Origin of the sequence: Halorubrum sp. AD140 (genome assembly GCF_034497445.1) — an archaeon.
Lineage (GTDB): Archaea > Halobacteriota > Halobacteria > Halobacteriales > Haloferacaceae > Halorubrum.
This window is the reverse complement of sequence record NZ_JAXRUU010000004.1, coordinates 1-90,743: the sequence shown is the minus strand read 5'-3', so window position 1 is coordinate 90,743 and position 90,743 is coordinate 1. Positions and strand designations below refer to the sequence as shown.

At 70.0% G+C, this 90,743-nt stretch carries 96 protein-coding genes, 1 other RNA gene and 2 pseudogenes; 46 read left to right on the top strand and 53 right to left on the bottom strand.

Translation table 11 applies throughout. The annotated features are described in order from the left end of the window. The 3 genes from U4E84_RS02235 to U4E84_RS02230 all read right to left on the bottom strand — a co-directional run. The coding region (locus U4E84_RS02235; RefSeq protein ID WP_322530469.1) for a hypothetical protein at positions 1-473 on the bottom strand (473 nt) is incomplete at its 3' end. 657 nt (positions 474-1,130) lie between these two features. Then, entirely contained in the window at positions 1,131-1,322 is a 192-nt protein-coding gene (locus U4E84_RS19020; RefSeq protein WP_369698421.1) for a DUF1102 domain-containing protein, read from the bottom strand. Positions 1,323-1,465: 143 nt separating this feature from the next. Next, entirely contained in the window at positions 1,466-2,056 is a 591-nt protein-coding gene (locus U4E84_RS02230; protein ID WP_322530468.1) for a DUF1102 domain-containing protein, read from the bottom strand. A gap of 395 nt (positions 2,057-2,451) precedes the next feature. On the opposite strand from U4E84_RS02230, the gene U4E84_RS02225 reads away from it, so the two are divergent. The 3 genes from U4E84_RS02225 to U4E84_RS02215 all read left to right on the top strand — a co-directional run bounded on the left by U4E84_RS02225 (position 2,452) and on the right by U4E84_RS02215 (position 4,574). After that, entirely contained in the window at positions 2,452-2,634 is a 183-nt protein-coding gene (locus tag U4E84_RS02225; protein ID WP_322530467.1) for a hypothetical protein, read from the top strand. Between the two features lie 75 nt (positions 2,635-2,709). After that, positions 2,710-3,321 (top strand): translation initiation factor IF-2 subunit beta, encoded by a 612-nt coding sequence (locus U4E84_RS02220; RefSeq protein ID WP_322530466.1) that lies wholly within the window; start codon positions 2,710-2,712, stop codon positions 3,319-3,321. A 77-nt stretch (positions 3,322-3,398) separates the two neighbouring features. Further along, the gene (locus tag U4E84_RS02215) at positions 3,399-4,574 is read left to right on the top strand and encodes a M24 family metallopeptidase (protein ID WP_322530465.1); all 1,176 of its coding nucleotides are present in this window, start codon (positions 3,399-3,401) and stop codon (positions 4,572-4,574) included. A gap of 41 nt (positions 4,575-4,615) precedes the next feature. On the opposite strand, the gene U4E84_RS02210 is transcribed toward U4E84_RS02215, so the two are convergent. The 3 genes from U4E84_RS02210 to U4E84_RS02200 all read right to left on the bottom strand — a co-directional run bounded on the left by U4E84_RS02210 (position 4,616) and on the right by U4E84_RS02200 (position 8,023). After that, entirely contained in the window at positions 4,616-4,768 is a 153-nt protein-coding gene (locus U4E84_RS02210; RefSeq protein WP_322530464.1) for a hypothetical protein, read from the bottom strand. 113 nt (positions 4,769-4,881) lie between these two features. After that, the gene (locus tag U4E84_RS02205) at positions 4,882-7,269 is read right to left on the bottom strand and encodes an ATP-dependent DNA helicase (RefSeq protein WP_322530463.1); all 2,388 of its coding nucleotides are present in this window, start codon (positions 7,267-7,269) and stop codon (positions 4,882-4,884) included. A 97-nt stretch (positions 7,270-7,366) separates the two neighbouring features. Continuing rightward, a complete protein-coding gene (locus U4E84_RS02200) occupies positions 7,367-8,023 on the bottom strand; it encodes an HAD family hydrolase (RefSeq protein WP_322530462.1) in 657 nt (218 codons plus the stop codon). 91 nt (positions 8,024-8,114) lie between these two features. On the opposite strand from U4E84_RS02200, the gene U4E84_RS02195 reads away from it, so the two are divergent. After that, positions 8,115-8,567, top strand: coding sequence for a TIGR00725 family protein (locus tag U4E84_RS02195; RefSeq protein WP_322530461.1), 453 nt, complete (start codon positions 8,115-8,117; stop codon positions 8,565-8,567). A 16-nt stretch (positions 8,568-8,583) separates the two neighbouring features. Here the strand turns inward: U4E84_RS02195 and U4E84_RS02190 are convergent, their stop codons facing one another. The 3 genes from U4E84_RS02190 to U4E84_RS02180 all read right to left on the bottom strand — a co-directional run bounded on the left by U4E84_RS02190 (position 8,584) and on the right by U4E84_RS02180 (position 11,348). Continuing rightward, positions 8,584-9,228 carry a DUF4013 domain-containing protein gene (locus tag U4E84_RS02190; protein ID WP_322530460.1) on the bottom strand — a complete coding sequence of 215 codons (645 nt, stop codon included), beginning with the start codon at positions 9,226-9,228 and terminating at the stop codon, positions 8,584-8,586. A gap of 281 nt (positions 9,229-9,509) precedes the next feature. After that, positions 9,510-10,553, bottom strand: a complete 1,044-nt coding sequence (gene dph2, locus U4E84_RS02185) for a diphthamide biosynthesis enzyme Dph2 (RefSeq protein ID WP_322530459.1) — start codon at positions 10,551-10,553, stop codon at positions 9,510-9,512. A gap of 93 nt (positions 10,554-10,646) precedes the next feature. Next, positions 10,647-11,348, bottom strand: coding sequence for a hypothetical protein (locus U4E84_RS02180; RefSeq protein WP_322530458.1), 702 nt, complete (start codon positions 11,346-11,348; stop codon positions 10,647-10,649). Positions 11,349-11,493: 145 nt separating this feature from the next. On the opposite strand from U4E84_RS02180, the gene U4E84_RS02175 reads away from it, so the two are divergent. The 4 genes from U4E84_RS02175 (at position 11,494) to U4E84_RS02160 (ending at position 14,062) form a co-directional block, all read left to right on the top strand. Further along, positions 11,494-12,147, top strand: a complete 654-nt coding sequence (locus tag U4E84_RS02175; RefSeq protein ID WP_322530457.1) for a phospholipase — start codon at positions 11,494-11,496, stop codon at positions 12,145-12,147. A gap of 99 nt (positions 12,148-12,246) precedes the next feature. Continuing rightward, on the top strand, positions 12,247-12,639 hold the full coding sequence (locus U4E84_RS02170) for a YlbF family regulator (RefSeq protein WP_322530456.1): 393 nt from the start codon (positions 12,247-12,249) through the stop codon (positions 12,637-12,639). 66 nt (positions 12,640-12,705) lie between these two features. Further along, positions 12,706-13,365 (top strand): P-loop NTPase, encoded by a 660-nt coding sequence (locus tag U4E84_RS02165; protein ID WP_322530455.1) that lies wholly within the window; start codon positions 12,706-12,708, stop codon positions 13,363-13,365. 73 nt (positions 13,366-13,438) lie between these two features. After that, positions 13,439-14,062, top strand: a complete 624-nt coding sequence (locus U4E84_RS02160; RefSeq protein WP_322530454.1) for a transcriptional regulator — start codon at positions 13,439-13,441, stop codon at positions 14,060-14,062. A gap of 28 nt (positions 14,063-14,090) precedes the next feature. Here the strand turns inward: U4E84_RS02160 and U4E84_RS02155 are convergent, their stop codons facing one another. Both U4E84_RS02155 and U4E84_RS02150 read right to left on the bottom strand, forming a co-directional pair. Then, positions 14,091-14,348, bottom strand: a complete 258-nt coding sequence (locus U4E84_RS02155; protein WP_322530453.1) for a hypothetical protein — start codon at positions 14,346-14,348, stop codon at positions 14,091-14,093. Positions 14,349-14,499: 151 nt separating this feature from the next. Continuing rightward, a complete protein-coding gene (locus U4E84_RS02150; RefSeq protein ID WP_322530452.1) occupies positions 14,500-15,447 on the bottom strand; it encodes a peptidylprolyl isomerase in 948 nt (315 codons plus the stop codon). Positions 15,448-15,562: 115 nt separating this feature from the next. On the opposite strand from U4E84_RS02150, the gene cyaB reads away from it, so the two are divergent. Further along, positions 15,563-16,183, top strand: a complete 621-nt coding sequence (gene cyaB / locus U4E84_RS02145) for a class IV adenylate cyclase (RefSeq protein ID WP_322530451.1) — start codon at positions 15,563-15,565, stop codon at positions 16,181-16,183. An 11-nt stretch (positions 16,184-16,194) separates the two neighbouring features. Here cyaB and U4E84_RS02140 read toward each other — a convergent pair whose 3' ends face one another. After that, on the bottom strand, positions 16,195-16,677 hold the full coding sequence (locus U4E84_RS02140; RefSeq protein WP_322530450.1) for a MaoC family dehydratase: 483 nt from the start codon (positions 16,675-16,677) through the stop codon (positions 16,195-16,197). Between the two features lie 106 nt (positions 16,678-16,783). Between U4E84_RS02140 and U4E84_RS02135 the strand changes: the two genes are divergently transcribed. Together U4E84_RS02135 and U4E84_RS02130 are read left to right on the top strand one after the other, a co-directional pair. After that, positions 16,784-17,668, top strand: coding sequence for a CoA ester lyase (locus tag U4E84_RS02135; protein WP_322530449.1), 885 nt, complete (start codon positions 16,784-16,786; stop codon positions 17,666-17,668). A 69-nt stretch (positions 17,669-17,737) separates the two neighbouring features. After that, a complete protein-coding gene (locus U4E84_RS02130; protein ID WP_322530448.1) occupies positions 17,738-18,991 on the top strand; it encodes a Glu/Leu/Phe/Val dehydrogenase in 1,254 nt (417 codons plus the stop codon). 33 nt (positions 18,992-19,024) lie between these two features. Here U4E84_RS02130 and U4E84_RS02125 read toward each other — a convergent pair whose 3' ends face one another. The 5 genes from U4E84_RS02125 to U4E84_RS02105 all read right to left on the bottom strand — a co-directional run bounded on the left by U4E84_RS02125 (position 19,025) and on the right by U4E84_RS02105 (position 22,736). Beyond that, positions 19,025-19,741: a diphthine--ammonia ligase gene (locus U4E84_RS02125; RefSeq protein ID WP_322530447.1), complete on the bottom strand. Its 717-nt coding sequence runs from the start codon at positions 19,739-19,741 to the stop codon at positions 19,025-19,027. 132 nt (positions 19,742-19,873) lie between these two features. Beyond that, positions 19,874-20,443, bottom strand: coding sequence for a hypothetical protein (locus U4E84_RS02120; protein WP_322530446.1), 570 nt, complete (start codon positions 20,441-20,443; stop codon positions 19,874-19,876). Between the two features lie 143 nt (positions 20,444-20,586). Next, a complete protein-coding gene (locus U4E84_RS02115) occupies positions 20,587-20,931 on the bottom strand; it encodes a glutaredoxin domain-containing protein (protein WP_322530445.1) in 345 nt (114 codons plus the stop codon). A 115-nt stretch (positions 20,932-21,046) separates the two neighbouring features. Then, positions 21,047-21,679, bottom strand: a complete 633-nt coding sequence (gfcR, locus tag U4E84_RS02110) for a transcriptional regulator GfcR (RefSeq protein WP_322530444.1) — start codon at positions 21,677-21,679, stop codon at positions 21,047-21,049. Then, positions 21,666-22,736, bottom strand: a complete 1,071-nt coding sequence (locus U4E84_RS02105) for a glucose 1-dehydrogenase (protein WP_322530443.1) — start codon at positions 22,734-22,736, stop codon at positions 21,666-21,668. The genes gfcR and U4E84_RS02105 overlap by 14 nt, the downstream gene beginning before the upstream one ends. Positions 22,737-22,841: 105 nt before the next feature. On the opposite strand from U4E84_RS02105, the gene U4E84_RS02100 reads away from it, so the two are divergent. Further along, on the top strand, positions 22,842-23,669 hold the full coding sequence (locus U4E84_RS02100; RefSeq protein ID WP_322530442.1) for an NRDE family protein: 828 nt from the start codon (positions 22,842-22,844) through the stop codon (positions 23,667-23,669). A gap of 79 nt (positions 23,670-23,748) precedes the next feature. After that, positions 23,749-24,102 carry a MarR family transcriptional regulator gene (locus U4E84_RS02095; RefSeq protein ID WP_322530441.1) on the top strand — a complete coding sequence of 118 codons (354 nt, stop codon included), beginning with the start codon at positions 23,749-23,751 and terminating at the stop codon, positions 24,100-24,102. A 71-nt stretch (positions 24,103-24,173) separates the two neighbouring features. Here U4E84_RS02095 and U4E84_RS02090 read toward each other — a convergent pair whose 3' ends face one another. The 12 genes from U4E84_RS02090 to nth all read right to left on the bottom strand — a co-directional run bounded on the left by U4E84_RS02090 (position 24,174) and on the right by nth (position 36,372). Next, complete coding sequence (locus U4E84_RS02090; RefSeq protein ID WP_322530440.1) at positions 24,174-25,964, bottom strand: Na(+)/H(+) antiporter subunit D; 1,791 nt, start codon at positions 25,962-25,964, stop codon at positions 24,174-24,176. Next, on the bottom strand, positions 25,961-28,108 hold the full coding sequence (locus U4E84_RS02085; RefSeq protein ID WP_322530439.1) for a proton-conducting transporter membrane subunit: 2,148 nt from the start codon (positions 28,106-28,108) through the stop codon (positions 25,961-25,963). The genes U4E84_RS02090 and U4E84_RS02085 overlap by 4 nt, the downstream gene beginning before the upstream one ends. After that, positions 28,105-29,811 carry a proton-conducting transporter membrane subunit gene (locus U4E84_RS02080; protein ID WP_322530438.1) on the bottom strand — a complete coding sequence of 569 codons (1,707 nt, stop codon included), beginning with the start codon at positions 29,809-29,811 and terminating at the stop codon, positions 28,105-28,107. Before U4E84_RS02080 ends, U4E84_RS02085 begins: the two co-directional genes overlap by 4 nt. Then, entirely contained in the window at positions 29,804-30,298 is a 495-nt protein-coding gene (locus tag U4E84_RS02075; RefSeq protein WP_322530437.1) for a cation:proton antiporter subunit C, read from the bottom strand. The genes U4E84_RS02080 and U4E84_RS02075 overlap by 8 nt, the downstream gene beginning before the upstream one ends. Continuing rightward, positions 30,295-30,987: an MnhB domain-containing protein gene (locus U4E84_RS02070; protein WP_322530436.1), complete on the bottom strand. Its 693-nt coding sequence runs from the start codon at positions 30,985-30,987 to the stop codon at positions 30,295-30,297. Before U4E84_RS02070 ends, U4E84_RS02075 begins: the two co-directional genes overlap by 4 nt. Next, complete coding sequence (locus U4E84_RS02065; protein ID WP_322530435.1) at positions 30,984-31,601, bottom strand: DUF4040 domain-containing protein; 618 nt, start codon at positions 31,599-31,601, stop codon at positions 30,984-30,986. Before U4E84_RS02065 ends, U4E84_RS02070 begins: the two co-directional genes overlap by 4 nt. After that, the gene (mnhG, locus tag U4E84_RS02060) at positions 31,598-31,933 is read right to left on the bottom strand and encodes a monovalent cation/H(+) antiporter subunit G (protein WP_322530434.1); all 336 of its coding nucleotides are present in this window, start codon (positions 31,931-31,933) and stop codon (positions 31,598-31,600) included. Before mnhG ends, U4E84_RS02065 begins: the two co-directional genes overlap by 4 nt. Continuing rightward, positions 31,933-32,238, bottom strand: a complete 306-nt coding sequence (locus tag U4E84_RS02055; protein WP_322530433.1) for a cation:proton antiporter — start codon at positions 32,236-32,238, stop codon at positions 31,933-31,935. The genes mnhG and U4E84_RS02055 overlap by 1 nt, the downstream gene beginning before the upstream one ends. Then, positions 32,235-33,467 (bottom strand): monovalent cation/H+ antiporter subunit E, encoded by a 1,233-nt coding sequence (locus tag U4E84_RS02050; RefSeq protein WP_322530432.1) that lies wholly within the window; start codon positions 33,465-33,467, stop codon positions 32,235-32,237. Before U4E84_RS02050 ends, U4E84_RS02055 begins: the two co-directional genes overlap by 4 nt. A 129-nt stretch (positions 33,468-33,596) precedes the next feature. Further along, complete coding sequence (gene coaBC / locus U4E84_RS02045) at positions 33,597-34,766, bottom strand: bifunctional phosphopantothenoylcysteine decarboxylase/phosphopantothenate--cysteine ligase CoaBC (protein WP_322530431.1); 1,170 nt, start codon at positions 34,764-34,766, stop codon at positions 33,597-33,599. Positions 34,767-34,937: 171 nt separating this feature from the next. Further along, the gene (locus U4E84_RS02040) at positions 34,938-35,492 is read right to left on the bottom strand and encodes a DoxX family protein (protein ID WP_322530430.1); all 555 of its coding nucleotides are present in this window, start codon (positions 35,490-35,492) and stop codon (positions 34,938-34,940) included. Positions 35,493-35,688: 196 nt separating this feature from the next. Next, the gene (nth, locus tag U4E84_RS02035; protein ID WP_322530429.1) at positions 35,689-36,372 is read right to left on the bottom strand and encodes an endonuclease III; all 684 of its coding nucleotides are present in this window, start codon (positions 36,370-36,372) and stop codon (positions 35,689-35,691) included. A 133-nt stretch (positions 36,373-36,505) separates the two neighbouring features. On the opposite strand from nth, the gene U4E84_RS02030 reads away from it, so the two are divergent. From U4E84_RS02030 to U4E84_RS02010, 5 genes and pseudogenes are all read left to right on the top strand, one after another. Then, positions 36,506-36,871, top strand: coding sequence for a hypothetical protein (locus U4E84_RS02030; RefSeq protein WP_322530428.1), 366 nt, complete (start codon positions 36,506-36,508; stop codon positions 36,869-36,871). Between the two features lie 114 nt (positions 36,872-36,985). Beyond that, positions 36,986-38,035, top strand: coding sequence for a VOC family protein (locus U4E84_RS02025; protein ID WP_322530427.1), 1,050 nt, complete (start codon positions 36,986-36,988; stop codon positions 38,033-38,035). Then, the gene (locus U4E84_RS02020) at positions 38,032-38,769 is read left to right on the top strand and encodes a phospholipase (RefSeq protein WP_322530426.1); all 738 of its coding nucleotides are present in this window, start codon (positions 38,032-38,034) and stop codon (positions 38,767-38,769) included. The genes U4E84_RS02025 and U4E84_RS02020 overlap by 4 nt, the downstream gene beginning before the upstream one ends. A 149-nt stretch (positions 38,770-38,918) precedes the next feature. Next, a pseudogene (locus U4E84_RS02015) lies at positions 38,919-39,209 on the top strand (cupin domain-containing protein); the annotation flags it as partial. A gap of 61 nt (positions 39,210-39,270) precedes the next feature. Next, on the top strand, positions 39,271-39,555 hold the full coding sequence (locus tag U4E84_RS02010) for a transcriptional regulator (RefSeq protein ID WP_322530425.1): 285 nt from the start codon (positions 39,271-39,273) through the stop codon (positions 39,553-39,555). Positions 39,556-39,623: 68 nt separating this feature from the next. Here U4E84_RS02010 and U4E84_RS02005 read toward each other — a convergent pair whose 3' ends face one another. From U4E84_RS02005 to U4E84_RS01990, 4 genes are all read right to left on the bottom strand, one after another. Continuing rightward, positions 39,624-40,301, bottom strand: a complete 678-nt coding sequence (locus U4E84_RS02005) for a type 1 glutamine amidotransferase domain-containing protein (protein ID WP_322530424.1) — start codon at positions 40,299-40,301, stop codon at positions 39,624-39,626. A gap of 115 nt (positions 40,302-40,416) precedes the next feature. After that, positions 40,417-41,571, bottom strand: a complete 1,155-nt coding sequence (locus U4E84_RS02000; protein ID WP_322530423.1) for a DUF63 family protein — start codon at positions 41,569-41,571, stop codon at positions 40,417-40,419. Positions 41,572-41,656: 85 nt separating this feature from the next. Then, positions 41,657-42,106, bottom strand: a complete 450-nt coding sequence (locus U4E84_RS01995) for an Lrp/AsnC family transcriptional regulator (RefSeq protein WP_322530422.1) — start codon at positions 42,104-42,106, stop codon at positions 41,657-41,659. Between the two features lie 118 nt (positions 42,107-42,224). After that, complete coding sequence (locus tag U4E84_RS01990) at positions 42,225-42,995, bottom strand: 4-phosphopantoate--beta-alanine ligase (protein WP_322530421.1); 771 nt, start codon at positions 42,993-42,995, stop codon at positions 42,225-42,227. 112 nt (positions 42,996-43,107) lie between these two features. Between U4E84_RS01990 and U4E84_RS01985 the strand changes: the two genes are divergently transcribed. Beyond that, positions 43,108-43,344 (top strand): hypothetical protein, encoded by a 237-nt coding sequence (locus tag U4E84_RS01985; RefSeq protein ID WP_322530470.1) that lies wholly within the window; start codon positions 43,108-43,110, stop codon positions 43,342-43,344. A 41-nt stretch (positions 43,345-43,385) separates the two neighbouring features. Here the strand turns inward: U4E84_RS01985 and U4E84_RS01980 are convergent, their stop codons facing one another. From U4E84_RS01980 to U4E84_RS01945, 8 genes are all read right to left on the bottom strand, one after another. Continuing rightward, positions 43,386-45,086, bottom strand: a complete 1,701-nt coding sequence (locus U4E84_RS01980) for a methylmalonyl-CoA mutase family protein (RefSeq protein WP_322530420.1) — start codon at positions 45,084-45,086, stop codon at positions 43,386-43,388. A 111-nt stretch (positions 45,087-45,197) separates the two neighbouring features. Next, complete coding sequence (locus U4E84_RS01975; RefSeq protein WP_322530419.1) at positions 45,198-47,471, bottom strand: amino acid permease; 2,274 nt, start codon at positions 47,469-47,471, stop codon at positions 45,198-45,200. Further along, positions 47,468-47,908: a universal stress protein gene (locus U4E84_RS01970; RefSeq protein WP_322530418.1), complete on the bottom strand. Its 441-nt coding sequence runs from the start codon at positions 47,906-47,908 to the stop codon at positions 47,468-47,470. The genes U4E84_RS01975 and U4E84_RS01970 overlap by 4 nt, the downstream gene beginning before the upstream one ends. 117 nt (positions 47,909-48,025) lie before the next feature. Beyond that, complete coding sequence (locus U4E84_RS01965; protein WP_322530417.1) at positions 48,026-49,564, bottom strand: TrkH family potassium uptake protein; 1,539 nt, start codon at positions 49,562-49,564, stop codon at positions 48,026-48,028. A 112-nt stretch (positions 49,565-49,676) separates the two neighbouring features. Next, complete coding sequence (locus U4E84_RS01960) at positions 49,677-51,179, bottom strand: TrkH family potassium uptake protein (protein WP_322530416.1); 1,503 nt, start codon at positions 51,177-51,179, stop codon at positions 49,677-49,679. Positions 51,180-51,186: 7 nt separating this feature from the next. Beyond that, on the bottom strand, positions 51,187-52,524 hold the full coding sequence (gene trkA, locus U4E84_RS01955; protein ID WP_322530415.1) for a Trk system potassium transporter TrkA: 1,338 nt from the start codon (positions 52,522-52,524) through the stop codon (positions 51,187-51,189). A 48-nt stretch (positions 52,525-52,572) separates the two neighbouring features. Then, entirely contained in the window at positions 52,573-53,466 is an 894-nt protein-coding gene (locus tag U4E84_RS01950; RefSeq protein ID WP_322530414.1) for a mechanosensitive ion channel family protein, read from the bottom strand. After that, complete coding sequence (locus U4E84_RS01945) at positions 53,466-53,711, bottom strand: YhbY family RNA-binding protein (RefSeq protein ID WP_322530413.1); 246 nt, start codon at positions 53,709-53,711, stop codon at positions 53,466-53,468. The genes U4E84_RS01950 and U4E84_RS01945 overlap by 1 nt, the downstream gene beginning before the upstream one ends. A 205-nt stretch (positions 53,712-53,916) precedes the next feature. Between U4E84_RS01945 and U4E84_RS01940 the strand changes: the two genes are divergently transcribed. From U4E84_RS01940 to U4E84_RS01930, 3 genes are read left to right on the top strand one after another with little or no spacing between them, the layout of a single operon-like run. After that, on the top strand, positions 53,917-54,996 hold the full coding sequence (locus U4E84_RS01940) for a metal ABC transporter substrate-binding protein (protein WP_322530412.1): 1,080 nt from the start codon (positions 53,917-53,919) through the stop codon (positions 54,994-54,996). Further along, a complete protein-coding gene (locus U4E84_RS01935) occupies positions 54,993-55,790 on the top strand; it encodes a metal ABC transporter ATP-binding protein (protein WP_322530411.1) in 798 nt (265 codons plus the stop codon). The genes U4E84_RS01940 and U4E84_RS01935 overlap by 4 nt, the downstream gene beginning before the upstream one ends. Beyond that, positions 55,790-56,872, top strand: a complete 1,083-nt coding sequence (locus U4E84_RS01930; protein WP_322530410.1) for a metal ABC transporter permease — start codon at positions 55,790-55,792, stop codon at positions 56,870-56,872. Before U4E84_RS01935 ends, U4E84_RS01930 begins: the two co-directional genes overlap by 1 nt. Here the strand turns inward: U4E84_RS01930 and U4E84_RS01925 are convergent. Beyond that, positions 56,869-59,367, bottom strand: coding sequence for an MMPL family transporter (locus tag U4E84_RS01925; protein WP_322530409.1), 2,499 nt, complete (start codon positions 59,365-59,367; stop codon positions 56,869-56,871). The genes U4E84_RS01930 and U4E84_RS01925 overlap by 4 nt on opposite strands. A 60-nt stretch (positions 59,368-59,427) precedes the next feature. Continuing rightward, positions 59,428-61,131 (bottom strand): hypothetical protein, encoded by a 1,704-nt coding sequence (locus U4E84_RS01920; RefSeq protein ID WP_322530408.1) that lies wholly within the window; start codon positions 61,129-61,131, stop codon positions 59,428-59,430. A 169-nt stretch (positions 61,132-61,300) separates the two neighbouring features. Between U4E84_RS01920 and U4E84_RS01915 the strand changes: the two are divergent. Next, a pseudogene (locus U4E84_RS01915) lies at positions 61,301-61,890 on the top strand (TetR/AcrR family transcriptional regulator). Between the two features lie 35 nt (positions 61,891-61,925). Here U4E84_RS01915 and U4E84_RS01910 read toward each other — a convergent pair. Both U4E84_RS01910 and U4E84_RS01905 read right to left on the bottom strand, forming a co-directional pair. Further along, the gene (locus tag U4E84_RS01910; protein ID WP_322530407.1) at positions 61,926-62,627 is read right to left on the bottom strand and encodes an HD domain-containing protein; all 702 of its coding nucleotides are present in this window, start codon (positions 62,625-62,627) and stop codon (positions 61,926-61,928) included. A gap of 101 nt (positions 62,628-62,728) precedes the next feature. After that, positions 62,729-64,177 carry a hypothetical protein gene (locus tag U4E84_RS01905; RefSeq protein ID WP_322530406.1) on the bottom strand — a complete coding sequence of 483 codons (1,449 nt, stop codon included), beginning with the start codon at positions 64,175-64,177 and terminating at the stop codon, positions 62,729-62,731. A gap of 153 nt (positions 64,178-64,330) precedes the next feature. On the opposite strand from U4E84_RS01905, the gene U4E84_RS01900 reads away from it, so the two are divergent. Together U4E84_RS01900 and U4E84_RS01895 are read left to right on the top strand one after the other, a co-directional pair. Then, positions 64,331-65,257, top strand: a complete 927-nt coding sequence (locus U4E84_RS01900) for a cation diffusion facilitator family transporter (protein WP_322530405.1) — start codon at positions 64,331-64,333, stop codon at positions 65,255-65,257. Between the two features lie 64 nt (positions 65,258-65,321). Beyond that, positions 65,322-66,056 carry a DUF2071 domain-containing protein gene (locus tag U4E84_RS01895; protein ID WP_322530404.1) on the top strand — a complete coding sequence of 245 codons (735 nt, stop codon included), beginning with the start codon at positions 65,322-65,324 and terminating at the stop codon, positions 66,054-66,056. A gap of 48 nt (positions 66,057-66,104) precedes the next feature. On the opposite strand, the gene U4E84_RS01890 is transcribed toward U4E84_RS01895, so the two are convergent. Continuing rightward, the gene (locus tag U4E84_RS01890; protein WP_322530403.1) at positions 66,105-67,415 is read right to left on the bottom strand and encodes a Glu/Leu/Phe/Val dehydrogenase; all 1,311 of its coding nucleotides are present in this window, start codon (positions 67,413-67,415) and stop codon (positions 66,105-66,107) included. A gap of 186 nt (positions 67,416-67,601) precedes the next feature. On the opposite strand from U4E84_RS01890, the gene U4E84_RS01885 reads away from it, so the two are divergent. From U4E84_RS01885 to U4E84_RS01815, 15 genes are all read left to right on the top strand, one after another. Continuing rightward, complete coding sequence (locus U4E84_RS01885) at positions 67,602-68,066, top strand: PH domain-containing protein (RefSeq protein ID WP_322530402.1); 465 nt, start codon at positions 67,602-67,604, stop codon at positions 68,064-68,066. Further along, the gene (locus U4E84_RS01880) at positions 68,063-70,018 is read left to right on the top strand and encodes a PH domain-containing protein (RefSeq protein ID WP_322530401.1); all 1,956 of its coding nucleotides are present in this window, start codon (positions 68,063-68,065) and stop codon (positions 70,016-70,018) included. Before U4E84_RS01885 ends, U4E84_RS01880 begins: the two co-directional genes overlap by 4 nt. A 57-nt stretch (positions 70,019-70,075) precedes the next feature. Beyond that, entirely contained in the window at positions 70,076-70,612 is a 537-nt protein-coding gene (gene msrA, locus U4E84_RS01875) for a peptide-methionine (S)-S-oxide reductase MsrA (protein WP_322530400.1), read from the top strand. Positions 70,613-70,849: 237 nt separating this feature from the next. Further along, positions 70,850-71,341 (top strand): tRNA (N6-threonylcarbamoyladenosine(37)-N6)-methyltransferase TrmO, encoded by a 492-nt coding sequence (gene tsaA / locus U4E84_RS01870; RefSeq protein ID WP_322530399.1) that lies wholly within the window; start codon positions 70,850-70,852, stop codon positions 71,339-71,341. Between the two features lie 596 nt (positions 71,342-71,937). Continuing rightward, the gene (gene ribH / locus U4E84_RS01865) at positions 71,938-72,342 is read left to right on the top strand and encodes a 6,7-dimethyl-8-ribityllumazine synthase (protein WP_322530398.1); all 405 of its coding nucleotides are present in this window, start codon (positions 71,938-71,940) and stop codon (positions 72,340-72,342) included. Positions 72,343-72,373: 31 nt separating this feature from the next. After that, positions 72,374-73,528 carry a pyridoxal phosphate-dependent aminotransferase gene (locus tag U4E84_RS01860; protein WP_322530397.1) on the top strand — a complete coding sequence of 385 codons (1,155 nt, stop codon included), beginning with the start codon at positions 72,374-72,376 and terminating at the stop codon, positions 73,526-73,528. A 98-nt stretch (positions 73,529-73,626) separates the two neighbouring features. Continuing rightward, positions 73,627-74,103, top strand: a complete 477-nt coding sequence (locus U4E84_RS01855) for a universal stress protein (protein ID WP_322530396.1) — start codon at positions 73,627-73,629, stop codon at positions 74,101-74,103. A 99-nt stretch (positions 74,104-74,202) separates the two neighbouring features. Further along, positions 74,203-74,541, top strand: a complete 339-nt coding sequence (gene gatC, locus U4E84_RS01850) for an Asp-tRNA(Asn)/Glu-tRNA(Gln) amidotransferase subunit GatC (protein ID WP_322530395.1) — start codon at positions 74,203-74,205, stop codon at positions 74,539-74,541. Next, complete coding sequence (gene gatA / locus U4E84_RS01845; RefSeq protein WP_322530394.1) at positions 74,542-75,849, top strand: Asp-tRNA(Asn)/Glu-tRNA(Gln) amidotransferase subunit GatA; 1,308 nt, start codon at positions 74,542-74,544, stop codon at positions 75,847-75,849. 87 nt (positions 75,850-75,936) lie between these two features. Further along, on the top strand, positions 75,937-76,728 hold the full coding sequence (locus U4E84_RS01840; protein WP_322530393.1) for a hypothetical protein: 792 nt from the start codon (positions 75,937-75,939) through the stop codon (positions 76,726-76,728). Positions 76,729-76,771: 43 nt separating this feature from the next. Then, positions 76,772-77,278, top strand: a complete 507-nt coding sequence (locus U4E84_RS01835; RefSeq protein ID WP_322530392.1) for a DUF5797 family protein — start codon at positions 76,772-76,774, stop codon at positions 77,276-77,278. Positions 77,279-77,382: 104 nt separating this feature from the next. Beyond that, positions 77,383-78,462 (top strand): glutamate--cysteine ligase, encoded by a 1,080-nt coding sequence (locus tag U4E84_RS01830; protein ID WP_322530391.1) that lies wholly within the window; start codon positions 77,383-77,385, stop codon positions 78,460-78,462. Between the two features lie 97 nt (positions 78,463-78,559). Next, positions 78,560-79,201, top strand: a complete 642-nt coding sequence (locus U4E84_RS01825; protein ID WP_322530390.1) for a winged helix-turn-helix domain-containing protein — start codon at positions 78,560-78,562, stop codon at positions 79,199-79,201. An 80-nt stretch (positions 79,202-79,281) separates the two neighbouring features. Continuing rightward, the gene (locus U4E84_RS01820) at positions 79,282-79,776 is read left to right on the top strand and encodes a phosphopantetheine adenylyltransferase (RefSeq protein WP_322530389.1); all 495 of its coding nucleotides are present in this window, start codon (positions 79,282-79,284) and stop codon (positions 79,774-79,776) included. After that, the gene (locus U4E84_RS01815) at positions 79,773-80,276 is read left to right on the top strand and encodes a hypothetical protein (RefSeq protein ID WP_322530388.1); all 504 of its coding nucleotides are present in this window, start codon (positions 79,773-79,775) and stop codon (positions 80,274-80,276) included. Before U4E84_RS01820 ends, U4E84_RS01815 begins: the two co-directional genes overlap by 4 nt. A gap of 58 nt (positions 80,277-80,334) precedes the next feature. Here U4E84_RS01815 and U4E84_RS01810 read toward each other — a convergent pair whose 3' ends face one another. The 5 genes from U4E84_RS01810 to U4E84_RS01790 all read right to left on the bottom strand — a co-directional run bounded on the left by U4E84_RS01810 (position 80,335) and on the right by U4E84_RS01790 (position 83,493). Then, positions 80,335-81,783, bottom strand: a complete 1,449-nt coding sequence (locus U4E84_RS01810; protein WP_322530387.1) for an FAD-dependent oxidoreductase — start codon at positions 81,781-81,783, stop codon at positions 80,335-80,337. Positions 81,784-81,879: 96 nt separating this feature from the next. After that, positions 81,880-82,338, bottom strand: a complete 459-nt coding sequence (locus U4E84_RS01805; protein WP_322530386.1) for an RNA-binding protein — start codon at positions 82,336-82,338, stop codon at positions 81,880-81,882. Positions 82,339-82,360: 22 nt separating this feature from the next. Beyond that, complete coding sequence (locus U4E84_RS01800; protein ID WP_322530385.1) at positions 82,361-82,549, bottom strand: DUF1918 domain-containing protein; 189 nt, start codon at positions 82,547-82,549, stop codon at positions 82,361-82,363. An 82-nt stretch (positions 82,550-82,631) separates the two neighbouring features. Beyond that, positions 82,632-83,213, bottom strand: coding sequence for a hypothetical protein (locus U4E84_RS01795; RefSeq protein ID WP_322530384.1), 582 nt, complete (start codon positions 83,211-83,213; stop codon positions 82,632-82,634). 85 nt (positions 83,214-83,298) lie between these two features. After that, positions 83,299-83,493 (bottom strand): methytransferase partner Trm112, encoded by a 195-nt coding sequence (locus tag U4E84_RS01790; protein ID WP_322530383.1) that lies wholly within the window; start codon positions 83,491-83,493, stop codon positions 83,299-83,301. Positions 83,494-83,629: 136 nt separating this feature from the next. Here U4E84_RS01790 and U4E84_RS01785 point away from each other — a divergent pair, with 136 nt between their 5' ends. Next, a complete protein-coding gene (locus U4E84_RS01785; protein WP_322530382.1) occupies positions 83,630-83,908 on the top strand; it encodes a ribonuclease P in 279 nt (92 codons plus the stop codon). A 125-nt stretch (positions 83,909-84,033) separates the two neighbouring features. After that, positions 84,034-85,059 (top strand): aldo/keto reductase, encoded by a 1,026-nt coding sequence (locus U4E84_RS01780; RefSeq protein WP_322530381.1) that lies wholly within the window; start codon positions 84,034-84,036, stop codon positions 85,057-85,059. Between the two features lie 24 nt (positions 85,060-85,083). On the opposite strand, the gene U4E84_RS01775 is transcribed toward U4E84_RS01780, so the two are convergent. After that, entirely contained in the window at positions 85,084-85,542 is a 459-nt protein-coding gene (locus U4E84_RS01775) for a hypothetical protein (RefSeq protein ID WP_322530380.1), read from the bottom strand. Positions 85,543-85,673: 131 nt separating this feature from the next. On the opposite strand from U4E84_RS01775, the gene U4E84_RS01770 reads away from it, so the two are divergent. Beyond that, positions 85,674-86,087, top strand: coding sequence for a hypothetical protein (locus tag U4E84_RS01770; protein ID WP_322530379.1), 414 nt, complete (start codon positions 85,674-85,676; stop codon positions 86,085-86,087). A 49-nt stretch (positions 86,088-86,136) separates the two neighbouring features. Further along, positions 86,137-86,448: signal recognition particle sRNA (ffs, locus tag U4E84_RS01765), an RNA gene on the top strand. A gap of 464 nt (positions 86,449-86,912) precedes the next feature. On the opposite strand, the gene U4E84_RS01760 is transcribed toward ffs, so the two are convergent. Next, entirely contained in the window at positions 86,913-88,478 is a 1,566-nt protein-coding gene (locus U4E84_RS01760; protein WP_322530378.1) for a hypothetical protein, read from the bottom strand. 147 nt (positions 88,479-88,625) lie between these two features. Here U4E84_RS01760 and ligA point away from each other — a divergent pair, with 147 nt between their 5' ends. Both ligA and U4E84_RS01750 read left to right on the top strand, forming a co-directional pair. Next, positions 88,626-90,449, top strand: coding sequence for an ATP-dependent DNA ligase LigA (gene ligA / locus U4E84_RS01755; RefSeq protein ID WP_322530377.1), 1,824 nt, complete (start codon positions 88,626-88,628; stop codon positions 90,447-90,449). 91 nt (positions 90,450-90,540) lie between these two features. Beyond that, on the top strand, positions 90,541-90,743 hold a 203-nt coding region (locus tag U4E84_RS01750), incomplete at its 3' end, for an MBL fold metallo-hydrolase (RefSeq protein ID WP_322530376.1).

The following is a 90,743-nucleotide window of genomic DNA, read 5'->3' as shown; positions in this document are numbered from 1 at the left end:
AGCAGGCCGACGACCGCTCCCATGATGACCGCGAGTCCGAGGTAGTGGTAACACCACGGGATGTCGTCCTCCGGGACGTACTCCAGGTGCATCTGCACCTCCCTGACGCCGTCGGCGAGCGCGATCGCGCCTCGCCCTCGGTCGTACTCGATCAGTCCGCAGTCGCTCAGCTTGGGCAGGTGCGTCTGGCGCAGCGAGGAGTACACCCGCTTGCGCTGTTTGTAGCTCACCTCCGCGACGGTGGTGTCGTTCTCGCGTGCGGCGATGTAGTCGACGAGGTCGCCGAGTTCGATCGTTTCGCCCTCGGCGTGGCCTCTGAGATACTCGATCGCGTATCGTCGCCGTCCGTTGCTCAGTACGTCGAAGATGGCGTCACGGTCGAGACCGGGGCCGTGCGCTGTTCCGTTCGTAGTCTTCCGATCGGATATCGAATCGAGGTCATCTGATTGTTCGCTCTGTATCTCTTGGATCACGTTGTCTCCCCCCGCCGTCGCTGATTCAGACTGCGTTTCGACCGGTGTGACTCGTCGGCGACCGACCGACTCGTTGTCGGCATCGACCGTACCGTGTCGTTCTATTCACGGGAGTATCCATAGTGGGTGTATATTGTTATGTCATCCGTTTAATCAGAGAGGGAGAACTTTACTTGAGATACTAATGGCATATACGTTGACAATTCAGGATTGCGGATCAGCGAATTCGATTTGTGTTTAAAATAATACCACGCTATGTATCAATCGGCGGAATGTACACGGATTCGGTTGAGACGATAGGAGTCTCTCGGACAGTCCACTGACAATCGACCGTGGGTCTGCCACGCTCGTTTTGACTTTTATTTTAATAAAATTGGACATGTGATTGTGGCAGCCCTCTACCAAGTGAATTAGCTGTTCGGTCGATCGGCGACGATTGTAATCGTTTCGTCGATACTGCTCTCCGAGGTCGCACCCCTCCGGCGAAGACGGCGACGTCGTAGGACACCGTCTCTCCGGGATCCAAAATTAGATCAGAGACCGAGTGGCCATCAAAGGGGGTGATAGATACCGTGAGATCGTCGCCGACGTCGCTTAACTGGATCCTGGTTCCGCTGAGTGTACCCCCTCGAAAGTCATTTCCACTGTCTGCGTTCCTCAATTTTCGATTTCGAACGCGTCCGGGATAATAGTTTCAACGTTCGCGTTGACCCCGGTTCCGCCAGCGTCGGTGGGGTTACTGGGGGAGAGATCCAGCGTGAACGTTCCGGTCTCTCGAAGGCTTGCGTACTCCGTTGTCGGGATCAAAGCCAGAAACGCCTCTGTGTCGTCGGCGACCTCAACCGTGATGGATCGGTCCGCCTCGACAGAGGAGTATGCTCCGGACCCGAGGACTGCAGCCCCCGCTTACAGCTGTTATCCGAGTCCGAAAATAAGTTTTCTCCGTCTCATTGTGTTATCTGGCAATCCCCGTTTACTTGCGACCGATTGGGTCAGACCTCGTCCTCAGTATAAGCATTAATAGTGATTGATCCGTCAAATTCCTCAAGTGCGTCAGCAGGGCCATTATCACCCAGCTCGTCGTCAATACGGAATATGACACCAACTCGCTCCAGAGATCCACCAGCACCGATCTCGGGCAAGTTGTCAGAGCCTTTTCCCTGAGTATCCTGGTTTAGAGTGGTACCAGAGTCAGGCGGAACCTCACCACTATCCGCGTCAGCGTAAATACTCATTCCGTCAGGTAGATCTGTAACTCCGACGAAGACTGTTTGAGTACCCTGATTTCTGATCGTAAATAGGTCTCGGATGATAGTATCGGCTTTCTGGTTCAGTCCTTCGCCATCTTCACCGGTTTCGGTGAAATCAAGACTGAGAGTATTCCCGTTTCCGTCATTTTCCACGTATTCGTTGCCGTTGGGGGTATCGTTCCCCTCTAGGCTCAGAAATGCGCTAGCATCGTCCGCAACGTCGACTTCGACGCTCCGATCCGCCTCAACGCTCGTGAACGCACCCGATCCGACTACTGCCGCAGTTCCCGAGGCCAATGCACCCATTCCGACTACGAACTTCCGTCGTTGCATGGTGTTGTCACCTGTGTTGCGCCCGTCGACGCCACGCAGCTCGGATCGATCGTCCGAACCGTCGATCCGTCGTATCACCGCGTGTCGGCCCCGAGCGCTCACGAGACACATGAGAGGGGACCGTTACTAGTCTGAGCAGCCTGTTGTGCCACCACTGCGAGGTTGTGTGTCCGTCCTGGTCACCGTACGCAGCGGAAAGCGGCGATTCCGACGGGAGCGACGCGGTGAAAGCCGATCGTAACCGGCTGAGACACGAAGCCCTCGAGCCAGTCGTCGCGACGCGGCGACAACGCACGAGTCTGAGGGGAACGAGGCGGTACAGACGAGTCGGTAACGGCGTCTTAGTCCAGTTACGCCGTGTATAGCTAAGCGCCGACGACGAGACTACTGATCTCGTGATCGACGAAAACGGGACCGACTCGGAGCACCGCCCCGAGAGCCGTTTGACCCCCATCGACTCGCTCACGCGGTACGTCCCCGGAGCGGCGGCGAACGCCCCCAAGCGGAACGTCCTCGTCACGCTCGTCTACCTCTTCGCCTGCGCCCTCACTGTCGGACTGCTTTGGGCGGCCCTGTAAACGCAACGGGGCGGGCGAACGGGACCGGATTCGGAACCCGGAAGCGATTTCCGTCGCCCCGCCGTCCCCTCGCGTATGGACTACGAATCGAGCCTCGACCGCGCGATGGAGGAGGTACCGGACCTCGGCGGCTCCGACGAGCGGCTGTCGGTGCCCGACCCGGAGACGCAGAAGGACGGCGCGTTCACCCGACTGACGAACCTCTCGGCGATCGCCGACGCGCTGAGCCGCGACCCCGAGCACGTCCACTCGAAGATCCAACAGGAGCTCGGGACCGCCGGCCAGTACGAGTCTGGCCGCGCCCGTTACAGCGGGAACTTCCGCGAGCGCGACTTCCAAGCCGCGATCGACTCGTACATCGAGTCGTACGTCACCTGCTCGGAGTGCGGCCTCCCCGACACCCGCCTGGAGACCGAGAACCGCACCCCGATGCTCCGGTGTGAGGCCTGCGGGGCGTTCCGACCGGTCGCGAAACAGAACACGTCGAACACGCAGCGTCAGGAGGAGGCGATCGAGTCGGGCAAGACGTACGAGCTCGAGATCGTCGGCACCGGCCGCAAGGGCGACGGCGTCGCCGAGCGCGGCGAGTACACCGTCTTCGTCCCCGGCGCACAGGAGGGCGAGACCGTGCGAGCCTACATCAAGAACGTCTCCGGCAACCTCGCGTTCGCCCGCCGAGAGAACTGATCGACAGGGCGGGCCTCACCGCTCGGGACCCCTTCCGCTACCCCACCGTTTATCCGGACGTTCGCGCATCGTGAGCCATGACGACACGACTCCCGGACGCCGCGTTCGACGACCGACTCTCGGCGGTGCGCGAGCGGCTCGCCGCGACCGACGCCGACGCCGCGACGTGGTTCGGCGCGACCGCGATCGAGTACCTCACCGGCTTCCACCACATCCAGACGGAGCGCCCGGTCGTCCTCGCGGTGACGCCAGACCGGATCGAGGTCACGGTCCCGCGGCTGGAGGTCGAGCGCGTCGACCCGAACCCCCGGATCGACGCGGTCCACCACTACTTCGATTACCCCGGCGGCGACCCGGTCCGCGTGGCCGTCGAGATGCTCGACGGGCTCGACGTCGACCGGGTGGCGACGGACTCGGACGGCGCCCCGGGCGTGATGGGGTACGACGGTCCCGCGCTCTCGGAGTTCGTCGACGTCGAGACGCAGTCGTGGGTCGACCGGCTGCGCTGGGAGAAGTCCGACGCCGAGGTCGATCTCATCCGCGAGTCGGCCAAGTGGGCGAACCTCGGCCACCGCTACCTCGCCGACTTCACCGAGCCGGGCGCACACCCGGTGACCGTCTCCCAGCGCGCATCGACGGAGGCGTCGCGGGCGATGCTCGACACACTGGGCGACACGTACAGCGTCCGAGTCCGCGGCGACGGTCCCGTCCACGCCGGCTACATCTCCGGCCGCGAGACGGCGCTACCGCACGGGCACACCCCGAACGAGCGGCTCGCCGAGGGCGACGTCCTGGTCACGGGCGCGACCGCGAACGTCGACGGCTACCGCTCCGAGCTGGAGCGGACGATGTTCGTCGGCGACTACTCCGACGAGCAGGCGCACTACTTCGAGGTCATGCTGGAGGCGCAGACGCTCGCGATCGACGCGCTCGGACCGGGCGTTCCGGTCGCCGACGTCGACGCGGTCGTCTGGGAGTACTTCGAGGAGCAGGGGGTGACGGACCTCGCGCGACACCACGTCGGCCACAACATCGGCCTCGGCGCCCACGAGCCGCCGTACATCGACCGCGGCTGGGGCGAACGCTACGGCGGCGAGGACGCCGTGATGGCGCCCGGACAGGTGTACACGATCGAGCCCGGACTCTACACCGACGAGTGCGGCTACCGCCACTCCGACACGGTCGCGATCACCGAGTCGGGCACCGAGACGCTTACGCACTTCCCGCGCGACATCGAGTCGAACGTCGTGTGATCGCGTCGAACGTCGCGTGAACGAGTCGAACGTCGTCCGGCCTACTGCACGCGGCTGACGACGACCCGATGTCCGGTCTCGTCGGCGTGCTCTCGCTCCAGTGCTGTCGCGTCGGCGTCGCTCTCGAACAGGCGCTCGACCCGACACTCCCGGCAGACGACGTGGTACCTCGCCTCCCTCGTTGCGGATTCCATACCTGTCGTCACGGGATGTCGTGTCCTAGTTACGCGCTCCATACCGCGGTCGAAGGGGACGTTATCCCCGTATCGAGGGAAGCTGCCACCGAGTCCGTCGGGCCCGTCCGATCTCAGTCGCCGTCGGGCTGGCGGTCGAACCGGTCGAGCGCGAGCGCGAGCATGTCCGGGCTCACGGGCTGGTACTCCTCGCGCTCGTGTTCCGGCAGGTACTCTCGGACGCCGTTCCACGACTCGCGGGCGTAGCGGGCGTCGAGCAGGACGCGAACCCCGCGCTCGTCGGGACCGCGGATGACCCGACCGACGGCCTGTCGGGCCTTCCGGACGGCCGGCACCGTGAGCGCCGTTTCGAATCCGGACTCGAACCGGCGGTCGTAGGCGGTGATCACGGCCCGCGTCCGCGGCCGCGACGTGTTGATGATCGGGACGCCACAGACCACCGCGGCCGCCAGGCGGTCCCCGCGGTAGTCGACGCCTTCCGTGAGCGTCCCGCGGAGACTCGTCACCAGCACTTTCCCCTCGCCCGCGAAGAAGTCGTCCTTCAGCGACTCCGTGGCGCGGTCGCCTGAGGACTCGTCGAGCAGGACGGGCTTGTCCAGCCGCTCCGAGAGCGACTCGGCCATCCACGTCGCCTCCGCGTAGCTCGGGGTGCCGACGAGCACGTTCCCCTCGCGGGCCGCGACCGCCGCGGTCGCGTCGAGATGCGCGAGGCGGGTGTCGTTCTCCTCGCCGGGCGCGCCACGGTTCTGGTGGGTGAACTTCGGCGCGTCGACGGCGAGGCTCGCGCGGTTCTCCTCGGGGAACGACAGGCCGTACGTCCGCTCGATGACCGGCCGACCCTGCGCCTCGAGGTGGTCGAGCCCGGTCACCTCGCGGAACACGTCCATCGGCTCCAGCGTCGCGCTCATGAGGACGCCGCCGCCGAACTCGGCGAGCCGGTCGCCGATCGGCTCGCTCGGCAGGCAGTTGTACAGCGCGAGGCTCGCGTTGTACGCGCGCCGCCACGAGTCCGGCGGCGCCGTCTCGTCCCACGTCCGTTCCAGGTCGATCGCCCGGAAGAACTCCTCGTGACCCTCGCGGTACCAGGCGTTGAGCGTGCGCCCGACGCCGGGCGCGGCGCGCCGCTTGTCCTCCGCCTCCAGCGAGTCGAGCACGCGCTTGACGACCGCGCCGACCTGCCGGGCCCGCGCCCACACGCGGTCGCCGTACCCCTCCCGCTCCGCCCAGGCCGTGATCTCGTCTTTCGCGGGCTCCTCGGGGTCGCGGAGCGCGATCTCGTCGTCGTCGAGCTCCCGCATCGACGCCCGCCAGTCGGGGCGTTCGCGGTCGAGCCGCTCCGTCACGCGCCGGTCGAGCTCGCGGCGGAGGTCGGCGTAGAACTCGCGGACCGACTCGATCTCCTCGACGGTCACGTCCGCGTCCGACAGCTCGCCGCGCACCAGCTCGGCGTCGTCGGACTCGGCCCCCGCAGTCTCGAACGAGAGCGGCTGGACGACGCGGGTGAGCTCGTTCTCGGCGTCGCGGAGGCTCGCGTCGGCGACCGCGTCGCTCACGAGGTCGCGGACGTGCGGCTCCAGCATGTGGGCCTCGTCGCAGACGACGAACGTCGCGTCGTCCAGCAGCGCGCCGGTGAACGTCCCGGTCGTCACCGGGTCGAACGCGTGGTAGTAGTTGCCAATCACGACCTCCACCTCCGGGACGAGCGCGCCCATGACCGAGTGCGGACAGGAGCCGTGGCCCGCGGCGAGCCGGACCAGCTCCGTCGGCCCGACGTGGCCGAGCTCCGTCACGTCGAACGGAACCGCCTCCGCGGGGTCGCCGTCCTCCGGCAGGTCGTCGAGGAAGCCAGCGTAGAAGGGACAGAACTCGGTCACCTCGTACTCCTCCGTGTCCGGGCGGTAGGGCGTGGGTTCGCCGTCGACGGAGAGGTAGTCGCCGGCGCCGGAGTCGGTCCCGGCGGAGCCGCCGCCTCCGGCGTCGGCCGAGGCGGCTCCCGTCCCCGAGTCCATCAGCCCCACCTGCTGGCTCCGTGCCTCGCTCACGAGGTTCGAGGTCGTGGTCGCGCCGCCGTCGCCGACGAGGTTCCGGGTGCGCTCGCGGAGGCCCTCGCAGCGCTCGTACACGTTCTCGCGGTCGATCCCGCCGCGGTTCTCGCGGGCGTACGGGCAGACGTCCGCCTTGCCGACGAGAGTGAGCCCGGAGACCGGGTCGTACTCGTCGGGGAGGGTCGCGTTGATCGTCTCCAGGTCCGTCTCGAACTGCCGGAGCTGCTGTTTGACGCTCGTGAGCACGAAGACGCGTTCGAACCCGGAGTCGGGGTCGCGGACGCGGTCGAGTCCGGCGGTGAGCGCGAGCATCGTCTTGCCGGTCCCGCACGCGCCCTCCAGCGCGAGGAAGCCGCCGTCCTCGGCGGCGTCGACTGCGGCGTCGATCCCGTCGGCCTGCTCCGGGTACGGCTCTGCGTGGCCGAAGATGTCGGTCCACGGCGGAGGGTTCGTCACTGTGGCGGCGTAGCTCCCGATCGGAGTTAAACCTTGAGAGAGCGGCGCCGGGCGGGACGGTTGTCGGGTCCGACGTCCGTCCCCGTCGGGTCCGGCCCTACCCGACGATGTCGTGCAGGTCGGAGAGCCGCTCGATCTCCCAGGTCGGCCAGACGTTCAGCTCCCAGTCGCGGCGGTGGGGGCGGCGGATGAACGCGGAGTCGATGCCCGCGTTCTCGGCCGCGCGCACGTCGGACTCGTTGTCGCCGACGAACAGCGCGTTGTCCGCGTCGAGGTCGCCAAGCGCCTGCTCGATGTAGTGGGGGTTCGGCTTGCGGAGCTGGAGCGAGTGGATCGTGGGCTCGCGGCCGTACGCAGCGCCGAACCGCTCGAAGCCGTCGAAGTGGTTCACGAGGAAGTCGACCGTCGCCTGCTGGTTCGAGGAGACGATCCCCATCTCCACCTCGAGGCTCTGGAGCTCGTTGAGGTCGTCGTACGGGGTCTTGCGCCCCTCGCGTGCCTCCTGCTGTTGGGCCTTCGAGACCACGTCGTCGCGGGTCCGCCAGAACGACCCCGGATCGAGGTCGTACGTCTGACAGACGGTCCCCACGCTGCCGGGGGTCGCGCCGATGGTCATCCGCTCTACGTCGTCCGGGTCGGGCTCCTCGACGCCGCACTCTTCGAACGCGTCCCGGGTCGCGTCCCGGAGCACGTCGAAGCGCGTGCGGCCCACGAGGACACCGTCGTTGTCGAACACGACGGTATCGTACGTCATACAGGCCGGAGTCGCTCAGCACTTAAAAGGGTTTACCAACGCCGCGACAGGTACGGCTCTATTTATATACGTGCGACCCGCCTCCCGCGTTATGCGCGTCAGCGTCATCGGCGGTAGCTCGGTCCCGCCCGAGACGGTCGCGGTCGCCGAGGAACTGGGCGAACGGCTCGCGAGCCGCGGCCACAAGACCGTCTGCGGCGGACTGGGCGGCGTGATGGAGGGCGTCTGTCGGGGCGCACGGGCGGCCGGCGGGGAGACGATCGGCATCCTGCCGACGGACCGCCGTGCCGACGCGAACCCCCACGTCACGGTCCCGATCGCGACCGGGATGGGCCACGCCCGCAACGCGCTCGTCGTGATGAACGGCGACGTCGCGATCGCGATGGACGGCGGCCCTGGAACGCTCTCGGAGATCGGGCTGGCCCTCGCGCACGGGCGCGCCGTCGCCGGGCTCGACACGTACGACGTGGCCGGCGTGGAGGCAGTCGCGTCGCCGGCGGCGGCGGTGGAGTACGTGGAGGCCGAAGCCGGCGAGACGGGGTGATGCGCGCGACTCGGAGTTACCTCGGGGCGTCGGGTCGACTCCCCTCGGCGGCCGGGAAACTCCCCCATAGCCGACCGATGACGGAGTAGGCGGCGACGCTGAAGTAGAACCCGACGAACGCCCCGGCGACGGTCCCGAGGATCGGGACGGCGTTGAGCACGCCTGCGACGAATCCACCGATGAGGAGCACGGCGAACATGATCGCCCACGCGACGGCGTACGAGCGGGACGTCCAGATCGGTTTCAGTGTCCCGACATCGAAACCGGAGCCGATCGACCGCGTCTGGGCGAAGTTCGCCAGCGCCGCCGGAAGCAGGTACCCGACGAGGAGCGCGAGGGCGAACCACACGAGCCCGGCGATGAGAACGGTGAGCGCGCCGAGGCCGCTTAGGGCCCCATCTCCGCCGACACCGATACCCAGGATGCCGACGAGAACTCCAGCGCCGCCCACGAGTAACGGGATGAAGCCGTAGGCGATACCGATCACTGCGGCTTTGGCCCCGGTAACCGCCAACTCACCGAACTCGTCGAACGCCGGCGGCCCTTCGTCGCCGGCGGCGGTGTGTTCGAATACTCGCACGAGGTACCCGGCGAGGACGAACAGCGGAACGATCAGGAAGCCGAATACGGTGAGAAGACCACCGATGAGGACGATCTTCACGACGTCGTCGCTCTCGGCGGGGTATCGGATCGCCGACTCTATCGCCTTGGTCACCCCACCGTACTCGTCGCCGAGCGCGGACCCGTGTCCGATGCGCGTCCCGCCGTCCGTTTTGTTATTTTTCATGAGATGGTCAGATAACCAACAGAATGCGAATATATAGTTATAATCCGCGAAACGACACGTCTTCGCAGAAAGACGATCTTACATTTCTAACATCCGAGATCGGACGGAGCCGATATCGGGCGACCCGGAGCGACGTCCGGAGGGTCCGAACCCGTCTACCAGGTGTCGTGGAACGTGTCGAACTCGATGGAGTCGAGCGGCTTCTCGCCGATCGCGGCCTCGTACTCTCCGGGAGTCAGCATCGGCTTGTGAAAGCGCGGACCGTCGTCGGTCGTGATGCGGGGACAGCCGGTGTTGACGAACGCGTCCATGTCGAAGTTGCGGAGGCGGTCCGGCGTCACCTCGTCCATCGTGATCAGGTAGGCGTTCTCGTTGTTCTCGACGATCTCCTGGGCTTTCTCCCACCGGCCCTGACCGATCTTGGTACAGAAGATGACGCCCCACTTCTCGGCGCCCATCGCCTTGTGGACCGAGGCGTACCGCTGTTTGAGGAACTGGTCGTGCTCGGCGACCGAGACCGCGTTGTTGACGGGGTCGGCGATGACCACGCGCTTCTCGGGGTGCTCCATCGCGAGCCCGACCGGGTGGAACTTCCCGCCGCCGACGTACAGCACCTGGTCGGCCGGGATGTCCGCGGAGGCGTAGTTACACCCCAGGACCTGCCCCTCCTCCGTGAGTCGGTCGTCTCCTCGGCGGGTGTGGACCTCGTAGCCGCGCTCCTCTAACCAGTCGGTCATCTCCTCGAAGCGGTTCATGTGCTGGGCGGTGGTGACGAGCCCGACGTCCGGGTTCTCCTCGGGGTCGTCGAGTTCCTCGGCCAGCGCGTCCTCCATGATCGGGAAGGGGTCGACGTTCGAGAAGAGGGGGACGTAGACGATGCTGTCGGACTCCTTCATCGGCGTGTGGCCGAAGTGGACGAACACGTCGGTCCGGCGCATCAGGTAGGTGTCGAGGTCGCAGGCGCCGTAGCAGGGCTGGCCGGACAGCATGAAGGTGACGTCGTCCGGCGCCACCTCCCGGAGGTCGTCGGCGACCTTCGGGCCGCGGCGCTTGAGCCCCTCGGGGAACTGGAGGCCGACCTTGGAGGCGTCGCGCTCCTCGATGGCCTCGACGATCCGGTCGAGTTCGTAGTCCCACTCTCGGTCGTGTTTCAGGGCCATCCCCGTCTTCGTGAGGTCGCCCTCCGTGGAGCCGCTCATGTCGACCGAATTGTGCGGCAGGACGGTTAAACCGCGCGTTCGACTGTGAGTTTCGTCCGCGACGTTCGTGACGGTCGCGACGGCTGCGACGCCTCAGAGGGTGTCGTCCGTGAGCAGTCGGGCGATCCAGGCCCGCTGACCGGGAAGCACCGCGTCCTCCTCGGCGGCGACCGGATCTCGCTCGACGTCGACGAACGCTCGCCCCTCGTCGTCGGTCTCGGCGTCGTCGCGGGTCCAGACGAGTCGGCCGTCGGAGTCTTCCGCGCTCACGTCGCCGTGGACCGCCCACCCCGACGCTCCGCGGACGGTCAGTCGGTCGGCACCGAGGTATCGCGCTCCCTCGCCGCCCATGGCGAACGGAACCGAGGGAGACGCCGGCGTCAGCGGCGTGAACACCACGACGCCGAGGTGACGCTCCGTGGCGGTCGGATCCCGGTAGTCGACGAGGAGGGTCTCACCGTCGATCCGGGCGTCGATGTCGTTCGGCTCCGCGATCCCGTCGCGAACCGCCCCGGAAACGACCGTGTGCCGAACCGACTCGTTCGCAGCGAGCGCGTCGCCCCCGGCCGCGAGGTCGACCTGCGCTTCCCACGTCGTCGACCCGTTCCCGCGGACCGTGACGGTCAGGGAGCTCTCGCCGGCGACCACGGGCGCGCCGTCCGGCGTCGTTCGGTCGAGGTCACAGACGCCGCATATCGGCGTCGGCGGTGCGCGCGCGTCGGCCGTCGGTGCGGCGGCGATTCCGGCCGCGAGGAGGAGGATCGCCGTCGTCGCGGCGATACTGCGGGGACGCATGACCCGAACTCTCGGCGCAATCGTAAATAACCCATCCGCGAGCGAGCGCAAACCACGGTGCGATCGCTCGTCGACCGCGACTCTCCCGAACCGATCGCTGCCGCGGCCGACGGATACAACCCCCGAGCCGACGAACGCGGGATGCATGACCGACATTCCCCTGGACCACGTCCACGTCGCCCCCGACGACGACGCCGAGAACGCGCCCGCAGTGTTCGTCCTCCACGGCCGCGGCGCCGACGAGGAGGACCTCCTGCCCGTCGCCCGGCACCTGCCGGACGGCCTCCACGTGATCAGCCTCCGGGCGCCCGACCCGCTGCAGGGCGGGTACACGTGGTACGCGCTCGACCTCTCCGCCGGGGGGTTAGAGGAGAGCCAGCCGGACGCGGCGGAGTTCCGCCGGAGCCTCGACCTGGTCGCCGAGAGCGTCGACGCCGCGGTCGACGCGTACGACCTGGACGCCGACCGGCTCGGGCTGCTCGGTTTCAGCCAGGGCGCGATCACGAGCCTCTCGCTCGTCCTGGAGGCGCCCGACCGCTACGCGTGGGTCGTCGCGCTCCACGGCTACCTCGCGGACGCACACGCCGACGTCGAGCCGGAGGGGATCGCGGGGAAGCCCGTCTTCGTCGGCGCGGGCGCGGGCGACCGCGTGATCCCGGAGTCGCGGTCGGCCACGGCGGCCGACCGCCTCGAGGAACTCGGCGCCGCCGTCACCCGCGGTAGCTACCCCGGCGGCCACGGCATCGGGCCGGAAGAGCTGGCCGACGTCGTCGCCTTCGTCGAAACGCACGCGTCGTGAAGGCTCCCGCGACGACTCACGGCGGCTCGCTTCGCGACGGCTCGCGGCGCGGGCTCCCGGCTTCGGCAGGTTGAAACCGCTCCGCGCCAACGGTCACACATGAGCGTCGAACAGGCTTCCCCCGACGAACGGGCCTCCATCGAGGACCTCGGTCGCGAGCTCGGCGAGCGGATCGCCCGAACCCCCGAGTACGAGCGGTTCGAAGAGGCGCGCGAGGCGGTACAGCGCGACGAGGAGGTCCAGGCGAAGATCGACGAGTTCGAGCAGCTCCGCGCGGAGTTCATGCAGGCCCGAGAGACGGGACAGGCGACGAACTCCGGGCTCCAGAAGGTGCAGGCGGCACAGAGCGAGCTCCACGAGATGCCCGTCATGAGCGAGTTCCTCGACGCACAGGACGAACTGACAGACACCCTCGAAGCGGTCAACGAGGCCATCTCGGAGCCCCTCGCGGTCGACTTCGGCGGCGAGGCCGGCGGCTGCTGTCACGACTGAGACGGCGCCGCTCGACCGCGGGCCGCGGTCCACGCTTTTATCACCGATAGCGGCGCACCCCGTCTCGTGATCGCAGTCGCCGGCGGAAAGGGCGGGAGCGGGAAAACGACCACGACCCTCGGGCTCGCGCGAGCGCTGACTCGACGCGGCGCGCCGGTCGTCGCCGCCGACGCCGACTGGGACCTCCCGAACCTCGCCGAGCTGACGGTCGAAACCGGCGGTACGGTCGACGGGACCGTCGTCGACGCGACTCGTGCCCGCGAGGAGACCTCGCCCGACCGTTCCGCCCCGACGGTGCTCGCCGCGCCGACCGACGCGGGGCCCGTCGACGCGAGCGCGACGCTGGAGGCCCTCGGCGAGGCGGTTCCCGCCGACGCGCCGACGCTCCTCGACTGTCCGGCGGGCGCGTCGCCCGACGCCGCGGCGCCGCTTCGCGCGGCCGATCGGTCGCTCCTCGTGACGCCGCTCCGGCGGTCGGCCCTGCGCGACGCCGCGAAGACGGCGGCAATCGCTCGGCGACTCGACAGTCCGCCACTTGGCGTCGTCGCGGTCCGCGCGGAGTCGGTGCCGGACCCCGTCGCCGACCTGCTCGGCTGTCCGGTGCTGGGACGGGTCCCGCCCGCGCCGCCGGTACCGCTCTCGGAGCCGGCGGTCCGCTCGGCGTACGATGGCCTCGCCCGTCGTCTCACCAACGAGTACGGCGCGCGGCGGTGGCGTGTCGCGTGACCGCGATCGGCGCCGCTCGCTCGCGTTCGGGGGGCATCGACAGAGCCAAACCTCCGGAGACGGCAGCGATCGTATGGAGCCGCTCTCGACCGGAATCCCTGTACTGGACAGGGAGTTCGACGGTGGAGTCCCGAGCGGCAGCGTCGTCGCCCTGACGGCGGATCCCGCGAGCCAGTCGGAGCTGATCGTCGACCGGCTCGCGCGGGTCCGCGAGTGCCGATACCTCACGACGGTGCGCTCGGTCGACGCGGTCGAGTCGGGCCTCTCGCTGGACGAGGAGGACGACGACCGGACGGTCGTGCGAAGCGCGAGGGGCGACGACCCGTTCGCGTCAGTGCTTGCCGCCGCTGCAGATCTCCCCGACCGAGGCACGATCGTCGTCGACTCGGTCGACCCGCTGGAGGAGCACGACCGCGACGCCTACGTCGAGTTCCTCGGAGAGCTCCGGCAGCGGGTCGTCGACGTCGACGGACTCGCCGTGATGTACGCGCTCAAGGGGGACACCGTCGCGCGAAACCGGGGCGTCACCGAACAGATCGCGGACGTCGTCTTCGACCTCCGAACGACGGTGACCGGCACCGAGATCGCGAACCGACTCGTCGTTCCCAAGTTTCGCGGCGGGGCGGCGCTCGAGGAGCCGCTCAAGCTGAAGCTCACCGACTCGGTGTCGGTGGACACGAGCCGGGACATCGCCTAGCACAGCCGCGTTTCCGGCAGTTTCGCGGTCACAGCGCCGCTGCGACGACCACGGCCGCCCCGGCGAGCGCCGCGGCGATCGCCCAGTTCCGCGGCTCGTCGAGGTCGCCGTACGGGCCGCCCTTCCGCGAGAAGAGGTAGAGCGCGTAGACGGCGAGCGGGAGGAGCGTCGGCAGCGTTCCCACCTCGGCGACGCCCGCGACGCCGGACAGCAGCGCGACCGCGATCGTCGTTCCCCCGGCGCTCGCGGCGACGACGAGGTCGTCGCGCGCGCGTTCGAGTTCCATGTTTCAGTCGCCCTCCGCGTCCCGTTCCGTCGTCCAGACGCCGTTCATGTCTCTGGGTGGGTCGACCGCGGTTCAAAAGGGATCGGTTCGTCCGCGACGGGGCAATTCGGCGTGGCCGTCGCCGCTGCGCTCCGTCGATCCTCGTCGAGGGTTACTCCTCGTCGAGTTCGTCGTCGAGCTCGTCGACGATCTCGTCGGCGTCGACGTCGACGTCCTCGAGCGCCTCCTCGATGTCGCCCGCGCCGGCGCCGCCCATACCGCCCATCATGCCGCCGAGACCGCCCATGCCGCCGCCTTCGATGACCTCCTCGACGACGACGCGGTCGAGGTCGAGCCGGCTCATGAGGTCCTGGGCGATCTGCTGTTTCTGGAACATCCACTGCTGGTTCATCTGCATCGCCTGCGTCGCCGTCACGTAGAGGACGTCCTTCTCGACCTCCTCGGTCTCGACGACCTCTTCGCCGTCGTCGTCCTCGGAGACCGTCTCCTCCTCCTCGGTGACGGTCTCGATGCGGACCTCGGGCGCCTCCTGGAGGTACATCCCGAGCATGCCGGCGGCCTGCTCTTCGCGGTTCTCGATGTGTTCGAGGATCTCGTACTCGTACTCGAGGTCCTCGCCGGCCAGCGGGTGGTTGAAGTCGACGCGGGCACGGCCGCCGATGATCGTCTCGAGGTAGCCCTGGCGGTTGTCGATCTGAACCTGCGCGCCGGGGTAGCGGCTGTCCTCGGGGATCTTGTCGGCCTTGACCGTCTCGACCTCGTCGGGGTCGTACGCGCCGAAGGCGTCCTCGGCGGGGACGTCGACGACCCCCTCGTCGCCGACTTCGGCGCCGACGAACGCCTCGTCGACGGACGGGAACACGTGGCCGGCGCCGAGCGCGATGATCCGCGGCTCGAACTCGTGACCCTCCGTGTCGATCTCAGCCTCCTCGGCGATCTCCTCGTCGGTGGTGTCGATGACGCGGTCGTCGTCGGCCGTTCGGATCGTGTATGCGACCCGCACGAAGTCGCCGTCCGCCAGTCCGGCGGTCTCGGTTTCGGCTTCGGTCTCGGCCTCGTCAGCGTCCTCGGCCGCGTCCGCTTGCTCCTGATCGCTCATATCCTGAACGTCACCTGTTACACCCTTAAGAAGCACGGTTCGACGTGGCGACGGTCGCGTCGCGTCGGAGTCAGCGTCCCGCGGCGCTTAAGAACGACCCCGGCGGAATTCGGGTATGTACGAGGTCGAGATCAAGGTACCGGCCGACGTCGACGCGGTCCGAGACCGGCTCCGCGACGCCGGCGCCGAGCGCGTCGACGCCCGCCGCCAGCGCGACACGTACTACGACGCGCCCCACCGCGATTTCGCCGAGACGGACGAGGCGCTCCGGGTGCGCTGCGAGACGCCGCTTCCGGACGGGACCGGCTCGCTCGCTCCGGGAGACGGGGCGGAGTCGAGCGACTCGCCGGCCGCGGCCCGGACGACCGAGCTCACCTACAAGGGGCCGCTCCTCGACGAGGGGTCGAAGACCCGGGCGGAACACGAGACCGCGGTCGCCGATCCGGAGGCCGCGGCCGGCATCCTCTCCGGACTCGGCTTCGAACCGGCGGCGACCGTCGAGAAGCGACGCGAGTTCTGGGCGTACGACGGCTTCACGGTGACGCTCGACGCGGTCGACGGGCTCGGCGAGTTCGTCGAGATCGAGCGGGCGGTCGAGGACGAGGGTTCGATCGCGTCGGTCAGGGACGACGCCCTGGACGCCCTCGGCCGGCTCGGGCTCGACGGCGCCGAACAGGTCCGCACGTCGTACCTCGGGCTGTTGCTGGCGGACGACGGCGCGAGCGACGGGAACTGAGCCACGCCCGACTACTCGCCGTCGCCCGCGTCGCCGTCCGGTCGCTTCTTCGAGAGCGCGGTCCGGTCGAACTCGCAGACGAGCACGTCGTCGCCGTCCTCGACGATCTTGAACGCCTCGACGTGCATCGTGACGATCCCGCGCTCGCCGTCGCTCGTCTCCCGCTTGTCGGTGACGGTCGACCGCGCGCGGATCGTGTCGCCGTGGAACACCGGGTTCGGGTGTTCGACGTCGTCGTACGAGAGGTTCGCGACGATGGTGCCGTCCGTGGTCTCCGGGATCGACACGCCCACCGCGAGCGACAGGGTATACAGGCCGTTGACGAGCCGCTCGCCGAACTGCGTCTCCGCCGCGAATTCCGCGTCGAGGTGAAGCGGCTGCTGGTTCATCGTCATGTCGCAGAACCGCTGGTTGTCCGCCTCGCTCACCGTCCGCCGTCGCGCGTGTTCGATCGTCTCGCCCGCCTCGAACTCCTCGTAATAGCGTCCGACCATGGGGCGACCGTCGACCCCGGGCGGCAAATCGCTACCGCTCCGCCGCCGAGCGCCCCGCGGTTCGGGCGCCCCGGTTCTTTATGTCCGGTCGCTAGGAGTCCCCGACATGGCCAGACGAAGCCTCCTGTTCTCCCCCGGCGACCGGCCGGATCTCATGCGGAAGGCTCCCGACGCGGGCGCCGACGTGCTCTGCTTCGACCTCGAGGACGCCGTCGCACCCGCACGGAGAGGGGAGGCCCGCGCCGCCGTCCGCGGCGTGCTCGGCGACCCTGACTTCGACCCCGACGCGGAGGTGTGCGTCCGGCTCACGGAGACGGATCCGACCGCCGACCTCGACGCGCTCGTCGGGAGGGGGAGCGAGTCGACTCCGGACGCCGCGGAGGGGCGTCCGCGCCTCGACGCCGTCATGCTCCCGAAGGTCGAGGACGCCGACCGCGTCTCGACGGTCGCCGCGCTGTGTGCGGACCGCGGGCTCGACCCCGCCGTCTTCGCCCTCGTCGAGACCGCTGGCGGGGTGCTCGCCGCTCGGGAGGTGTCCGAGGCGGACGCCACGGACGCCCTCGTCTTCGGCGCCGAGGACCTCGCGGCCGACCTGGGAGCGACCCGCACCGACGAGGGGACGGAGGTGCTGTACGCCCGCGAACACGTGGTGCTCGCGGCCAGCGCCGCCGACGTCGACGCGCTCGATACGGTGTACACGGACTTCTCGGACACCGAGGGGCTCCGCGAGGAGACGGCGTTCGCGCGCACGCTCGGCTACGACGGCAAGCTCGCGATCCACCCGGCGCAGGTCGCCCCGATAAACGAGGCGTTCACGCCCGGCCGCGACGAACTCGAGTGGGCCCGTGCGGTGCTCGACGCCCGCGACGAAGCGGCACGGGAGGGCCGGGCCGTGTTCGAGGTCGACGGCGAGATGATCGACGCGCCGCTGATCGCGCAGGCGGAACAGATCGTCGAGCGGGCCGAGGCCGCCGGACTCGATCCGCGGTAGCGACCGCGGTCCCGCCGTCTCGAGGGAGCGTCCGCCACAATTAACCCCGGTCCCTCTGCAGGATGAGGTATGGCTGACCAGACCAACCCGTTCGAGAGTCTACAGGAACAGGTGGACGACGCCGCGGCGTCGCTGGACGCCGACGAGGGCGTGCTCACCCGTCTGAAGAACCCCGAGCGGATACTGGAGACGAACCTGACGTTCGAGCTGGACGACGGGTCGCTGGAGACGGTCCGCGCGTACCGGTCGCAGTTCAACGGCGACCGCGGCCCGTACAAGGGCGGGATCCGGTACCACCCTGACGTCACCCGCGACGAGGTGAAGGCGCTGTCCGGCTGGATGGCGTACAAGTGCGCCGTCGTCGACGTACCCTACGGCGGCGGGAAGGGGGGGATCGCGATCGACCCGAGCGACTACTCGGAGAGCGAACTGGAGCGGCTGACCCGCGCGTTCGCGACGGAGCTCCGCCCGCTCATCGGCGAGGACCGCGACATCCCGGCGCCGGACGTCAACACCGGTCAGCGGGAGATGAACTGGATCAAAGACACCTACGAGACCCTGGAGAACACGACCGCGCCCGGCGTCATCACCGGGAAGGCGCTCGACTCGGGCGGCAGCGAGGGCCGCGTCGAGGCGACCGGGCGCTCCGTGGCGCTCGCGGCGCGCGAGACGTTCGCCTGGCTCGACCGCGAGCTCGCGGGCGCGACGGTCGCCGTACAGGGGTACGGCAACGCCGGCTCGGTCGCGGCGGCCCTCCTCGACGAGCTCGGCGCCGACGTGGTGGCCGTCTCCGACTCCTCGGGCGGCATCCGCGACCCCGACGGGTTCGACCCGCGGGCGGTGAAAGACCACAAGGCCGAGACGGGCGCGGTCTCCGGCTACGGCGGCGCCGCGTCGATCACGAACGAGGAGCTGCTGACGCTCGACGTCGACCTGCTCGTGCCCGCGGCGCTGGAGAACGCGATCGACGGCGACCTGGCGGCCGACGTTGCGGCCGACGTGATCGTCGAGGCCGCGAACGGGCCCCTCACTCCCGACGCCGACGACGTCCTCGCCGAGAAGAACGTCCACGTCGTCCCCGACATCTTCGCCAACGCCGGCGGCGTCACCGTCTCGTACTTCGAGTGGGTCCAGAACCGACAGCGGTTCCACTGGACGGAGGAGCGGGTCAACGAGGAGCTCGAACGCGTGATCACGGAGGCGTTCGACGGGATCGTCGACGCCTACGAGAGCCACGACGTCCCCAACCTCCGCACCGCCGCCTACGTCGTCGCCATCGGTCGGATCGTGAACGCCTACGACCAGGCCGGGAGCTGGCCGTAACGGTCTCGTCTCTCGATTGTTCCGTCGGGCCGGTCACGCCAGCCGGGCGTCTCCGACGTCGACGTGGCCGCGGTCGCCCTCCCACACCGCGTCGTACTCGAACTCGATACGACGGTCCATGTGCGGCCCGTCGACGACGTACGTCTCGAACTCGCCGCCCTCGCCCAGCGGGTGGACGCCGTACTCCGCTCGCAGTTCGAGCAGTTCGGCGAGCGCGTCGGCGTCGTACCGCCGCCCGAGCCAGGACTCGTCGAGTCCGTAGGCGGCGACCTGCACGATCCGGATCTCGAAGCCAGCCTCGAACATCGCCTCCGCGAGCGCGACCGGGTCCTCGCCCCACAGCGGGGCGAACAGGTCGATCCCGAGCCGGTCGCACATCGCCCGGATGCGGCTGGTCTGGTACTCGCTCTCCACCGCACCGGCGGTGACGCCCGCGAGGTCGACGTCGTCGCCCGCGGCGATTTCTCGAAGCGCCGTCTCCATCGGCTCCAGCTCAGCGTCCCCCTGCGCGCCCGCGTCGTCGACGTCCTCCGCGCCGAAGTCGTCCGGCGAGACCTCGACGAGGTCGATCCCGACGCTCTCGGCGGCGAGCGGAGCGAGCTCCGTCGCCGGCGTGTGGTACATGTAGGAGTCGCCGGCGGGGTGGACGGTCAGAAGCCGCGAGACGTCGAGGCCCGCCTCCAGGGCGCGGTACAGCGCCCACGAGGAGTCCTTCCCGCCCGAGAAGAGGCTCACCCAGTCGTCGGTCATTGACGGGGGAACGCCCGGAGCGCCTAAAGCGTCGACGGTCCGGCTCGCGTCGGGCGTCGGCCGTCCGCGGCGCAGTCGCTCGCGGTGTCGGCGTGCGTGAGAACGGTCCGCGCGTGCGCCGGACGGGACGTATCAGTCCGAGATGAACTCGTTGTCGCGCCAGTTGACGCCGCCGTCGCCGTCGCCGGCGCCCTGCGGGCTCTCGACGACCTCGATGCTCGCGGGGCGCGGCTCACCCTCGACGATCCGCGTCGCCTCGAGCTCGTCGTCCTCCTCGGTGATCGCGGTCAGCGTCCCCTTCTCCGAGAGCTTCGCCAGCTCGCGGAGCACGAGGAACATGGGGTACTGGAGTGCGGAGTTCTGGAGGACGGTCTCGCGGTCGCCCTTGAAGCAGGCGAACTCGACGAGCTCGGAGGGGATCTCCTCCTCCTCGTCGTCCATCCACTGCGGGCCGCCCGCGCGGGGCGGCTCCTCCTCCCAGACGCGCGTCTCGCTCACGGACGCCTTCAGCTGGGCGGTCGGGGTGTACTTGCTGATAGACTCGTCGTCGGACAGGGCCTTGATGATGAGGGTGTTGTTTCGACGCGTGATGTCGATGTCGTCGATCTCCGGCGGGAGGTCGGGATCTTCTTCGAAGTACGTCTCCACGTCTTCGAGTGGCAGTTCGAGCGTCGAATGAAGTCTGAACACGCGGCCTGTCATTGTTGATTGGGTGAGATGGGATCCGAACGGTTGGCTCGGCGGCAGCGGCGACGGCTGCACCTACTCCGTATAGGCACCGTAGGTTTATATCGCCTGCCCTTCGACAATCACGGATCGGCAGCGATGCAGCCGCGGGAGGGAGACTACTCCGCGCCGAGCTCCGCGGCCAGTTCGCCGCGTTCCTCGAGCTCCGCGAGCACGTCGCTGCCGCCGACGAACTCGCCGTCGACGAACGTCTGCGGGATCGTCTCCCAGCCGCTCTCGGCCTCCAGCGCCGCTCGGTAGTGGGGGAGGGCGGGCAGCACGTCGACGGTCTCGAACTCCTCGACGTGCTGGGCGATGAGCTCGACGGCCCGCTGTGAGTAGCCGCACTGGGGCATCAGGCGGTTCCCCTTCATGAACAGGACCACGTCGTTCTCGGCGATCGTCTCCCGGACTCGGCGTTCGATCTCGTCGGCGTCGGCCTCGGATTCGGGTTGGAACGTCATGAGCGCCCCTACGCGTCGGCGCGGCAAATGGGTTCCGCACGAAGAGCGGACCGACGTCGCGGGGTGCTGCGGGACGGCGGCGCGCTCCCGCGAGACGCCGACGACCTGAGCGGTCCTACCTGTCGCGGTCGACGCGGACGACGTCGACGAGCGAGTACACGGGCACGTCGTCGATCTCGTCGTACCCCACCTTGTCGACGAGCACGACGCAGGCGACCGGCTCGCCGCCCTGCTCGCGGATCGCGTTGATCGACTCCCGCATCGTCGTCCCGGAGGTGATGATGTCGTCGACGACGTAGCAGTCGCGGTCGCGGATCGCGGCGAAGTTACGCGAGAAGCCGCCGCCCTGCTCGTCGATGTCGCCCTCCTCCCACTGGTGTTTGGCGGGGGCGTACGTGCCGAGGTCCGTGTCGAGCTGATTCGCGACCGCGGTCGCGAGCGGCGCGCCGGCCTTCTCGATCCCCACCGTCAGGTCGACGGCGTCTCCCTCCTTCGCCAGCAGGTCGGCCATCGCGCTCGCGGCGTACCGGAGCCGCGTCGAGTCGCGACCGAGCGCCGACCAGTCGACGTGGATGTCGGCGGTCGAGCCGGCCGCGGAGGTCTCCGCGGCGTCGCTGCCGCCGGCGCGCTCGACGAGCCAGCTCGCCGTCTCCCGAGAGACGTTCAGTTCGTCGGCGATCTCTCCCTTCGAGAGACCGTGTTCCGCGAGCTCGGCCGCGCTGTCTATCAGGTCGTCAACGTTCTTCATACTCGGCGAATTTGACCGCCGTTTTAATAGTCGTGTCGTCATCCGCGAACGCGGCCTCGAACTCGTCGAGCCCGTACACGCCGGTGACGAGGTCGTCGAGGAACGAGTCGGAGAAGTCCGAAATCGAGTCCACGGCGGCCTCGAAGTGCTCGTAGCCGGAGTTGACGCTGCCGACGAGCGCCTTGTTGTGGAGGACGAACTCCCGGTGGAGCCGCCCGCCGTCGACCTCGAACGCCCAGTCGCTCGGGACGCCGAGCAGCGCGCCCACGCCGTTCGGCGCGAGCGCCTCGATAGTCTCGAAGGCGTGCGGGGCGTAGCCGGTGGCCTCGAAGACGAAGTCCATCGGCTCGTGCGTCTCCGGGATCGCCGGCACCGGCGTCTCGTTCGAGTTCACGTACGTCGCGCCGAGCGACTCGATAACCTCGATCGTGGGGTCCGGACGCTCCCGGCGACCCAGACAGTAGATCCGGTCGAACTCCGCGTCCAGCGTCGCGACCGTCAACAGCCCCAGCGAGCCGTTTCCGAGCACCAGCGCGGTGTCGGGGTCCCAGTGGAACGCCGATCGGCTGGCGTACGCGTGCTCGATCGCCTTCTCCGCGATCGACACGGGCTCGACGAGGAACCCCCACTCCGCGAGCGCGGCCGGGATCTCGACGAGGAACTCCGCGGGACTCGTGAAGTACTCGGCCATGAAGCCGTGCGCGCCGACGATGCCGCGCTCGTGGTACTCGCCCTCCGGCGCCATGTCGGGCTCGCCGCGGGCGAAGTACTCGTTCGCGCCGTTGGGCGGGCGCCGCACCGTCGGCACGACCACGTCGCCGGCCTCGAACGGCGTGTCGTTCGGGTCCTCGATCACGCCCACGGCCTCGTGACCCAACACGAGGTGGTCCTCGCCCTCGGGCGCCCCCCCGTGTCCGCCGGCGATGACCTCGTGGTCCGTCCCGTCGACGCCGACCCGAAGCGTCCGGACGAGCGCCTCGCCGGGCGCCGGCTCCGGTCGCGGCTTCTCCGTCACGACCGGTTCGTCGGCCCCCTCGTACACGGCTATCGCGTTCATACCTCGACTATCGTCGCCAGTCACCAAAAGATTTCTTTTATACTGAGTAAAAATGTCACCGGTTTGACCGCGGGTTTTTCATCCGCGTCGATCGGAGGGAGGGTCGTGTGTACACTGACGCTCGCGTGGCAGACCTTCGTCGACGCTCCGATCGCGCTCGCCGCCAACCGCGACGAGGCGCTCGACAGGCGGTCCGAGCCGCCGGCCGTGCGCGAGCCCGCCCGCGGTGACGGGGTCCGGTACGTCGCGCCCCGCGACGCCCGGGCCGGCGGGACGTGGATCGGCCTGTCGGCCGCGGGGGTCGCGGTCGCGGTCACGAACCGGTGGCTCGACGCCGACCGCGAGGGAGACCGTTCCCGCGGGCTCCTCGTGCGCGACTGCCTCGAAGCCGGCTCCGCGGAGGCGGCCGTGCGAGGCGTCGAGCGCGACCTCGAATCCCGGTCGTACGACGGGTTCAACCTCGTCGTCGCCGACGCCGACGCCGCGTTCTGCCTCTCGTACGACGGCCGCCTCGCGGTCGCCCGGCTGGATCCCGGAGTCCACGTCGTCGGCAACGTCGGCGGCGTGCTGAACGGCGTCGACCGGTTCGCAGTTCCGGAGCGCCGCCGCGAGTTCGGGGCGGAGCGCGTCGACAGCGCCCGACGGATCGTGGCCGAGCTGGTCCCCGAACCGGGCGAGACGGGAGCGGCGTGGCTCGACCGGGCGAGCGCTGTCCTCGCCGACCACGAGTACGGCGCCTGCCTCCACGGCGACGAGTTCGGGACGCGGTCGTTCACCCGGATCCGGACGAGCGCGGATCCGGAGCTCGCCCCCGAGTTCGCGTACGCCGACGGCCCGCCCTGCGAGACGCCCGCTGAGTCGGCGTCGCTGCCGGCGGGATTCGGAGGGGACGGCGCAAATTCCGGCGGCGTGGGAGCTCGCGACGACGAGTGAGACGGACCACGTCGCGGGTCCTCCGGGTGCGACAGCGCGGAAAGCCAGTTTTAAGCGAGTCGCGGGCGGGTGTTCGTGCATGAGCGTGTCCGAACTCGAGGCCGAGCTGTCGGAGGACGAGCGCGCCGGCCTCGAACTCATCCGCGAGACCGGTGGCATCCACCAGAGCGACTTCTGGAAGGAACTCGACGTCTCCTCGCGCAAGGGGAGCCGCGTCGCGGAGGGGCTGGAGGAGTCCGGCCTCATCCAGCGGTCCGACGCCGTCTACGACGGACACAACACGTACTACTTGGAGCCGGCGCCCCGCGACCTCGACTTCTCGCTGCTGATGGCCGGCGACATGCTGTCGCCGTTCATCGGCGAGGAGGAGGTCGACCCGCAGGCGGACGCCTTCTCGCAGTGGATGATGAACCTCGCGTACGAGGAGTACTGAGCGGCGCGGCACCCCCGACGGACGCCGGGGGACCGGACCGCATCGATGGGTCGGTTCGCTCTGACCGCAGCTCATCCGAGCAGCACCGCGAACAGCGCGACGCCCGCCGCGAGCGTCAACAGGAGGACGCTTCGACCGATCCCGGTGCGGATCTCGACGTCGACCCCGAGAGTTGCGACGGCCTCGCGCGGGTGCATCGCGGTGCGCTCGATGTCGGCGACCAGCCGCATGACGGCGCGGTCGACGGCGGCCCACAGCTCGGTGACGCCCCACACCGTTCCGCGGCCCAGGTAGAACGCCGCCGGGTACGTCACCGCGTCGACGTCGGGCATCCGGTGGGCGAGCCAGCCGAGCGGGCGCTTGAGCGCGAAGAAGCCGGCGAATCCGGCCGTCATCAGGGCGGCGCTCTCGGTCAGGTGACTCGCGCTGTACGGCTTGAAGTAGACGTCCTCGCTGAGAATGATCTCCGTGAACGGCATCAGCTCGATGAGCTGATAGTAGAACACCCCGAAGAAGACGCAGGCGCCACCGGCCAGCAGCATCCCGCCGGTCTGGAACGGCGTGGCGTCCCTCGGCGACAGCGTCGCCGACCCGTGGAAGAACATGTAGTAGCCGAGCTTGATGAACGACATGAACGTCCCCACGCCGCCGAGGATGAGCAGCCACCAGAGGAGCCCGCTGTCCAGCAGGAGCACGTAGTTGTGCACCTCGTGTGCGGAGTCGATCACCATCCCCTTCGAGATGAACCCGTTGAACCCCGGGACAGCGGTAATCGAGGCCGCCCCGACGACGTACAGGAGGAAGGCGATCGGCATCTCCCGCCAGAGGCCGCCCATGTCCCTGATGTCCTCGACGTCGGTCCGGTAGATCACGACGCCGACCGCCATGAACAGCAGGCTCTTGTAGAGGACGTTGTTGAACAGGTGGGCGAACCCGCCGGTGACGGCGAACTCGCCGACCTCGGTGGCGAGCCCGAACCCGGCGAGCATGTAACCCAGCTGGGCCTGGATGTGGTACGACAGCAGCCGTCGCGGGTCGTACTGCAGCAGCGCGAAGAAGGCCCCGTACACGGCCATGAATCCGCCGAGGTACGCGAGCCACATGCCCCCCTCCGGGAACGCGCGGTACATCACGTACGCCGCGGTCTTCGTCGTGAACACCGAGAGGAACACCGACGCCGCCACGTGCGGGCGCGGGTAGGTGTCCGGCAGCCACGTGTGCAGGAAGATGAACCCGCAGTTGACGCCGATCCCGATCGCCGCGAGCAGGGTGGCGCTGGCGTGGACGCCGGTCGTCGCCGAGAACAGGAAGATCTCGCCGGCCGGCACGCTGCCGAGCATCGACGCGCCGTGGACGACGACCGCGCCGAGGAAGAACGTCCCGCCGATCCCGTGGAACAGCGCGTAGCGGTACCCCGCCCGCACCGCCGCGCCACCGTGTTGCCACACCAGCAGGGTGCTGGTGACGGCCATCAGCTCCCAGAAGAAGATCAGGGTGAGCCAGTCGCCGGCGTAGATCGTCCCGAGCGTCGAGGAGACGTACACCAGCGCGAACGCGGTCACCCACTTCGGCGCCTCGGCGCCGTACGCGTACAGCACCGCCGCCGTCGCGAGGAAGCCGACCACGACCCCCATCAGCAGCGAGAACTGGTCGACGTTGAACAGCACCACGTCGAACCCGAGGAACTCCGTCGCGAGGTGCGTGCCCGTGCCGCCGTCGCCGAGCAACACCGCCTGCGCGAACGCGAACGCGGTCGCCAGCGCGGCCGCCGCGTGCCCGGCGCGGCGCGGGAGGCCGAGCACGAGAAACGCCGCCGCCGCGAGCACGACGTACGGCGGGAGCGAGGTGAGAACCGCGTTCATGGCCGCATCACCCCCTCGGGAAGCCGCGTGTCGACGATGAGCTCGATCAGCTCCAGGAACCCCATCTCGTAGGGGACCACGCCGAGCAGCACCGCGAGGCTCATCGCGGTGAGGATCGGGCCGAGGGTGAACCACGTGGACTCGCGCCCGCGGAGGGCGTCGAGCCCGTCGACGTGCCGCCAGCCCCCCGCGGGCGGGCCGCCGGCGTGGTCTCCGTGAGCCTCGCCGTGGTCGTCAGCCGCCTCGTGGCCGGGATCGTCGCCCGCGTCGTGGCCGGGATCGTCGCCCGCGTCGCCGCTCTCCGCGTCCGCGACACCGCCCTCGCGTCGACCCACGCCGAAGGGCACGTCGGCGTCGGAGGGGCGCGAGTCGACCGCGTAGTCCCCGGTGTCGACGCGCTCGGCCGGCTCCGAGAAGTCCCGCTCGCTCGTGTTGAAGTCCGGGCGAACGACGCCCTCCTCGTCGGTCGGCAGGTCGTCGAACTCCGCGTCGGGGATGTCGGAGTCGTCAGGGACCTCGGCGTCGTCGCCGGCGGTCGATGGCTCCGTCTCGTCCTCGCCCGGCGACTCGCCCTCGGCGCTCTTGACGACGTCGTCGATGTCGACGTCGTCGTCCTCTGGCCGGCCTCCGTCGGTGGCCGCGTCGTCCGGTGTGCGGCCCCCGTTGGCGGCCGCGTCGTCACCTGCGCGGCCCCCGTCCGTCGCCGCCAGCGTCGACCGCGACTCGCCGCCCAGCCGGAAGTCGACGAGCGGCTTCGCGTCGTGGGCGTCCTCCGCCTCGAAGAAGGCGGTGTAGATCACCGGCCAGAAGTACGCGATGTTGAGCACGCCCGAGAGCAGCAGCGCGCCGACCAGGTAGTAGGCGACCGGGGTCAGTTCGGCGCCCATCCGTATCCCGCCGATCAGCATGTAGTACTTGCTCACGAAGCCGGCGAGAAGCGGGATCCCGGCCATCCCGAATGCGGCGACGGTGAACGCCCCCATCGTCAGGGGCATCCGCTTGCCGATCCCCGCCATCTCCGAGATGTAGTCGGTGTGCGTCGAGACGTGGAGGTTCCCCGCGCAGAAGAACAGGGTGAGCTTCATGAACGCGTGCGCCGGGATGTGCAACAGCGCGCCGACGAGCCCGTACCAGCCGAACAGCCCGAGCCCGAGGACGATGTAGCTCAGCTGGCTCACCGTCGAGTAGGCGAGCCGCTGTTTCAGGTGGTCCTTCCGCATGGCGATGATGGAGGCCGCCGTCAGCGTGATCGCGCCGATGGTCGACAACACCAGTCCGGCCGAGAAGCCGAACGGGAGCGAGAGGTCGAACACGAGCTCCGGCCCGAACACGTCGAGGACGACCCGCGAGACGCCGAACGCCCCGGACTTGACGACCGCGACCGCGTGGAGCAGCCCGGAGACGGGCGTCGGCGCGACCATCGCCTCGGGGAGCCACTGGTGGAGCGGCATGATCCCGGCCTTCACGCCGAAGCCGATCGCCAGCAGGAAGAAGGCGAGCATCGCGAGCCCGGGGTCGGCGTTCGCCAGCTCCTCGATGCCGCCGGCCGTGAACGAGACGTTGCCGACGATGATGTAGACGAGCGCGGTGCCCGCGAGCACGAGCACGCCGCCGCCGAACATCGTGTACGCGAGGTACTTCCGGCCGGCCGAGCGCGCCTCCGGCGTCTCGTCGTGGGCGACGAGCGGGTACGTCGCGATCGAGAGGATCTCGTAGAAGACGAAGATCGTCACGAGGTTGCCCGCGAACGCGATCCCCATCGTCGCCGACAGCGACACCGCGAACGCGGCGAAGTACCGGGTCTGGTTCGTCTCGTCGTTCCCGCGCATGTAGCCGATGCTGTAGAACGAGGTGACGATCCACAGCCCGCTGGCGAGGAACGCGAACAGCATGCCGAGCGCGTCCGCGCGCAGCGCGAACTCGACGCCGGGGAGGAACACTCCGAACGACCACTCGAAGACGGCCCCCTCCAAGACCGCCGGGAGCATCGAGGCGACGATCGCGAACTTCGCGACCGCCGCGGCGATCGTCCACCCCTCGCGGACGTTCGGGGAGCGGTGCGACGCGACGATGAAGAACGCCGCGACGAACGAGACGAGAACCGCCAACAGGGGTCGTGGGTCAGAGACGAGTGCGTCAGTCATGCGAACACCTCCGTGAGATACGGGCCGAACCACTCGAACAGCGCGAAGCCGCCGAAGCCGAGCGCGACCGTCACGAGCGCCGTGAGTATCAGGACCGCCAGCGACGCCGGCGGCACCCGGTCGGGCACCAGCGAGGGCCGCGGCGCGCCCTCCACGGGCGTGACGGGCGCGGCCTCGTCGGACGCGTCATCACCGGACGAGTCGGCGACGGCCGCGGAGTCGTCGCGTCCGGGCTCACCGCCCGACTCGTGGTCCTCGTCAGACTCGTGACCACCGTCGGCGGCCACCCCGGCGGGATCGTTGTCGTGGCCACCTGCCGAGCCGTGACCGGCCGCCGCGTCGCCGCCGTGGCCGCCGGGGATCCCGACGCCGGCGAAGTAGAACCGCTCGATCAGCCGGGCGACGTACGACAGTGTGAACAGGGTGCTGACGAAGATCACGGCCGCGACGGCGATCCCGGCCGCCCCGCCGCCGGCCATCGTCGACTCCACCGCCCCGACGCCGATGTACCACTTGCCGAGGAAGCCGACCGACGGCGGGATCCCGACCAGCCCGAGCCCGAGCAGGGCGATCGCGCCGGCCGTGAACGGCGCCTCGCGCGCGGCGCTGGCGGCGTCCTCGATGCGGCGGATGCCGTAGCCGAGCGCGAGGGTGCCGACGCCGAGGAACAGCCCGAACTTCAACAGGCCGTGGCCGATCAGGTGGACGATCCCGCCGAGCAGCGCGGTCTCGTTCGCGAGCGCGACCGCGGCCCCGATCATGCCGAACTGCGCGACCGAGGAGTACGCGAACATCCGCTTGAGGTCCGACTGCATCGCCGCCAGCACGGAGCCCGCGAGAATTGACGTCCCGGAGACGACCAGCAGGCCGGTCGCGATCGCGTCGTTGGCGGCGAGGAAGTCGACGGTGAACACGGTGTAGCTCACGCGGATCAGCGCGTACGCGCTCGTCGTCGAGACGAGCGCCGCCACGACCGCCGTGACCGCGTCGGGGGCGCGCTGGTAGGCGTCCGGCTGCCAGGCGTGCACCGGGAACAGCGCGATCTTCAGCGCGAGCCCGGCGACGATCAGCGCGTAGCTCGCCTGTATCAGCGGGTCGGTGTAGCTCGCCTGCGCGAGGATCTGCTCTCGCATGTCGACCATGTTCAGCGTCCCCGTCGCGAGGAACGCGTAGCCCACGCCCACGAGGTACAGCGACGCGCCGACGGTGCCGACCACGAGGTACTTCAGCGAGGCGTACGCGCTCGCCCCCGACCGGTCGGCCGCGATGAGCGCGTACGTCGTGATCCCGACGATCTCTAAGAACACGAACATGTTGAACAGGTCGCCGGTGAGCGCCATCCCACAGAGCCCGGCGACCAGCAGCAGGTAGGCGGCGTAGAACGGGTTTCCGCGGGGGCCGGCCACCCGCGAGAACGCCAGCGTCGCCAGCGAGACGACGGCGATCAGCGCGAGCACCGCGGCCGATAGGCGGTCTGCCACCAGCTCGATCCCGATCGGCGGCTGGTACGTGCCGAGCGCGTGGGTGAACCGCCCGCCGACCGCGACCTCGGCGACGATCGCGGCCGCGATGCCGACGACCGCGGTCGTCGCGACCGCCGCGATCGGCCAGCCGACGTCGTCGTACCGGAGCCCGAGCGCGATCGGCAGCGTCGCCGCCACGATCGGGACCGCGATCGCCAGCGGGAGGAGCACGTCAGTCATCGCTCGCACCTCCCTTGGGAGCCGCGGCGGCGGCGGACGCGTCCGCGTCGTCCTCGTCCGACGGGCCGGCCGGGAGCGACCCCTCGTCCCGCATCAGTTCGCGGAGGGTGCCGGTGTGAAGCGTTCCGTACTCGTCGTAGATGCGGATACAGAGCGCGAGCCCCACGGCGGTGAGGCTCACGCCGACGACGATGGCGGTGAGCACGATCACGTGGGGGAGCGGACTGACGAACGTCTCGGTCTCGGCCGCGCCGTCGGCGACGATCGGGATCGCGCCGCCCTCGACGTACCCGGAGGCGATGAACAGCAGGAAGATCGCCGTCTGGAACAGGTTGAGGCCGATGATCTTCTTCACAAGGTTGGGGTTGGCTATCATCATGTAGAGGCCGACGCAGAGCAGCAGCGCGAACGCGACGTACGCGTGGCGGGTCGCGAGGACGTCGAGGGCGCTTCCGGACGCGAGGGCGACGGGTTCGAGCGGCGTCATCGCTCACCCCCGTCGGTGGCCGGAGCGCGGTCGCGTCCCGCGGTCGAGGAGTCGTCTGCACCGTCCTCCTCGTTAACGTCGTCGTCCTCGTCGCCCGTGGCGGGGCCGCCGTCGCCGAAGCCGCTTCCGTCCGAGTCGAAGCCGTTCGCGAGCAGGAAGAACAGCCCCATGAGCACGCCGCTCACGATGGTCGCGATGCCGAATATCTCGACGCTCTCTAACCCGTACTTCACCGGGATCGGCAGCAGGTCGTACTGGAGGAACGCGCCGCCGCGCGCGACCGGAACCAGGCCGAGCCCGGCGAACGACAGCGCACCGCCGACCGCGAGCGCGACGACGACGGTGTTCGCGAGCCACTCCCGCGTGGCCTCGATGCCGAAGGCGAACGCGATCATGAACACGACCGCGGCCACGATCGCGCCGCCCTGGAACCCGCCGCCCGGCGAGCCGCTGCCGTGGAAGGTGATGAACAGGCCGTACGTGAACGCGAACGGCGCCACGACCTTCACCGTCGGCATGATCACCTGGCTCTCCGTGTACGGGACGCCCTGGCGCCGCTCGGAGTCGAGCCGGCCGGTCCGGTCGACCGCCCGGTGCGGCGGGAGGGCGTCGTCGCCGTCGTCGCCGTCGCGAGCCGCCGGATCGGCGTCGTCCGCGTCTGCGGCGTCGCCGGGACGAACGTCGCTCATGCGAACACCTCCCGGTGGAGCACGATCAGCGCCGCGATCCCGCCCGCGAAGACGACGACCGCCTCGCCGAACGTGTCGAACCCGCGGAACGCCGCCAGCACGGCCATCACCGTGTTCTCGACGCCGGTCTGGGCGTACGACTCGCTGAGGTACCACTGGCTCACCTCCGGGTTCGACCACACCGGCGCGTCGGCCGCGCCGACCGCGGGCACGTCACCCATCGTGAGCAGCAGCCCGGCGAAGAGCAATCCGGCCGCGCCGGCCGCCGGGAGGTTCACCGGCTCGAAGGCGGCCTCGTGGTCGATCCGCGTCGTCTTCGCGAGCGTCAACAGCAGGAGCACGGTCGTCACGCCGGCGGAGATCGCCGCCTCCGTCAGCGCCACGTCCGGCGCGCGGTAGAACGTGTACAGCGCCGCCATCCCGAGGCTGTACGCCCCGAAGACGATGACCGCCGCGAGCACGTCGCGCGCCAGCGCCGTCGCCAGCGCGGTCAACACGACGAACGCGAGCAGGCTCGCCTCGATGGCGGTGACCTGCGCGAGGACGGGACCCTGTCCCGCGACCGACGCCGCCTGCGAGACGACTGCGGCCGCGAGGGAACTCGCTCCCGTCATCGCCGGTCGTCCCCCTCGGTCCACGGAACGATTCCCTCCTCGAACGCCGCACGGGCGATCGCGTGGGCGGCCGTCGGGTTCGTCACGAAGATGAAGAACAGCAGGAGCACCGTCTTGAAGCCGGCGCCCTCCCAGCCGACGGCGAGCGCCACGGCCGCGAGCCCGAAGCCGGCGCCGAGGGTGTCCGCCTGCGAGGCGGTGTGCGCCCGCGAGTAGACGTCCGGCAGCCGGAGCACGCCCGTCATGGAGACGAACGAGAAGAACAGCCCGAGCAGTGTGAAGACGCCGATCAGCGCGACGCGGACCGTGCCGAGCGTTCCGCCCGCGTCCATCACAGCACACCACCCCGCTCGACCGTGAACTTCGAGATGGCGATCGCCATCAGGAAGTTCAACAGCGCGTACACCAGCGCGATGTCGAGGAACGTCGGCTCGGAGAGCGCGGCGGCCAGGATCGCGAGGATCACCACGGTGTTCGTCCCCAGGACGTTCACCGCGAGCACGCGGTCCTGCATGGTCGGGCCCTTCACCGCCCGGTACAGCATGCCGATCGCGAGGACGGTGAACCCGGCGGCCGCGTACAACAGGAAGTCGCCGACCGTGTAGCCGGCGACGACCGTGGCGTCGACGAGCGTCATCCGTCGAACACCTCCTCGCCCTCGGGGGTCGTCCCGTTCGTGTCATCGTCGGCCGACGCCGCGTCGTCGCTCGTCACGCCGCCGTCCGCGGCGGCGATCGGGAGTTCCTCGGTGGCGTCGGGGCCCTGCAGGATCGCGCAGTCGTCGCGCTCGCGCGGCGTGGGCAGGCGGGCCGCCGACCGGCCGTAGTACACGAACCGCGTCCACCGCTCCAGCGAGCCGTCGAACAGCCCGTCGCGGGCCCACGGGAGCAGCGAGTGGACGTAGAGGTCGCTGTCGCGGGCGCGGACCGTCAGCGTCCCCGGCGTCAGCGTGATCGAGTTCGCGAGCGTCATCACCGGGAGCCCGCTCCCGACGATCACCCGAACGCGGTTCATCGTCGGCTCGATCGGGAGCCGCGGGTCCAGGATGACGCGGGCGACGACGAGGTTCGCCATGACGATCTCGTACAGCAGCACGGGGACGTAGATCGCGCCGCGGACCAGCCGCAGGGGCGTCCGCGGGACCGCCGGGTCGGCGTCGAGGCTGATCCGCGAGAGGGTGATCGAGACGATTGCGGCCGTCGCGAGCCCCGTCACCCAGTCGAACCAGTAGAGCGGATCGCCGAGCACGAAGTAGAACGCGAGCGAGAGACCGAACATCGTCGCGAACCGTATCCCGGTCGCCTCCGTTCGGAGTCGCTCGCGCCGCGTCGGTCGGCCGACCGGAGCCGTCTCGACCGTGAGCGCGGTGTTCGAGAGCGCGAACTCCAGCGGCTGGAGCAGCGTCGTGTTTCCCACTGGGGTGTACTCGGGGTCGAGGACGACCGCGCCGGCGCCGTGTTCCTCGGCGTACGCCGCGAGCACGGCGGCGTAGTCGTCCGGGCCGAACAGGTACTCGTCGGCGCCGATCACGTCGCCGGCGACGGTCACGTCGTCGCCGGCGTCGCCGTCCGCGTCGTCGAGGTCCGCCTCCGCCCACGCGACCACGCGTTCGAGGACGCGCTCGGCCTCGGCCGTCCGGACGTCGGAGCTGGGGTCGCCCTCGCGCCAGGAGGCGATCTCGACGAAGTGGATCGTCGAGACGTCCTCGGCGATCGCGGTCTCGACGACGTGCGCTACCGTCGCGCGGAGCGTCGGCGTCGGCTCGACGGGGACGACGATCGCGGTCCCTCGTCCGAGACCGGCGTCGGCCGTGGCACCGAGAGCGTCCGTTTCGCCGGGGTCGGCGTCGTCGTCGGCGTCAGCCACCCACCACACCTCCGACGGGTCCGAGAGTAACCGCCTCTGTGCACATGGGTATCTCTACCCGGAACGTTTCTCTACCGCCTCAAAACAGTTTGTATCCCAGCCGATATGGGGACGGGGACGCCGTCCGGTTCACGCGTTCCGCCCGAGCGCCTCGGCCAGCCGATCGGCGATCCGTCCGGCGACGGCGTCCTTCGATCCGGCGACCTCTTCCGGGTCGGTCCCGGTCTCCCCCACGAGGAGCACGCGTGTCTCCTCGGCGCCCATCACGCTCGCGTCGTTGGCGACGACGAACGCGAGGCCGACGCGGTCGCGGATCCGCTCGGCCTCGGCGACCATCGCCGCGTCGTCGCCGGACGTCTCGGCTTTGAACCCGACGATCGGGAGCTCCGGGTACGCCTCCCGCACCGAGTCGATGAGCTTCGGCGTCGGCCGGAGGTCCACCGAGAGCGGCGACCCCGACCGGATCTTCTCGTCGACCGCGTCGGCGGTGAAGTCGGAGATGGCCGCCGCCGAGACCAGGGCGTCGGCGGTGGCGGCGGTCCGGCGACACGCCTCCATCATCTCGTCGGCGGTCTCGACGGCGACGACGTCGGCGTAGGGCACGTCCGGGCCGTCCTGTATGAGCGTCACCTTCGCACCGCGGACGTAGAGGGCGCGGGCGACCGCGCGGCCCGTCTTCCCCGACGCGCGGTTCGTCAGGATCCGGATCGGGTCGATCCGCTCCTTCGTCGCGCCCGCGGTGACGACCACGTGCGCGCCCGAGAGCGTCTGGGGGGTCGTCGCGCGGGCGACCGCCGTGACGATCTCCGCCTCCTCGGCGATCTTCGCTTTCCCCTCCTCTATCCGGGGGTCCGCGAACGTCACGCCCCACGCCTCCAGTCGGTCGAGCGCCTCGATGACCCCCGGGTGGTCGTACATCGGCTCGTGCATTGCGGGCGCCATCACGACCGGCACGTCGGCGCCCAGCGCGGTCGTCGCGCAGGTCGTCACGGGGGTGTCGTCGACCGCGGCCGCGACCTTCCCGGCGGTGTTGGCCGTCGCCGGCGCCAGGAGCAATACGTCCGCCCACCCCTCCCGTCCGCAGAGCTCGACGTGTTCGACGTCGCCGGTGATCTCGGTGACGACGGGCCCGTCGGTCGCGAAGTCGACCGCCCACGGGTGGACGATGTTCGTCGCCGCCGGGGACATGACGGCGCGAACGCTGGCGCCCTGCCGGCGCAGTTCGTGGGCGAGTTCGACGACCGTCACCGCCGCGATGCTCCCAGAGACGCCGAGCGCGACGTTGACCCCCTCCAGCATTATCGAGACCGTTCCGGCCCCGGTGGCTTATAACGTGTCGTTGCGGATCGGGGTCGGCGACGAGAGTGCCGAAGAGGAACGCGGTCGCTACCCGGAAAAGAACGTCGTCGGAAAACGAGCCGGCGGCGCGCGAACGCGCGCCCCGTTGCACCAGCGCCGCGTCGCCCCCGTTCAGCCGAGGACGTAGCGCAGCGCCGGGAACTTCTCGACGAGTGCCTGCCCGCCGACCTCGATCTTCTCGATGTACGCGTCCAGTCCGAGGACGCGTCCCGCGCCGAACGCGGCGACCGTGAGGAACACGATCGCGTAGATCAGCGTCGACTCGAACAGCGCGAAGACGTCGCCGCTCCACCCGCCGAGGTAGAACAGCATCATCTGCATCGCGCCGCCGAGCGCGGCCAGCCGAACGAACGCGCCCGCGATGAGCGCCGCGCCGATGAGCACCTGCGTCGCCGGGACGAACACGTTCGCGAACTCGACGAACCACGGCGTCGCCGCCATCGCCCCGTACAGCCCACTGACCGGGCTCGCGGGGTCGATGTTCGCGAGGTAGCCGGCCGCGTCGAACGGCCACTCCGCGACCTTCCCGAGCCCCGCGAACAGGATCATCCCGCCGATCGTCGCCCGAAGCAGGACGATGAACAACGCCGACAGGGAGTGCGCCTTCCCCATGAGCGTGACGCCGCCGATCTCTCCGCCGAACTCGTTTGTCTTTTGTGTGGACATTGTGTCTCTCCTCACTTACGGATACGCCGGTCGGGGGGATAAACCCGGAAGCGAGTTCCCTCTCGGGAGGAAGGGATCGGCGGTGTCCCCCGGTCTGGTGGGTCTTTAAGTCCGCGTGCCGAACGGTCCCGGACTAGAGAGGTCGAAAAAGGCGGTCGAGTGACACCGCAGTCCCCCGATTGTCGCGGTCCTCCGATCACCACGCCTCGCCGCTGGCGAGGTCCACCTCGGCGTCGCCCCGCTCGGAGGGGCAGACGTCCGCGAGCACGCAGTCGGCGCAGTCCGGGTTGATCGCGGTGCACGTGGCGCGCCCGTGGTCGATCATGAGGTGGGTGAACTGCTGCCAGTCGTCCTCGGGAACGACGCCGAGGAGGTCCCGCTCGATCGCCGGCGGACGCTCCTCCTCCGTGATTCCGAGCCGGCGGGTGAGCCGCTGCACGTGGGTGTCGACGACGATCCCCTCGACGACGTCGTGGCCGTGCTGGAGGACGACGTTGGCGGTCTTGCGACCGACGCCGGCCAGGTCGGTCAGCTCGGACATCGTGTCCGGCACCTCGCCTCCGTGCGTCTCGACGATGTCCGCGCACGCGGAGCGGATGTACTTCACCTTGTTGTTGTAGTAGGTGATGGAGTTGATCGCCTCCGCGAGCTCCGCTTGGGGCGCGTTCGCGTACTCCTCGGGCGTCTCGTACGTCTCGAACAGGTCCGCACACACCTCGTTCACGCGCTCGTCGGTACACTGCGCGGAGAGGATCACGGCGATGAGCAGCTCCAGCCGGTTCGAGTAGTTCAGCGAGATCGTCGAGTCCGGGTACTCCTCGTACAGCCGGTCGAGGACCTCCGCGACCTGCGCCGCTCGCGGCTCCAGTGGCGTGCCCATGGGGATCCCTCCGGGCGGCCGACATTGAACGATCCGAAAGCGGCGCCGGCGTCGAGGGGGCGAGCGGGACGGACCGACGAACCGACACAGACCGAACCGGCAGATTCACGTCGCTGCTCCAACAGGTCGAACCGTGTCCCGGTCTCGCGATCGACGACGGCGCCGTCCGGCGTACAGCCGCCGGCCACAGGAGTTCTACTGGCTGTGGATCGCGGCGACCGCGACGTACGGCGTCGGGGACGTCGTCTCGACGATCGCCTTCCTGGAGTACGTGCCGACGATCGACGAGGCGAACCCGGTCGTCGCGCTCGCGCTCGACTCGTTCGGCCTCTCCGGACTCGTCGCCCTCAAGATCGTCGTCTACCTCGTGATGGTGTGGATCAGCGTCGCGGGCGCTCGCGACGGCGACGCGCTGCTCTACTACTTCCCGCCCGTCCTCTTGACGCTCGTCGGCACCTACCTCACCGCGAGCAACGTCCGGCTGCTGTGGCTCTCGTGAGCCGTCGCGGTCGCGGGCCGACCCCGCCTCGATCGGCGACCGATCCCCACCTCGATCGACGACCAACTCCGACCCGATCGACACCGGTTTGCGCCCGCGCGACCCAGGTGCTCCATGCTCTCTGACACGCCCGGGCTCCACCACGTGACGGGGATCGTCGGCGACGCGGCGACCGCCGCCGCGTTCTACGGCGAGACGCTCGGGCTCCGGCTGCTGCGCCGGACGGTGAACTACGAGGACGTCCTCCAGTATCACCTCTACTTCGGCGACGCGACCGGCGCGCCCGGCTCCGTCGTCACCGTCTTCCCGGATCCCCACGCCGATCCCGGTCGGACCGGCAAGCCCGGCTACGAGGCGGTCGCCTTCGCGGTCCCGCCCGGCTCGCTCGGCTACTGGCGCGAGCGACTCGCGGACCGGGGCGTGGCGATCGAGGTCGACACCGTCGCCGGAAGCGACGGCGACGCCCGGACCGACGACCGGTTCGGCGATCGCCTGATCGCGTTCTCGGACCCGTCCGGCACTCGGGTCGAACTCGTCGAGAGCGACGCGGGCGGGGAGCCGTGGGTCGATGCGGCCGAGCGCAGAACCGCCGCCGACCCGGTCCCCGAGTCGGCCGCCGTCCGCGGGCTGTACGGCGTCACCGCGCTGCCGGCGGACCCGTACGGGACGGCGAGCGTGCTCGACACGCTGGGCTTCGAGTACGAGGCGGAGGCGGGCGACCGGATCCGGTACCGCGCGCCGGGCGAGCGCGCGACCGTCGTCGACCTGCTCGACCGCGACGCGCCGTACCTCCGCGAGGGGCCCGGAACGCTCCACCACGCCGCGGTCCGCGTCCCCGACCGCGAGGCGCTGCTGGAGTGGCACGCACTGTTCCGCGACCGCGGCTACGACGTCTCCCGGGTGAAGGACCGCCACTTCTTCCACTCGCTGTACGTGCGCGGCCCCGGCGGCCTGCTCGTCGAACTCGCGACCGAGGCGTCGACCCCGGACGGTCCCGCGGGCCCGGGGCTCGCCGACCCCGACGCGACGGGCCACGCGACGGAGCTGTACCTCCCGCCCCGCTTCGAGGACGACCGCGAGCTGATCGAGCGTCAGCTGCCCGCGTTCGAGGTCGGGGGCGGCCGCGGGCCCGAGGCGGACACCGACGCGACCTCCGATCGATGAGCCGGCCGCTCTCCGGGGTCGACGGGCCGCACGCGGACGCGACGCTGGTCACCGGGGGCGCCCCGGCCGCCGCGGCCCGGGTCGCGGTCGTCCTCGTTCACGGCCGCGGCGGGACGCCCGAGGGGCTGGTGCGGCTCGCCGACGACTTCTATCGACCGGGCGTGGCCTTCCTCGCGCCGGGCGCCGTCCGCTCGAACTGGTTCCCCGCCGGCCACGACGCGCCCCTCGCGGCCAACGAGCCGACGCTCACCTCGGCCGTCGACTGCGTCGCCGCCGCCTGCCGGGCCGCCGCCGAGATCGGGGTCGGCCCGGAGTCGGTCGTCCTCGTCGGCGTCTCGCGGGGCGGGAGCGTCGCGAGCGAGTTCCTCCGGCGGCGCCCCAGGCGCTACGGCGGCGCGTTCGTCGTCTCCGCGGCGCTGCCCGGCGCGGACCTCGCGGAACGGGAGGTCGTCGGCGTTCCGGGGACGGTCGACGCCGCGGGCGGGGAAGTGGCCGACGAGCGGACGGGCCCGCTCGCCGGCACGCCCGTCGCGCTCGACAGCAGCGCGGGCGACCCGTACGTCCCGGTCGAGCGCGTGCGGGCGACCGCCGACGCGTTCGGGCGCGCCGGTGCCGCGGTCGACCTCCGGATCGACGAGGGGGACGGGCACGGGCTCTCCGACGCGACGACGACGCGGATCGGCGACCGGATCGCGGCGCTGCTCGGCGACGGTGCTGAGTCGACTCCGCGCTGAGACGCCGTTGACGCGAGGGCGGCCGGACGGTTCCTCCCGACGATCCGAACGTGTTCGCGACATCGTCCATAGCACTCGCGGCGGATCTCCTGTCCATGGTCGATCTCGATGACTCCCCGGCCGACCGGGCCCGGATCGCCGACCGGGCCCGGATCGCCGACCTCGACGGGGAGCCGCACGCGGACGCGTTCCCCGGGAACGAGCCGAAGACGATCCGGCTGTCGCTGGAGGCGGGCGAGCGCGTGCCCGAGCACGAGCATCCCGACAGGACGGTCCTGTTCCACGTGCTGGAGGGCGCCGTCGACGTCGCGCTCGACGGCGATCCCCACCGGGTCGAGGCCGGCGAGATACTCCGGTTCGAGGGGGAGTCGTCCGTCGAGCCGACGGCGCGCGAGGACAGCACCGCGCTCGTGGTGCTGGCGCCGCGGCCTGAAGAGTGAGGCGGCGCCGCGGTGGAGCGGTCGCCGCCGACGCTTTACCCGTCGCCGCCGAACGCCCGCCATGGAGACGACGCGCCAGCGGATCGCCGCCACCCTCCGAGAGGGGCCGGCGACCGCGAGCGACCTCGGCGAGTCGCTGTCGCTGCCGACGCCGGTCGTGTACGACCACCTGGAGCACGTCTCGCGGTCGATCGACGACGACGACGGCGACGAGCGGTTCCTCGTCGCGCCGCCGGAGTGTCGCGACTGCGGCTTCGACGGCTTCGACGACCCGGTCAACGAACCGTCCCGGTGTCCGGAGTGTCGGAGCGAGCGGATCGCGGAGCCGGCGTTCGTGATCCGCTGAGGCCGGTTCGTGATCCGCTGAGGCCGGTTCGTGATCCGCTGAGGCCGGTCTCCCCGGCCTCCGACCGGTTACAGCTCGTCCAGCAGCGTCTCCGCCGCGGCCGCGGAGGACTCCGGGCCGCGAGCGGTGATCAGGTCGCCGTCGACGGCGACGCTCTCGTCGGCGTCGAGCTCGGCGTCCCAGTCGGCGCAGGCGAGGACGACCTCGTCCTCCACCCAGTACGGGAGCTTCCGGCCGTCGGGCAGCACGTCCTCGTCGTCGACGATTCCCTCCTCCCAGTCGTTCGGGAACCCCGTGACGGACCGGCCCTCCACGAGGGGCGTCCCGTCGGCCTCGCGGGTGAACGCCAGGATGCCGACCGCGTGACAGACGACGAGTGCGACGCCCTCGTCGCCCGCGACCGCGTCGAGCAGGAGCTGGCGGGCGTGTCGGTCCTGGTTCACGTCCCAGACGGTGCCGTGTCCGCCGGGGAAGACGACCGCGTCGTAGCCGTCGGCGTCGACCGCCGCGATCGGCTCGGGATCGTTGAGCCCCGGATGAGTCTCGTCGACCTCGCGGAGCTCCGCGGCCCGCTCCTCGCCGCCCGCGGCCTCCGGGTCGAGCGAGCGCTCGTCGACGACCGGCGGCGACCCGGACGGCGTCGCGACCGTCACCTCCACGCCCTCCGATTCGAGCGTCGTCAGCGGCTCGATGCACTCCTCGGCCCAGTAGCCCGCTTCGCTCACGACGAACAGCGCGTTGCTCATGTGTACACAGGCGTTCGCGTCCCCGAGTGAAAAGCGGACCGCGTCCGGCGGCGACTGCGGAGGTCCGCGTCCGGCAGCGACTGCGGACGCCGGCGGCGGACGGCCGCCGCCGCGGTCAGATGCCGAACGTCGCGCGCAGCATGTCCCGCGTCCCGGGGCCGAGCCCCACGGCCAGCACGGTGATGAGCAGCATCAGCGTGTACCGCGGCGACTCCTCGAACATCTCGCCGTTGAACACCCAGACGACGAACGTCGCCGCCGCGAGCTTCACCAGCAGGAAGGGCCACGCGTCGCCGGTGACCGAAACGATCGACTCCGGGAGCAGCCGCCCGGTCCAGTCGACGATCAGCGCGTTGACGACGTGTTTCGGGACGAGGTTCGACGTGCCGGTCAGCGCCGGCATCCAGTCCAGGCCGATGACGTTCGCGGCGCCGTCGATCGCGTGCCCCCAGATGATGACGATCCCGGCGACGCCCGTTCCCTGACGGATCGTCGGCTCGTACGCGGTCGCGAGCTTCCAGGTGACCGCGGTCGCCGCCGTCGCGATTCCCAGCGTCAACGCGGACACCTGCGGGTAGAACTCGACGTAGTCGGTCGCCGCGGCGAGGTACGAGAGGTAGCCGACGGAGGCCGCGAGCGCGACGGTGCCCATCGCGAACAGCGGCGTAGCGTAGTCGTCGACGACCCCGCGATCGGCCAGCGCGTACGCCGCGAGGACGCAGGCCAGGGTGAACCCGAACGCGGTGAAGTAGATGAACGGACTGATCAGCAGCGCGCTCGCGGGGAACGGGATCAGCGGCTCCGTGCCGGCCCGCATCGCGGCGACGCCCGAGTCCTCGACGGTGCGAAGCGCGCCGCCGAGCAGCATGAACGGGAACAGTGCGTAGAAGAACCGCAGCTCGTCGCCGATCTCCAGCCGCCGCAGCAGGAAGACGACGCCGACGAGCATCCCGAGCAGGACCACCACGTAGCTCACGGTCGAGACGGTCGTGTACCCCGGAGCGGCGACGACGTCGCCCGCCTCAACCGCCGCCGAACACGCCGACGCGCTCCCGAGGAGCTCGGTGCCGCCGGCGTCGCGGACCGCGCACTGCGCTCCCTCGCCGTCGGCGACGACCGGCCCCCAGAAGTACCGCCAGACGAACCGGTCGTACACGGCCCGCGGGAAGACGACGGAGCCGATCGCGAGGAGCAGCGCGACGCCGCCGACGACCGCCGCCCACGCCCGCTCCGGTGACAGCCCGAACCGTCCCTCGACCCGTGTGCTCATGAGTCCCGTTCGGGGTGTCCCCGAGTTGAGCGTTCCGGTCCCGCGTCACCGCGACGCCCGACCGCCCCCGCGGGTCTCCCTCCTGTCACACCGGCGGGCCGTCGGCCTCGAAGTCGGTGCCGAGAATGATCATGGTCTGCGAGCGCGAGAACCCCTCCATCTCGGCGACGCGGTCGAACATCAGCTCGCGGAGGCTATCGGTGTCCGCGGCGACGACGCGCAGGATCACGTCCCACTCGCCGGTCGTCAGGTGGATCTCGCTGACCCCCTCGATCTCGCGGAGCCGTTCGATCGTGTCCTCCTCGCGTCCCTGCTCGACGCGGAGCCCGACGAAGGCGCCGACGCCGTACCCGACCGCTTTTGGGTCGATCTCGGCGTGGTACCCCTGGATGACGCCGGCATCCTCCATCCGCCCGACCCGGTCGTGGACGGTCGCGCTCGACATGTCGATCCGGCGCGCGATCTCGGAGAACGGCGTCCGGGCGTCCTCCCGGAGGATCCGGAGGATGGCGCGGTCGGTCTCGTCGAGTTCCATGCCTCCGGTAGACCGTCGGCGGACTTTGCACTTCCGGCGTCAAGAGACGTCGAGGACCCGTGTTCGCCGAGGCGGAGAACGGACGCCCCCCGCGCGGGACCTCGCTGACCGGGCTCCCCTACGCCGCGTCCGCCGCGCCGCGGTCGAACGCTCCGCTCCGGATCGCCGCCTCCGCCGCCGTCAGCGCCTCGGCGGCGTCGAACGCGTCGAGGGCCTCGCGGAGCTCCGCGGGCGACGCGTCCGCGAGGTCCCGCGCGTGAGCCGTGACGTTCGGCACCGCGCGCACGAGGTTGTCGACTATCGGGACGTCCGCTGTCCGCGGCGACCGGCTCCCGGGGTTGAGATCGACCACGATCTCCGTCTTTCCCATCGCGTCGAGCGCCTCGGCGCGGTCGCCGTCCTCTAGCGGCACCACGACCACGTCCGCCGCCTCGATCCCGTCGGCGTCGACGGTCCCGCGGGCGTGTGACAGGCCGGGGATCTCGCCGTCCGCGGCCAGTCCCTTCACCGCGTCGGCGCCGTGCTCGCGCAGGTGGTCGGCGATCCGCCGGACCCGCTCGTCGGTGTGGTTGAAGAGGTTCACCTCCAGGTCGGCGTCGACGGCGTCGGCGAGCTCGACCGTCTCCGCCGGCGCCAGTGCGGCGACGTTGCCGTTCACCGAGATCACCGGACGGTCGGCCGCGAGCAGCGTCGCGGCGGCGGCGCGCGCGGCGCGGTCCGCGCTCGGGAGGGTCCGCTCGCCGAGGAGGTAGTCGAACGCCTCGCCGCGGCCCTGCGCGATCAGTCCCTGCTTCGAGGTGATCCCCTTCTCGACGCCCGCCTCGATCCGGTGGCGCGTAACGAGCGACGCGTATCGCGGGTGGTCCTCGGGAATCTCCGTCTGCGTCATACCGGAGGGAGACGACGAGCCGATTAAAGTGGACCGTTCGCGGCCGTCGCGTGTGAGCCCGACACCCGCACGCACAAGCGTTAACATGGAACACTGCGTAGCGTCACACGTGATGGACCGCACTGGCAAGTACACCGTCGTGAACCCGTGTAACGACCACGGAGCGATCACGCTCCGTGAACACCCTCGAAACGGGACGCTGCACGTCGTCGAGTACGACGATCCCGACGTGGAAGCCGAGCTGGCGGCGCTCGACGCCGGGTCGGTCGTCGAGCTCGAACTCCGTCGGGCGGGCCGCCGGGGCAACGCGTGGTGCGCGGAGTCCGCGCGGCCGGTCGACGTGACCTGACCCGACGTTCGACCCCTCCGTTCACGGGCTCCGTATTCCGCTCAGGCGACCCCGATCCGCTCGCGGTACGACCCGTGCTCCGCCTCGAACACCGCCATGATCTCGCCCATCGTGGCGTACGCCTTCACCGCCGTCACGATCGCGGGCATGGCGTTCTCGCCGGCGCCGACCGCGTCGCGGAGGTCGGCGAGGGCGGCGTCGACCGCGTCGTCGTCGCGCTCTCGTTTCACGGACTCGAGGCGGTCGATCTGTCGCTCCCGGGTCGTCTCGTCGACGCGGAGCAGGTCCGGCTCCGCGTCGTCGTCGGTCTCGTAGGCGTTGACGCCGACGACCGTCTCCTCGCCCGAATCGACCCGCTCCTGGTACTCGTAGGAGGCCTGCTGGATCTCGCGGTGGAAGTACCCCTCCTCGATCCCGCGGAGGACGCCGTCGCGGACCGAGCCGTCGCCCATCTCCCTGATCTCCTCGATGTACGCCGTCGCTTCCGCCTCGACCTCGTCGGTGAGCGCCTCCACCGCGAACGAGCCGCCGAGGGGGTCGACGACGTCGGCCGCGCCCGACTCCTCGGCGATGATCTGCTGGGTGCGGAGCGCGACCCGCACGGCGCGCTCGGAGGGGAGCGCGAGCGCCTCGTCGAAGGAGTTGGTGTGGAGGCTCTGGGTGCCCCCCAGGACCCCCGCGAGCGCCTGTATCGTGGTCCGCACCACGTTGTTGAGCGGCTGTTGGGCCGTCAGCGACTGTCCCGCCGTCTGGGTGTGGAACTTCAGCCGCTTGGAGGCGTCGGCCTCGGCGCCGTACCACTCCGCCATGATCCGCGCGTAGAGCCGGCGGGCGGCCCGGAACTTCGCGACCTCCTCGAAGATCGAGTTGTGCGAGTTGAAGAAGAAGGAGAGCTGCGGGGCGAACGCGTCGACGTCGAGCCCGCGGTCGAGGCACGCCTCGACGTACGCGAAGCCGTCGGCGAGGGTGAACGCGAGCTCCTGGACCGCCGTCGAGCCCGCCTCGCGGATGTGGTAGCCGGACACCGAGATGGGCTTGAAATACGGGGTCTCCTCGACCGCGAACTCGATCGTGTCCGTCACGAGGTCGAGCGAGGGCCCGGGGGGGATCACCCACTCCTTCTGCGCGATGAACTCCTTGAGCATGTCGTTCTGCAGGGTGCCCCGGAGCTCCTCGCGCGGGACCCCCTGCTGGTCCGCGACCGCGACGTACATCGCGTAGATCACGGGCGCGCTCGGGTTGATCGTGAAGGAGGTGGACACCTCGCTCACGTCGATGCCGTCGAACAGCACCTCCATGTCGCGGAGCGTGTCGACGGCGACGCCCTCCTTGCCCACCTCCCCGAGCGCCATCGGGTCGTCGGAGTCGAGCCCCATCAGCGAGGGCATGTCGAAGGCGGTCGAGAGCCCGGTCTGGCCCTCGTCGGTCAGGTAGCGGAAGCGCTCGTTCGTCTCCTCGGCGGTGCCGAAGCCGGCGAACTGCCGCATCGTCCACGTCCGCCCGCGGTACATCGTCGGGTAGACGCCGCGGGTGTACGGCTCCTCGCCCGGAAAGCCCAGGTCGTCGCCGTAGTCGAGGTCGGCCACGTCGGCCGGCGTGTAGACGCGATCGACCTCGCGGTTCGACACCGTGGCGAACCGGTCGCGCCGCTCGCCGCGTCCGTCGAGGGCCGGGTCGAGCGTCTCCGCCTCCCACTCGGCGTGGGCCTCGCGGATCGCGGAGAGCTCCTCGTCGTCGTACATGCCGGTACCTACCCGCCGGTCACGCATAAACGTTCATTACAGATGGGGGCGAGCGACCACGAGCCGGAGCGATCCCGCGGCCCCCTCCGACCGACCGTCGGACTCGGCGCGTCAGCGCCCGCCGACGAGCCGCTCCCACAGCGACCGCGCGGACGGCCGCTCCGCGAGCAACACGGGCGTCTCGAGGCGCTCGATCGTCTCGAACGCGAGCGAGCCACGGACGATCCGCGAGAGCAGGCCGCGCTCCGTCGCACCGACGATCACGAGGTCGTACGCCTCGCCGACGCGACCGATCGCCTCCTCGACGTCGCCCGCCTCGATCCGGAGCTCCGCGTCCCCGAGACCGTGGCCGTCCGCCCAGTCGGCGAGGAACGCTCGGCCGGACTCCTCCTCGCCCGGGGCGACGACGTGCAGCAGCGAGACGTCCACGCCGACCGCGTCGCGGAGCGCGCGCGCGACCTCCGCGGAGAGGTCCGAGGAGGGGCCCCCGGCGGTGGGAACGAGCACGTCCGAGAGGTCCAGGCGCTGGCCGTCCAAGACGAGGAAGTCACACGGGAGGTCGCGAGCGAGTTCGTCGAGCGAGCCCTCGACACGCCCGCCGGCGAACCGCGCCCCGCCGTAGCCCATCACGACGGTGTCGGCGTCGTTCGTGCGCGCCGCGTCGAACACCTCCTCGATCCCGCGGTGCGAGAGGATCGTCTTCGTCTCGATCGGGACGTCGAAGGCCTCGGCATCCGACGCCGCCTGTTTGAGCAGCAGTTCCGAGGACGCGTCGAGACCGGTCCGGTTCTCGGCCACCGTCTCCAGCGACGTCTGGTCCGGCACCGTGACGATATGGGTCGCGAGCACGCGACCACCCTCGTGTTGTGCGAGCGCGCCGGCGAGGGTGATCAGCGCGCTCTCGGTCCGCGGGTTCGACACGGCGACCATGATCGTCGGGCCCTCCTCTCCGGAGCCGTTCGGCGCGACGGCGTCCGCGGCGCCCACGACCCGGTCGGGCAGGTCCGCCTCGCGGCTCCGGACGTACTCCGAGAGCACGCCCTGCTCGTCGGTCTCGCGTCGGGCGTAGACGAAGTACCACGCGACGGCCGCGAGGACGAACGCCGCCGACAGCGCGATCTCGATCCCGTCCATGAACGCGACGAGCCCGAGCGACAGGACCGCGCCGAGGATCGGCGTGATCGGGTACAGCGGGACGGTGAACTCCGGGTCGTACTCCGGCACGTCCGCCTCGCGGAAGACGATGAGCCCCGCGTTCATGAGCGCGTACACGATGAGGTGGAGGACGCTGGCCGCCTTCGCGAGCACCTCGATCTCTTGGCCCAACAGCGCGATGAAGACGACGATGAGTCCCCCGGTCACCAGGATCGATCGGTACGGCGTCGCGTAGTTCGGGTGGATCTCGTTGAGCCAGTTGGTGACGATCTTGTCCCGGCCCATCGCGAAGTTGATCCGGGCGGACGCGAGGATCGACGCGTTCGCGGAGGACGCCGTGGCGAGCAGCGCGCCGACGGTCATCGCCGCGGCGGCGATCCCGGCGACTCCCGTCACCGGCCCGATCGACTCGGGGAACGCGACCCGCGCGGCCTGCGCGACGGGCGCGTCCTGGCTGAGCTCCGGCCACGGGACGACGCCGAGCATCGTCGTCACGAGCACCGCGTAGATCACCGTGACGATCGCGACGCTCCCGATGATGGCGATCGGGAGGTTTCGGCCGGGGTTCTTCAGCTCCTCGGCGACGGTCGCGATCTTGGCGTAGCCGAGGAAGGAGACGAACACGAGCGCGGTCCCCGGGAGGATCGCCCCGTAGCCCGCCGGGGCGAGTCCCCCTTCGCTCCCGGCGAGCGTCGCGTAGTCGAACGAGAGGAAGCCGGCGACGGAGAACGCGGCAAGGATGGACAGCAGCATGAAGACGATCACCGTCTGTAACCCCCCGGTCTCCTTCGCGCCGATGTAGTTGACCCCGACGAACAGCAGCCCCGCGAGGAGCGCGCCCACCTGGATCGGGTTGAGGAAGGCGACCGTCGGGAGTCCGACGAACACGGCGAGGTACTGGCCGAAGCCGATGCAGTAGAACGCCGAGGCGAACGCCAGGCCCATCCAGTCGCCCATCCCCGCAATCGACCCGAACATCGGGCCGAGCGACTTGTTGATGTAGTAGTAGCCGCCCCCGGCCTTCGGCATCGCCGTGCCGAGCTCGGAGACCGACAGCGCGTTCACCATCGCGATCAGCCCGCCGACGACGAACGAGACGACGACCACGGGACCCGCCGCGTTCGCGGCGACGCCCGGGAGGACGAATATCCCGGCACCGATCATGGTGCCGATCCCGATCGTCATCGCCGACACGAGACCGAGGTCCTTCGCGAGCTCGTCGTCGCTCATTCGTCCGGCTCGGCCCTCGGGAGCGCGACAACAGGCAGCGGTGTGTCCGTGACCAACTTCAGGGAGAGGTCTCCCGACAGGAACTGCATGATCCGGTTTCCGCCGCGAGAGCGGTAGGCAATGGCGCTCGCGTCCACTTCCTCGGCGGCCTCGAAGATCGCACCGACGACGTCCCGAGCGTACGCCGTGTGGTCGTCCGCGTCGGGGAACACCGTCCGCACCGCGGCGTACGACTCCGCCGCGAGGTCCTCGGACTGCTCGACGGGGGTCTTGTCCGGAACCCCCTCGCCCTTCTCGACGACGTGAAGCGCGGTCACCCGGTTCGGGTGGTACGGTTCGAGCGCCCGCGCCGTCGCCAGTGCGTCGTCCTCGTTGGCGACCGGAAGGAGGACGTGGTCGAGCAGATCCCGTCCGTCGGTGTGGTCGGTGCTCGTCATACGAACACCACATACCTGGCCGGTAAAGAAGATACGCGATCTGATCTAGAGGGTTCTGTGTCCGCTACACGCCTTTTTCACCACGCTGATCGCTTCGTTCGAGTTCGTACTCGTTTGTCACCGTTCCTCGACGCCCACGACGAACAGGGCGAGCACGGGGACGATCTCCAGCCGGCCGATCCACATCAGCCCGATCATCAGCAGCTTCGTCGTGGTCGGGAGGAACTCGTAGCTCCCGAAGGGACCGAGCGGTCCGAGCCCCGGCCCGATGTTCCCGATCGTCGCGAGCGAGGCCGCGAGCGCCTCGGTTCCGGAGAGCGGCTCCCCGATCCGGGTCGTGTCGAGCTCGATGAACACGGCCGCGAGCGCGAACAGGAGGAAATACAACAGCGTGAACACCAGGATGCCGCGGATCACGTCCTCGTCGACGACGTCGCCGCCGAGCCGCACCGGCCTGACGACGTCGGGGTTCGCCGTCGTGTACAGCTCCCGGCGGAGGGTCTTGAGCACGATGAGCCACCGAATGACCTTGATCCCGCCCCCCGTCGACCCCGCGGAGCCGCCGACGAACATCACCAACAGCAGGAAAAACCTCGTCTGGGTGTCCCACTGCGCGAAGTCAGCGGTGGCGAACCCGGTCGAGTTCATCAGCGAGGCGACCTGAAACACGCCCTGTCGGAGCGCGTTCTCCGTGATGCCCTCGGTGAGTCCGCCGATCTCGGTCGCGGGCGCGCCGCCGGAGAACAACCCGACCGCGAGTATCGCCGCGAATCCGGTCACCAGCCCGAGGTACACGCGGAACTCGGTGTTCTCGAACATCCGCGTCGGGTCGTCGCGGAGCACGAACCAGAACAGCGCGAAGTTCACCCCGGCGATCACCATGAACGGGACGAAGACCCACTGGACGACGGGAGAGAACGCCGCGATACTCTCGGCCTCCGGCGAGAATCCACCGGTCGGGAGCGTGGAGAACCCGTGGGCGATCGCGTTGTACAGGTCCATCTCCGGAGCGAGCGGCGTGAGTCCAAGGAGCGCGAGGAGCGCGATCATGGCAACGGTGAACGCGAGGTAGATGAGCCAGAGCGCCCGGGCCGTCTCGACGATCCGGGGCGTGAGCTTCTGGAGTCCCGGCCCCGGGGCCTCGGACTTCATCAGCTCCGCGCCGTTGACCGCCAGCTGCGGGAGGATCGCGACCATCAGCACGATGATCCCCATCCCGCCGAGCCACTGCGTGAGCTGCCGCCACATCAACACGGCGTGCGAGTGCCGCTCGAAGCTGATCTCCCTCGTCGCTGTCGCCCCGGTCGTGGTGAAGCCGCTCATCGACTCGAACAGCGCGTTCACCGGGTGACCGAGCGCTGAGGTGGTCCCGTACCCGGCGATGACGTAGGGGATCGCGCCGATAACCGCGGCCATGAGCCACGCGAGCGAGACGAGCGCCAGCGCGTCCCGCGGCCCGAGGTCGGGCTCGTCGTCGAGCCGTTCGAGCCCGGCGCCGATCGCGACGGCGATCGTCATCGACACCGCGAACGCGATCGCGTCCTCGCCGTAGATCAGCCCCACGACGAGCGGGACGCTCATCGACGCCGAGAGGAGCTTCACGATGCTCCCAGTGTAGCTGAGCGTCGCCCGCGCGTCGACCGTCGTTCGTGTCACGAGTGGACCTCGGGGGTGCCGATGTCCGTCGTAGCTCCCCGGCGAGGCAAGAAGCCGTCGATGGATCTCCGCGGCCGGCGTCGAACGTCCCTCCCCCGCCGACTTGCGAGGCTCACGAGGTCCAGAACGCCCGCGTGAACAGCACGATCACGGGAATGATCTCGATCCGACCGATCCACATCAGGACGATCATCACGGCCCGGGTGCTCATCGGGAAGGTCGCGAACGTCCCGTAGGGGCCGGCGTCGCCGAACGCCGGGCCGATGTTGAGGAACGTCGTCGCCGCGGCGCCGAGCGCCTCGAACTCGCCCACCCGGAGGTCCGCCCGCTCGGCGTCGACGACGATGAACACGGCGAGCAGAAAGAAGATGACGATGCTCAACAGGAGGTACGCGTAGATGTCGCGGATCGCGCCCTCGTCGACCGGCCTTCCCGAGATCCGGATCGGCCGAACGGACTCCGGGTGGATCGCGGTGTAGAGGTTCCGTCGGAACGTCTTCAGCGCGACGAGCCAGCGCAGCGACTTGATCGAGCAGGTGGTCGACCCGACCATCCCGCCGACGAACATCCCCATGAACAGCATGTGCTTCGCGGCGGGCGCCCACTGCACGTAGTCGGTGCTCGCGTACCCCGTCGTGGTCACGATCGACGCGACGTTGAACACGGCGTGTCGGACCGTCCCCTCGGCGCCGAAGGTGGTGTTCGGATCGAGGAACAGGCCGACGGCGACGACCGCCGCGAGCGTCCCCATCACGCCGAGGTAGAAGTGGAACTCCTCGTTGCGCAGGAGCCGCATCGGATCCCCGTTGATGGCGAAGTAGATGAGGATGAAGCTGGTCGAGCCGATCACCATGAACGGGACGACCGCCCACTGGATGAGCGGATGGAACGCGCCGACGCTCTCCGGCTCCGGCGAGAACCCGGCGGTCGCGACCGACGTGAACGCGTGGGCGACGGCGTTGTACAGGTCCATCTGCGGGTCGACCGCGAGCCCGAGCAGGAAGTAGACGGCGACCGCGAGCGCCGTCAGTCCGAAGTAGATCCCCCAGATGAGCTGTGCGGTCTGTGAGATCTTCGGCGTGAGCTTGTTGACGTCCTGGGTCTGCGACTCCGACTCCATGAGCTGTGCCCCACCGACGCCGACCTCGGAGAGCACCGCGGTCGCCAGGATGAGGATACCGAGCCCGCCGAGCCACTGGATCACCTGCCGCCACATCATGACGGAGCGCGAGTGGATCGAGAAGTCGCGCAGGACGGTCGCGCCGGTCGTGGTCAGTCCGCTCATCGATTCGAACAGCGCGTTCACCGGATGGGCGACCGTTCCGACGCCCGCGACGACAAAGGGGATCGCGCCGACCGCGGCGACGAGCAGCCAGATGAGCGCCACCGCGAGGAACGCCTCGCGGGGACCGAGGTTCGCCTCGGGGTCCTGCACCGAGCGGAACGCCGCGCCGAGCGCGAGCGAGACGGCGATGGCCGCGAGGAACGGGACCGGCGACTCGCCGTAGTAGAGCGCGATCAAAAGCGGGAACGCCAGCGGGACCGGGAGGGCCGTAAGGACGTCGCCGGTGAGACCCACGCTCGCCCGCCAGGCGACCCGGATCGTCGTTCTCACGGGCGGCTCATGCCATTGCGGTGATGGAACTCACGCCGTCGGACTCCACGAGCAGGATGACGTGGTCGCCGGGGCGGAGCACGGTGTTCCCGCGGGGGGTGACGAGCGCGTGGTCCCGGGTGATCGCGCCGATCACGAACCGCACGTCGGTGTCGGCGACGATCTCCGAGATCGGCCTCCCGACGAGCCCACAACCCTCGGTGAGTTCGAGCTCCAGGACTTCCGCCTGGTCGTTCTCCAGCACGGCGATGTTCTCCGCGACGCTCTCGTAGGTGAACCGCGTGATCTCCTCGGCGGTGACGGTGCGGGGGTTGATCGCGATGTCGATGCCGATCTCCTCGAAGACGGTGACGTAGTCCGGGCTGTCGACGACCGCGATCACGCGGTCGACGCCGAGCCGCTTGGCGAGCACGGAGATGAGCAGGTTCTTCTCGTCGGACCGCAGCGCTGTGACGACGATGTCGGCCTCGTCGACGTGCTCGCGCGAGAGGAACGAGGTGTCGGTCGCGTCGTGCTCCATCACGACGGTGTTCGGGAGGTTCTCCGCGAGCCACCGCGCGCGGTCCGGATCCTGCTCGATCAGCCGCGGCTTGAACTCCCGCTTCTCCAGCAGCCGGGCCGTCTGATAGCCGATCTCGCTGCCGCCGACGACGACGATCTCGTCGGCGCGGCCGGGGGTCGCCTCGGGCGCGACGGTGGTCGCGAACGACTGGACGCTCTCGGGGCTCCCGATCACCACCGCCCGGTCGCCGACCGCGATGTCGGTGTCGCCGCGCGGGATGACCATCTCGCCCCCGCGAAACAGCCCCACGAACGTGAGCGACTCGAAGCGGTCCGCCTCGGAGACGGTCTGCCCGGCGACGGGGCTCTCCTCTGGGATCTCGAACTCGGCCATCTGGACGAGGCCGCTGGCGAACGGGTCGACGTCGATCGCGGCGGGGAGTCCGATGACGCGGACGATGTTCTCGGCCGTCAGCAGGTCCGTACACACCATGAAGTCGACGCCGAACGCGCCCTCGTTCCCCTCCCACGTCCGGAGGAAGGAGGTGCTTTTCACCCGGGCGATGGTGAACCCGTCGCCGAGGGTCTTCGCGGTGCCGCAGGCGACGAGGTTCGTCTGGTCGTCGTCGGTGCAGGCGATGACCATGTCCGCGCTGCCCACCTCCGCCGCCGTCTGGATCTCGGAGGTCGTGCCGTCGCCGGCGATCGTGAGCACGTCGAGCTCGTACTTGAGCTGTTCCGCGCGGTCCGGGTCGACGTCGACGACGACGACCGTGTGGTCCGACGCGAGGCTCGCAGCGATGCTCGTGCCGACCTCGCCGGCCCCGATGACGACCACATGCATGGACGCAACCAGTCACCGGACCCTCAAGTTCGTTACTATCGGGACCGTTCAGTCCGCCCCGCCGAACGACGAGGGATCGGTCCACTCGTTCCGTCCAGAGACGGTCCGCTGCGGGAACGGGATCGAGATTCCCTCCTCGTCGAACCGCTCCTTGACCGCCTTCACGTAGTCGGCGCGCGCCTTCACGAAGTCGGCCCGCGACGGGTCGTCGATCCAGATCCGCGACTGGAGCCCCACGTAGGAGTCGGCGAGCTCGGTCAGCCGCACCGACGGCCCCGGGTCGTCCATGATCGCGTCGCTCTTCTCGGCCTCCTCGACGATGATGTCGGTCGCCGCCTCGACGTCGTCCTCGTAGTCGATCCCGAAGACGAACTTCAGCCGGAGCGTCCCCTTCGCGACCGGGTTCTTCACCACGTCGCTCGTCAGGGCGTGGTTCGGCACCGTGAGCAGCTCGTTGTCGAACGTTCGGACGCGGGTGACGCGGAAGGAGATGTCCTCCACGATCCCCGAGTTATCGTTCCACTCGATCCAGTCGCCGATGCGGAACGGCCGGTCGGTGTAGATGAACACGCCGGCGACGAAGTTCTTTATCACGTCTTGGAGCGCGAAGCCGATCGCGAGCGTCGCCGCCGCGGCGATCGTCGCCAGCGAGCGCAGGAACCCCTGGTAGCCCGCCGCGCCGAACGCCACCGTCACGCCCGCGAACAGCACGAGGAAGGTGAGGATCTTCTGGAGCGGGCGCCGCGCGTGTTCGTCGAGCCCCTGCCTGTCGAACAGTCTCCCGACGAGCGGCGCGATGACCGCCTTGTGGATCACGTACACCGCCGCCAGCACGCCGAGGAAGATCGCGACGTCGATGGCGATGCCGGTCGCCGGGCCGAGGTACGGCCGCACCGCCCCCGCGACCGCGACGACGTCGGCCGCTCCCGCCGTCCCGCTCATCAATGGAGCACCGCCGTGTTTCCGCGCGTCTCCACCAGGTCGGCGCTCACGGCGTCGGCCAGCTCCTCGGCCAGCGCCTCGGTCGTGGTCCCGCCGCGGGCCGCCCGGAGGAACTTCACCTTCACCAGCTTGGCGTCGTCGAGCTGGTCGGCCGTCTCGTCGACGACCGCGTCGACGCCGTGTTTGCCGACCCAGACGGAGACGTCGAGGTCGTGTGCTTCCTTGCGAAGCTGTTGGTCGCTCATACGCGGTCCAGTCGCCCGCGCGCATTGAAGCTTGATGATCGCGGACGAGAGGTGATTGATGATCGCGGACGATGGATCACGAGCGCGGACGAGGGCGCCGAACCGTGCACTCCGCGGGACGCGTCCGGCGGCACAAAAATTAGATTAGTCTAATCTTTTTCTTAGACCAAAAGTATAATGTGTCGTCCTCGCCAAAGAGACGATAATGAACGCGAACACGAACGGAGACCTCGGCATGTCTCGGCGGCAGTTCGCCGGGATCGGTGCCGGCGCCCTCGCCGGCGGCCTCGCCGGGTGTACGGGGAACGCGGCCGATCCCGGCGGCTCGGGCGACGGGGACTCCGCGGACGGCGAGGGCGGCGACGGGGGAGACGAAGGGGGGTACACGGTCGTCGCGTCCTTTTTCACCTTCTACGACTTCGCCGACGCGCTCGCCGAGGGAACGGAGCTGACCGTCGAGAACCTGGTGCCGACGGGCCTCCACGGCCACGGGTGGGAGCCCGACCCGTCGATCCAGCGCAAGATCACCGACGCCGACGCGCTGGTCCACGTCGGACCCGACTTCCAGCCGTGGGTCGACCGGGCGATCGAGACGCTGGAGTCCGAGTCGACCGAGACGGCGCTCATCAACGTCCGGGACGGCGTCGACCTGATCGACCTCGCTGACTCGCTGACGGAGGACGAGGCGGTCGACGGCGCGAAGGACCCGCACTTCTGGCTCGATCCGCGGCGGGCGAAGGGCGCCGTCGCCAACCTCGCGGACGGGCTGGCTGCGGTCGACGCCGAACACGAGACCACGATCCGGGAGAACGCCGAGGCGCTCGAGGAGGACCTCGACGCGCTCGACGCCGAGTGGCGAGAGGTCTTCGACGCCGCCGAGCGCGACGTGGCGTTCCTCGCCGCGCACAACGCCTTCGCGTACGTCTCGGAGCGGTACGGCGCCACGATCGAGCCGCTGGTGGTGAACCTCGCGGCCGACGGCGACGTCCGCCCGGCCGACGTGCGACGGGCGCAGGAGACGATCGCCGACAACGACATCCGTCACATCGGCGCGGCCGTCTTCGAGCCGATCCGCCCGGCGAAACAGCTGTTAGAGCAGACCGACGTGGAGGCGTACTTCCCGGTGACGCCGTACGCGGGTACCGCCGAGTCGTGGGTGGAGCGCGGGTGGGGGTACTTCGAGATCGCCCGCGAGGTGAACCTCCCGACGTTCCGGATCCTGCTCGGCGTCGAGGACCCCGACGACGTGACGTTCGCCGACTACGGTCGCAACTTCGAGCCATGAGCGCGGGCGACGCGGCCCGGCGCTCCCGGGAGGAAGCGGCGACCGCCGAGGACCCGCTCGTCGAGGCTCGCGGGCTGACGTTCGGTTACGGCGCGGCGCCCGTGATCGAGGGCGTCGACCTCCGGGTCGACCGCGGCGAGTACGTCGGGATCGTCGGCCCGAACGGCTCCGGAAAGAGCACGCTCCTCCGCCTCCTCTTGGGCCTCCACGAGCTCGACGAGGGGACCGCCGAGCTGCTCGGACACCCCGCGCGGGCGTTCGCGGAGCGCGAGCGCGTCGGCTACGTCGCACAGGACGCGACGAGCGGCGAGACGCGGATGCCGATCACGGCCGGCGAGGTCGTCCTCATGGGTCGGTTCCCCCACGCGGGCTTCCGACGCGTGACCGCGGACGACCGCGATCGCGCCCGCGAGGCCCTCGAAACGGTCGGGATAGAGCACTTGGCCGACCGGAAGGTCACCGCGCTCTCGGGCGGCCAGCGCCAGCGGACGTACATCGCGCGGGCGCTCGCCGGCGAGGCCGAGCTGCTGGTCTTAGACGAGCCGACCGTCGGCGTCGACGCCGAGTCGGTCGAGGCGTTCTTCGCGCTCCTCGACGACCTCGTCGCCGACGGGATCACCGTCCTGCTCGTCGAACACGACATCGGCGCCGTCGTCGAGCACGCCTCGCGGGTCGTCTGTCTCAACCGCGAGGTGTACTTCGACGGCGACCCCGCGGCGTTCGTGGAGAGCGACGCGTTGGACCGCGCGTACGGGACGAACCTCCGCCGCGCGGACGGGGGGAGCGACCCGTGATGCCCGTCGTCTCCGCGCCGGGATCGCTCGCGGGCGTCGCCCCGCTCCTGTCGGCACCCTACGACCTCCTCGCGTGGCTCGTCGGGCTGTGGAGCCGCGCGCTCCGGTGGGTCGGCGACGAGCTGGGGATCGCCATGCTGGAGTACGTGTTCATGCACCACGCGTTCCTCGTCGGCGCGCTCATCGCGGTGATGGCCCCGCTGATCGGCACCTTCCTCGTCCACCGACAGCTCGCGCTCATCGGCGACGCGCTCGCGCACACCGCCTTCGCCGGCGTCGCCGTCGGCCTGTTCGTCAACTCGCTGCTCGGCACGGGGATCTCGCCGTACGTCACCGCCGTCGTCGTCGCCGTGATCGCCGCGCTCGCGATCGAGCTCATCTCCGAGACCACCGACGCGTACAACGACGTGTCGATGGCGATCGTGCTCTCGACGGGGTTCGCGCTCGGCGCGGTCCTGATCAGCCTGAACTCCGGCGGGCTCGCCGTCGGCGTCAACCAGTACCTGTTCGGGAACCTCTCGACGGTCTCCCGCGAGAACGCCGTCCTGCTGGTCGTCCTCTTCGCGATCGTCGCCGCGGTCGTCACGGTCGCGTACAAGCAGCTGCTGTACGTCACGTTCGACGAGACGGCCGCCCGCGTCGCCGGGATCGACGTCCCGTGGTACAACCGTCTGATGACGACGCTGACGGCCCTCGTCGTCGTCGGCGCCATGCAGATCATGGGCGTCATCCTCGTCGCCGCGATGCTCGTCGTCCCCGTCGCGGCCGCCGCCCAGATCGCCCGCGGCTTCCGCGAGGCGCTGCTCGCCTCGATCGTGTTGGCGCAGATCGCCGTGGTCGCCGGGATCACGCTGTCGTTCCACTACAACACGACGGCCGGTGGAACCATCGTCCTCGTCGCCGTCGGCGCTTACGTCGTCGCGGTGCTCGCCGGGAAGGCCCAGTCGCGGCGGGCGGGGGACGAGGTCCCCGAACGTGTCGACGACGCCGAGCGGGCGGCAGGCGAGGGCACCGAAGGAACGAGCGGCGACGTCGCCGGGCCGGCGGCGGACGACATTGCCGGGACGGAGTCGACTGACTAGTCCGCCCGTTCCGCCGACTCCTCGCGGAGCCCCCCGTCGAGAGCCAGCCCCACGCGCCCCCCGTACCGGTCCCAGACGACGACGAGCGAGGGGACCAGCAGGATCGAACAGAGGTACGCGTACAGCACGCCGAGCGCGAGCAGCACGCCGAAGTCGCGGAGCAGGGGGATCACCGCGAGCCACAGGACGCCGAGTCCGCCCACCGTGGTGAGCATGCTCCCGGTGAGCGCGCCGCCGGTGCCCGCGATGGTGACGTCGAGGGCCTCGTCGACTCCCCTGCCGGCCTTGAACTCGTCGACGAACCGGTGGACGAAGTGGACGGTGTAGTCCACGCCGAGCCCGATCGACACGGAGAGGATCGGCGCGTTGATCGGCGTCAAGGGAATCTCGAACAGCCGCATCGACCCGACGAGCAGGCCCACCGTGACGAGCACGGGAACGAGGTTGAGCAGGCCGTAGACGGCCCGCCCCTCCAGGTAGGCGTACGACAGCGCGAGGAACACCGCCGTGAGGGCGAACGCGGCGAGCAGGCTCCGGATCGCGGACTCGGTGAGGCGGTCGATCACCGCCTCGTTGACAACGAGCTCGCCGGTCGGCACCGCCTCCAGCGGCGTGCGCTCGGCGAGCGCCCGGACGTTCGCGACCGCCTCGGAGTTGTCGACGCCCGGGCGGATCGTGTAGTCGATGCGGGCGCTCCCGCGGTCGGCGGCGAGGTACCCGCGCGCCTCTCCCTCCGCGGGGGAGTCGAGCAGCGCGTCGTACACCTCGTCGACGTTGCGGTCGGGGACGCCCGTGCCGAGCCGGTCGTTGCGGTCCACGAGCCTCCCGAACTCCTCGTCCTCGGCCGCGCGGTCCTCGATGACGGTGACGACGCTCGTCGCGTCGGCGCGTCGCTCGTCGGTCGTCTCGAACGTGTCCGGGGGGTTGCGCGCGGTCCGGTCGATCAGCTCCAAGGAGTCGTCGTCGCGCACGGACTGGTCGACGTACAGCGTCACGGAGTCGACGAACCCCTGCTCGAACTCCTCTTCGAACAGCGTGATCACCCGGAGGAAGGTGTAGTCGGTGGGCGCGAACGGCTCCGGCAGGCTCGAGTACGTCTCCAGTCTGTCCTCGTCCGGGAAGAACGCCTCCTCGGAGAACTCCGTGTTCACGCCGGTGCCGTACGCGCCGCCGACCGCGCCGCCGACGAGCAGCACCGCGACGACCGCAACGGGGGCGATCCGGGACAGGTCCACGCCCACACGGAGGACGCGACCGAGGCGCGATCCCCCCGACCCGAGCGGGGCCGTGCCGAACTCTGGGATCGGAAGGCGCTCGCGCCACCGGTCGACGAGCACCTTGGCGGCCGGGAGGAAGACGCCGAACACCGCGAGGGTGAAGACGATCCCCGCGGCGGCGACGATCCCGAAGTCGCGGTTCGGCTCGAAGGGGCTCACCACGTTCGAGACGAGTCCGAACACGGTGGTGATCGTGACGAGCAGGAAGGCGATCGAGAGCTGGTCCGTCGTCGTCCGCATCGCGGCCGCGATCCCCACCCCCCCGCCCCGCTCCTCCCGGTAGCGGTTGACGACGTGTATCCCGAAGTCGATCCCGACCGCGAGCAACAGCGGGAAGACGGTGACGAGCGAGTCCGAGAACGGAATCTGTGCGTACCCCATGAACCCGAAGGTCCACAGGAGCGACATGAGGAGCGCCGCGAGCCCGATCGCCATGTCGATCGGGTCGCGGTAGGCGAACACGAGGAACCCGAGGATCAGGAGCAGCGCCGCGGGGAACACGATGATCGCCGTGTCGCTCAGGAGGGCCGTGATCTCCGACTGGAGGATCCCGTCGCCGAAGAGGATCGCGTTCTCGCCCGCCTCGTTTCCCGGGACGGAGTCGACGACCGCGACGCTGCGCGTCTGCAGCTCGGTGACCCGAGCGGTCGTCGCCGCCTCGGGCAGGTCGTAGGTGACGCCGACGATCGCGGCGTCGGCCCGCTGGGCGGTGGGGTTGTAGTCGGTCGACACCTGCGCCTCGACGGCGCCCGCCTCGTCGGCGTCGGCGATCGCCGACCGGAGCTCCGCCGGCGTCGCCTCGGCGACCGCGTCCCGCCGCTCCTCCGGGGTCTCAGCCGCCGGGTCCAGCTGACGGGCGACCGCGTCGGCGTGGCTCGACGTCGACGCCACCCGGAGCGTCGACCGCGACTCCAGCCGCGCCTGCGTCTCCAGGATTCGGACCAACGCCGACCGCGAGAGCACGTCGTCGTCGGTGACGATCAGCTGCCCAGAGGTGGCCGATCCGCCGATGGACGTCTCGAACTCCTCGTCGATGTCGTCGAGGGCGCGCTGAGCGGGGATGTCCTGCGTGAACTGGTCCGCGCCGGCGCTGGTGGTGATCCCCGCCAGTCCGCCGGCGGCGACGACGCTGACGACGAGGAAGACGGCGATCACCGCGGCCGGACGCTCCGTGACCAGTCGGTCGACCCGCTCGACCGCGCGGTCGGCCGCGGTCACGGTCGCCCCCGAGCGTCGCCCCGCGAGCGTTCGAACCTGGACGTCGGGTCGGCCACGGGATCACCGCCGCCGGTACCAGACGGCGACGCCCGCGCCGGCGACGACGACGAGGAGGCCGACGGCGAGCGGGACGACCGGGAGGCCGCCGTCGTCGGTCGGCTCCGTCACCTCGACCGGATGCTGCGTGACGTCGGAGATGCGGTCGTCGCCGCGCTCGTCGTCGTACCGGAAGTCGAGCTCGATCGGGTGCGTCTCGACGCTGGCGTCGGACGCCGCGGTCACCTCGAACCAGATCTCGGTCGACTCGCCGGGCTCCAGCTCGTCGACGAACGCCTCGTCGTTTTCGGCCGACAGCGGGCTGTCGGCGTACAGCCCGGCGTTGATCGACGAGAGCGTCTCGGGCCGCCGGTTGGTGATCTCGAAGGCGATCCGCCGGGTCTCGCCGGCCGGAACGGTGGCGTTGTCGGCGTCGAGGTCGAACTCAGGCTGGCGGGGCGCGACCTCGACGCGCCGGGTCTCGTCGACCGCGACCGTCGCGTCGCCGCTCTCGTACTCGGTGGTGAACCGGAACTGCCGCGGACCGGGGTCGGCGCTCCCGCTCACGTCGGCGTCGAACGAGAAGTCGACCGACTCGCCGGCCGGCACCGCCGGGAGCGCGTACCGGCTCTCCCCGAGAGACACGCGACCGCTCTGGGAGTCCGCGACCAGCACCGCGTCGTCGACGTCGAGCGGCCCCTCGTTGGTGAGCGTCCCGCTGACGTCGCCCGAGTAGCCGACCTCCAGGTCTCCGTCGAGGTCGTCTATCGAGAAGGACTGTTCGCCGATCGGCACCACGCCGGCCCGGGAGGCGGGCGAGGTCGTCTCGACCCCGTCGGCGTCGCGGTAGTCGACCGACGTGACGAGCGCGTACGCGCCGTCGCCGAAGTCGGGCGAGACGGTCGAGTCGAACGTCACGGTGCGGTTCTCGTCGGGCGCCCAGTCGCCGACGAACGACTCCGCGCTCCCCTCGCTCCCGATCACGGCCGCGTTCCCGGTCGACCGCCCGGTGACGACCGCGTCGCGGGCGGTCTCGTCGCCGACGTTCCGCAGCGTCGCGGTCACGTCGCCGTCGCCGCCGACCTGCGCGTCGGTGTCGGTGTCGACGATCGCGAACCGCGCGCCGTCGTCCACGACGATCGTGACGTCGAACTCGTCCGTCTCGCGGCGGTCCTTGTGGTTGTTGAGGCTGGACGACGGGTTCACCTCGTAGGTGTACCGGTAGTCGGCCGTGACCTCGACGTCGTACGAGCCGTCCGGCACGTCGTCGGGCACCGTGACGTCGAGGGGGACGGACACCGGGCCGCCCTCCGTGGGGACGTCGCCGACGGCCGTCTCGCCGCTCTCGACCTCGACGGGCACGCCGTCGTCGTCGGCCTCCAGCGTCAGCCCGCGAGCCGTCGTCACGCGCGGGTCGAGCTCCTTGCCGAAGTCCATCTCGCCCGTGTTGAGGATGTCGACCGTCACCGACTCCCGGCTCCCGCTCGCGACCGTCGGCTGGGAGACGTACACGTCGAGGTCGGGCTCGCCGCGGACCAGTCCGCTCCCCGAGCCGTTCGACTGCGCGACGAGTCCGTCCCCGTCCGCGGGTCCGGTCAGCGCGGCCCGTCCGTCGTCGGTCGCGTCGAGCGCCGCGGCGCCCGTGACGGCACCGGCGAGCGCGACGGCGACGAGCGCGACGGCGAGACCGACGAGAAGGGCCGATCTGACTCCGTCGTTCCGGCTCATCTCGCAGCACCGATTCCGCGCTCGTCGATCTTGGAGGGGTGGTGGGCCGACGGGGGACCGCGGACGGCGTCGCGTCGAGTCATACGGTCGTGTGGGTGGCTGCCGTGTTAAGTGTGTTGAATGAACGTTCAATCAAGAAGCCTATGTGGGTCGCCGCGGTACGTCGCACATGCACGACCCGTTCGCGGCGCCGACCGACACCCGGGAGTCGATCCTCGCGGCCGCGTTCCGCGCGCTCTGTGCCCACGGGTACGCCGACCTCACGATCAGCCGGATCGGCGAGGAGTTCGACAAGAGCCCGTCGCTCGTGTACCACCACTACGACGGGAAAGACGAGCTGTTGGTCGACCTGCTCGGGTTCCTCCTCGACGGGTTCGAGGCGTCGGTGTCGGCGGACGCGTTCGACCTGAGCCCGCGCGAGCGGACGCGCGGTTCCTGACCGCCATCGTCGAGCTGCGCGCGCAGGCCGCCACCGACGACGCCTACCGCGACCACTTCGACCGCAGCGACCGCGTGTTCGAGGCGTTCCTCGAACGGTCGGTCCGCGAGGCGGCCGCCTCACTCGACGCCGAGGGCCGGACCGGTGCCGGCGGCGACACCGTCGCCCCCGCAGAGGTGTCGTCGACGCTCCAGACGCTCGCCACGGGCGGGATGCTCCGCTGGGCGACCACCGCCGACCGCGGCTGGATCGGCGGCACGCAAGCGGGCGCTCGCCGGTACTTGGAGGCGATGCTCCCGCGGGTCGACGCCGAGTCGTGACGATGTGGCGGGGTGCCCGCGGCCGCCGCCCAGGCTCAGCGCTCGGTGACGCCGTCGGCGTCCATCCGCACGACCTCCTCCTCTAACCACTCGCGCAGCCACTTCACGCGCTTGATCCGCTGGTGAGCGATGCTCTCGGCGCTGTCGGAGACGACGCGCTCGGTGTGGTCGCGGGCGCGCTGGAGCACCCGATCGACCATCTTCGCGGCGTCCATGTGCGTGCGCGACTCGTACCCCATGCGCAGCAGCATCAGCACGGCGCCGTTCGCGCCCACCTTGTCGAGGAGGTCCGCCTCCATCAGACACCGGCTCTCCAGGGGCACGTCGGCCAAGTCGCCCGTGTACGAGTGGTCGACGACCGCGCCGCACACCTCCTCGATGAACGACTCCGGGTAGTTGCCGCGGCTCTGGAGGTACTCGCGGGCGACGCGAGCGCCGGCCTCCGCGTGGACGTCCTGTTCGGCCTCCAGCTTCGCGACGTCGTGAAACACCGCGGCCACCCGCACGACGTCGACGTCGGCGCCCTCCGCCTCGGCGATCTCGGCCGCGATGTCGACGACGTTGAGGATGTGGTTGAACCGGTAGTCGGCCGAGTGCCAGGGGTACCAGCGCATCCGACCGCCGTCCTCCTCGCTCTCGACGCTGGCCGCGAGGTAATCCCTCACGAACCGCTTCATCTCCGCGAAGTCCTCGTCGCTCACCTCCGTTTCCTTAATCTCGACGCCCACGGGGACCACCTCGGGCGAAAAACTCGTGATTCATTACCGTAACCGAGGAGCGTTTCGTTCTTAGTCGTTACGACGGGGGCGTTATCCCGCCCTCGACCCTCACGGGCTGCTCACCGGTCGAAGTCGACCTCGACGACGTTCTCGCTCACGTGGAGGTAGGTGATGGGGTTCTCGCCGGCGCCGCCGGTGATCGTGATCTCTTTCCCGGCGAGATCCGGGTCGTACTCCACTTTGGCGTTCCCTTGCGTCTCCAAGGTCCGCGTCACGAACGCCCCGCGAAGGGTGGGATTACCCTTGGTGACGACGTCGGCGTTCGGCGCGTAGACGATCGCCTCAATGGTCGGGTTTCCGTCACCCTGGCTGCCGTCGAGGAATCCCTCTGCGACGTAAAACTGGTTCCGCTCGGCCTCGATGTCTTCGCTCGCGGTCCCGACGTACCCGTCTCCCTGGAAGTCGAGCGACCCGTTGACGTAGTATTTGACGCCGTTGTCACTGTCGTCGAGGACGGTGAGCTCACTGTTGCCGACATTCATGTCGCCGTCGACGACGACCGTGATGTTGCCGTCAGTCGTGTTGAAGTCTACGTCGCCGTCGACGGTCGCCTCGCCATCGACGTAGTACGTACCGGCGCCGAGCGTCCCGCAGTCCTCGAAGCCGGACGACGTCACGCACGACGCGTCGTCGTTGTCGTTCTCGTCCGCCGCCGACTCGACTTCACTCGCGATAAGCGAGTCGGGGGACGGATTCGAGACGCCCTCCATGTACTCCGACTCTCTCAGTTCCTTCTTCTCGTTGCCACGATGTGAGTAGCCGTCGGACTGACCCACCGTGAGAGTCCGCTCGAACCCCACCTCGTCCGGCACCACCAGCCGCGCGGTCGTCGTCCGATTCGCGTCGTCCTTCGTGACGTCGCCGTCGGCGCGCTGGCTGAAGAAGTCGTACCACCCCTCGTAGTAGTCGCTCTGCACCTCGACGACGACCGTCCCGTTTTGCAGGGGGTTGTCGGGCGCGTCGACGGCGTCGGGGTCGCCCGGCGCTCGCCGGACGACGCCGGTCCCGCTCGACGGGGCCGACTCGTCGCCGGTCAGCCGCACGACGGGGAAGGTGAGCGTGCTCCCGCGGTAGTGGTACTCCGGCGGCGAGATCATCCGCCCCTGGCCGTTCTGGGCCGCCCAGACGCCGCCGCCCTGGAGCGCGACGGTCCGGTCCTCGCCGACGTACTCCAGGGTCCCGATCGAGCCGTTGTACGTCTCCACCGTCTCGTTCGGGCGCTCGATCCGCACCGCCACGCGCCCGGCGTCCTCGTCGAGCCGGAGCTGCCCGCCGTCGACGGAGCCGAGGTCGAACCGCCGGGCGTCCGTCTCGCCGAGGGCGACGAGGCTCGACTGGGAGCTGAGCTGCGACATCCCGTTCTCGACGCTCGACGAGCGCGCCTCGTCGGTGACCAGTCCGAGCGCCGCGCCCCCGGTCGCGACGGTGACGGTCACGGCGGCGATCGTGATCCCGAGGAGGAGCACGACGCCGATGACCTCGCTCTGGGCACGCTCGCCGCTGTTCATACTCGGTATCCGTCAGCGAGCTATTTAAACCTCCACCGCTGCCAATCAGTTCTGATACGCCCGGCGTGCTCGTCCCCGAAGCCTTCGGGCGGGGCTACTCCCTCGGCCGGACGCGGCGGGGCTCTTAAGACCGGGCGACCACGAACGAGACGTATGTGGGGCCCCTGGGGTGACGACGAGAAGGCTCGGTTCCAGCGGGCCGCGGGGGTGAACGTCCTCGGCAACGCGGTGAAGATCGCGGTGGAGGGCGCGGCCGGACTGGCGTTCGGGAGCGTGGCGCTGCTGGCCGACGCGGCCCACTCCGTCGCGGACCTCGTCGCCAGCGGGGTCGTGTTCGTCTGGGGCGGGTCGCGGTACGACGCCGCCGACGAGACGCACCCGCACGGCCACCAGCGAATCGAGCCGCTGACGGCGCTGTTCGTCGGAGCGACGATCCTCCTGCTCGGCCTCCTCCTGCTGCGGGAGTCGCTCGCCGGGCTGCTCGGCCCGCACGACGTCGCAGCGAGCCCGGTCCTCGTCGGGGCGCTGCTGTTCGCGCTGGCCGACATGTACCTCCTCTACCTGTACACCGCGCGCGTGAACGCCTCCCTCGGGTCGACCGCGCTGACCGCGCTCGCGGCCGACTGCCTCAACGACCTCTACACGACGGTCGCGGCGCTGGTCGGGGTGTTCGGCGTGTTCCTCGGGTACCCGGTCCTCGACCCGGTCGCCGGCGCCCTAGTCAGCGTCCTCGTCGTGTATCAGGGCCTCGAGATCGCGCGAGAGAACGTCACGTACCTGGTCGGCGCGGCGCCGCCGACCGGAGACCGCGAGCGCGTCACCGAGGCGCTCCTCGATCACCGCGCCGTCGAGGGAGTCCACGACCTGCGGGTGTTCTACGACGGGACCGACCTGGAGGTCGAGGTTCACGTCGAGGTCGACGGCGGGATGACGCTCCGAGAGGCCCACGCCATCGAGACGGAGCTCGTCACGAGCATCCGTGGGCTGGAGGACGTCGGCGACGTCCACGTCCACCTCGACCCCTCCGGGCTCGGCGAGTGGAAGGACGCCGAGGACGCGACCCCCGGGCCGGACGTCTGAGCCGAACATCCCACTTGCGCACCACGGTCGTGCGGGTTTTGTCCCTCGCACCCCTACCGCGGACATGGTGGGACGCCGCTGGCTTGAGATGACGTGGCGCGACGGGCTGTTCCTCCACTGGCCGGTCGATCCCGCGGTCGTCGCCGGGACGCTCCCGGAGGGGCTCTCCGTCGCCACGCACGGCGACGACGCCTATCTGGGGGTCGTCGCGTTCGTGATGGACGACGTGCGCCCCCGCGGAGCCCCGTTCGGGCTCTCGTTCCCGGAGCTCAACCTCCGAACGTACGTCGAGGGAGCGGCCGGTCCCGGCGTCTACTTCTACAACCTCGACGCGGACGACCGGCTCGGCGTGGCGGTCGCCAGGCGGCTGTTCGCGCTCCCGTACTACCGCGCCGAGATGAGCGTGACGCGCTCGACGCCCCGTGGAGGCGACGGTGCCGTCAGCGACGGGGCCGTCAGCGGAGGCGACGGGGCCGTCCGATTCAAGAGCCGCCGGACGCATCGCGGCGTTCCGAGCGCGCGGTTCGACGTCACCTACGAGCCGACCGGAGCGGCGTTCGCGGCCGAGTCGGGGTCGCTCGCGGCGTTCCTCGTCGAGAACTACCGCTTCTACGCGGACGGCAGGAGACTGTATCGAGGCGAGATCGGCCACGAGCCGTGGACGCTGCGGGAGGGGATCGCCGACGTCCGAGAGAACACGCTGTTCGAGGCCAACGGCTTCGAGCGTCCGGACGGCGAGCCGATCGTCCACTGCGCGGAGCCGATCGACGTGAGCGCCGACCGGATCCGGCGATCCTGAGGGCACGACCGGAAGACGACGCTACGGACGTCGACCGGAGAGCCGTGCCTACGGGAACAGTCCCCGGTACTCGTGGGCGCTCGCGGTGCGCTCGAGCGCGAGCGTGTAGGCGGCCGTGCGGAGGTCTGGAAGATCCTTCTCGTCGTACTGGTCGATCGTCTGGTCGAACGCCGTCCCGATGCGCCGTTCGAGCTCGGCGTTCACCGTCGCGAGCGGCCACGAGAACTCCTGGGCGTTCTGGACCCACTCCAGGTACGAGACGATCACCCCGCCCGCGTTGGCGAGGATGTCCGGCACCACCTGGACGTCGCGCTCGGTCAGGACTTCGTCGGCGGCCACGGTGGTGGGACCGTTCGCGGCCTCGACGATCGCCGAGGCGCGCAGGTCGTCGACGTTGTCGGCGGTGATCACCCCTTCGACGGCGGCCGGGATCAGCACGTCGACGTCGAGCGTCAACAGCTCGTCGTTGCCGATCGCGTCCGGGTCGTCCCAGCGCTCGCCGCCGTCGGCCGCTCGTCGACCGTCCGGCGACGCCCGTAGGTCGCCGGCGACGTACTCCTCGATCAGCCCGCCGGCGCCGACGTGTGCGTCGAGCGCCGCGACGTCGAGCCCGTCCGGGTCGTAGGCGGCCCCGCTCACGTCGGAGGTGGCGACGATCCGCGCGCCCGCCTCGTCGAGGAGTTTGGCCGCGTTCGACCCGACGTTGCCGAATCCCTGAACCGCGACGGTCGCCTCCGAGAGGTCGCGGTCGAGGTACTCGAAGAGCCGCTCGGTGACGATTGAGACGCCCCGGCCCGTGGCCTCGACGCGACCGGGAGTCCCGCCGATCTCCAGCGGCTTGCCGGTGACGACCTGCGGGACGGAGTGGCCCTCGTACATCGAGTAGGTGTCCATCATCCACGCCATCGTCTGCGGATTCGTGTTCATGTCTGGCGCCGGCACGTCGGTCTCGGGGCCGATCATCCGGCGGATCCCCTCGGTGTACCGGCGGGTGAGCCGTTCGAGGTCGCGGTCGGTGAGGTCTTTCGGCTCGCAGATCACGCCGCCCTTCGCGCCGCCGTACGGGAGGTCGACGAGCGCCGTCTTCCACGTCATCCACCCCGCGAGCGCCTCGACCTCGCGCTGGGTGACGGTGGGATGGAACCGGACGCCGCCCTTGAACGGACCGCGCGCGCTGTCGAACTGACAGCGGTACCCCTCGAACACCTCGACCTCTCCGGACTCCAGCCTGACCGGGAGCGTGACCTTGAGCGTTCGGTCGGGATACTTGAGCCGCTCGAAGACGCCGTGGTCCACGTCGGCGTACGCCTCTGCGCGGTCCATCTGTGCGAGCATGTTCTCGAACGGGTCGTCGGCCATGGTCGGTCCGACTCTGTCTCCCCTGATATCGGTTTCGGCAATACTTGACTTCGACAGAGAGTAACACACAACCTCGTCCGGAGCGTCGCCCGGGCGGCGGCCGGCGACGCCCGTTCCGCCCGGACTTATACGTCGCCGCGAACAACGGCGACGCATGACACGCGGACACGCGGCGGGGGAGCGCAGATGACGACGCAGTCGCTCCATCCCCGCATCCGGCTCGTGTGGATCCTCCGCGCGGCGCTCGTCGCGGCGGTGCTCTCCGCGCCGTTCGCCGGCGCGTTCTACCTGGGCCGCCTGCCGAGGTGGGCGCCGGTCGCCGCCGGCGCCGCCTTCTTCGCGCTCGGCGCGGTCCACGCGGTGCTCAAGTACCGACGCTGGAGCTACGAGATCCGCGAGGACGCGCTGTACCTCGACCGGGGCGTGGTGACGCAGGTCCGGACGACCGTGCCGCTGGTGCGGATCCAGCACGTCGACTCTCGGCGCGGCCCGGTCGAGCGCGGCGTCGGCCTCGCGTCCTGCGTCGTCTACACGGCCGGCTCGCGCGGCGCCGATGTCCGGATCCCGGGTCTGACGCCCGAGGGGGCGAGCGACCTCCGCGAGGAGCTGAAGCGACTGGCGATCCGCGCGGACGGGGAGGACGCGGTGTGAAGCTCGCGCCCCAGTCGGTCCCGTACCGCGCGCTCCAGAAGGTGTCGGGGTTCGTCGTGATCGCCTTCTTCGTCGCGAACAGCAACGACTGGGGGCTCCCGGCGGCGGCCGCCGCCGGCGGGGCGATCCTCCTCGCCGCGCTCGCGTACGAGACCGCCTACTACCGGCGGTTCGACTACCACCTCACGGACGACACCTTCGACATCGCCTCCGGGGTGGTCTCGCGTCGCGAGCGCGAGATCCCCTATCGCCGGATACAGAACGTCGACGTGAGCCAGAGCGTGATCCAGCGGGCGCTCGGGATCGCCGCGGTCGACCTGGAGACCGCCGGCGGCTCCTCCACCGAGGGCTCGATCCGGTTCGTCACCCCAGAGGAGGCGACCCGCATTCGCCGGGAGGTCCAGCGCCGGAAGTCGAACGCGTCGGCCGGGGGCGTCGAGGGTGCGGACGCGACGGACGGGACGCGCGCGACGAGAGACGCCACCGAGGGGACGGGTGCAATCGAGATCGAAGAGGAGGTGCTGTTCGCCATCTCGCCCGGCGAGCTCGCGCTGGTCGGCGCCCTGTCGTTCGACGGGCGGCTCATCGGCCTGCTCGCGTTCCTGAGCTCGGGGTCGATCCCGGTGCTGTCCGGGTTCATCCCCGAGGCGTCGGCCACGGCGCTCACCGCGACCGCCGTCGTCGCCGTCGGCGCGCTGTTCCTCGTGTCGTGGGCGCTCGGTGCGGGGGTCGCGTTCTCGAACTACTACGGGTTCCAGCTCTCGCGCGCCGGCGACGAACTCCGGTACGAGCGGGGACTGTTCCGGCGGTACAGCGGGTCGATCCCCACCGAGAAGGTCCAGACGCTGACGATATCGGACAACCCGGCGAAGCGCGCGCTCGGCTACGCGAGCCTCTCCATCGAGACCGCCGGCTACGCGCCCGGACAGAACGGCGACCAGGGGAGTCAGTCGGCCGTCCCCATCGCGACGACGGACCGGGTGTACCGGCTCGCACACGAGGTCGAGTCGTTCGGCTCGCCGACGTTCGCCCGTCCGCCCGGACGCATCCGGTGGCGCTACGCGTTCCGCTACGCGGTCGTCGTCGCGGTCGTCGTCGGAATCGGGTTCGCGGTCGACTGGTACGTGGCCGCCGACCTCCCGTGGTACGGTCTCGCGGCGCTCCTGCTCGCGGTGCCGCCGGCCGCGCACCTCAAGTGGAGACACCGCGGCTACTGGCTCGGCAAGGACCACCTCCTCACGCGAAACGGCTTCTGGAGCCGCACGGTGACGGTCGTTCCGTACTACCGGATCCAGACCGTCATCGACAGTCGAACCATCTTTCAGCGTCGCTGGAACGTGGCGACGGTCGTCGCCGACACAGCGGGCGGGAGCTCGCTCGGCGGCGCATCCGCCGCCGCCGTCGACGTCGAGACCGACGACGCCGTCGAGCTCCGCGAGACGTTGCAGGAACGGCTTCAGTCAGCCGTCAAGAGCCGTCGCGACCGACAAGACCGCTTCGAGTGGTTCGAAACCGACGTCAGCGAGAGTGTGAGCGACGACGAGGCGGACGGCGAGGGTGGGAGCCACATCGACGAGACGGGTGTCGACGAGGGCGGGGACGATGCCGACGAGACGGGTGTCGACGAGAGTGACCTCGACGAGACCGACGTGGACATGCGCGAGCGCGATCACCCGGTCTCGGAGGACCGCGACGACGGCGTGATCCGTCCTGACTTCTCCGTGAGCGACCGCGACTACTCGGAGCCGGCCGAGCGGATCGACACCGGGGAGTACGCGGTCGACCGCTTCCCGTCCGACGCGGACGTGGCGCATCGCGAGGAGGGCGGAGCCGAGGGCGACCCGAGCGGTGACGACACGACGCGAGACGAGGACACGACGCGAGACGAGGACACGACGCGAGACGAGGACGAGGGATCGAACGGCGGGGGATCGAACGGCGGGGGAGCGTAGCCGACCGCACTTCCCGACTCGCGCGTGATTAATACGTCTCCGACGCCAACGAGAGGTATGTCCGATCAGCTCGAAACCGCGACGCTCGGCGGCGGGTGCTTCTGGTGTACCGAGGCGGCCCTCGAACTGCTCACCGGCATCGAGTCGGTTACCTCCGGCTACGCGGGCGGCCACGTCGAAGACCCCTCCTACGAGGCGGTCTGCTCCGGTAACACCGGTCACGCAGAGGTCGTCCAGGTGGAGTTCGACCCCGACGTGATCGCCTACGACGAAGTGCTTGAGGCCTTCTTCGAGGTCCACGACCCGACCCAGCTCAACCGACAAGGCCCCGACGTCGGGAGCCAGTACCGCTCGATCGTCCTCTACCACGACGAGGAGCAGCGGCAGACCGCCGCGGCCTACATCGAGGCGCTCGATTCGGAGTACGACGACGACGTGGTGACGGAACTCGAGCGACTGGAGACGTTCTACCGCGCCGAGGAACACCACCAGGACTACTTCGCGAAGAACCCGAACGACGCCTACTGCAGCTTCCACGCGAAGCCCAAGATGGAGAAGGTGCGCGAGAAGTTCGAGGCGAAGGTCGCGAAGTAGGGCGTCTTGGTCTCGGTGACTCGATCTCGACCGTCTCCGGTCGGTCACGTGCCCCTCCTCGACGGCCCTGTAGAAATCCGCTGCTTCAGAGACAGATCGGACTGAAACGGTCGGTGAAGAGGGCGTATTGAGTGTCAAAGATTCTGCCAGATTGGAGAGGTATTCCAATACTCGGGCGAGATACATTGCGCGTATCGGTCACGAATTGATTTATCAATCCAAGACTGAACTACCGGTGTGTCCGAAGGTCAACTCTGCTACGAGCCGATCGGGGTAATTCGAACAGCTTTCGAATCACCGGATGGAATGCCGATCCAACCGGTCGGAGACACTGCTATAGAGGGAACTGTCGAACTCAAAGAAGAGTACGCAGATGGACTACAAGATCTCGACGGATTTACGCATTGTATCTTACTGTATCATTTTCATAAGTCTGACCACGCTGCTCCGCTGAAGGTTGAACCGTTTCTCGATGACGAGCAGCGGGGAGTGTTTGCGACGCGAGCCCCGCAGCGTCCGAATCCAATCGGCCTTTCTGTCGTCAAGATTGAATCTGTCACAGATGAAAGGGTAACCGTCAACGGTATCGATGTCGTCGATCAGACCCCCTTGCTGGACATCAAGCCATTTGTTCCCGAGTTCGACGTTCCATCTGATGTGGATACCGGGTGGCTTACCGCCTCGGAGTCAACGATTCACTCAAAAGAAGCCGACGAACGGTTTCTTTGATACATGCAGCCTCTGTATCTCGCACGGAATTATTGACACAATATAGGCAGATCCGAACCGCGTGTCGGTCTGTGGATCACCTGTATTGACTGCAACAGGTCGAGGCGTATCACCTGCCGAGGCGCTCTACAACGCCACTCGACGTGAGAGCGACGGCAAGTCGCTCAAAAGCCTCAGCCGCTCGCTTATCAGCCGTTGATCGAGGTCACCAGTGAACACCTCCAACGCCCCAGTCGCGAGGACTCGCGCGGCTCGCTGCGCGCTTCGGTCGCTCACGTCGCTCGCTCCCTCCAGTGCTTGCGTCGCCGTGCGTTGTCCTCGCGACTACCCCTTTGAGTCCCACCCGACCACAGCGCAACCGCAGCCTCACGCCTCCCCAGCCTCGTCGCAGGCGCCATCGGCGCCAGCGACTCCCTCGCACGCGCTCCTCGCGCCCGGTGGGCGCTCGGAGGCGCGCGCCACCGCAGAATTCGGGTGTGGATGCACGTGATTCGGGTGTGAAGGCACGTGACCGTCGTCACCGCTCCCGACCCCGTCCGTCCGGCAACCCTGCTCCGGAACGGTAGACCTTTGCCGCCGCCGGTGCGAGCGGGCGTATGGTCTCGCTGGGACTGGTGGTGGCGCGGTTCAACGACTCCGTCACGGGGCCGATGGCCGAGGCCGCCCGCGAGGCGGCCGCCGACCGCGACGCCGTCGTCGTCGACGAAGTGAGCGTGCCGGGGGCGTATGACAGCCCGCTGGCAGCCGACCGGCTCGCGCGTCGGGACGACGTCGACGCCGTCGCGGTCGTCGGCGCCATCGTCACCGGCGACACCGACCACGATCGCGTCATCGCGAACGCGACCGCCGAGGGCCTCACGCGGGTGAGCCTCGACCGCGACACCCCGGTCACGTTCGGCGTGAGCGGCCCGGGGATGTCCGGCGCAGAGGCGCGCGAGCGGATCGACAAGGGCGCGGCGGCGGCCGACGCCGCGATCGACCTGGCGAGGGAGCTCGAATGAGCGGCGGAGACGACACACGAAGCACACGACAATGAGCGACGCATACGACTTCTCGGACCGGATCGGACGCGTAGCACCCAGCGCGACGCTGGCGATATCGAACCTGGCGGCGGAAAAGGAGGCGGAGGGCGCCGACATCGTCGACCTCTCGGTGGGCGAGCCCGACTTCGACACGCCCGGGAACATCGTCGAGGCCGGCAAGGACGCCCTCGACGCGGGTCACACGGGCTACACCTCTTCGAACGGGATCCCGCAGCTCAGGGAGGCGATTGCGGCGAAGCTCCGCGGCACCGGGATCGACGCCGAGGCGGACGAGGTGATCGTCACCCCCGGCGGCAAGCAGGCGCTGTACGAGACGTTCCAGACCCTGATCGGTGAGGGCGACGAGGTCGTCCTCCTCGACCCCGCGTGGGTCTCCTACGAGGCGATGGCGAAGCTCGCGGGCGCCGACCTCTCCCGCGTCGACCTGTCGCCGCACGGGTTCCAGCTCGAGCCGGCGCTCGACGACCTCGCGGAGGCGGTCTCGGACGACACCGAACTGCTCGTCGTGAACTCCCCGTCGAACCCCACGGGCGCGGTCTTCTCCGAGGCCGCGCTCGAGGGCGTTCGCGACCTCGCGGTCGAGCACGACGTCGCCGTGATCTCCGACGAGATCTACGAGCGCATCGTCTACGACGCCGAGCACGTCTCGCTCGCGAGCCTCGACGGGATGGCCGACCGTACGATAACGGTCAACGGCTTCTCGAAGGCGTACTCGATGACCGGCTGGCGGCTCGGCTACCTCCACGCGACCGACGAGTTCGTCGGGCAGGCCGGCAAGCTCCACTCGCACTCCGTCTCGTGCGCGGTCAACTTCGTCCAGCGCGCCGGCGTCGAGGCGCTCGAGAACACCGACGAGTCCGTCGAGGAGATGCGGCGGGCGTTCGCCGACCGCCGCGACCTCCTCGTCGGCCTGTTCGACGAGCACGGGGTCGACGTCGACGTCGGCGACGGCGCCTTCTACATGATGCTCCCGCTCGACGACGACGACGCCGACTGGTGTGAGCGCGCCATCGAGGAGGCCTCGGTCGCGTGCGTCCCCGGAAGCGCGTTCAACGCGCCCGGCTACGCCCGGATCTCCTACGCCGCGAGCGAGGCGCGCCTCCGCGAGGCGGTCGACCGGCTGGTCGCGAACGACCTCCTGTAGTCGGTTTCACGCAGGTCTCGCACATTCCGTCCCGGAACTCGGCCGTACTCGCCGGTGAGATTTTATATAGCCGTGGGGAGGGTTGTCTTAGTGACGAGATGTACAAGCACATACTGTTTCCCACGGACGGGAGCGACGGTTCGGAGGCCGCGATAGCACACGTACGGGAGATCGCCGAGGCGTTTGACGCGACGGTTCACGTGTTACACGTCGTCGACACGCGTCAGTTCACGCTCGGGATGGGCGGTAACTACATCTCCGGGCCCAAGGGCTACGCGCGAGACGGGCCGACCATAGACGATCGGAAGCGCGAGCTCGAGGAACGCGCCACGCCGTTCGTCGAGGAGCTCGCGGCCGATTTCGAGGGGATCGACACGGTGTCCGCCGTGAGAGCGGGCAACCCGCACAAGGCCATCCTCGAGTACATCGACGAGAACGACATCGACCTCGTCGTGATGGGTACCGAGGGCCGTACCGGCGTCGAGCGCTACCTGCTCGGCAGCGTCTCCGAGAAGGTCGTGCGGCTGGCCGACCCGCCGGTGGTGACTGTTCGGGCCCACGCAGACGGGGAGTGACGTCGGCCGGTCGCCGCTCGTCACCGGCCGGTCGGCGGCTCGATCTCGGCCGGTCCGCCGTTCCGAAACCCTTACTCCCGGTCCGTCGTACCCCCACGTATGACAGACACCTCGGATCCGGGCGGCGAGTCCGCCGTCTCCGACGACGACGGCGCGGACGATTCCGCCCCCGCCGTCGACGCCGCCGAAGTGGAGCACGTCGCGGAGCTGGCCCGCGTGCGTCTCGAGGAGGGTGAAACGGAGACGTTCGCCGACCAGTTCGCGGAGATCCTGGAGTACTTCGAGGCGCTCGACGAGGTGCCGAACCTCGACCGCGAGGAGGAGCTCGTCAACGTGATGCGCGAAGACGAGGTCGAGGCGGGACTCACCCAGGCGGAGGCGCTCGCGAACGCCGCGGAGACGGAAGACGGCTACTTCGTCGGGCCGAAGGTGTCGTAGATGGCCGCCGACTACAACCTCTTCATCACGGAGGCGACGATCGGGGGCGACGACGGCGCCGACGGTCCCCTCGCGGGCGCGACGGTGGCGGTCAAGGACAACATCTCGACCGAAGGGGTCCGGACCACCTGCGGCTCGGAGATGCTCGCCGACTACGTCCCGCCGTACTCCGCGACGGTCGTCGACCGGCTGACCGAGGCGGGCGCGACGATCGTCGGGAAAGCGAACATGGACGAGTTCGGGATGGGGACGACGACGGAGACCTCGGCGTTCGGCCCCACCCGGAACCCCGTCGATCCGGAGCGCGTCCCGGGCGGCTCCTCCGGCGGATCGGCGGCGGCGGTCGCCGCGGGCGAGGCCGACCTCGCGCTCGGCTCCGACACGGGCGGGTCGGTGCGCTGTCCGGCGGCGTTCTGCGGCGTCGTCGGGATCAAGCCGACGTACGGGCTCGTCTCGCGGTACGGGCTCGTCGCGTACGCGAACTCCCTCGAACAGATCGGGCCGATCGCGGAGACCGTCGAGGAGGCGGCCGCCGCGCTCGACGTCATCGCGGGCCCGGACCCGAACGACGGGACCACCCGCGACCTCGCCGACGTGGAGGGCGCCGACCCGGACGCGAGCTACGCCGCGGCCGCCGACGGCGACGTCGACGGGCTCGCGGTCGGGGTCCCCACCGAGCTCTTCGAGGGCGCCGACGAGCGCGTCGTCGAGGCGGTCGAGGCCGCGATCGCGGACCTGGAGGACCGGGGCGCGGAGACCACCGAGATCTCGCTGCCGTCGGTCGAGCACGCGGTGCAGGCGTACTACGTGATCGCGACGGCGGAGGCGTCCTCGAACCTCGCGCGCTTCGACGGCGTGCGGTACGGGAACCGCGCCGAGTCGGACGGCAACTGGAACGAGTCGTTCGCGGCGACGCGCGAGGAGGGGTTCGGCGCGGAGGTCAAACGCCGGATCCTCTTGGGGACGTACGCGCTCTCGGCGGGCTACCACGACAAGTACTACCGGAAGGCGCAGGACGCCCGCGCGTGGGTCCGACGGGACTTCGAGGAGGCGTTCGCGGAGGTCGACGTGATCGCGTCGCCGACGATGCCGGTGCTCCCCTTCGAGCTCGGCGAGCGCCTCGACGACCCGCTGCGGATGTACCTCGCGGACGCGAACACGACTCCCGTCAACCTCGCGAACCTCCCGGCGGTCTCGGTGCCGGCCGGCGAGGCAGACGGGCTCCCGGTCGGGCTCCAGCTCGTCGGGCCGAAGTTCGACGAGGAGACGGTTATCCGCGCCGCGAGCGCGGTCGAGGACGCCAGCTGACGCGCCGTCGACGGTCGTTAATCCGAGTAAACCCGCGTTGAACGTCTCGGTCGGTTATGTGCCTCCCGTCCCTTCCCCCGAGCGCGTATGACCGAAACCGAATCCACGACGGACGCGTTCGATCGCGACGCCGTTCGCTCCGCCAGCCGGGTCGCCATCGCGGCGCTCGCGCTGGTGGGCGTGTCGTACCTGTTCACGCTGCTTCCGGGCGTCGACCGCTTGGTCCCGCTGACGCCGGTTACCTTCGCCGCGGTCGCCAGCGCGGTGGTGACGGCCGCGGTCGTGGCGCTCCTCCTGTACGCCGCGCCGAAGGTCGCCTCGCTGACGCGCGCGGCCCTCCACCGGACCGACGCCGCGATCCACGTCGAGCGGATCGCGGAGAACGGCGGCGCCATGGCGCACTGGCTCGTCGTGCTCGCGGCCGTCCTGGTCGCGCACCGCGGGTTCGCGGGCGTCGTCGTGCCGCTGATCGACGGGTTCGCGTGGGCGTACGACGCCGCCTTCCTGGTCGCGTCGTTCGTCCCGCTCGTGTTCGTCGTCGCGCGGCTGACCGTGACGGTCGACCCGCTCTCTGAGGTCGTCGCGGACCGCGTCGCCGGCAGCGAGTCCGCCGACGAGACGGACCACGACGCGGCCGCACCCGACGCTCAGCCGGCCGGCGGCGACCCGGACGACTCGGCGGCCGCGAGCCCCCCTGGCGACGACGAATCGCTCGCCGGCTCGGTCGACGACCGCTGGTCCGCGGCCGGCGGCGAGAAGAGCGGCACGACCGGCGACGCGACCGACGACGCGACAGGCGGCGACGCGACAGACCGTGACGCGACAGACCGTGACGCGACAGACCGTGACGCGACAGACCGCGACGCGGCTGGCTCCTGACGCGATCCGGAACGTCCATACCCACTCCGTCGAACGGGCACGTATGGCGCTGACCGACGAGGAGCGGAGCCGGCTCGCCGACATCGTCCGGCTCCAGCCGACGAAGAACGGCGAGCTGCAGGAGGCGTGGGGGCTCGACAGCGGCAGCGAGGTCCATCAGTACCTGCAGAACCACCTCGAGGAGTACTACTACCGCGACGACGACAGCCTGATCCGGTCGACGGCCGAGGCGAACGACCTCGTCGACGTCGAGCCCGGGATCGAGGCGGACGCGGTGGCGAAGGGCGACGCGCCGGAGGCGATCCGCGTCCCCGAGCTGGTCGCGCAGGTGTTCGAGGTCGTCGCGGGCCCCGACGAGCGCTCGCAGTCGGTCGTCAGCGTGCTCAACGCGGTCCGCGAGGCGTTCGGCGTCGACCCCGAGGTGGACGAGGTGCGGCGCGCGCTCCGGACCCTCGAACGCAAGAACGTGGTCGAGGTCGTCTACCGCACCGTCCCGACGTTCAGGCTCGCCGTCGAGCGCGACGAGATAACGGTCGAAGTGAGCGAGTAGCCACGCGCCCGGAAGTGAGCGAGTAGCCACGCGTCCGGCGTCGACACCGGCGCTCCGGTTGGGTTCCAATCGATATAAGAACGGGGGGACGAAACGGAGGGACAATGGATCTCGGTTCGCGAGACGCGTTCGCCCGGATGGGGACCCTGGGCATCGAAGAGGAGTTCTACATCGTCGATGCCGACGGCCGCCCGACGTCCGGAACCGACGACCTCGTGTACGGCCGGGACCCGCCGAGCGAGGTGCCGGAAGGGTTCGACCACGAGCTGTTCAAGTGCACCATCGAGGCGCAGACGGAGCGCATCGAGGACCCGGCCGACGCCGAGGACGCGCTCTCGACGGTGCGGGGGGCGCTCGTCGACCACGCGGCCGCCGACGGCTACCGGATCGCCGCCGCGGGGCTCCACCCGGCGGCGAAGTGGCGGGAGCTGGACCACGTCGAGAAGCCGCGGTACACGTCGCAGCTCGACCGCATTCAGTACCCGCAACACCGCAACACCACGGCGGGGCTCCACGTCCACGTCGGCGTCGACGACGCGGACAAGGCGGTGGCGGTCGCCAACCGGCTCCGCTGGCACGCGCCGGTGCTGCTCGCGCTGTCCGCGAACTCCCCGTACTGGAACGGCTTCGACACGGGGCTGGCGTCGGCCCGCGCGAAGGTGTTCGAAAACCTCCCGAACACCGGAATCCCCTCGGCGTTCGACGACTTCGACGCCTTCCAGCGATACGAGCGCCGGATGGTCGAGACGGGCTCCATCGCCGACCGCGGCGAGCTCTGGTTCGACGTGCGCCCCCACACCGGTCACGGCACGGTCGAGGTGCGTTCGCCGGACGCCCAGCGCGACCCCGCGGTCACCCTCGCGCTGGTCGAGTACGTCCACGCGCTCGTGTGCGACTACGCCGAGCGCTACGAGGACGGCGAGTCCGCGCCGGCGCTCCGCCGCGAGCTCTTAGACGAGAACAAGTGGCGCGCGATCCGCCACGGTCACGACGCCGCCTTCGTCGACCGCAGCGGCGAGGAGACCGTCTCGCTCGGCGAGGTCGTCGACCGCGAGTGCGACCGGCTCGGGGTCTCCGGGATCCGCGAGGTGTACGAGGCCGAGAGCGGCAGCGAGCGCCAGCGGCGCCTCCGAGTGGAGTCCGGACTCGACGCGCTGTGTGCGGACCTGATCCTGTCGCCGTAAGGGGGAACGGGGCCGACGGGTCGTCCGATCGCCCCGAGTTCCGTCGGAACAGAAGCGACGAGAAACGCTTTTGGGCGCGCGGACCCCACTCTCGACCATGACCAGCGACGAGTTCGACGACGACCCCGCCGCCGATTCCGACGACGGCGGCCGTCTCGAGTCGGAGGAGGGAGGAGACGAGTCGCCGACCGAGCGGACCCGCGAGGAGCTTCGCAAGACGAAAGAGCGGCTCGGGGAGGGCGCCGACAGGGCGGTGAAGGGGTTCGACGACAACGTCGTCGACCTGCTGGCGTGGCTGCTCGACACCGAGACGCGGGCCCGGATCTACGTCTATCTGCGAGACAACCCGAAGAGCACGAGCGACGAGATCGCCGACGGGACCGGGCTCTACCCGAGCACCGTCCGCGAGGCGCTCGCGGAGCTGCACGACGAGGGGACCGTCGACCGCGAGAAGCGCGAGGCGAGCGGCGCCGGCAACAACCCCTACGAGTACGAGGCGATCGCGCCGAGCGACCTGGTCAGGGGCGTCGTCGGCGACGTTCAGCGCGAGCTGAACGCCGTCTTCAACCTCGACCGCCGGCTCGGCGGAGAGTCTCCCGACGGCGACGCGGAACCGGTGCACATCTCCGTGGGTGACGACGATGGTGAAGGGACGAGCGCCGAGGACGAAGGCGAGCACGAGCCCGACGACGAGGGCGAATCCAGCGGCGGAGACGCGTCTGACGACGAGGGGCGATAACCCGACGACGAGGGGCGATAACCCGACGTCGACGGTCCAGCTTCGCGACAATTTAAGTTCCGCCCGCGCAACCGATCGTCATGAACGTCGCGCTTGGTGGCACGTTCGATCCCGTTCACGACGGCCACCGGAAGCTGTTCGAACGGGCGTTCGAGCTGGGGGACGTGACCGTCGGACTCACCTCCGACGAACTCGCGCCGGAGACCCGACACGTCGAGCGCTACGTCCGCCCGTACGAGCGCCGCAAGCGCGACCTCGAGGCCGAGCTCGCCCCGCTGGCCGAGGCGCACGGACGGGAGTTCTCGGTCCGCGAGCTCACCGAGCCGACGGGCATCGCCGTCGAGCCCGAGTTCGACGCGCTGATTGTCTCTCCCGAGACGAAGGCGGGCGGGGATCGGATCAACGAGATACGCCGCGACCGGGGTCACGATCCCCTCGACCTCGTCGTGGTCGATCACGTCCCGGCCGAGGACGGCGAGCGCATCTCCTCGACCCGCATCGTCGCCGGCGAGATCGACGAACACGGTAACCTCACGCCCGACCGCGAAGGTCGCGGCGCGACGCGCCCAGAATGACGACCAGTCGCCTCGCCGGCGTCGCGCTCGGGGAGACGGGGTTCGAGCGCGCGGCCGTCTGGAGCGCCGTCGGCTTCGCCGTCTCGTACGTCGCGTTCGACGTCGTCGCGCTCGGCGCCGCAGTCACGAGCGGAACCGTCCCCGACGTCGCCGCCTCGGTCGCCGCGACCCTCGCCGCGGTGACCGCGGTTGGCACGGCCGCGTTCGCCGCGGTCGGCGCCGGCGCACTCCCCGTGGTGCTGCTCGCCTACGGCCCCCTCGCGGCCGTGCTCCTGCGAACCATCGGACCGGCGCCCTACGCGGTCCCCCTCAGCGACCCCCTCCCGTTCGCGGTCGCGGTCGCCGAGCCCCTCGGCGTCGCCCTCGCGGCCGCGGTCGCGGTCGGGCTGGCGGGATACGCGGCGGGTCGGGTCGTCGCCGGCGCCGGCGGCGAAGGCGACGGCGGAACGGCCGAGTCGTCCGCCGCCACCGCGAACGGAGACGCCGACGCGAGCGACTGACGCGAACACAGGCACGAACCCCGGACGCGAAGACTGACCGACCGACGAAGCCGAACCGCTACTCCTCGTCCAGCGTCCCGTTGAGCACCTTCGCCGCGACCAGGACCGGGTCCCACACGGGGCTGAACGGGGGCGCGTACGCCAGGTCGAGCCGCTCTATCTCGGGGAGGGTCATGTCGGCGTCCAGCGCGGTCGCGAGCGTGTCGATCCGGATCGCGGCGCGGTCGGGACCGACGATGCTCCCCCCGAGCAGCCGCTCCGAGTCGCGGTCGGCGACGAGCGTCACGTCGGTCGGAGCCGCACCGGGGTAGTAGCCCGACCGGGAGCCGGCGGTGACCGTCTCGCGAACCGGGTCGAAGCCGGCCTCGCGGGCCGCCTCGTCCTCGACGAGGCCGACGCGACCCGCCTCCATCTCGAACGCCTTCACGACCGCGGTTCCGGCGATGTCGCCCACCCGCGAGGGGTCGCCCGCGACGGTGGCGCCGATCGCCCGCCCGGCGCGGTTCGCCGTGAGCCCGAGCGGCATCCACGCGACCGCGCCGGTGACGGTGTGTCTTGCGGTCGCGCAGTCGCCGGCGGCGTACACGTCCGGGAGGCTCGTCCGACCGTACTCGTCGGTGCGGATCGCGCCGCCCGGCCCGACCCCGACGCCGGTCCCGGCGAGCAGCTCCGTGTTCGGTTCGATACCCACGCCGACGATCGCGAGGTCGACGGGGAGGTCCTCGGCGCCGTCGCCCCCGTCCCCGCCGAACGTCACCGCCTCGATCCGGTCGTCGCCGACGAGGGCGTCGACGGGGGTCCCCGTGTGGACCGTCACGCCCGCCTCGACGAGCGCCGACTCGACGCGCTCGCCGACCGCCTCGCCGAACGGCGGGAGCAGGTGCGCGGAGCGCTGGAAGAGGTGGACGTCGAGCCCGCGGCCGACGAGCGCCTCGGCGGTCTCGACGCCGACGTAGCCGCCGCCGACGATCGCCGCCGTCTCGGGGGCCGGCATGGCGGCGTTGCGCTCGACGCGCTCGCGGTCGACGGCGCTGACGTCGGCGCGGGCCGGGTCGTACGCGTCCGGCTCGGCGACGTAGGCGTCGATCGCGGCCGCGGCGTCCATGTGGTGGAGGGTGAACGCGCCGTCGATCCCGCGCACGTCGAACGGGCCGGTCGTCGCGCGCCCGCCGGTCGCGACGAGGAGGGCGTCGTACGGCTGATCGAGCGAGTCGCCGTCGGCGGTCTCGACCGCGACCGTCTTCGCGTCGGGGTCGACGGCGACGACCTCGTGGTCGCGCCGGAGGTCGATCCCGCGCTCGTCGACCTCGCTCGGGGACAGCGAGAGGAGGTCAGACATCCGCTCGACGCGGCCCTCGATGAAGTACGGCATCCCGCAGTAGGCGTAGGAGATCCACCGGCCCTTCTCGAAGACGATGACCTCGCTGTCGGGGGCCTCCCGGCGGAACTTGCTGGCGGCGCTGAGGCCGGCCGCGTCGGCACCGACGACGACGAAGGGGTCGGACATGGACGCACCGACGGCGGGAGGTCACAAAAAGGCACGCTGGCGGTGCGGAGCGCGCGCCTCGTCGGAGAGCGTCGACTGCGGTGCGACGCCGGCCGGTTACGCGTCGCCGTCGGGGTCGTCGGGGTCGTCGGCCAGCCGCGCCAGCGTCTCGCGGGCGTTCTCGACGGCCGCCGCCTTCTTCGCCGGGTACGCCTCGACCTTGGCGCGGACGGTGATCCCGGGGCCGAGCCGGACCTCGCCGCGGAACGCGGCCTGCTTGTCGACCCGGAGGAACAGCGCGCAGTTGTCGTCGACGCGCTGGTCGAGCTCGTCGATCACGCGGTCGACGTCGTCGAGGTCGGCGAGCGCGTCGAGGACGTGGCGCATCCCGTCGGCGTTCTCGATCCGCGCGGAGAGGACGACGATGCGGTCGCCGTGGTGGCCGACGTTCTCGACGCGGTCCAGCTCGGCGTCCTCGGGAAGGAACGTGCGGAGGGCGTCCGCGACCCGCTTCTCGTCCTCGGTGGCGTACGCGAACGCCCGGAGGTCGACGTAGTGGAAGGGGACTGTGGGCATGCGGGTCGGGAAAAGGGGTCGGTTACTCCTCGCTCTCGACGAGGTCGAGCGCGTCCTCCGGGACGCCCGTCTCCTGCCCGTCCTCGAAGCTGACGGTGTAGGTGGCGTCGCCGAACATCGTCTCCATCACCTGCGTGATCGTCCCCGCCTCGCCGTCGTACTCGCTGTGTTTGTCGTGGAGCACGACCTCGTCTTCCTTCTCGAAGCTCATGGGCTCTCGTTCCGGTGGGACGGTTAAAAGCTCGCGGATCCGGAGCGGCGAAGCGCGAACGAGCCGACCCGGTTCCCGACGGTCACGCCGCCGCGAGCAGCACGGCGGCCAGCGACACGACCAGGACGACGCCGACCGCGACGGAGACGAGCGCGCTGTCGACCGCGAGCGCGATCGCGACTCCGACGGCGACCGCGACGAAGCCGAGGACCGCCGCCGGGAGCCCGCCTCGCTGGACCAGCCGATCGACGGCGTTCGCGGCGCGCTGTGCGGGCGGGACCTCCGGCGGCCGCTCCGGCGGCTTCGCGAGCGCCTCGTCGACGACGACCTCCTCGCGGGCGGCCTCCGGCGGCGGGTCGAGCCGCACGTCGACGTACCGCGTGTTCGACCCGTAACCGGTGACAATCTTCAGCTTCCCGCGGACCGGCTCCTCGACGTCGGCGACGGCGACGTGAACCCGTCTGGTCGACTCGTCGTCGACGAAGTGGTTCGCCTCGTCGATCGCGCAGACCCGGTCGAGCGCCTCGTCGAAGTGGAGGTGGACGTGCGTCGATCGACCGAGGTTCTCGAGCGCGATCGAGAACGGACCCGTCGCTTCGAACCGATCGGGTGCCCCGATCGCGTGAACGGCGTCCCCGTTCAGTTCGAGGGAGAGTGTCGGCACGTATGGGTCGACGAACTCACACTAAAAAAAGATGCAGTACGATCGCGGGCCGACGCGACGCCGCGCGGCGCGGTGCGACCCGCAACTAGGCGCTCGCTTCGCCTCGCATGTCCGGCGGCAGGAGGTTCGGGATCCCGTCTTCGATCGGATAGGTCTCCCCGCAGTCGGTGCACGTGAGGGTGCCGGCGAGGATCTCCTCGTCGTCCCGCTCGTCGACGTCCAGGTCGAGATCGGCCTTGTCGAGCGGGCAGCAGACGACGTCCATCAAGGATTCCTTCATACCACCGCGTTCGCGAGGACCGGTAAAAAAGCGTGCGGCTCTGGCTCGGCGGGGCGAGCGCGGCGACCGGCGGGCCCTCCCCTCGGTCCGCCGATCGATGACAACGGCTTTGCCGGTCCGCCGCGCTCGACGACGTATGGGGATCCCGTCGGAACGGATCGAGCGGCTGTCGACGCTCGCCCGCGAGGCGGTCGTCGACGGCGAGTACGACCGCTCTCGCGAGTACGTCGCGCTCGCACGCCGGATCGCAGAGCGGAACCGGTGCGGCCTCCCCGCCGAGTTCTCCCGGCGCACCTGCGACGACTGCGACGTGTACCTCCGTCCGGGGAAGACGAGCCGCGTCCGGCTCCGCCCCGGCCGCGTCGTGGTCCGCTGCCGCGAGTGCGGGTCGACGGCGCGGTACCCGTTCGACTGACGGGCAGGGGCTCCGTCGCCCAGCCCTCACGTCGTGATGCCGCCCAGCCCTCACGTCGTGACGCCGCCCCGCCGCGGTCCGCCGCCGGCGACACGCTTTATCATCCGGCGACGAGAGGGGCGCGTATGGACTATCGACGGCTCGGCAACACCGGACTGCGCGTCTCGGAGCTCTGCTTCGGGACGTGGCGCTTCGGGCGGGAGACGAACGGCGTCGTCGAGACGGGCCGCGAGGAAGCCCACGAACTGCTCGACGCGGCCGCCGACCACGGGATCAACTTCGTCGACACCGCCAACGTGTACGGGACGCCGCACGGGACGAGCGAGGAGTACGTCGGCGAGTGGCTCGCGGAGCGCGACCGCGAGGACTACGTGATCGCCTCGAAGGTGTACTTCCCGTTCGACGGGCGCGGCGAGCCCGGCCCCAACGACTCGGGACTCGGGCGCAAGCACGTCCGCGCGCAGGTCGAGGGCACCCTCGACCGCCTCGACACCGACTACCTCGACGTCTACTACATCCACCGCTGGGACGAGGCGACGCCGATCGAGGAGACGATGCGCGTCCTCGACGAGCTCGTCTCGGAGGGGACGGTCCACTACCTCGGCGCGTCGACGATGGCGGCCTGGCAGCTGACGAAGGCGCTGTGGACCGCCGACGCCAACGACTACGCCCGGTTCGACGTGGTCCAGCCGCTCCACCACGCGGGCTACTACGAGGACGTCAAGGAGTACCTCGACGTCTGCGTCGACCAGGACATCGCCGTCTGCCCGTACTCCCCGCTCGCCGGCGGGTTCCTCACCGGGAAGTACGAGCGCGCCGACCCGGACGACCCCGAGACGGTGATCGCGCCGGACGGCTCGCGCGCCAGCTTCGACGACCGCTTCGAGCGGTTCTACCTCTCCGAGCGCGGCTGGGAGGTGCTCGACGCGGTCCGCGAGGTCGCCGCCGAGCTCGACGCGACCCCCGCGCAGGTCGCGCTCGCGTGGCTCACGGAGTGGGACGAGTTCACCTGCGTCCCCATCGTCGGCGCGCGAACGACGGACCAGCTGGCCGAGAACGTCGCCGCGGCCGACCTCGACCTGTCCGACGGGCAGTGGGACCGGATCATGGACGCGCGGTACGCGCCGGACGGGACGCTCTGGGGACACTAACCGGGAGAAACGGAGGAATCCGCGCTACGCCTCGAAGTCGGGGAGGTCGTCCGGCGCCTCGAACTCCGCCTCCCAGTCGATGTACTCCGCTTTGAGCGTCTCACAGACGATCTGGCCGAGCTCCGTGAGCCCCGCGTTGATCGCCGAGACCGTTCCCCACGAGTCGAGGTCGGGGTGGAGGTCTCGCTCCTTCCAGTCCTCCGGGAGCCCGGGGGCGTGGTAGCCGACGCGGTCCGCGAAGTCGTCCCAGAAGAAGTCGAACCGGGAGACCAGCCCGAGGTCGACGGCGATCCGCCAGTCGGACTCGTCCATGTCGCTGCCGGCCGCCCACTCCTCGAAGGCGTCCTCCCACGCCCCCTCGCGGAGGAGCGCCTCCAGCTCGTCGCGGCGGTACTCGCCGCCGGCGACCTCCGCGTCCTCGTACTCGTTCGGGTCCACGGCGGCGAGTTCGGGCGGCTCCGGCGGGTCGACGTCGAGGCTCATGCGTCTCCCTCCGGGCCGGCGACTCAAAACGGTACGGGAGCCGGGTCGGCGGCGCGGTGGCGCGGCGGGAGGGGTCGTCCGGTCGCCGCCGATCCGATTCTTTTACCGCGGTTCCGGACGGACGACCGGGTATGGACCTTCGCGACGTCTCGCGCCGGGTGGGGATCGCCGCCGCCGTCGCCACCGTGCTCGTGCTCGGAGCCCCGTACGCGATCATCTCGGGACCGGAGTACGCGACACAGCTCGCCGACTACTACGCGTCCGGGGTCGTCGGCGCCGCCGGAATCGCGCTGTTCGCGCTGCTGAGCGCGGTCGTCGTCGCCTCCGTCGAGCGGGGGAACCTCGACCCCGGAACGCTCGCCGGCGTCGCGGTCGTGCTCGGTATCGCGACGGCCCTGAGCGCGGCGGGCTGGGCGGCGGCGATCGAGCCGAGCCCCGTGTTCCGCGACAACCTCTGGCTGGTGTGGCACCCGCGCGTCGTCGTGGCGCTGTCCGCCCTCGTGCCGCTCTCCGCCGGGGTGTACGCCCGCGAGCTGTTGACGTAGGGTGCGAGTCGACGAACGAAAGGCCCTTATGCCGCACCCGAGTATCGTCGAACGGACTAGGTCGGGCGGTTAGGCCCCGCTCGTCACCCGCGAGGTAGTCTTCAGCGGGGACCGAACAGCGGGCGCGTCCGGTCAGACCGGCGCGGGCCCCGAGAGCCAACGTGGAAGCCTCGTCCGCCGGGGACAGCGGTCCGTGGCGCCCGCTCGCAGGAGCGGTCCGTCGCGGTTCGTCGGCGACACCGGGTCAGGCGCGGAAGCGAGCAGCCCACCGCCGAACGCCCGTCGCTCGTCGGGTCGCGGGGTGGAGAAGGCAATCGGGATACCCCGTGCCGGAACGCCGGGCAACCCCGCCCGTCCGCCATTCATACGCGTTTTCGCTCGGTGAGCGACGGCCGTACGTACTCGATCGAGTTCGAGGGTTTTCCGACGTGTCGAGTGCTCGTTTATAAGTGGCTGACAGACCAGTGACGAACACCTCCGAAGCCCCAGCCGCTCATTTATAAACGGTTGCTGGTGGATCGACGGCAAACGCCTCCAAAGCCCCAGCCGCGAGGACTCGCGCGACTCGCTGCGCGCTTCGGTCGTTCACTCCGTTCGCTCCCTGCAGTGCTTGCATCGCCGTGCGTCGCCCTCGCGGCTGCCCCTTTGAGTCCCGCCCAGCACCGCCACCGCACCTCACGCCTCCCCAGCCTCGTCGGTGGTCCTCCGCTTCGCTCCGGACCACCGACTCCCTCGCGCCGTCGGCTCGCGCCCCTGCGGGCCGCTCGCCGGGGCGCGCCGGAGTCGGTTAGTGAAATTTCCGCTGTCCGCTTTTATAAGATGAGTCTACTCCGCCTCGCCGCTGTCCTTCCACGCGGAGAACCCGCCCTCGACGAGCGTCTCCGACTGGCGGTCGATGTACTCGCGCTGCGTGTCGAGGACGGCGGTCTCGAAGTCGTCGCCGTCGTCGAGGCGCGCGCGGACCCGGTCGCGCTTCCAGCTCGCCGGCGTCGTTCGGTTCGCGACGCGCCACCGGAGCGGCGCGAGCCACGAGGCCGCTTCCTCCTCGGGGCAGCCGGCGGTCCGGAGCCCGGCCTCGGCGTGGTCGAGGAGGTCGGTGTACACCGCGTCGGTGTCGGTCGTGACCTCGCCGTCGTGCCCGACCCACTCGATCTCGGCGTCGAGGCCGTCGGTGACGGCGGCGTAGAAGTTCTCGCGGGCGGTCTCCCAGTCGAGCCCGATGACCGGGTGATCGCGCTGCGGGAGCGACTGCATCAGCCCGGCGAACGCCGCCTGGAAGGCGATCGAGTCGCGGACGGTGGGCTGGGCCGCGATGGGCCGGAACTCGATCCGGGCGTTCGCGCTCGACCGGCTCGCCCCCTCGAAGACGGGGCGGACCCACCGCCAGTAGCTGCCGTGTTTCGTCCGGAACGTCGCGAACTGGTCGTCGAAGCGGTCGGTCCCCGCGGGCTCGGGCATCGGGATCAGCGTCTCGTCGCCGGCGATGCGGTCGACCGCGGTCTCGACGTCGCGGAACTCCCGCGGGAACCGGACCTTGTCCTCGTCGGTCCGCTCGTTGAGCACCGACTCGAACACGTGGATCCGGTTCTCGGCGGCGCCCTCCTCGAGGACGCGCTCGCCGTCCCAGTCGTCGTCGTACAGGTCCGGCGGGAAGAAGGGGGAGTTGACGCCGAGCGCGAGCAGGGGACCCGCGATCCGGAGCGCGTACCGGAAGTGCCGCGGGAGCGTCTCGGCGTGCGCGACCTGGTAGTGCGGCTGAATCGACGTGATGAGGCTCTCCGGCATCACGGTGTCGGCCGACAGCGTGACCCCCGGCGCGTCGACGGTCGTCTCGCGCGCCGCGTCGCCCGCGTTCGCCATGGCGTGGTACCGGACCGAGTCACTCATGTTGACCGCGACGGTGACCCCGTCGACATCGACGCTGTCGGTGAGGTACCCGCGGGCCGTCTCGCCGGCCGGGGGGATCGTCCAGATCCCGTCGGAGACGAGCCGCATCCCCTCGACGCCGGCAGTATTCTCGGCGGCCTCCAGCCGCGCCCGCACCTCCGCGAGCTGCGCCCGGAGCCCGTGGTCCGAGAGGGGCTGCGGGCTCGTCGACATCTCGGCGTTGTGGAGCCCGAGCTCCTTCTCGAACCCCATCAGCTCCAGGAGCCTGCGGGGGACGCGCATCAGCGCGTACTCGCCCGCGCGCGACTCCTCGCTCCACCGGCCGTCGGCGACCGCGTAGAACTCGTACTCGAAGCCGACGATCGACTGGTGGTTGTCGAAGGCGCCGTCGCGGAGCGCCTGTTTGACGACCTCCGCCTCCTCCTCGGCGCGCACGGCGAACTCGTCCGGGTCGACGGCGAGCGCCTCGCGAACGCCGTCCGCGAGGTCGGAGTCGGTTCCCATGCGACGGTCGACGGGTCGGGCCGGCAAAAAGGCCTACGGCCGATCGGCGGCGTGGGGACGGTCGGCACGACGGGAGAGGGAGGCGACGAGCGACCGGTGCCGGGCGGGGACCGGCGCGCTTTTGCCCGCCGATCGCCGACGCCGCGTATGGAGTTCGCCACGTTCGCCGCGCGGGCGGAGCGGCTGGCGGCCGAGCCGGGCGACATCGAGACGACGGTCCGGGTTGCCGATCTGCTCTCGGCGGCCGGGGATCGTGAAGACGGGGACGACGGCGACGACCTCGAGACGGTGACGCGGTTCCTCCTCGGCCGCGTCTACCCGGCACACGACAGCCGGACGCTCGACGTCGGGCCGGCGCTGTGCCGGGAGGCGATCGCCCGCGCCGCGGGCCCGAACGTGACCGCCGCCGACGTGGAGGAACGGCTCGCGTCGGCGGGCGAGATCGGCGCGGTCGCCGCCGGCTTCGAGTTCGGCGGCCAGCGCGGCCTCGCGGCCTTCGGCGACGGACGCGCCGCGCTCACCGTCGCCGAGCTGGACGCGGCGCTGCGTGAGCTGGCGGCCGCGTCGGGCGACGGCAGCGAGTCGCGCAAGCTCGATGCGCTGTTCGGGCTGTTCAACCGGTGCGAGCCCGCCGAGGCGAAGGTGCTCGCGCGCCTGGTGCTCGGCGAGATGCGGCTCGGCGTCGGCGAGGGCACCGTTCGGGACGCGATCGCCGAGGCGTTCCTCGCGGATCCGACGGGAAACCCGGACGACGCGGAATCGGCGTCCGAAGCCGACGACGGGGCGACCCTCCGCGCTGAGGACGAGGCGGTCGCGGCGGTCGAGCGCGCGCTCCAGGTGACGAACGACTACGGCCGCGTCGCGACCCTTGCGCGCGACGAGGGGCTCGCCGGGCTCCGCGCGGAGGGACTCGTCGTCGGACGCCCGGTGCAGGCGATGCTCGCGCAGGCGGGGACCGCGGCCGACGCGGTCGAGTCGTTCGGCGAGGTCGCCGTCGAGACGAAGTTCGACGGGGCGCGCGTGCAGGTCCACTACGTGCCGGGGGGCGACGGCGAGTTCGGCGGCGACGAGGAGCCCGACGGCGACGGCCTCGGCCCGAAGCTCTACTCGCGGAACATGGACGACGTGACCGACGCGCTGCCGGAGGTCGTCGAGTACGTCGCGGACCGCGTCGACGTCCCGGTCATCCTCGACGGCGAGGTCGTCGCGGTCGACGACGCCGGCGACCCGCTCCCGTTCCAGGAGGTGTTGCGGCGGTTCCGCCGGAAACACGACGTCGACCGGATGCGCGAGGAGGTGTCGCTCCGGCTACACGCCTTCGACTGCCTCCACGCCGACGGCGCGGACCTGCTCGACGAGCCGCTTCGGGTCCGACACGACCGGCTCCGCGGGGTCCTCCCCGACGCGGCCGCGACGCTGGAGATCGCGACGGACGCGGCGGGGATCGCGGCGGCGGAGGCGGCCGCGCTCGACGCGGGCCACGAGGGCGTCATGCTGAAGCACCCGGACGCCCCGTACACGCCGGGCGACCGCGGGAAGGAGTGGCTGAAGCGCAAGCCCGACGTGGAGACGCTCGACGCGGTCGTCGTCGGCGCGGAGTGGGGCGAGGGGCGGCGCGCCGAGCTGTTCGGGACGTTCCTGCTGGGGGTGCGGACGGACGAGGCCCGCGAGGAGTTCGTCGCGATCGGCAAGGTCGCGACCGGTCTCACGGACGAGGCGCTCGCCGATCTCACCGACCGGCTGGAGCCGCACGTCACGAGCGAGGAGGGGACGGAGATCGGGATCCGACCCGCGGTCGTCCTGGAGGTCGGCTACGAGGAGATTCAGACGTCGCCGACGTACTCGTCGGGGTACGCGCTGCGGTTCCCCCGGTTCGTCGGCGTTCGCGAGGACAAGTCGGTCGCGGACGCCGACTCGCTGGAGCGGGTCGCGCGGCTCGCGGGCGACGCGGGCGAGCGCCCCTCGACGTAAGCGTGGGACCTGAGCCGAGGCCACCCGTCGCGGCGGACCCGTTCGAACCCCCATAGCCACCCTCAAGGCGCCGGCGACCGGAAGGGAAGCCATGACGGTCCATTACGACGGCTTCGCGGTGGAGTGGCTCGGCTACGCGACGGCGCGGCTGGAACCGGCGAGCGGCCCCGTCGCCTACACCGACCCCGGGCGGTACGGGGTCCTCGACGACTACTGGGCGCGCGACGGCGACCTCGTGGTGGTCACCCACGATCACCACTACGACCCCGAGGGGATCCGGTCGGTCGCGAGCGA

What these genes read in the sequence shown, in the direction of transcription:
- U4E84_RS02230 (WP_322530468.1), bottom strand. Translation starts at nt 2,056, where the DNA reads ATGCAACGACGGAAGTTCGTAGTCGGAATGGGTGCATTGGCCTCGGGA.
- U4E84_RS02220 (WP_322530466.1), top strand. Translation starts at nt 2,710, where the DNA reads ATGGACTACGAATCGAGCCTCGACCGCGCGATGGAGGAGGTACCGGAC.
- U4E84_RS02215 (WP_322530465.1), top strand. Translation starts at nt 3,399, where the DNA reads ATGACGACACGACTCCCGGACGCCGCGTTCGACGACCGACTCTCGGCG.
- U4E84_RS02210 (WP_322530464.1), bottom strand. Translation starts at nt 4,768, where the DNA reads ATGGAATCCGCAACGAGGGAGGCGAGGTACCACGTCGTCTGCCGGGAG.
- U4E84_RS02200 (WP_322530462.1), bottom strand. Translation starts at nt 8,023, where the DNA reads ATGACGTACGATACCGTCGTGTTCGACAACGACGGTGTCCTCGTGGGC.
- U4E84_RS02195 (WP_322530461.1), top strand. Translation starts at nt 8,115, where the DNA reads ATGCGCGTCAGCGTCATCGGCGGTAGCTCGGTCCCGCCCGAGACGGTC.
- dph2 (WP_322530459.1), bottom strand. Translation starts at nt 10,553, where the DNA reads ATGAGCGGCTCCACGGAGGGCGACCTCACGAAGACGGGGATGGCCCTG.
- U4E84_RS02180 (WP_322530458.1), bottom strand. Translation starts at nt 11,348, where the DNA reads ATGCGTCCCCGCAGTATCGCCGCGACGACGGCGATCCTCCTCCTCGCG.
- U4E84_RS02175 (WP_322530457.1), top strand. Translation starts at nt 11,494, where the DNA reads ATGACCGACATTCCCCTGGACCACGTCCACGTCGCCCCCGACGACGAC.
- U4E84_RS02170 (WP_322530456.1), top strand. Translation starts at nt 12,247, where the DNA reads ATGAGCGTCGAACAGGCTTCCCCCGACGAACGGGCCTCCATCGAGGAC.
- U4E84_RS02160 (WP_322530454.1), top strand. Translation starts at nt 13,439, where the DNA reads ATGGAGCCGCTCTCGACCGGAATCCCTGTACTGGACAGGGAGTTCGAC.
- U4E84_RS02155 (WP_322530453.1), bottom strand. Translation starts at nt 14,348, where the DNA reads ATGGAACTCGAACGCGCGCGCGACGACCTCGTCGTCGCCGCGAGCGCC.
- U4E84_RS02150 (WP_322530452.1), bottom strand. Translation starts at nt 15,447, where the DNA reads ATGAGCGATCAGGAGCAAGCGGACGCGGCCGAGGACGCTGACGAGGCC.
- cyaB (WP_322530451.1), top strand. Translation starts at nt 15,563, where the DNA reads ATGTACGAGGTCGAGATCAAGGTACCGGCCGACGTCGACGCGGTCCGA.
- U4E84_RS02140 (WP_322530450.1), bottom strand. Translation starts at nt 16,677, where the DNA reads ATGGTCGGACGCTATTACGAGGAGTTCGAGGCGGGCGAGACGATCGAA.
- U4E84_RS02135 (WP_322530449.1), top strand. Translation starts at nt 16,784, where the DNA reads ATGGCCAGACGAAGCCTCCTGTTCTCCCCCGGCGACCGGCCGGATCTC.
- U4E84_RS02130 (WP_322530448.1), top strand. Translation starts at nt 17,738, where the DNA reads ATGGCTGACCAGACCAACCCGTTCGAGAGTCTACAGGAACAGGTGGAC.
- U4E84_RS02125 (WP_322530447.1), bottom strand. Translation starts at nt 19,741, where the DNA reads ATGACCGACGACTGGGTGAGCCTCTTCTCGGGCGGGAAGGACTCCTCG.
- U4E84_RS02120 (WP_322530446.1), bottom strand. Translation starts at nt 20,443, where the DNA reads ATGACAGGCCGCGTGTTCAGACTTCATTCGACGCTCGAACTGCCACTC.
- U4E84_RS02115 (WP_322530445.1), bottom strand. Translation starts at nt 20,931, where the DNA reads ATGACGTTCCAACCCGAATCCGAGGCCGACGCCGACGAGATCGAACGC.
- gfcR (WP_322530444.1), bottom strand. Translation starts at nt 21,679, where the DNA reads ATGAAGAACGTTGACGACCTGATAGACAGCGCGGCCGAGCTCGCGGAA.
- U4E84_RS02105 (WP_322530443.1), bottom strand. Translation starts at nt 22,736, where the DNA reads ATGAACGCGATAGCCGTGTACGAGGGGGCCGACGAACCGGTCGTGACG.
- U4E84_RS02095 (WP_322530441.1), top strand. Translation starts at nt 23,749, where the DNA reads ATGAGCGTGTCCGAACTCGAGGCCGAGCTGTCGGAGGACGAGCGCGCC.
- U4E84_RS02090 (WP_322530440.1), bottom strand. Translation starts at nt 25,964, where the DNA reads ATGAACGCGGTTCTCACCTCGCTCCCGCCGTACGTCGTGCTCGCGGCG.
- U4E84_RS02085 (WP_322530439.1), bottom strand. Translation starts at nt 28,108, where the DNA reads ATGACTGACGCACTCGTCTCTGACCCACGACCCCTGTTGGCGGTTCTC.
- U4E84_RS02080 (WP_322530438.1), bottom strand. Translation starts at nt 29,811, where the DNA reads ATGACTGACGTGCTCCTCCCGCTGGCGATCGCGGTCCCGATCGTGGCG.
- U4E84_RS02075 (WP_322530437.1), bottom strand. Translation starts at nt 30,298, where the DNA reads ATGACGCCGCTCGAACCCGTCGCCCTCGCGTCCGGAAGCGCCCTCGAC.
- U4E84_RS02070 (WP_322530436.1), bottom strand. Translation starts at nt 30,987, where the DNA reads ATGAGCGACGTTCGTCCCGGCGACGCCGCAGACGCGGACGACGCCGAT.
- U4E84_RS02065 (WP_322530435.1), bottom strand. Translation starts at nt 31,601, where the DNA reads ATGACGGGAGCGAGTTCCCTCGCGGCCGCAGTCGTCTCGCAGGCGGCG.
- mnhG (WP_322530434.1), bottom strand. Translation starts at nt 31,933, where the DNA reads ATGGACGCGGGCGGAACGCTCGGCACGGTCCGCGTCGCGCTGATCGGC.
- U4E84_RS02055 (WP_322530433.1), bottom strand. Translation starts at nt 32,238, where the DNA reads ATGACGCTCGTCGACGCCACGGTCGTCGCCGGCTACACGGTCGGCGAC.
- coaBC (WP_322530431.1), bottom strand. Translation starts at nt 34,766, where the DNA reads ATGCTGGAGGGGGTCAACGTCGCGCTCGGCGTCTCTGGGAGCATCGCG.
- U4E84_RS02040 (WP_322530430.1), bottom strand. Translation starts at nt 35,492, where the DNA reads ATGTCCACACAAAAGACAAACGAGTTCGGCGGAGAGATCGGCGGCGTC.
- nth (WP_322530429.1), bottom strand. Translation starts at nt 36,372, where the DNA reads ATGGGCACGCCACTGGAGCCGCGAGCGGCGCAGGTCGCGGAGGTCCTC.
- U4E84_RS02025 (WP_322530427.1), top strand. Translation starts at nt 36,986, where the DNA reads ATGCTCTCTGACACGCCCGGGCTCCACCACGTGACGGGGATCGTCGGC.
- U4E84_RS02020 (WP_322530426.1), top strand. Translation starts at nt 38,032, where the DNA reads ATGAGCCGGCCGCTCTCCGGGGTCGACGGGCCGCACGCGGACGCGACG.
- U4E84_RS02010 (WP_322530425.1), top strand. Translation starts at nt 39,271, where the DNA reads ATGGAGACGACGCGCCAGCGGATCGCCGCCACCCTCCGAGAGGGGCCG.
- U4E84_RS02005 (WP_322530424.1), bottom strand. Translation starts at nt 40,301, where the DNA reads ATGAGCAACGCGCTGTTCGTCGTGAGCGAAGCGGGCTACTGGGCCGAG.
- U4E84_RS02000 (WP_322530423.1), bottom strand. Translation starts at nt 41,571, where the DNA reads ATGAGCACACGGGTCGAGGGACGGTTCGGGCTGTCACCGGAGCGGGCG.
- U4E84_RS01995 (WP_322530422.1), bottom strand. Translation starts at nt 42,106, where the DNA reads ATGGAACTCGACGAGACCGACCGCGCCATCCTCCGGATCCTCCGGGAG.
- U4E84_RS01990 (WP_322530421.1), bottom strand. Translation starts at nt 42,995, where the DNA reads ATGACGCAGACGGAGATTCCCGAGGACCACCCGCGATACGCGTCGCTC.
- U4E84_RS01985 (WP_322530470.1), top strand. Translation starts at nt 43,108, where the DNA reads ATGGACCGCACTGGCAAGTACACCGTCGTGAACCCGTGTAACGACCAC.
- U4E84_RS01980 (WP_322530420.1), bottom strand. Translation starts at nt 45,086, where the DNA reads ATGTACGACGACGAGGAGCTCTCCGCGATCCGCGAGGCCCACGCCGAG.
- U4E84_RS01975 (WP_322530419.1), bottom strand. Translation starts at nt 47,471, where the DNA reads ATGAGCGACGACGAGCTCGCGAAGGACCTCGGTCTCGTGTCGGCGATG.
- U4E84_RS01970 (WP_322530418.1), bottom strand. Translation starts at nt 47,908, where the DNA reads ATGACGAGCACCGACCACACCGACGGACGGGATCTGCTCGACCACGTC.
- trkA (WP_322530415.1), bottom strand. Translation starts at nt 52,524, where the DNA reads ATGCATGTGGTCGTCATCGGGGCCGGCGAGGTCGGCACGAGCATCGCT.
- U4E84_RS01950 (WP_322530414.1), bottom strand. Translation starts at nt 53,466, where the DNA reads ATGAGCGGGACGGCGGGAGCGGCCGACGTCGTCGCGGTCGCGGGGGCG.
- U4E84_RS01945 (WP_322530413.1), bottom strand. Translation starts at nt 53,711, where the DNA reads ATGAGCGACCAACAGCTTCGCAAGGAAGCACACGACCTCGACGTCTCC.
- U4E84_RS01940 (WP_322530412.1), top strand. Translation starts at nt 53,917, where the DNA reads ATGAACGCGAACACGAACGGAGACCTCGGCATGTCTCGGCGGCAGTTC.
- U4E84_RS01935 (WP_322530411.1), top strand. Translation starts at nt 54,993, where the DNA reads ATGAGCGCGGGCGACGCGGCCCGGCGCTCCCGGGAGGAAGCGGCGACC.
- U4E84_RS01930 (WP_322530410.1), top strand. Translation starts at nt 55,790, where the DNA reads ATGCCCGTCGTCTCCGCGCCGGGATCGCTCGCGGGCGTCGCCCCGCTC.
- U4E84_RS01920 (WP_322530408.1), bottom strand. Translation starts at nt 61,131, where the DNA reads ATGAGCCGGAACGACGGAGTCAGATCGGCCCTTCTCGTCGGTCTCGCC.
- U4E84_RS01905 (WP_322530406.1), bottom strand. Translation starts at nt 64,177, where the DNA reads ATGAACAGCGGCGAGCGTGCCCAGAGCGAGGTCATCGGCGTCGTGCTC.
- U4E84_RS01900 (WP_322530405.1), top strand. Translation starts at nt 64,331, where the DNA reads ATGTGGGGCCCCTGGGGTGACGACGAGAAGGCTCGGTTCCAGCGGGCC.
- U4E84_RS01895 (WP_322530404.1), top strand. Translation starts at nt 65,322, where the DNA reads ATGGTGGGACGCCGCTGGCTTGAGATGACGTGGCGCGACGGGCTGTTC.
- U4E84_RS01890 (WP_322530403.1), bottom strand. Translation starts at nt 67,415, where the DNA reads ATGGCCGACGACCCGTTCGAGAACATGCTCGCACAGATGGACCGCGCA.
- U4E84_RS01885 (WP_322530402.1), top strand. Translation starts at nt 67,602, where the DNA reads ATGACGACGCAGTCGCTCCATCCCCGCATCCGGCTCGTGTGGATCCTC.
- msrA (WP_322530400.1), top strand. Translation starts at nt 70,076, where the DNA reads ATGTCCGATCAGCTCGAAACCGCGACGCTCGGCGGCGGGTGCTTCTGG.
- ribH (WP_322530398.1), top strand. Translation starts at nt 71,938, where the DNA reads ATGGTCTCGCTGGGACTGGTGGTGGCGCGGTTCAACGACTCCGTCACG.
- U4E84_RS01860 (WP_322530397.1), top strand. Translation starts at nt 72,374, where the DNA reads ATGAGCGACGCATACGACTTCTCGGACCGGATCGGACGCGTAGCACCC.
- U4E84_RS01855 (WP_322530396.1), top strand. Translation starts at nt 73,627, where the DNA reads ATGTACAAGCACATACTGTTTCCCACGGACGGGAGCGACGGTTCGGAG.
- gatC (WP_322530395.1), top strand. Translation starts at nt 74,203, where the DNA reads ATGACAGACACCTCGGATCCGGGCGGCGAGTCCGCCGTCTCCGACGAC.
- gatA (WP_322530394.1), top strand. Translation starts at nt 74,542, where the DNA reads ATGGCCGCCGACTACAACCTCTTCATCACGGAGGCGACGATCGGGGGC.
- U4E84_RS01840 (WP_322530393.1), top strand. Translation starts at nt 75,937, where the DNA reads ATGACCGAAACCGAATCCACGACGGACGCGTTCGATCGCGACGCCGTT.
- U4E84_RS01835 (WP_322530392.1), top strand. Translation starts at nt 76,772, where the DNA reads ATGGCGCTGACCGACGAGGAGCGGAGCCGGCTCGCCGACATCGTCCGG.
- U4E84_RS01830 (WP_322530391.1), top strand. Translation starts at nt 77,383, where the DNA reads ATGGATCTCGGTTCGCGAGACGCGTTCGCCCGGATGGGGACCCTGGGC.
- U4E84_RS01825 (WP_322530390.1), top strand. Translation starts at nt 78,560, where the DNA reads ATGACCAGCGACGAGTTCGACGACGACCCCGCCGCCGATTCCGACGAC.
- U4E84_RS01820 (WP_322530389.1), top strand. Translation starts at nt 79,282, where the DNA reads ATGAACGTCGCGCTTGGTGGCACGTTCGATCCCGTTCACGACGGCCAC.
- U4E84_RS01815 (WP_322530388.1), top strand. Translation starts at nt 79,773, where the DNA reads ATGACGACCAGTCGCCTCGCCGGCGTCGCGCTCGGGGAGACGGGGTTC.
- U4E84_RS01810 (WP_322530387.1), bottom strand. Translation starts at nt 81,783, where the DNA reads ATGTCCGACCCCTTCGTCGTCGTCGGTGCCGACGCGGCCGGCCTCAGC.
- U4E84_RS01805 (WP_322530386.1), bottom strand. Translation starts at nt 82,338, where the DNA reads ATGCCCACAGTCCCCTTCCACTACGTCGACCTCCGGGCGTTCGCGTAC.
- U4E84_RS01800 (WP_322530385.1), bottom strand. Translation starts at nt 82,549, where the DNA reads ATGAGCTTCGAGAAGGAAGACGAGGTCGTGCTCCACGACAAACACAGC.
- U4E84_RS01790 (WP_322530383.1), bottom strand. Translation starts at nt 83,493, where the DNA reads ATGAAGGAATCCTTGATGGACGTCGTCTGCTGCCCGCTCGACAAGGCC.
- U4E84_RS01785 (WP_322530382.1), top strand. Translation starts at nt 83,630, where the DNA reads ATGGGGATCCCGTCGGAACGGATCGAGCGGCTGTCGACGCTCGCCCGC.
- U4E84_RS01780 (WP_322530381.1), top strand. Translation starts at nt 84,034, where the DNA reads ATGGACTATCGACGGCTCGGCAACACCGGACTGCGCGTCTCGGAGCTC.
- U4E84_RS01775 (WP_322530380.1), bottom strand. Translation starts at nt 85,542, where the DNA reads ATGAGCCTCGACGTCGACCCGCCGGAGCCGCCCGAACTCGCCGCCGTG.
- U4E84_RS01770 (WP_322530379.1), top strand. Translation starts at nt 85,674, where the DNA reads ATGGACCTTCGCGACGTCTCGCGCCGGGTGGGGATCGCCGCCGCCGTC.
- U4E84_RS01760 (WP_322530378.1), bottom strand. Translation starts at nt 88,478, where the DNA reads ATGGGAACCGACTCCGACCTCGCGGACGGCGTTCGCGAGGCGCTCGCC.
- ligA (WP_322530377.1), top strand. Translation starts at nt 88,626, where the DNA reads ATGGAGTTCGCCACGTTCGCCGCGCGGGCGGAGCGGCTGGCGGCCGAG.